Source organism: Mycobacterium heidelbergense, assembly GCF_050205645.1.
GTDB classification, from domain to species: Bacteria; Actinomycetota; Actinomycetes; order Mycobacteriales; family Mycobacteriaceae; genus Mycobacterium; species Mycobacterium heidelbergense_A.
Genome location: NZ_JBNMQT010000003.1, coordinates 282,789 through 365,077 on the forward strand (window position 1 = coordinate 282,789; position 82,289 = coordinate 365,077).

The window sequence follows — 82,289 nt, forward strand, 5'->3', positions numbered from 1 at the left end:
CCCCAGGCGGTCCGGCGTTGGTCGGGGATGCGGACTCTGGCGGTGGCCCCCACGTTTCCCGCGGACGCGCCCGGCCGCCAGCTCGACCACATCCTTACCGACGATGATCGCTTGCGCGCCGGTGCCGCGGAGGCGCAGCTAATGCCGATATCCGACCATCGCCCACTGGTGGCCGACGTGGTGGTCGACCTCAGATCGCGGTAAGTCCACGTTGGACGCGCTCGATGTCGTCGGGTAACGGCATCTCGTTGGTGACCCTGATGATCTCTACCCCGACATCGACCCGGGTATCGACCCCGTCTAAGGGCCGTCGTCCGGGCGCGAGTTTGCTTATGACCGACCGGATCTCGTCGTCGGATGCTCGCCGCGGCAGCAAGGCCAGCAGCGGCACGTAACCCAAGGCGGGCACCCCGCTCGGGTAGCCGGCTCGCAGAAAAGCGACGATGCTCGCCACCCGACGGCCCATGCTCATCTTGGGGGGATAACCCGGCAAAACCTTTTGAAACGCAGCCCTTTGAAACGCGGCTCTTTGAAACGCAGCCGTTCTGAAATGCAAGCCGATCCGGAAAACGAAGAGATCCGGTCCCCAACGGAACCGGACCGCCTCGCATCGATTTGAAACTATTGATTTTCCTTTTGCCGTTCTTCGGCGGCCTTTGCGCCGGAACGGGCGGATGCTGCTTCGGCTTCCTTCTTGCCCGCATCGCGCTGGGCGTCGGCTTTGTCTTGCTGGGCCTGACCCTCTTCGACGACGTCGTCGCGGCCGGCCAGGGTTCCGCCAACCTCTTTCGCCTTGCCCTTAACGCCCTCAACGGCGCCCTTGACGGCTTCCTGTGCTCCGCTCTTGTGATCGCCCATTGTTCGACCTCCCTTTCGGTGGTTGCTGAGCTTGCGCCCATCTGGATGCGGATCGGCCTGATCAGCTGGCACGCACCGCGGCCCTCTTTCGTTCCTCGGCGCGTTAGCTGCCGGGCTAATCAACGCGTCCGCGTATATCGGCTTCCCGCGCCGCGTCGCGCCAAACGCGCCCACCGCATCGCACGCGGGTTTCGGCTGGTCGGCCCACACGTGTCCTGAATCACGCGAGTGTCCCGTGTTTGAACGACGGAATCCGGGGTACAGCACCGGAGCCAACCGAGGGGGACGAAACGACCAACATCGCTGTCGTCGGGGCGACCGGCACGGCCGGATCCCGCGTCACCGCAAGGCTGAAAGGCCGCGGTGTCGCGGTGGTCGAGCTCGCGCGCGGCCACGGAGTTGATCTGATCTCCGGGTGCGGTCTGGCCGACGCGCTGGAAGGAGTGGACATCGTCATCGACGTATCCGACCCCGTGCCGGACGGCGATCACGGCGACATCATCGACACCCTGGCCACCGCCTCGCACAACCTCGTCGGTGCGTGCGCATCCCAAGGAGTCCAGCGGCTGGTGGCCTTGACAATTGCCAGCGTCGACGACCCCACGCTCGATGAGTCCCCCTACTATGTGGCCAAACGTGCGGCAAAGGAGATCGTGCTGGACGGTCCGGTGCCGGCGACGATCGTGAAGTCCACGCAGTACCACGAGTTCGCCACCCACCCGGCGGCCGTGAGCTGCGATGACGACGAGGTACTGGTCGAGGACTGGCTGATACAACCCATCGCCGCCGACACCGTCGCCGATGTGCTGGTCGAAGCGGCTCTGGGGCAGACTCGCACGCCGCGAACGATCACCGGCCCGGAAGACATCCGACTTCCCGAACTCACGTCGAAACTGCTCGTATCGCAGGGCGACGACCGCCGCGTCCGCACCGTGCAACCGGCCCTGACGGCGCTCGCCGGCGGGGCGCTGCTGGCACCAAACAACGCCATGGTCCTCGGCCCCGACATCGAAACGTGGCTGGACACTGTGGCAATGGATGGCGCGGCGAACGGTTCGGTCAACGCCTAGCGCAATGGGGTGTATCAGGAGTTTCAGGTCACGGCTTTATTACGATCGAGATCACGATCCGTTAAGAAGACCCCGGATTCTCTGAGAGTTTTGCTATTCGCTTAGCACATCAGCATCACCCTGTCCGTCTAATCCGTCTAATCACACGGGCCGACTACACGCAGTGATTCGCGCTCGTTTTACATCGACGCCACGCCTACTCGCTTCGGCTACTTTGGATTTCGGGCCTCGGGAGCCCGGGCGAAGCAACGAGAAATCAATGCGAGAATTCGAAGGACAATCACTGATCATGAAAATCAGCAGTAATGTCACGCGCCGGGCCACGCGCCGGGCCGCGCGCCGGAGAGTCGCGGGTATCAGCGCCGGCTGCCTACTCGGGGGTCTGGCCGTAGGTATGGCCGCAAGTATCGTCGCCGCGCCGTCGGCGGCCGCAGCACCCGACTGCAGCCCCGCCGGCGTCAACGCCACCGTCTCCTCGGTGACGGACTCGGCCCAGCAGTACCTGGCCGGGCATCCGGGTGCCAACCAGGTGGTGATGGCCGCTTACGGGCAGCCACGCGCGCAGGCCGCATCCAACCTGCGCAACTACTTCACCGCGCACCCGCAGGAGTACTACGACCTGCGTGGCATCCTGGCACCGATCGGCGACACCGAGCGTCAGTGCAGCGTGACGGCGCTGCCGCCGCATCTGGAGTCGGCCTACCAGGAGTTCATGGCCGGCTGACGCTCCCAGAAACGACCCGTCACTACCGCTGTGGCGGGTCGTTCTGCGTCACCGGTAAACCAACGCCGTGTGAACCGCTCGCCGGGTGGGTAATTGTCCAGCCAGACAACGGGACTGGAGGGCACGGGACTGGAGGCCACGATGCGGCTGCGTCGCAGCGAGCTCAGCAAGCCGGGGATCACGCGCAAGCGCCGCGGCAAGGGTTTCGCCTACTTCGGGTCGGATGGCGAGCCGCTGGACGACCAGCGCACCCTGCAGCGGATCAAGGATCTCGTGATCCCGCCGGCATGGAAGAAAGTGTGGATCTCTCCGCACCCCAACGGCCACATACAGGCCGTGGGCACCGACGCCGCCGGCCGCCGCCAGTATCTCTATCACGCCGCCTGGCAGCAGGAACGTGCCGAGGAGAAGTTCGACCGCGTCCTGGAACTGTCCGCGCAGTTGCCGGCCTGGCGCGACCGCGTGGCCGCGGACCTCGCGGGTCGGGGGCTGACGCGTGAGCGGGTGCTGGCGCTCGCGCTGCGCCTGCTTGATCGTGGCTACTTCCGGGCCGGCGGTGAGCAGTACGCAGAGGAGCACGAGTCCTACGGGATCGCCACCCTGTTGTGCGAGCACGTGACGGTGCGTCGCGAGGCGGTCGAATTCGACTATCCCGCCAAAAGCGGGGTGCGGCGAACTCTGGAAATCGAGGACCCCGCGGTGGTCCGTGCGGTGCGGGCACTGACGCGCCGCACCGAGCGCACCGAGCGATTGCTGGTGTGCCGTAGCGCATCCGGATGGATAGACGTGCGCGCCGACGACCTCAATGCCCGGTTCAAGGAGCTCGTCGGCGACGAATACACCGTCAAGGATCTGCGGACCTGGCATGGGACGGTGTTGGCCGCCGCGGCATTCGCCGACGCTGATCCCGCCGTCTCGCAGCGGGTGGCCAAGCGCGTCGAGGCCGCGGTCATGCGGGAGGTCGCCGAGGAACTGGGCAATACGCCGGCGGTTGCCCGCGGCTCCTATGTCGATCCGCGCGTCGTCACGGGCTACCGCCAGGGGCAGACCATCGCCGCGGCGACCGGCCGCGCCGCTCGCGCCCGCCGACCAGAGGCAGTCCAGGAAATCCTGGAGAGGGCCACCCGCGCGCTGATTCGCCGAGTAGCCAAGGGCGACAGCGCATCTGGCTTGACCGCGCTGCCCAAGAGCGCGTGACCTGACCAGCCGCCACGTGATTCCACAATCGTTATCGTAAAAAATCGGATTGGCGACGCATAACGACGAAAAATCCGGGTATCAGGTGATGCGTGGGGAGTGTCAAAGCCGCACGCTCGAATCGGACCGGGAATCAGACCGTGAATCAGACGGTCGTGGTGACGGGTGCCAGCGGGGGGATCGGGCGCGCCACCGCCACGGCATTCGGAGCGCGGGGCGCGCACGTCGGCCTGGTGGCCCGCGGCGAGAAGGGACTGAGCGCCGCGGCCCGCGATGTCGAAGCCGCCGGCGGCAAAGCGTGCGTGATACCGACCGACGTCGCCGACCCGGAGCAGTGCGAGGCTGCCGCCGAGGAGGTCGAGCGGACCTTCGGGCCCATCGACGTCTGGGTGAACGTGGCATTCACTTCGGTGTTTGCCCCGTTCTGGGAAATCACGCCCGCGGAGTTCCGGCGCGTGACCGAAGTGACCTACCTGGGCTTCGTGTACTGCACCATGGCCGCATTGAAGCGGATGAGGTCCCGCGACGCCGGCACCATCGTGCAGGTCGGCTCCGCGCTTGCCTACCGGGGCATTCCACTGCAAAGCGCCTACTGCGGTGCCAAGCACGCGACCCAGGGCTTCAACGAGGCGCTGCGATGCGAGCTGTTGCATGAACACAGCAACGTCCGCGTCACCATGGTCCAGATGCCGGCGGTCAACACCCCGCAGTTCTCCTGGGTGCTGTCGCGCTTGCCCAATCAGGCCCAGCCGGTTCCGCCGATCTACCAGCCCGAGATCCCCGCGCAAGCCGTGCTCTACGCCGCGGACCATCCACAGCGACGCGAGTATTGGGTGGGCGGCAGCACCGTCGGAACCCTGGCCGCCAACGCGATAGCGCCGGGCCTGCTGGATCGCTACCTCGCCCGCACCGGCTTCGACTCGCAGCAGACCGAGGATCCCCGCCCGGCCGACCAGCCGGCCAACTTGTGGGAGCCCGCCGACGGCAGCGATGGCCGGGACTACGGCGCACACGGCATTTTCGACGACACATCCACCAACCACAGTTTCCAACTATGGGGTTCCCAACACCACGGCCTCCTCGGCGGTACCGCGACGGCGGCGTTTGCCGCCGCGGCCGGGGCGGCGGTGCACCGGTTACGACGATGGCGTCGGTAACCGGGCACACGCGGGTCCGATATCGGAACTCTGCTGTCTAGGAGGGCTAGGAGGGAAATTCATGTCCAAGCAAGAGGTCGGCGACTACCTGCTGGAGCGGTTGCGGGCGTGGGGTGTTGAGCACGTCTTCGCCTATCCCGGGGACGGAATCAACGGAATCCTCGCCGCGTGGGGCCGAGCCGACAACAAGCCGATGTTCATCCAATCGCGCCACGAGGAGATGAGCGCCTTCGAAGCGGTCGGGTATGCGAAGTTCACCGGCCGTGTCGGGGTGTGCATGGCCACGTCGGGGCCCGGCGCGATCCATCTGCTCAACGGCCTCTATGACGCCAAACTCGACCACGTTCCGGTGGTAGCCATCGTCGGGCAGACCAACCGCAGCGCGATGGGCGGGTCCTACCAACAGGAGGTCGACCTGCTCAGCCTGTACAAAGACGTCGCCAGCGACTACGTCCAAATGGTCACCGTGCCAGAACAATTGCCCAACGTCCTGGACCGCGCCATCCGGGTCGCGCTGACCGAGCGCACCACGACCGCGCTGATCATCCCGGCCGATGTGCAGGAACTGGAATATTCGCCACCCAGCCACGCCTTCAAGATGGTGCCCTCGAGTTTGGGCGTCGAATGGCCGGCCATCTCCGCTGACGACGAGGCCATCACACGCGCGGCCGAGGTTCTCAACGAGGGCACGAAGGTTGCCATGCTGGTGGGCCAGGGCGCGCGTGAGGCACGCGACGAGCTCGTGGAAGTAGCCGAGCTGCTCGGCGCCGGCGCGGCGAAGGCGCTACTGGGCAAGGATGTGCTCCCCGACGACTTACCTTGGGTCACAGGGGCTATCGGATTGCTCGGCACCCGCCCCAGCTACGAGCTCATGCGCGACTGCGACACCTTGCTGACCGTGGGATCCAGCTTCCCTTACACCCAATTCATGCCCCAGTTCGGGCAGTGCAAAGCGGTGCAGATCGACGTCGACGGCCGGATGATCGGGATGCGCTACCCGTATTCGATCAACATCGTCGCCGACGCAAAGTCCGCACTGCAGGCCCTGATTCCCAAGCTGCGCCGCAAGGAGGACCGGTCCTGGCGCGAGGGCATCGAGGCGAACGTGGCCCGCTGGTGGGAAACGATGGACATGGAGGCCAAGGTCGGTGCCCACCCGATCAACCCGCTGCGGCTTTTCTCGGAGCTCTCACCGCAGCTGCCCGACAACGCGATCGTCACAGCCGATTCCGGCTCCGCGGCCAACTGGTATGCGCGAAACCTGAGATTCCATGGGAACATGCGGGGTTCGCTCTCGGGCAACCTCGCCACGATGGGCCCCGGCGTCCCGTACGCCATCGGCGCGAAATTCGCTCACCCAGACCGGCCGGTCATCGCGTTCGCCGGGGACGGCGCCATGCAAATGAACGGCATGGCCGAACTGATCACCGCGAAACGGTACTGGCACGAGTGGGACGATCCACGCCTGATCGTCGCGGTCCTGCACAACAACGATCTCAACCAGGTCACTTGGGAAATGCGTGCCATGGCCGGCGCACCGAAATTCGTTGAGTCCCAAGCGCTTCCCGATGTCGATTTCGCGGCGTTTGCGGCCAGCCTCGGTCTCAACGCATTGTCCGTCAAGGACCCCGAGGAACTCGGTGACGCATGGAGAGAGGCGCTCTCGGCCGACCGTCCGACCGTGATGGACGTCTTCACCGACCCCGACATGCCGCCGATCCCGCCGCACGCCACCTGGGAACAGTTCAAGGCGGCAAGCGCCGCGGTGCTCGGTGGTGACGAAGACCGCAAGGGCTTCGTCAAGGTGGGTCTGAAAGCCAAGGCACAAGAGTTCCTGCCGCACAAGAAGAGTTAACCCATGAAGAGCCGCACGCCGACACTGTTCGAAGCGGTGGCCGCCGACCTCCGCGCCGAGGTTGACGGGGAAATCAGGTTCGATCCCGGCTCGCGTGCGACCTACTCCACCGATGCGTCCAACTACCGGCAGGTGCCGATCGGCGTGGTGGTGCCGCGCACCCTGGAGGCGGGAGCAAAGACCATCGACGTGTGCCGCCGCCACAACCTGCCCGTGTTGTCCCGTGGCGGCGGCACCAGCCTTGCCGGGCAATGCTGTAACGCCGCGGTGGTCATCGACTGGACCAAGTACTGCACCCGGATCGGCTCCGTGGACACCGAGGCGGGAATCGCGGTGGTGGAGCCGGGCATCAAGCTCGATGTGCTCAACGACGAGCTGGAGTCGTCGGGCTGGATGGTGGGCCCCAAACCGTCCACCCATGTCAGCTGCGCGATCGGCGGCATGATCGGCAACAACTCCTGCGGTTCCACCGCCCAGGAGTACGGCAAGATGGTCGATTCGGTGCGCCGCCTCGAGGTGGTGACTTACGACGGGCTCCGGATGTGGGTCGGTCAGACGGACGACGACGAGTACAACCGGATACTCGATGGGGGCGGCCGGCGCGCCGAGATCTATCGCGGACTCAAGGCGCTCGCCGAAAAATATGCCGACGACATCCGGTCACGCTATCCCCAAATCCCGAGGCGGGTTTCGGGGTACAACCTGGATTCGTTGTTGCCGGAGAACGGCTTTCACGTCGCCAAGGCACTCGTCGGCTCGGAGAGCACCCTGGTGACGGTGCTGCGGGCGGAGCTGCAGCTGGTTCGCATACCGCCAGCCGACGCGCTGGTGGTCATGGGCTTCGACGACGTCGCCTCGGCGGCCGATGCTGTGCCGGCCGTGCTCGAGCATGACCCGGCCGCCTTGGAGGGCCTGGATCATCGGCTGGTCGAACTCGAGCATTCACAGAACCTGGCCGAGCAGGCGCTGCGCCAGCTGCCCGACGGCAACGCCTGGCTGATGGTGCAGATCAACGGCGACAACCAGGACGACGCCGACCGCAAGGCCAAGTCGATGATCGACGCGTTGCATAAGGTGCCGCACAACGGCGTCACCGTCCTCGACGACGCGACCCGCAAGAAGGAAGTCTGGGCCGCCCGGGAGGCCGGGCTGGGTGCCACCGCGTATCCGCCCAACGAGCCCGAGACCCACGAGGGGTGGGAAGACGCGGCGGTGCCGCCGGACCGGCTGGGCGATTACCTGCGCGATTTCCGCGAGCTGCTCGAGCGTTACGACTATGGAACCGCGTCGCTGTACGGCCATTTCGGCCAGGGCTGCGTTCACACGCGTATCCCCTTCGTGTTGCGCACCGCCGCGGGCATAGCCAAATATCGCTCCTTCGTGGAAGATTCGGCGCGACTGGTGGTGAAATACGGCGGCTCGCTGTCGGGCGAACACGGCGACGGCCAGTCTCGCGGCGAGCTGTTACCGATGATGTTCGGCGAGCGCATGGTGACCGCGTTCGAGCAGACCAAGGCCCTGTTCGATCCGGACAACCGGATGAACCCCGGCAAGGTGGTGCACCCGTACAAACTCGACGAAAACCTGCGCTTCGGCGTCGATTACCGCCCCGCAGAGCCGGATGTCATGTTCGCCTATCCGGACGACGACCACCGCTTCTCACGCGCCGCCGCGCGCTGCGTGGGCGTCGGCAAGTGCCGCGGCCACGAATCGGGCGTGATGTGCCCCAGCTACCGCGCGACCCAGGAGGAGGAGCACTCCACCCGCGGCCGGGCCCGGCTGCTGTTCGAGATGGTGCAGGGCATGGACGGAGGGGGTACAGCGGGACGGGATGTCATCACCGACGGCTGGCGCTCCTCCGCGGTGCACGACGCGCTCGATCTCTGCCTGGCTTGCAAGGGTTGTCGCAGCGACTGCCCCGTCGACGTCGACATGGCCACCTACAAGGCGGAGTTCCTGTTCCATCACTACCGGCGTCGGCTGCGGCCGATGGCGCACTACTCGATGGGCTGGATCCCGCTGTGGGCCCGGCTGGCCGCGATCGCGCCGGGGCCGCTCAATGCCGTGACACACGCGCGCGGCCTGGCGACGCTGGTCAAGAAGGTCGGCGGAATCGACCCGCATCGCGAGCTGCCGCGCTTCGCCGACGAGAGGTTCACCAGCTGGTTCTCCCGCCGCCCACTGGACGCCGGTCAGCCGCCACGTGGACGAGTGGTGCTCTGGCCGGACAGCTTCGTCAACAACTTCGAACCCGAGGTGGGGCAGGCCGCCGTCGCGGTGCTGGAATCGGCGGGCTTCGCCGTCGATGTTCCGCAGCGAACCGTGTGCTGCGGGCTGACCTGGATCTCCACGGGCCAGCTGAAGATCGCCAAACGTATTCTGCGCCGGACTCTTACGGCACTACGTCCGGCGCTGCGGACGAGCACACCGGTGGTGGTGCTGGAACCCAGCTGCGCCGCGGTCTTTCGCTCCGACCTGCCCGAGCTCCTATTCGGCGACGAGGATGCGCACCGGCTGGCCAAGCAAACCTACACTCTCGGTGAGATTTTGGCGCGCAAGGCGCCGGACTGGGACCCACCCCAGATCGGCGCCCAGGCAGTGGTTCAGCAGCACTGCCATCAGCACGCGATACTCGGTTACAGCCACGACAAGCAGCTGCTAGTCGATGCCGGCGTGGACACCGACGTGCTCGACGCCGGATGTTGCGGCCTGGCAGGCAATTTCGGGTTCGAGAAGGGCCACTACGATGTGTCGGTAGCGTGCGCCGAAGACAAACTGATGCCCGCGCTGCGCGACGCCGATCCCGATGCGCTGGTCCTGGCCGACGGGTTCAGTTGCCGCACCCAGATTCGCGAACTTTCCCCTGACCATAAGCCGATGCACCTCGCGCAGGTCATCGCCGCGGCGCTAGCCGCTCACGAGAGCGGCCCGCGCGCTGCGCAAATCGTCAACGAATAGTTGATACGCCTCGTCGCGCCGCTCACTGCGATCACGCAGCACCGCCGACGGGTGCACGGTCGCGACCACGCTCGGCTCGGGGTCGAACTCCAGGTCATCCTCCGATGGGAGCGCCACCACGTGGCCGCGCTCGGTGGAGACCCGAAATGACGGTCCCATGAGCGCCTGCGCGGCGGTCGCGCCGAGACACAGGATTATCTGGGGGCCTACCGCCCCGATCTCCGCGATGAGCCACGGTCGGCACGCGACAACCTCGGTGCGACTGGGCTTCTGGTGGATTCGCCGCTTGCCACCCTTGCGGGTGAACTTGAAATGCTTCACCGCGTTGGTCTGGTAGGTCATCCCCGGATCGATGTCGGCGTCGTCGAGCGCCCGGGCGAGCAATCGCCCCGCCGGACCGACGAACGGCAGACCGGCGCGATCCTCCTGGTCGCCCGGTTGCTCGCCGACCAACATGATGGGCGCTCCGGGGGGCCCGTGACCGAAGACCGTTTGGGTCGCGTCCTGAAAAAGCGTGCAGCCCCGGCAATGTTCGGCCGCCGACTTCAACGAACTGAGGCGACGGTCCTCGGGCAGGTAGCGCGCCGCGCTCGTTGTCTTCGTGGTGCGCTTCGTCGTGCTCTTCGTGGTGGTCATGTTTCTCGTCAGCGGGATCTGGTCAACAGAAATAGCCCAGGGACGTCATGCCCGTGGGCATACCCCTGCGGCACCGCCCGAAAACAGCCACATTCACCAAACTTCTCCCAGGTCATGGCGTGTAGCGGCGCGGAGGCGGGGTATTTCATCGACATGGGCGATCGCACGTGCCTGCTCCGACGCTTAGCCGTGGTCGGCGCCGCGCTGATGGCCACCGGTTGTTTGACCCCGGGAACATCGCTGGAGAGCAGTCCGGCGGTCCTGCTGTGGTCGGTCGGCGCGATGTTGCACCAGCCGGTGTGGTCGTATCGGATGCACGCGATGGTCGCGCTCACCGACGACAACCGGATGGCCGAGGTCACGGCGGGTGCCCACGAAAACGAAGCCAAGACGCGGTTGTCCACGCCGATGACGGTGGGACGCAATCTCCAGATCAGCCAGAAAGACGACCGCATGGTATTCGTGCCTCAGCCGGAGCGCGGGCGGGTCGCCGAGGTCGATCTTGAAAGTCTGCGCCAGATCAAGGATTTCGACGCTGGCCCGGCCCCGGCCTACCTCGCCGAAGACGCGGGCATGCGGATCTTGCTTGCCCTGTCGGCAGATGGGAAGTCGGTGACGCCGGTGGACCAGTACGGCTTCCGCAAGCTACCGACCGCCGGCATCACCGGCGATCCGGCGGACACCGTCGACGGCGCCAACCGCGGGCGCGAGATCGACTACCACCTCTATGGCCCATCGGGAATCCGCTACTACGAGGGCCCCTCGTCACCCCCCGAGGAGCAGGGTTCGCTGCACATGGACGCCACGGTCTCGGCGGGCGACGGCGCCAACGCCGAGCGCACCTACGTCGCCGGTCGCAACGACAGCACGCTGTATGCGATCGACGCGCGCCACGGCGAGAACGGGTTGGATGTGCTCGCCAGTGCCAAGCTGCCGTCGACGATCCGCGAACTCGGCACCGACGACAGCCGGATCTATGCCGCCACCGACCACGAGGTGGTGGTGCTCGAGACCGCGAGCTTCACCGGCTTCCCGGACGGGAAGATTCACGTGATCCGCGTCATCGACTACCGGGCCCACCTCCCCGGTGGCGCGGTCCAGTCGGCGCGCCTCTCGGGCATGGCGATCGGGCCCCACCGCGTATACCTCACATTGGCCGATGCGCCGTATGTGGTCAGCGTCGCCAAACCGCATCTGTGAGGCATCTGTAACGGCAGGGAGATACCAATGAGCGCAACACAAAATCCCACTCGCACGGCGGTCGAGATCGACGATGACGTCGAATTGATCACCGGACAGATCAAGGCGCTCAAGGAACTCGGCAAAAAGGACGACGAAGAGGCGATAAGCGAAGGACAGCGCTACGACTTCAGCATCAGGTGGGGCACGGTGCTGGCGGGGCGGCTGCGTCGGCTGGTGCACTACAGCTCACTGGGCCGGCTCGACCACGCCGACGAGCGCAGATTCCAGGCCTTGTGCGATGAGCTGCGCGCGCTATCGCATCTGATCGATCGATTCCGCCTCGCTCAGCCGAATTTCACCGAGGCCGCGCCCGCAACGGCCAAGCGCTTCCGTCGTCGGTCTCGCTGAGAAAGTCCTTCTCGGGCAAGACAATTCCGGTCCGCGGTTTGGCGCAGTCGGGGTTCTGGCAGGTCAGCGCAACCATGTAGGCATCGGAATCTTCATCGAGGAATAGGAAGCCGAGATACAGGGCGTGACCGACGTCGAAGTTCTTCTCGCCGCACGATTCGCAGAAACCGCCCTTGGCCGCTACCTGTTCGAGCACCCGCTCGCGGGAAGCGGGATCCAGGGCGAACAGCTCGGGTCGCACGTCGGCGGCCGCATTTTCGGTAGGAGCGCTCATGTCAGATCTCCACGTCCTTGTCGTAATGGACGTTGTCTTCGCGCCAGCCGCCCAAACCGTAGCCGATGCCGCGATGGTCGTCGATGAACTCGATCTGGTAGATCCATTTCGCCATCTTGAAGCCCACCTGGGTCTCCACCCGTAACCGCAGGGGCGCACCGTGCTTGATGGGCAACGGCTTTCCGTTCATCTCATACGCCAGGATCGTTTGCGGCTTGTAGGCCAGCTCGAGGTCCATCACCTCGTAGAACTGCCCCTCTCCCTCCGCGCTTGGCTCGTCACGGCCGGTGTCCTGCATCGTCAGACAACACACGTAGCGCGCCTGCGGAAGCGGCCGCACCAGGTCGGCGACCGAGGCCAGCGAAATCCCCTTCCACTCACCGATACTCGACCAGCCCTGCACGCAGTTGTGCAGCACGCGTTGACCTTCCGGTTCGGCCAGCGCGCGCAGTGCGGCCAGGTCCAATGTCACCGGCCGTTCGACGAGCCCGCCGACCCGCAGCCGCCAGTCCACGAAGTTGTGCACCGCCATCACCTTGTAGGCGGGTGAACACGGCGGCTTGCCGTTGACTCGGTGCTCCTCCGACAGCATGCGTTCCGGGTAGTTCTGTCGCGAGTCCAGCGGGCGCAGCAGCATGAGCCGAGCACGGGTGACGACCGCACCGAGCACACAGCGGACCTGGACGGGGCGGCGCAGACTCCAGACCGTCGCCGCGACGTGGATGGCGACGATCGCGCCGATGATCACGAACGACAACACGACCGCCAATGTGAGATTGCGTACCGAACCGAAGATCATCGCGGCGTTGAGTTGACCCCAGCCCCAGAAAAAGATCATCGACAGGTGGATCGCGATGAAGATCAGGAACGCGACCAATCCGATGAAATGCAGACTGCGCGCCCATTGCCGTCCGCCGAGGAGCCGCACGAACCAGGGGAATCGAGCCTCGATGGCCGGGGATTGCGCAGCGCCGGTGAGGATCTGGAAAGGCGCCAGCAGGAAGATGACGCCGGCGTAGGTGAGTTTCTGGATGGCGTCCAGGGGTTCGCCGGGCAGCAGCGACGGCAGGTTGAACGTCATATAGGCGACGACGTCGTTCCACGCCTCCCCGAAGATCGACCACGAGTACGGCCAGTACCGGTGCCATTGGCCGGTGGCGAACAGCAGGACGTAGTAGGAAAGCCCCACCAAAATCCACCCGATCACCGAGACGAAGTGCCAATGGCGGCCCATGCCGAGCTTTTTGTGGCCGGGCAGGGCGATCAGCGGGCTGTAGTCCTCCTCCTCGTCGAGGGTGTCGTAGAGCTTGTCGGTCGGCATTTTCTTCGTGGTGAAGCGCGCCCATTCGGTGCCGGGCTTGCTGTCGTCGCGCCAGTACAGCTTGGGATGGGTGGACAGGATCTCGATGCCGCTGCGCAGCAATAACGTCAGAAACAGAACGTTGAGCCAATGATCGATGCGCAGCCACGCCGGGTAATCGAGCACTGTGTCGGTCATACGCCCGCTCAGTCCTCCCAGTGCTGCCGGCGCGGATAGGCGACGTTGATGCCCAGCAGCACCGAGCCGTGCAATGCGATGAAGGCGACCGCGAACGCGAGCGTAAAGGTCGCCGGCGCGAAGTCCCACCTTCCGGTCACGGCCACCAGGCCGGGCAGGCTGGCCATCCGGGTGCCGACGTCGACGGCGAGAACCGCGAACGCGAGCAGGCTACCGAAATACCAACATGCCTGTGCCACACGAGGATTCCGTGCGTACCCGAGACCGCCGGCAAACATCAGGCAAAGCGCGATCACCAAAGCGGCGTAAGCCTGAAAATAAGGTGGCAGCGCATCTTGGCTGGTCCACACGTAGACGTGCATCGCGGCGATGCCGACCAGCAACAAGGCGCCCAAGCCCGTTACGGCCCTGGGCAAATCAAAAGCGACGTATCCGCCCAGGCTGAGCACTCGAAACATCCGGCTTTGATGCCAACTTTCTGGCCATGTCTCGACAAGAAGGCCCACGATTCGCGCATACCCCGCCGCGTCCGGCTCAAACGGTGCAGCTGGCCGGCGAAACGTGCTGGGCTGCTTGGAAAGCGGCCCGATCGGGTTCCGTCGGCGTGGCTTCGCACTGAACGCGGAGAGCCGTTGCGACGGTGGATTTTTCACCGGTGAGGAGATGGGGAGGGCGGGCGGCGCGGGGAGCGCATTGGCGGGGTGACTTGGCCGGGTGACTTGGCCGGGTGACTTGGCCGGGTGACTTGGCCATATGCCGGTTTTGCCGCAACATTGCCGGACACGCCCCTACGGAACGGGGTTGACCTTAGGGTGTTTTGCATGCTGACGGTGGGATCCGTGGTCGGCGGTTACCGCGTTGAGCGTGTGCTGGGCACCGGCGGGATGGGTGCCGTCTATCTGGCCGCCGACCCCACCCTCCCGCGGCACATCGCACTCAAGGTGCTCTCGGGCCAGCTGTCTCGCGACCCCGACTTCCGGGCGCGGTTCATCCGGGAGGCCGACATGGCGGCGGCCCTCGATCACCCCCAGATCGTGTCGGTGTACAACCGCGGGCAGACCGAGGACGGCCAACTGTGGATCGCGATGCAGTTCGTCGACGGCACCGACGCCGATGCCGCGCTGCACGCGGGGACCATGAGCCCGCAACGCGTCGTGCACATCCTGGTCGAGGTGGCCAAGGCGCTGGACTTCGCGCATGCGCGCAACGTGGTGCACCGCGATGTCAAGCCCGCGAACTTTCTGCTTTCGGGCCCCGTCGGTCCCGGCGAACGGGTCCTGCTCGGGGATTTCGGCGTGGCGCGGGCCCTCGACGACGTCGGCCTGACCGCGACGAATTCGGTGATGGCCACGGTCGCCTACGCCGCCCCGGAAGTGCTGTCGAATTCGCCGATCGACGGCCGGATCGACATCTACTCCCTGGGCTGCACAATGTTTCGGCTGCTGACGGGCAAGACGCCGTTTCCGGATACCAACGGGGTGGCGGGGGTGATGGCGGCCCACCTGTTCGCCCCGCCGCCCCGGGTGACCGAGCCGGCCCCGTGGCTGCCGGTCGCGCTCGACCACGTCATTGCCACCGCGATGGCCAAGGACCCCGCGGCCCGGTTCCCCTCGGCCGGCGCGCTGGCCGACGCGGCGGCCGCGGCGTTGCACGACCGCCCGGTGAGCGCGCCGTTGCCGCCGGTGCCCAGCCGGGAAGTCCGCTCCTATCCGCGAACCGACTCTCCGGCTCCGCGGGGGTGGGAGCACAGCGGGCCGCGCACCATGGCCCCCTGGCCGGGTCCGCCGGCGGCGCACGCCCGGCGGCGCCGACGCGCCCTGATCGCCGGCGCGCTGTTTGCGGTGGTGCTGATCGTCGGCACGGTCACCATCCTGGCCTGGCCCAACGACGCGACCGACAACGCCGGCGGCGCCTCCCGGGCGGGATCCGGACCCCAGGCATTCGGGCCCGCTTTGGCGGCGGGGCCACCGGCCACCGACATCACCGCCGCGCAGCTACGACCGATCCTGCTCACCACCGCGGAGATCGCCGGAGTCGCACACGGCGATGCCGTCACCCTCGAGCGAGACGGCGCCGGCCTGCTCGACGACGGCGCGACGATCGACAACCAGCAGTGCCTGCCCGCCTGGGCCCCGGCGCAACAATCGGTCTATGCGAACAGTGCCTACACCGGCGTGGCCGCGCAGGAGTTGCGCGCCATGTACCAAAAGTCGTGGCAAGACAGCATCACCCAGGCCGTCATCGCCTTCCCGTCCCAGGACAAGGGCGGGATAACCTACATCTCCCAGCGCGAGCAGTGGGGGCTGTGCGGTGGCAAAGCCGTCACCATCACCGCACCCGGCGAGGGCCCCCAGGTGTGGGAGTTCGCCCAGCCGGTCACCACCTCCGGCGTCCTGACGATCTCGGCCGGCCTGCGCGGAGGCAACGCATCCTGCCAGCACGGAATGATGGAGCGCGGCAACGTGATCATCGACATCGTCCAGTGCCACGCGGGCGGCGGGACCGACGTCGCCGCCCTCGTCACCGCGACGGCCGCAAAAGTGCCGCGGCAGTGAGAGGGAGGTCGAATCCATGAATGCATCGAATGCATCCACGTCGATTCTCGCCAGCGTGGGGGCCGCGCTGGCGGTCGCCGCGATCACCGCCTCGTGTTCGAACCTCACCGCCGGCACCCCGGTGGCCCAGCACGCGAGCGCCCCGGCGCCGGCACCCGCTCCCGCCCCGACCACGTCGCTCGCCGCATCGCCCTCCGCGGAAGATCAGATCCGCCAGACGGTCATGGCGTTTCAAGACGCCTACAACACCCAGAACTGGGACGCCTACACCGAGCTGATGTGTTCGGCGATGCGGGCCCAATTCGTCGGGCCGGTAATGGGTTACGTGAAGAAGGGGCGCGCTGAAACGGGCCTTACCTCGGTCAAAAACATCTCGGTCGCCATCACAGGCGATACCGCCACGGCGACAATGGACGCCCAGAACGAGGCCTTGGGCAGCCGCACGGTCAGCCTGCCTTTGAAACTCGAAGACGGCTGGAAGATCTGCAAAACGTGATGAGTCCAATGCGGATGAGCCAACTGCGACATGGGAAACCGATGGCGGCGCTGCTCGCCGCCGTGCTGCTGGGCTGCAGCCACACGACCACGGCCGGCACCGCCCGCCCGGCGCCCCAATCACCTTCGGGCCCTTCGGCATCGGTGAACGTGTCCCTGCTCGACCCGGGCAATTACCCGATCGTCCCGCAGCCGCCGCCGGGCAACGCAGGTTCCGACCACGACGGCCGGCTCATCGAGGGCAGGCGCATGGCCGACTATGTGGTCGGACCGTGGCAGGCCGACGCCGCCATGAGCACCCGGGGATCCAGCAGCGCGGCCGTAGTGATCGAGGACTACCAGCAGCTCTCCCACGTCATGTGGACGCCGATTCTGGGCGGCGCCTATGGCCTGCCTTTCGTGGTCGGGTTCATGTCCGAGCGACAAGGCCAAGGCCCGGATTCACAGATGTTGCTGCGCAACGCGGTGCTGCGGTTTGCGGGCCCGGCCGCGGCATCGACTGCCGCCCAAGGGATGTACGGGAAGGCGATGGCGATGCCCCGCGTTCCCAGCGCCACGCCGATCGTGACCGAACCCGAGCGCGCGGTCCCCATCCCCGGCCATCCCGATGCGACCGCAGCGCTGCTGACCTTCCAGGAAGGCGCTCAGACCGTGCGCGAACTGAGCGTGTTCACCGCGCACGGCCCCTATGTTCTGGTCCAGGTCGCCCGGTGCGCCGCCGGAGCCGACTGCGAAGCGCCGCTGGCCGCACGCACGCTCGACCTTCAGATTCCACTGATCGACAAGTTTTCGCCGACTTCCGCCGACCAGTTCGCTGCTCTTCCAAGGGATCCCACCGGCCTGGTCGCCCGCACGCTGCCGCTGCCGCCCGATCAGGCCACCTCCACGACCGGGGCCGCCTACCAGGAAGCTGGCGCGTTGCATCTGGAAGACAACCCGGCGCGAATCGGTCCCGCCCTCACCACCGCGGGTGTCGATCTCGTGTCGACCAGCCTGACGACCGTGTATCAGGCCAAGGACGCCGCAAGCGCGCAGACCTTGTCGCAGGCCTACAGCGACACCGTGGCGGGAACAACGGCGGCGCAAGGCGCCGCACCGGTGCCGGGGCTCCCGCAGAGCCGCTGCACCAGGGTCGCCGGGGCCAGCGGGCTGGTGCCCCACTTCTGGTGCCTGGCGACCGCCGACCGCTACGCCATCAAAGCCGTTGCCCGCCAGCTCGATACCGCACACCAACAGATCGCGGCCCAATATCGCATGCTGACCGGATAGCCGGGCCGCGCTAAGGAGGCAGCTGAGGTGACCGACCCTCAGGATCCGTTCGGGGACAATCCTTTTACGTACGACCCGCTGGGTCGCGTCCCGTTCACGGGACCGCCGGCCCCACCGCCGGGGTTCACCCCGCCGACCTTCACGCCACCGCCCTACCCCCCTCGCACCAACACGTTGGCAACGCTGTCGCTGGTGTTCGCGTTCGTGTTCGCCCCCGCGGGCGCGATTCTGGGACACCTGGGAATGGCGCAAATCCGGCGCACCGGTGAGCTTGGCCGTGACCGCGCTCTCGTCGGCTTGGCGCTGTCGTACTCGTTCATCACGATGGCGATCCTCGCCCTCGTCGGATGGGCGACCCTGGCCGCGTTGCCGGCGCGCCAGAATGCGGCACCGGCGAGTTCCACAACCTCCACCACCAGCGAGGCGCCTCCGCGACCGACGGTAGCTCCGGACAACATCGTCGCGTTGCTGCCCGATCTCGCCGCCCTCAAGCAGATCACCGCCGACGAAAACCTGGAGGCCGGCCGAACCTGGGATCGTCCCGTCGGGGCCGGCACAGACGCGAGCATCGATCGCGCGGAGTGCTGGGAAAGCGTCACCCCCGGGGCCCCAGAGGCCTACCCCCTGGGCGCCATCCGCGGGTACCACGCGGCCGAATTCGACGACACCCGTAGCTTCCTCAAATCGATCCAAGTCATGCAAGCCGTCGCCGCGTTCGCCGATCCGAACGCGGCCCAAGCGCAACTGGCGAAATTGCTCGACGGTTGGCGGCAATGCGGAGGGACAACCGTGACGGTGACGGATCGCAGCGGCCCGTCGTATCCCCTTTCCTTGAGCCCCCCCGCCGACTCCGGCAACGGCATCACCACGATGGACCTGACGCCCAAGGGATTAAAGGTGCGCTTCGTCCGCGGGCTCGCGGCCAAGGCCAACGTGGTCGTCGACCTCGAGGTAACCAGCCTCGGCACCACCGACGCCGACACGGCTCGGCAGACGGTCGTGAGCATTGCCAACTACATCCTCACCAAGATCCCCGGCTAGGGGTTCGCCGTCTCCGCAAACGCCGGGGGGCTGGCGGGTGCGCCGCGTGCCACCACGACCGGCATCGACGTCGTCGCGTTGGTGCGCAGGATCGTGTGCACCACCTCGATGAGGTCCTCCACCGGCATCAGCTTGCCGGGCATGCAGCCGCGGGACGCCCACAGCGGGGCGGCCTTCATCGCGAGGTCCATGTCCCAGCCGGTGGTCATGCCCGTCGCCGCGTCACCCTCGCCGCCACCGCACTCCCCCACGATCAGGTTGGTGAACCCGACGTCGGGGTGTTCGGCCCGCCAGGCCTCCACCAGTCGTTCGAGGGCCGCCTTGCTGACGCCGTAGGCGCCGAGCCCCGGCCAGGGCGGTCCGAAGGTACCGGCGTCGGAAGCCAGGTAAACCACCTTGCCCGTCGACTCGGTCAGGTGCGGCATCGCCGCCGCCGTGACCAGCGCGGCACCGATCACGTTGGTGTCGAAGACGCGCCGCCACGTCTCGGCATCGGTATCGACCATGCGGACCAGCGGGCCGATGGCGGGTGTGTACACCAGGTTGTCGATGCCGCCGAACGCGTCCGCGACGCTGGCGATCGCCGACCGGCAGGAGGCCTCGTCGGTGACGTCGCATTCGACCGCGACCGCGGCCGGGCCCGCCTCCTTCGCCGCCGCCTCAATGCGCTCGCGACGCCGGGCCAGCAGTGCGACCTGATGGCCCCGCTGCGCGAGGCCGACGCCTATGCAGCGCCCGAGTCCGCTCGAGGCGCCGACCACGACTGTCCTTGACATATTCACCCATTTCTGTAACGCGGCGCGGTGCACGCACAGCGTATCAGCGTGCGTTCAACTCGCCGGGGCTTCCCGCTCCGCGTGCAGCACCACGGCCGTGTGGGCGTCCACGGTGAGCGTGCCTCCCCCGGGGACTTCCTCCGCGGGCGTCTCCTCCTCGGGTCCGGTATACACCACGAGGCGCCATGTGCAGCCGAATTCCTTTGGTGGAAGGGTGAATTCGATCGGTTCGAAGTGGGCGTTGAAACACAAGAAGAACGAGTCGTCCAGCACGCGCTGGCCACGGGTATCGCGGTCGGGAATCCCGTCGCCGTTGAGGAACACCGCGACGGACTTGGCAAAGCTCGCCTCCCAGTCCTCCTCGGTCATCTCGGCGCCGTCGGGGGTGAACCAGGCGATATCGGGCAGGCCGTCCTGGCCACGGCGGCCCACCGGCTTGCCGGAAAAGAACCGCCGCCTGCGGAAAACCGGGTGCTTCGCCCGCACGGCCGACACGGCACGGGTGAACTCCAGCAGGCCGGCGTCGGCATCGGCCCAATCGATCCAGGTCAGCTCGTTGTCTTGGCAGTAGCCGTTGTTGTTACCACGTTGCGTACGACCGAGCTCGTCGCCATGGCAGATCATCGGCACACCCTGGGACAGCAGCAGGGTGGTCAGGAAGTTGCGCTGCTGACGGGAACGCAGTTCGTTGATTTGCCCGTCGTCGGTGGGCCCCTCCGCACCGCAGTTCCACGACCGATTGTGGCTTTCGCCGTCGCGGTTGTCCTCGCCGTTGCCCTCGTTGTGCTTCTCGTTGTACGAGACCAGGTCGCGCAGCGTGAAGCCGTCATGCGCGGTGACGAAGTTGATCGACGCGACCGGCCTGCGCCCGGTGTGCTCGTAGAGGTCTGCCGACCCGGACAGGCGGTAGGCGAATTCGTCGAGCGTGGCGGGCTCGCCGCGCCAGAAGTCGCGGACGGTGTCGCGGTACTTGCCGTTCCACTCCGTCCACTGCGGCGGGAAGTTGCCCACCTGGTAGCCGCCCGGACCGACATCCCAAGGTTCGGCGATGAGCTTGACCTGGCTGACGGTCGGATCCTGTTGCACGAGTTCAAAAAACGCCGCCAGCCGGTCGACGTCATAGAACTCCCGGGCCAGCGTCGCGGCAAGGTCGAACCGGAAACCGTCGACATGCATCTCGGTCACCCAGTAGCGCAGGGAATCCATGATCAGCTGAAGCGAGTGCGGATGCCCGACGTTGAGGCTGTTGCCGGTGCCGGTGTAGTCCATGTAGTACCGCTTGTCGTCGTCGACCAGGCGGTAGTACGCGGGGTTGTCGACCCCGCGCATCGACAGGGTCGGGCCCAGGTGGTTGCCCTCCGCGGTGTGGTTGTAGACCACGTCGAGGATGACCTCGATTCCCGCCTCGTGCAGATCGCGGACCATCGCCTTGAATTCCTGCACCTGTCCGCCCGGCGAGGTGGCGCTGGAATACTTCGTGTCCGGCGCGAAGAAGCCGATCGTGTTGTAGCCCCAGTAATTGTTGAGGCCCTTCTCGATCAGGGTGGAGTCGTTGGCGAAGTGGTGCACCGGCATCAGCTCGATCGCGGTGACACCGATGCTCTTGAGGTGCTCGATGATCACGGGATATGCCACCGCTGCGTAGGTCCCGCGGATCTGTTCGGGGATGTCCGGATGCGTCTGGCTCAGACCCTTGACGTGTGCCTCGTAGATGACGGTGTCGGCGTACTCGTGATTCGGCGGGCGGTCATAGCCCCAGTCGAAGAAAGGGTTGATCACCACCGATTTGGGCATGCCGGAGGCGGAGTCGGCGTCGTTGCGGCTGTCGGGGTCACCGAAGTTGTAGCCGAACAGCGACTGGTTCCAGTCGAAGCTGCCGTCGATGGCCTTCGAATACGGGTCCAGCAGTAGCTTGTTCGCATTGCACCGCAGTCCCGCTTCCGGCTGGTACGGACCGTGCACGCGATAGCCGTAGCGCTGGCCGGGCTCCATGCCCGGCACGTAGCCATGCCAGACGAACGAGTCGACCTCGGGCAGCGTGATCCGTGTCTCGGCTCGCCCGTCGTCGAACAGACACAACTCGACCCGCTCGGCCACCTCGCTGAACACCGCGAAGTTGGCCCCGGCTCCGTCGTACGTGGCCCCCAGCGGATACGCCTTCCCCGGCCACAATTCACCGGTGGGCGTGGGAGCGGCGGGTGCGGCGGTCATGGCGCACGTGATACCCGAGCGGCGACGTGGTCAAACCACTCCACGAAACAGGTTGGCAGACAGCGATTTTGCGGAGTGCAGTGCAGTCAGTGATGGTGCCGCTTGATCGGATGTTCGTTCTCGATCAGTGCCCTGGCGACGTCGAACAGCTTCGTGTTGGATTGCTGCGAGAGCCGGGCCAGCAGATCGAAAGCTTCCACGGCATCCAGGTTGAAGCGTTCCATGATGACCCCCTTGGCTTGACCGATGATGTCGCGCGACGCCAGGGCGCTGCGGAACTGATCGTGGCGCCGCATCATCGACCACCCCAATGCAACGTGCGTGGCGAAAATGCTGCCGAGTTCGATCGATTCGTCGGTGAACGCGTGCGGATGGCGGGCAAAGAAATTCAGCGCCGCCGTGGTGTCGTGCGCATCGAACAGTTCGAACGACAGGATCGACCGGATCGGCGTGTTCGCGAGCGCATACTCCTGATAGCGCGGCCAACGCCGGTCGACGGCTAGATCTTCGACGTGCATGACGTGGTGCTGCCAAGCGGCCGCGACACATGGCCCTTCGCCGTACTGGTTCTGGATCTCGTCCAAGTCCACCGCGTAGCGATGGGTGGCGACCACGCTGCTGATCGCGTGGCCCCGCTCGGCCAGCGTGATCCCTGCGTATTCAGACCCCGGCACGTGCTCGGTGCCACTCTCGACGAGTTCGCGCAGGCCGGCCCTGGTCTCGGTCCCCTGGCGATCAAGACTGGCGACTAATTCCGCTAATTGAGCGACGACCGTGTTGTTGCTGTCGGGCATGTCGTCACCCCCTTGGGAGTGCCCTCGCGGCCTGCCTCACCAGGTCATAATGGCCTCAGGCCGGTGGGCCCGCTACGCACAAAACGAAGCTCACTATCCAAAAAACGAAATGCCCCAAGAGGGTCCTCGCCTTGCCGGGCGCGGCGCGGCGGCCGGGATACCGATAAACGACGTAACACGTTGGCGGCCAACGGATTTCGATCCAGCAACCGCGCCTTCCAGCGTCCCGCCCTACACTCGGGTTGATGACCTCAATCGTGATCGTCGGCAGCGGCTTCACCGGATTCACCTGCGCCCGTCGTCTCGCCCGGATCCTCCGAAGACGGCGCGAGCCCATCGACATCACCATCATTTCGCCCGTCGACTACATGCTCTACACGCCGCTGCTGCCCGATGTCGCCGGCGGGGTCGTCGACGCCCGCTTTGTCGCGGTGCCGCTGGCCAACACGCTCAAAGGCGTCCATGCGGTGCGCGGCCGGGTGGATGGCGTCGACTTCACGCAACGGACGCTGACCTATCGCGATCCCGAGGAACGCCCCCACCGCATGTCATGGGACCGCCTGGTGCTCACCCCCGGGTCGGTCACCCGTTTGTTCGATGTGCCGGGAATCGAGACACACGCGCTGGGATTGAAGTCCACGGTCGAGGCCCTGTATCTGCGGGACCACATCATCGAGCAGCTGGAGCTGGCCGGCCTCGAGGACGACCCGAAAGTGGCGGCGGCGCGGCGCACCGTCGTGGTGGTCGGCGCGTCGTATTCGGGCACCGAACTGGTCGCGCAGCTGCGGGCCCTGGCCGACGCGGCGGCCAAACAGATGGGCTTTGACGCCGCGGAGGTGAAGTTTCTGCTGCTCGATACGGCCGAGCAGGTGATGCCAGAGGTCGGCAAGAGGCTCGGCGACGCCGCCCTCAAGGTGCTGCGCAAACGCGGCATCGATGTCCGGCTGGGCATGACGCTCAAGGAAGCGCACGCGGACCACGTTGTCCTCAGCGATGATTCGCGCATCGACACGCGCACGATCGCGTGGGTGACCGGTGTGACCGGCGCGCCGCTGATCCAGGAGCTCGGATTGCCGACGGAGAAGGGCCGGGTCAAGGTTCAGGCGGACCTCCAGGTGCCCGATCACGAAGGCGTCTTCGCGGCCGGTGATGCCGCGGCGGTTCCCGACCTGACGCAATCCGGCAAGATCACGCCGCCCACCGCACAGCACGCGACCCGACAGGGCAAGGTGCTCGCCCGCAACGTGGCGGCCAGCCTCGGCTACGGCAAGAGCAAGCAATACAAGCACGGCAACCTGGGTCTGGTGGTCGACCTGGGGCCTCGGTATGCCGTGGCCAATCCGCTCAACGTGCAACTGTCGGGATTGCCCGCAAAAGCCGTAACGCGGGCATACCACCTGTATGCGATCCCACGGATGCTCAACCGGTGGGCGGTGTCGCTGGCGTACCTGACCGACACGATGTTCGACCGCTCGGTGGTGTCGTTCGGATTGCCTTCCCTGCAGGACGCGCAGTTCGCGGCCAGCGAAGGCATCCCGATGCCCAAGACGGGCTGACTCGCTTAACTCGGCCCGTTTAACTCGCGCGGCGCCGGGCAACCGGGAATCGTGGGAAACGACTTCGACGACGACATGCTGGAGCAGTCCGAGAGCCTCGACTCCGACGAGGTACGCAACGACGACGGTGACACGGTGGTTGATCCGCCCGACACGTGGGTCAAGGCGGACGACAACGAGTCCCTCGACGAGAAGCTCGCCGCAGAAACATCGGATGACGCGCGCGACGACCAGGACGGCGAATCGTTCTTCGACGTTCAGGAGTGACCGCTCAGGAGTGACTCCGCTCGGCACGCAGGTCGAAATGCCGGGATCGAAATGCGTTGTGCCGACTAGCCTTCCGCCGATTGTTGCGCCCGCGCGTAGGCAAGCTGCAGAAAGTCGGCTCCGGCCAGCGCGGAGAAGCTGCCGGCGATCAGGCGAGTGAACCTGGGCGCGAAGATCAATCCGATGGCAAACGCGGTGACGACCCACATGTCCAGGCAGAACGGGCAGGTCAACAGCTCTCCCAGGCTGTGCCGCAATTGGCTGTCCTTCCGGACTTCCTCTTTGACCTCCGCCGGGCCGGCGGTGCCGGTGTAGCGAGTAAACGGCGCCCGCAGCGGGCTCGTCACGGCGTCCTTGGACAAGGTCCGGGACAGCTTGTGGGTGCCCAGCGTCACCGTGACCAGGTCCTGCACGCGCCAGCGCGCCGGCAACGTGCGCCCGGTGAGTGCCGCGAGTACCGCCGCGACGGCGACCACCGCGCCGTAGATACCCAAAACGGCCAGGTACCCCGCCAGCGGACGCGGATTGTCGCCGCGGTAGGCGGCGGCTTCGCGCCGTGCGGCGTCGGCCACGTCCTCGGCCCCCGCCTGCGTGACTTCTCTCATTGCAACTCCTTTAGGGCCGCTCGGATCGGCTCCAGCACGCCGGATACCCGATGCTGGCTTCACGAACCGTCTTCGCCGAGCCCTCGACCCGCAAGGCGATGCGCGGTTTCGAACAGCAACGCATGGACGAAGGCCTGCGGTAGGTTTCCGCGCAGCTGACGCTGTTCGACGTCGAATTCCTCGGCGAACAACCCGGGCGGGCCGCAGGCCGTCCGGCTGCGTTCGAACCATCGAACCGCCCGCAGATCGTTGCCTTGCTGGTGATCTGCCAACGCCATCAGGAACCCGCACAGAAGGAAGGCACCTTCGTCGTCCCCCAGCGCCCCATCGTCCGGACGGAACCGGTACACGAAGCCCTGCTGGGCCAACTCGCAACGCACCGCTTCGAGGGTGGCGACGCTGCGCGGGTCATTCGCCGGTATCGCGCCCCGAATCGCGGGCAGCACCAGCGCCGCGTCGATCCGCGAATCCCCCGGTGCCCGTTGCCATCTCCCGGACGGATGCAGGCAATCCGAGTCGGCGTCGGCGATCAATTGATCGGCCAGGTGCTGCCATTCGGCACCCAGCCGCGCGGGCGCCACCGACCCGATGCTGCGCAGCGCCGCCGCGCACGTCAGGCGGGAATGGGCCCAGCGCCGGTCGTCCAATTCCCAGATCCCGGCGTCGGGTTCGCGCCAACGCTGTTCGATGGTGCGCACCACCGTGTGGACCGCCTCCCAGTGCAGGCTGTCGAGGCGGTCGAGCCGGGCCGCTGCGGCAAAGAGGAGCAGGGCCTCGCCGTGGGCATCGAGCTGGAATTGATCCGCGACCCGGTTGCCGGTCTTCACCACTGCGCCGGGATAGCCCGGCAGGTCGAGGTCGCGTTCGCGCGGCGGCGGACTGCCGTCGACCGCATAGGCCGGCCGCAGCCCTGGACCGTCCGCGAGGACGCGCTCGCTGACGAAGCGAACGGCGTCGTCGAGCAATGGGTAGCCCCCGGCGGCGGCCATTGCCTGCCCCGCGTAGCACTGGTCGCGGATCCAGCAGTACCGGTAGTCGTAGTTGCGCCCCTGTTCGGCGCGTTCCGGCAACGATGTGGTCGCCGCGGCGACCATCCCGCCGCCGCCGCTCGTCAAACCGCGCAGCACCGCGTACGCGACCTCGCTGTCGCGATCGGCCAGGGTGTCGGTGATCGCCGGAACCGCTTGCGCCCACGCGTGTTCGGTGGCTCGCCAGGCGTCCTGCGCCCGTGTCGGTTCCGCATCCAGTTCGTGGTCGGAAAGCTCGAGAACCAGGTCGTGGTCGCATCCCGCGGCGACGTCCAGCACCGCGTACAGCGAACCGTCCTCGGCGAGTTTGGCGTTTTCGCCTCCCGCCCAACGGAATCGGTGGGGTCCCGACCTCCCGGTCCACACGCGGCCCCCGTCGGTTTCATGGCAGGAGACGTCCGATATTGCCTGCGCGCCGAAGTCGGCACGGATGTCGAGCGCGATGCGCATTCGCGCAGGGCCGTCGATGACGTGGATGCGGCGCAGCAACACCGCGGTGTGCGCGTCGGTGGGTAGCGCCAGCGCCTCGCGGCACTCGACGATCCCGTCCGTGGTGACCCATCGTGAACGCCAGATCAACGACCGCGGTTCGTAATAGCCGCCCCAGACGAATCGCGACAGATCGGGAGCGACGGCATACACGCCGCCGCCGCCGAGCAACGAATTGAACACCGCACCGTCGTGCCAGCACGGCAAGCACATCCAGCAATAGTCACCGCGCGGCCCGACGACGACTCCGCGTTCGCCGTCCGCGAGCAACGCGTACTGCCGCAATACGTGCGGGGGAAAGTCGTCGGATAGCAGTTGCGCCTCCCCTTCCCGGTTAGTGAGCGCGAGCGCCGATTGGCGCCCTCACCCGCCGGGTACCCGATCCGCCATGGATCAGTCGCAAGCACCACTGTTGGACGCGCTGGCCGAGCACCATCGCAGCAACCGCTACGGCTTCACCCCGCCGGGTCATCGTCAAGGCGCCGGGGTCGATGAGCGCGTCCTAGCGGTCATGGGCAAGGACCCATTTCGCAACGACGTGCTCGCCACCAACGGCCTCGACGATCGGATGTCCCGCGGCAAATTTCTCGCCAGGGCGGAGGATTTGATGGCCGACGCCGTCGGTGCGGAGGCGGCTTTCTTCTCCACCTGCGGCAGCTCGATGTCGGTGCGGGCCGCGACGATGGCCGTGGCCGGCGGGGCGGATGGCGGGCTGCTCGTCACCCGCGACTGCCACAAGTCGATCGTGGGCGGCTTGATCTTCTCCGGCGTCCGGCCCAGGTGGATCACCCCGCAGTGGGACACCGAACGGCACTTTTCTCATCCGCCCTCGCCGGAGCAGGTGCGGGCCGCGTGGGACAAATATCCCGACGCGGCGGGAGCCCTCATTGTCAGTCCGAGCCCGTATGGCACGTGTGCCGACATTGGAGCCATCGCCGACATCTGCCACAAGCGCGGCAAGCCGCTGATAGTCGACGAGGCCTGGGGAGCGCACCTTCCGTTCCACGAGGACCTGCCGACGTGGGCGATGGATGCGGACGCCGACGTCTGCGTTGTCAGCGTCCACAAGATGGGCGCGGGGTTCGAGCAAGGATCCGTGTTCCATCTGCAGGGCAATCTGGTTGACCCGCAGCGTCTTTCGAAGTGTGCCGATCTGCTGATGACCACCAGCCCGAACGTGCTCATCTACACCGCGCTCGACGGTTGGCGACGGCAGATGGTCGAGCGTGGCCATGATCTGCTCGGTGCCGAACTCGATCTTGCCCGCTACCTGCGGGCACGCCTGGACGAGATTCCGGACGTCGTGGTCCTCGAGGATGAGCTGCTGGGCAAGGAGGCGTCGAGCGATCTGGACATCACCCAGGTTTTGATGGACCTCTCCGCGACCGGAACGTCGGGATATCAAGCGGCGGACTGGCTGCGCGAGCACTGCGATCTCGATCTCGGTCTCAGCGATCACCGTCGGCTTTTGGCGACGATGTCGTTCGCCGACGACAAGCAAACCGCGGACCGCCTGGTGGACGCAATGCACAAGTGGCGCAAGGCTGCCGAGGACTTCGACCGGCCGCCGTCAATCAAGCTGCCCGCGCCGAGGGAGCTGGAACTTCAGACCGTCCGCCTGCCTCGGGACGCGTTTTTCGGGGCGACCGAGATGGTGCCCGCCGCCAAGGCCGCCGGCCGCGTTGCGGCCGAGCTGATCACCCCGTATCCGCCCGGCATCCCTGCGGTGGTGCCCGGTGAACGTCTCAATGACGCCGTGATCGACTATCTGCGGTCGGGCGTCGAAGCGGGCATGACGCTGCCCGACCCCGTGGATGCGAAGGCAGAACAGTTCCGGGTGGTCGCGGCCTAGGTCGCGTTGTCTTTCGATCTCTTCGCCGCGCCGCGCAGGCTGCGATTGGTGGAACGCAGATCCGTGTTGGCCGCGGAGAGGGCGGCGTTGTCGTCTTCCAGGCTAAGGATGCGCGCGATGCCGGCCAGGTTGACTCCCGAGGCAACCAGCTCGCTGATGCGCTGTAGCCGCGCCAGGTCGTCGGCGCTGTAGCGCCTGGTGCCGCCGTTGCTTCGCGCCGGGCTCAGCAGGCCGTGACGCTCGTACAGGCGCAGCGACTGTACCGGGATGCCGGAAAGTTCGGCGGCCACGGAAATGCCGTACACGCCGTGATCGGATGCCGGCCCACCGGTGTCACCAGGCGTGTCGGCCATCGGTCAACTCCTTAACCATCTTGGATAGAAAACCTGTGTACCACACTTGCGGTGATGTGTCGATAGTGCTATACCAAATCTATGTCATTAGACATAGGTAATAGCCGCTTCACAACAGATTGGAGTGAGAGGTGACCGCCATGCTGATGCGTACCGACCCGTTCCGCGACCTGGACCGCTTCGCTCAGCAAGTACTAGGCACGGCAGCACGGCCTGCGGTGATGCCGATGGATGCCTGGCGTGAGGGCGAGGAATTCGTCGTCGAGTTCGACATGCCCGGCATCAACCCCGACTCGCTGGACATCGACATCGAGCGCAACGTGGTGACCGTGCGTGCCGAGCGGCCGGGCGTCGACCCCAACCGCGAAATGTTGGCCGCCGAGCGATCCCGCGGGGTGTTCAGCCGCCAGCTCGTCCTCGGGGAAAACCTCGACACCGACCGGATCGAGGCGTCCTACAGCGAAGGCGTCCTGAGCCTGCGCATCCCCGTCGCCGAAAAGGCCAAGCCGCGCAAGATTTCCGTCGCGCACGGCAACGGACACAAGGCGATCAATGAAAGCGGGGCAAAGCGGGAGGTGATTGACGCCTAATCATCGATGGGCGCGCGGCGGCCCGACCGGCACGCCCGACGAACCCCGTCGGCGGCCGCGGCCGCCGCCGCCAGCACACCACCGCTGATAGCGCGTTGGGCCAGCGGTAGTGTGGCAAGATAGCCAGCCTGTCCTCGGCGTTCAACAGCCAGCGCCGCTTCCACGACGCCACTGCGCGATGTCACGCACCTACCCCTTCGTGCGGGGTCGCTGATGCGCACATAGCGGCGGTCGGTTTTGCCAGAGCGAACTGCACCGAGGGGACGCATCCACGATGAATTGGAACCTGGACGGCGAATCGGCCGACGTCGAACAAGCCTTGGCCGGCGGCTCGCCGCAACGCGCGGGCTGGTTTCGGTTCTATTTCGCCGATCAACGGTGGGAATGGTCCGACCAGGTGCAGCGCATGCACGGCTACGAGCCTGGGACCGTCACCCCGACCACCGAGCTGGTGCTGTCCCACAAACACCCCGACGACCGGGGACAGGTGGCGGCCACCATCGACCAGATCCTCGACACGCACAAGGCATTCAGTACCCGTCATCGCATCATCGACACCAGCGGAAATGTGCGCTACGTGGTCGTGGTCGGCGACCAGCTCTACGACGACCAAGGCAACGTGATCGGGACCCACGGGTTCTACGTCGACGTCTCCCCGGTGTCCGACCGGGAGCGCGAGGAGATTGTCACGGCGAAGCTGGCCGCGATCACCGAGCACCGTGCCGGCATCGAGCAGGCCAAGGGCATGCTGATGCTGATCTATGGCATCGGCGACGACGCCGCGTTCGACCTGCTGAAGTGGCTGTCGCAGGAAACCAACATCAAGCTTCGCCTGCTGGCCGAACGGATTACCGAGGACTTCCGTGCCATCGGTCCCACCCTGACCTCTCAAACGGAGTTCGACCATTTGTTGATGACCGCGCAGTCGCGCGTGGACCCCGACGAACAGCCCGTCGAGTAGTCAGGGCGCCAGCGAGAATTTGCTGACGGGGTGCGCCAGACTCCTAACCCGGGGACCTGTCGCCAATTGTGGCCAAGGCCGTCATTTCTTGCTGGGAATGACGATGACGACGATTAACGTCAGGATCGAGAAGAACAGTCCGAGTATTCCCCAACCCAAAGGGTTGCGGCCCTTGGTTGCCGCGATGATCGCGCAGACGAAGGCCGCGATGATACTGCCGATGGCGACGAATATTCCCTTGATTCCCCGGAGAATCATCCCCGCGGCAACCGGGTCCGAACTCGCCGAGATCACCGAGTGCAACATGTTTGGCCCTTTCTGATGGGGAGTTTCAGGGTGATACCCGCCCCGTGGCGGATTAAACCGCGATTGGGGGTGCGCCCATGTTTGAAAGGTTTGAAAGCCGCACGGCATTTGCATTAACTCAGGGCGGCGATTTAGTCGCCTTTCGGCTTCATCGCCTGTTTGCTACGGGACCGACCGGTGTCCGGCCGCTCAGAGCTCGTCGGAGAAATCAGCGGTGAGCCAACGGTCGGGGCGGATGGTGAACAACACGCTGTCCTGAGCCTCCATGCTCCGGACGAACTGGCGCCCACCCTCCTCGCCGAGATAACGGATTGCGATGGCCTCCCGTGCCTCGAGCGGGGCCGGCGAGGTGTTGTCGACGACGGTGCCCTCGACGACCACGTATTGATATGGCGGCTCCTCGCGCTGGACGACCAACGTCACCGCACCGGCCCGCTCGATGAGCTTGGCCTTGCGGGTCCCCGGGCCGGTGTTGAACCGGATGTCTCCGCCAGGGGTGTAGTCGTACCAGATCGGGACGCTGGCGGGCGGCCGGCCGTCGGCGGCATCGACGGACAACACACCCACATGCTTCCCTGCGAGGAACTCCTGACGTTGGGCTTCGGTGAATGGATGCATGGCGGCCACAACGCGCCAGCGGCGCCGGGGTATTCCCGATTCCGCGGGTGTGGGTCGAAAACGGTTTGGCGACAACCGTGTTAGCGGTTCGGTTTTCCGCGCGCGAACCGGGGGTAGCTGAATACGCGAACACACTGTCTGGATGGAGACCCAATGACCACCGCTGAACAACCGCCGCCCGAAGGCGACAAACAACCCCCACAAGCCGCGGACGTCGATTCGCCCGCGGACGGCAACGACGGGACCGACGACGCCGATCCTGAGGACGAGTCTTCCTGACGACCGGCGACCTGGCGTTGCGGGCGGAATAGTCTGGTGAGGTCTTGCTTTGGGAGGAGAACGTTATGCCCGCACCGTCCGCCGAGGCCTTCGATCGCTTGCGTCAGCTGGCGGCGATCAAAGACATCACCGCACGCGAGACCAAAACCATCGAAGAGGTGTTCACCGGCAAACCGCTGACCACAATCCCGGTCGGCACGGCCGAAGACGTCGAAGCGGCATTCGCCGAAGCTCGCGCCGCGCAGGTCGACTGGGCGAAACGCCCCGTCACCGAGCGCGTTGAGGTAATCCGCCGCTATCGCGACCTGGTCATCGAGAACCGCGCGTTCTTGATGGACTTGCTGCAAGCCGAGGCGGGCAAGGCCCGATGGGCGGCGCAGGAGGAGATCGTCGACCTGATGGCGAACGCGAACTACTACGTCCGCGTCGCCGCGGACCTGCTCAAGCCGCGCAAGGTGCAGGCGCTGCTCCCGGGGATCGGTAAGACCACGGTCGGCTATCAGCCCAAGGGCGTCGTCGGCGTGATCTCGCCGTGGAACTACCCCATGACGCTCACGGCCTCGGACTCGGTTCCCGCGCTCATCGCCGGCAACGCGGTGGTTCTCAAGCCGGACAGCCAAACACCGTATTGCGCACTCGCGTGTGCCGAGCTGTTGTACAAGGCCGGCCTGCCGCGCGCCCTATACGCTGTCGTGCCTGGCCCCGGCTCGGTTGTCGGCACCGCAATCACCGACAACTGCGACTACCTGATGTTCACGGGCTCGTCGGCAACCGGCAGCCGGCTCGCCGAGCACGCGGGCCGTCGGCTCATCGGTTTCTCGGCCGAACTCGGGGGCAAGAACGCGATGATCGTCGCGCGGGGAGCCAACCTCGACAAGGCCGCCAAAGCCGCCACCCGCGCATGCTTTTCGAACGCGGGCCAGCTCTGCATCTCCATTGAGCGGATCTACGTCGAGAAGGACATCGCCGACGAGTTCATCGGCAAGTTCGGTGCCGCGGTGCGCAATATGAAGCTGGGCACCGCATACGACTTCTCGGTCGACATGGGCAGTTTGATCTCCGCGGGTCAGCTGGAAACGGTCACCGACCACGTCAACGACGCAACAGCCAAGGGCGCCAAGGTGATTGCGGGCGCCAAAGCCCGACCCGACGTCGGGCCGCTGTTCTACGAGCCCACGGTCCTGACCGACGTCACGCCCGAGATGGAGTGCGCGGCCAACGAGACGTTCGGGCCGGTTGTTTCCATCTACCCCGTCGCCGACGTGGACGAAGCGGTCGAGAAAGCCAACGACACCGAGTACGGACTCAACGCCAGCGTGTGGGCCGGCTCCCCCGCGGAGGGTCAGAAGATCGCGGCCCGGCTGCGGTCGGGCACGGTGAACGTCGACGAGGGCTACGCGTTCGCGTGGGGCAGCCTCAGCGCCCCGATGGGCGGCATGGGAATCTCCGGCGTTGGCCGCCGGCACGGGCCCGAAGGCCTGCTGAAGTACACCGAGTCGCAGACGATCGCGACCGCCCGCGTGTTCAATCTCGATCCGCCCCTTGGCATTCCGTCGACGCTGTGGCAGAAGTCGCTATTGCCGATCGTGCGGACGGTGATGAGACTTCCCGGCCGGAAGTGACGTAGACCGGCCTGCCGCACTCCATCGATCGATCACCTGGCCGGCGAAGTCAAGCATCTCGTCAAGGGTGGGGAACACTGCGAAGGCGTCCACGATCGCCTCATCAGCACCGGACCCCGCGAGGCGGTCCAGCCTGTCGGCAACCGAGTCAATGGACGTGCCCGGTTCGAGGTTGATCCGCATGGCCGTCTTCAGCGCGTCAGGATCGCGGCCGGCGTCCTGCGCCGCACGGCGCGCAATCGACCACAAGTGGTCGGTGACCTCGCCCTGCAGCCCTTCGACCCCGAGCCAGCCGGCGCCGCTGCGGCCGACCCGGCGCATTGCGGCCTCGCTGGCGCCGCCGATCCAGATGGGCGGGCCGCCGGCCTGGACCGGGCGCAGGTCGGCATGGACCGGCGGCAGCGAGAAGAACTCGCTCTCCCAGGACACCGGGGTGGTCGTCCACCACTCGTGCAGGAACGCCAGCAGGTCATCGAGCATCTTCCCGCGTCGGTGCCAGTCCGCGCCGCGGGCGATGTCGTGTTCGTCCTTCATCCATCCGATTCCCACGCCTACGTCAAGGCGTCCCTCGCTGAGCACGTCGAGCGTGGTGAGCAGCCGGGCCAGGTGCGGCGGCTCGTAGTAGAACGTGCTGAGCGTGCTGGCGTTCAGCCGCACCCGGCTGGTTGCCGTCGCGGCGACCGTCCACAGCAGCACGGGGTCGAGGTAACGGGTCATCTGCGGCGGGTACGGCTGCTCTTTGCCCGGATAGGTGCTATGCATCTCGACCGGCGTGACCAGGCGATCGCCGACCCACAGCGTGTCGTAGCCAAGGTCCTCGAGTCCGCGGCAGAACGCGCTCAGACCGGCGGCGCTGCTGATAGCGGGCCCGACGATGGGCAGTGCGAAGCCAAGCTTCATCGCAAATCCTTTCGGTGATCCATCAACCATTGTTTGGGCACAGGTCGCCCCTATTCGACGGCAGCGCCGGTCAGGCGGCTGGGCTCACGCCCAGGGCGAAGTCGAAGTTGCCCACCCCGTGCCGGGCGAGACCCATCACGACCAGGCCCGTTGCTTCCAGCCAGTGCGCCATGTTCAGGCCACCGACGTCCAGCGGACGCAGCTTGATGCTCGCGATGAACTCCGCCAGGCGCGCCTTGGCGCGCGCGTCGTCGCCAGCGATGAAGACGTCAAGCGGCCGGCCCTGAGCCAGGACAACACCGAAGATGGTGTTGAACGCCTTCACCACGCTGGCGCTGGCCGGGGCCACCTTGGCAACCTCCTGTGCGACCGAGGTCTCCTCGGGGATGGCCAGCCCGTCGGCCGCGGAATTGAAGGGATTGCTGATGTCGACGATGATCTTGCCCGCCAAGGCGTCTCCGTACTGAGCCACGACTGGAACGACGTTGGCGTACAACACGGAAACGATGACGATGTCACCGGCCGGTGCGGCGCCGAACTCTCCCGTCGTGGCGCCGCCGCCTAGATCCTTGGCCAGGCCAGCGGCCTTGGCCTGATCGCGGCCGATGACCTCGACGGTGTTGCCGCCGGCTACCGCCAGCGTGCCGATCGCGCGAGCCATGTTCCCGGTGCCGATGATGCTGATGTTACTCATGAGGTATCCCGTCTTCGGATTAACGCTCGAAAAGGTTGACTCGTCCACCTTACGGGGATTTTGATGACGCGTCAACCAAACGGCGGTAGTATCAACTGCGATGGAACCGAACTGGCTGAACCCTGCTGAAGACCGCGCCTGGCGGGCCTTCCAGCACGCGAATCATCAACTCAGCGTGCACCTGAACCGCGGCCTGCAGGAATCGGGCCTGTCCGGCGCCGACTACCAGATCCTGGCGGTGCTCTCCGAACACGACGGGGACCGCCTACCCGCTCACGAGCTGTGCAACGCGCTGGGCTGGGAGAAGAGCCGTGTCTCCCACCAGGTGCGACGCATGCAGCAGGACGGGCTGATCAGCCGCGAGCCCAACCCCGACGACGCTCGCAGCACCATGGTCTGCCTGCTACCGGCGGGCCGCGCGGCGATCGAGAAAGCGGCGCCCAAGCACGTCGCGGACGTCCGCCGGAACTTCGTCGACCTGCTCACCCCGGCCGAGCTCGACATGCTCGCCGCCCTCAACGAACGAGTCCTTCGCCACCTGGCCAAAGACGACGACTCCCCTGCGGAAGACGAGCCCTCATAGCTCTCGTCAGGCCGTGAGGTCTTGATGGCGGTAACGAAAGTCCTGACCATGAAAACGGCCCCCGGAGGAGAGTCCGGGGGCCATTTCGTTAGTAGCGGGGACAGGATTCGAACCTGCGACCTCTGGGTTATGAGCCCAGCGAGCTACCGAGCTGCTCCACCCCGCGTCGGTAAATGCCAGGTTACCGAACGCCCGGCGAGGCCTCCAAATCGCGGGTCAGTGCGACGGCGGGTTGAGCCCGTAGCGGCGGGCGATGTCGTCCATCCATTCCGGGTCGCCGTAGGTCAGCCCGTACTTCTCAGCCAGTTCCGCGAACTCAGGCAGCTCGTGAAGCGACGTGCCGCCCGAGCCGTTCGCGTGGTCGACAAGCAACTCACCGAGCTCGCGAAAGTAGTTCTCGAATCCGCCGGGCGTGATGATCTCGACGATGCGCCCCGGCTCGCTGCCCGCGTTCCACATGGCATGCATCTGCCCCCGCGGCTTGGTGATGTAGCCACCCGGGCCCAGGACCACTTCGCTGTCGTCCGAACGGAAGCCGATCTCGCCCGCCAGCACGATCGAATGCTCATCCTCGCGTGTGTGGCGATGGGCCGCGGTGAGCAAGCCGACCTCGAACGGATGCTCGACGATGGACACCTCGCCCCCATTGGTCTTGCCCGACAACTTGAACACCGCGCCGAACCCCGGAAGGGTGACGTGCTCGCCCTCCCCCGGCCGCACCACGGTGACCCCGATTTCGTTCGGCTCGCTCATCTGATCCACCCTCCTCCGAATACCGTTGCGCCGCAAGGCTTAGGCCGCTATTCGGCCCGCGTACTCATCTCGCTTCGAGGCGGCCACAGAGGCTGCGGCACTTCGATACCGAACGGCTTGCCCCAGCTGTTTCGGGATGAAACCTCGTGCACGGGACGCCGATTGGCCGCCACACCCCATTTGCCCCGCGGGTAGCCGAGTGTCAGCATGGCCGACATCTTCCAGCCTTCCTCGACGGGCACGCCCAGCAACTCATTCACCCGGTCCTCGAAATTGTGGAGCACCATCGTCATGACGCCGCCGACGCCCTCGGCACGGGCGGCAAGCAAGATGCTCCAGATCGCCGGGTAGATGTTGGCGCCGCCGAGGTCGTCGATCGCGAAGACGAAGAGCAGCAAGGGAACTTCTTCGAAATGGTCGGCCAGGTAATCGCCCGAGCCTTTGATGCGGCGCATTGTCTCGGCGTGAGCGTCCGGGTCGGCGCCGGGCCCCGGCGCCACCATCGGTCCCGTTCCCGTCACGAACTTCTCGTACTCGAGTTCGCGAGCCTCGCGGAACAGCTGGGCGAACTCGCGCTTGAGTTCCGGATCGTCGACAGCCAGGAAGTGCCAGCGCTGGGTGTTGCCCCCGTTGGGGGCGCGCACGGCCGCATCGAGGATGCGGGCCTGCACGTCCAGCGGTATCGGGTCCGGCCGCAACCGCCGCATCATCCGGGTGGTGTACAGCGCTTCATGAATATCCATTTGTCCGCTCCCTTCCGCTATTCGGGCCAGCTGTTGTTGAGGATGTTGTCGACGAAGTCGACGCGCCTGAAGGCGGGATCGAAGTGCGCCAGCACGTCGTCGTTCATCGTTCCGAAGGTGCTTTCCGGTCGATGCTTCATGCCGTCGTTGAACGCCGCCAGGATGCGCTGTTTGAACCGTGGGCGCGGGTGAGCGGCCGTCACCGCGGCCAGCGCGTCGGGCGACAACTGCTCGCGCCCGACGCCGACCACGTCGACTTCCACGCCGGCCTGCAGCAGGGCGACTTCGGGAGCCAGAAACTCGGGCACGCCGGGCGTGGTGTGCAGGGCGATGCCGAGCCACACCTTGCCGATGTCGGCTTTGTCGACGCCATGGGCAACCAGGAAGTCCCGCGCAGCGTTGGCGCCGTCGACCTCGAAGCGAACGGTGGAGCTGCGGTAGCGCTCGGTGAGGCCGAGGTCGTGAAACATCGCTGCGACGTAGAGCAGCTCCAGGTCCGGTTGCAGTCCGCGGCGCAGGCCCTGCAGTGCGCCGAAGAGGAATACCCGCCGCGAATGGTTGAACAGCAGGTCATCCTCAGCGTGGCGAATGAAGTCGGTGGCCTCGCGCACCAGCGGCGAATCCGGGATTTGGATGCCGGCAATGCTGTCGATCAACCTGGTCATGATCTCCTCTCCTTCGGGTGCGCGTGATAGTTAGTCTGCGGCGGCACGGTCTTCCCGACCGTGGGCGTTTGGGCCGTCCTCTCCACAGAAAGCGACACAATGGCTTGCGTGACTGCAGCGGGTTCGCGGGTGGTGGTGATCGTCGTCTTCGACGACGTGACGATGTTGGACGTCGCCGGCGCGGGTGAGGTCTTCGCCGAGGCCAACCGGTTCGGCGCCGACTATCGGCTCAAGATCGCGTCGGTGGATGGGCGCGACGTCACGACCTCGATAGGCACGCGGTTGGGCGTCACGGACGCCCTTTCGTCGATCGAGTCGGCCGACACCGTCCTGGTCGCCGGCAGCGACAACCTGCCCCGGCGGGCGATCGACCCCGAGCTCATCGAGGCGATCAGATCTTTATCGGCCCGGACCCGGCGGATGGCGTCCATTTGCACGGGGTCGTTCATCCTCGCGCAGGCGGGCCTGCTCAACGGGCGTCGCGCCACCACGCACTGGCACGATGCCCGGTTGTTGGCCCGGGCCTTTCGGGACGTCACCGTCGAGCCGGACGCGATCTTCGTGCGCGACGGCGATGTGTTCACCTCGGCCGGGATTTCGTCGGGCATCGATCTGGCGCTGGCGTTGGTCGAAATGGATCACGGGACCGAGCTGGTCCGCGACGTGGCCCGGTGGCTGGTCGTCTACCTCAAACGCGCCGGTGGCCAATCACAATTCTCGGTGCTGGTGGAGGCCGATCCGCCGCCGCAGTCGCCGCTGCGCGCGGTGATCGATGCCGTCGCGGCCGATCCGGCCGCGAACCACAGCGTGAAATCCCTTGCCGCCCTTGCATCCCTGAGCACCCGCCAGCTGACCCGCCTGTTTCAATCCGAGCTCGGGATGAGTCCGGCACGCTACGTCGAATTGGTTCGAATCGACTTCGCCCGCAACGCACTAGAATCCGGCCGGTCCGTCACCGAGACCGCGGGCATGGCGGGCTTCGGCAGCATCGAAACGCTGCGACGGGTCTTCGTGAGCCACCTGGGCATCAGCCCGAAAGCCTATCGGGACAGGTTCCGGACGGCCTACGCCTGAACGCTACTTGGTGGCGTTGTACTTGTTGATGGCGTCGTCGAGCCGCTGCAGCGCTGCGCCGTAGGCGGCGAAATCGCCCTTCTTTTGCGCGTCGCGCGCGGCGCCGATCGCCGCCTGGATGTCCTGTAGCGCGGCGGCCTTGGCCGGCGACAACGTCACCGACCCGTCGGGAGAGGGCGGCACCACTGCCGCCGCCGGCGGCGGCGCCGGTGTCGTCGGAGCGCCGGCCGGCGGCGGCGGGCTCGCGGGCGGGGCCTGGGGCACACCGCCCTCGGTGGGTTGGATCCCCGTCGCCGCCGCACCCGCACCGGGCCCGAACAGGCCGGTGAGCGCGTCGCCCACCGTCGGGCCGTAGCCGATCTTGTCGTTGTACATCATCGCCACCCGGATCAGGCGCGGGTACGACGACGCGGCGTCACTGGCACCCGGGGAGGCATACACGGGTTCGACGTAGAGCAGCCCGCCCTGCCCGACCGGAAGGGTGAGCAGATTGCCCCAGCGGATCCGGTTTTGGTTGTCGCGCCCGATCACGCCCAGGTCCTGGGACACCGCGGGGTCGGTGGTGATCGCGTTGTTGGCCAGCTTGGGACCGTTGACCTGCCCCGGGATGGTCAGCACGGTGATCTTGCCGTACGTCGCGGGATCGGAGCTGGCACTGATGTAGGCCGCCAGGTAGTCGCGCTTGAACCGGTTCATCGCGCTGATCAACTGATACGAGGACGAATTGTCGTTCTTGCCAATGTTTTTCGCGACGATGTAATACGGCGGCTGATAGCTGCTGGCGGTCGGGTTGGGGTCCAGCGGCACGTCCCAGAAGTCCGACGTGGAGAAAAACGTCACCGGGTCGTTCACGTGATATTTGGCCAGCAGCATCCGCTGCACCTTGAACAGGTCTTCGGGATAGCGCAGGTGCTCGGCGAGCTCGGGCGTGATGTCGCTCTTGGGTTTGACCGTGCCCGGGAACACCCGCATCCAGGCCTTGAGCACCGGGTCCTGCTCGTCTTGCTGATACAGCGTCACGGTGCCGTCGTAGGCGTCGACCGTGGCCTTCACCGAATTTCGGATGTAGGAGACCTGCTTGTCGGGCGCCAGCCGGTTGAACGCCACCTCGGTGGAGTCGGCCGTCGCCGACGACAGCGAGGTGAGTTCGGAGTACGGGTAGTTGTCCAATGTGGTGTAGCCGTCGATGATCCACACCAGTCGCTTGTTGACGATCGCGGGGTAAACGGAGCTGTCGGTCGTCAGCCACGGCGCCACCGCCTCGACGCGCTGCGCCGGGTCGCGGTTGAACAGGATCTTGCTGTTGGAGCCAATCACGTTGGAGAACAAGAAGTTTCGCTCGGCGAACTTGGCGGCGAACACGCTGCGGGAGATCCAGCTGCCGATGGGAACTCCGCCCAGGCCGGTGTAGGTGTAGTTCTTGGTCTCGGTGCTGGTCTCGTAGTCGTATTCGCGGTCGTTGCCGTTGCGCCCGACGATCGCGTAGTCGGCGGACGTGTTGGAGATGACGGGACCGTAGTAGATGCGGGGCTGGTCCAGGGGCGCCGGACCGTCGGAGACGATGCTGCCGTTGGCGCCGACGACGTTGACCAGAAATTCCGGATAGCCACCATTTTGGTTGGGGTCGTTGGCGATCCCGCGCACGGTATTGGCCGGCGACGCGATGAATCCGTTGCCGTGCGTGTAGACGGTGTGGCGGTTGATCCAGTCCCGTTGGTTGTCGATCAGCCGGTCCGGGTTGAGTTCCCGGGCCGCGACGACAAAGTCGCGCAGGGCGCCGTTGCGGTCGAGGTAGCGGTCGATGGACAGCTGGTCCGGGAAGTGGAAGAAGTTCTTACCCTGCTGGAACTGGGTGAATGCCGGGCTGACGATGGTGGGGTCGAGGAGCCGGATGTTCGAGGTGGTCGCGCGGTCGGATGCGACCTGCTGGGCGGTGGCCTGGGCGTCACCGGTGTAGTTGCGGTAACTCACCACGTCGGACGTCAGCCCGTAGGCTTGCCGCGTCGCGGCGATGCTCCGGCTGATGTATTCGCTTTCCTTTTGCGCGGCATTGGGTCGCACGCTTATCTGCTCGACGATCAACGGCCAGCCCGCGCCCACGATCAACGACGACAGCAGCAGCAACACCAGCCCGATCGCCGGAATCCGCAAGTCCCGCAAGGTAATCGCCGAGAACACCGCGGCGGCGCAAATGAGCGCGATCGCCAGCAGGATCAGTTTGGCCGGCAGTACAGCATTGATATCGGTGTACCCGGCCCCGGTGAACGGCTTGCCGCCACGCGTGTGCGACAGCAGCTCGTAGCGATCCAGCCAGTAGGCGACGGCTTTGAGCAGCACCAGCATCCCAACCAGGCTGACCAGCTGGATGCGCGCCGAGCGGCTCAGGGCGCCGGTACGACCTGACAGTCGGATGCCGCCGAAGATGTAGTGCGCCAACAGGTTCGCTACAAACGCCAGGAACACGGCCACGAACATGTAGCTGAGCAGGAGCCGGTAGAACGGCAGGTCGAACGCATAGAAGCCGAGGTCCTTGCCGAACTGCGGATCCCTGACGCCGAAGTTGCCGCCGTGCAGGAAAAGCTGGATTCGCACCCAGTAGCTCTGCGCGATGATGCCGGCCAACAGGCCGATCGCGGCCGGAATTCCGATGCCCACCAGCCGCAGGCGCGACATGACGACCGTGCGGTACCGCGCCACCGGATCGTTGTCGTTGCTCGGGACGAATACCGGGCGGGTCCGGTAGGCGATCGCCAGCCCGGCGAACACGATGCCGCCGACCAGCAGACCGGCGACCAGGAACACCACGATGCGGGTCACCAGCACGGTGGTGAAGACCGAGCGGTAGCCCAGCTCGCCGAACCACAGCCAGTCGACGTAGGCGTCGATCATTCGGGGACCCGCGAGCAGCAAAACGATCACACCCAGTGCGATCAAGATCAGAATCCGGCTACGCCGAGTCAGCTTCGGCATTCTCGCGGTGGGCCGCATCCCCACTGGCTACGCTCCCTGATCGATGTGGCGACTCGATGTGGCGACAACAACTCTACGCATTTGCGCGACGTGCGATCCCGGGCTCGCCTAGCAGGTCGGCGGCTGACCCCCGGTCTGGATCGCGTGCAACGCGTCCACCGCTTGGTTGAGGGTCTCGACCTTGATCAGGCGCAGGCCGGACGGATTGTCCGAGTTCGCCTCGTAGCAGTTCTTCGCGGGCACCAGGAAGACCGTGGCGCCGGCCGCGTGGGCGGCAACCATCTTGTGGGTGATGCCACCGATCTGGCCGACCTTGCCGTCGGCGGAGATGGTGCCGGTGCCGGCGACGAACGTCGACCCGGCCAAGTCACCGGTGGTGAGCTTGTCGACGACAGCCAGGCTGAACATCAGTCCCGCGGAGGGCCCGCCCACATTGGCGAGGTTGAAATCCACCACAAACGGCGCCCACGGCGCGTCGAGCACCGCGACACCCAGGAAGCCGTAGTCACGATCTTTGTTTGTGCCCAGCGTGATCTGAGCTACGCCGGCGGGCTCGTTCTTGCGGCGGAAGTCGATCGTCACCGTCTGGCCGGGCTTGGTGTTCTTCATCAATCCCGTGAATTGCTCGACGTTGGCGACTGGGGTGTTGTTGACCGCGTCGATGGCGTCACCGGCCTTCAGCTTGCCCGCCGACGGACCGGGATCGTTGACCGTCGCGACGGTCACCGCGGGCGCGTACTTGAGGTATCCCAGGGCGGCGTAGGCGGCGCTGTCCTCGGACTGTTTGAAGTCGGCGTTGTTGGCCTTGTCCACGTCTTCCCGGGACTTTCCAGGCGGATAGATGAGATCGCGCGGGATCAGTTGTTCCTGACCCGACAGCCACAGGGTCAGCGCTTCACCCAGGGTCAGGTCGTCACGCTGGGACACCGTCGTCATGTTGAGATGACCGGTCGTCGGGTGCGTTTGCGTGCCCTCGATCGCGACCACCTGCTTGCCGTCGACCTCACCAAGCGTGTCGAAGGTGGGGCCGGGACCCAGCGACACGAACGGCACCGTCACCACCGCGAGCAACACACCGAAGACCACGATCGGCACCAGCGCGACCATCAAGGTCAGAATCCGCCTGTTCACGCCGCTACACTATCGGGGCCCTGCCGCGGCGGGTTCAGCTGTAAGCATGACCGCAGACCGCGCTTTCCCTACGACCGGTGAGTACCGTTGAGGTTATGGCTGACCTGCCTTTCGGCTTCTCCTCTGGAGATGACCCAGACCCCGAGAAGCGCGGGAAGAACGATCCCGAGCCCGGTGCGTCCAATCCGCTGGGTGCCTTCGGCATGAGCGGCGATTTCAACGTGGGTGACCTGGGTCAGATCTTCACGCAGCTGGGTCAGATGTTCTCCAGCGCCGGCACCATGACGCAGGGCGGCGAAGCGGCGGGTCCGGTCAACTACGAGCTGGCCCGGCGCGTGGCGACAAGCTCGATCGGGTTTGTCGCGCCCATCCCGGCGACGACGAGCTCGGCGATCGCCGACGCGGTGCACCTCGCCGACACCTGGTTGGACGGGGTCACCGCGCTGCCCGCGGGCACCACCAAGGCGGTGGGCTGGACGCCCAGCGACTGGGTGGACAACACGCTCGACATCTGGAAACAGCTATGCGATCCGATGGCTCAGCAGATCTCGACGGTGTGGGCGTCCGCGCTGCCCGAGGAGGCCAAGAGCATGGCCGGCCCACTGCTGGCGATGATGTCGCAGATGGGCGGCATGGCGTTCGGTTCGCAGCTGGGGCAGGCGTTGGGCCGATTGTCCCGCGAGGTGCTGACGTCGACCGATATCGGTCTGCCGCTGGGACCCAAGGGGGTCGCCGCGATCCTGCCCGATGCCGTCGAATCGTTCGCCGCGGGGCTGGAGCAACCGCGCAGCGAGATTCTGACCTACCTGGCCGCACGGGAGGCCGCACACCATCGGCTGTTCAGCCACGTGCCGTGGCTGTCCAGCCAGTTGCTGGGCGCCGTGGAGGCCTATGCCATGGGCATGAAGATCGACATGACCGGGATCGAGGAGCTGGCGCGCGATTTCAATCCGGCGACGTTGTCCGACCCGGCGGCCATCGAAAACCTGCTCGGCCAAGGCGTATTCGAGCCCAAGGCGACGCCGGCGCAGACCCAGGCGTTGGAACGGCTCGAGACGCTGCTCGCACTGATCGAGGGCTGGGTGCACGTCGTGGTGACCGCCGCGCTGGGCGACCGGATTCCGGGCGCGGCCGCACTGGCCGAGACGCTGCGCCGGCGCCGGGCCAGCGGCGGGCCGGCCGAGCAGACGTTCGCGACGCTGGTGGGCCTCGAGTTGCGGCCCCGCAAGCTGCGCGAAGCCGCCGCGCTGTGGGAGCGGCTGACGCAGGCGGCCGGCGTGGACGGCCGCGACGCCGTCTGGCAGCACCCGGACCTGCTGCCCAGTGGCGAGGATCTCGACGAGCCGGCCGGCTTCATCGACCGCGTCATCGGCGGGGACACGAGTGGCATCGACGAGGCGATCGCCAAGCTCGAGGACCCCGACGCTGACGACCCGCGCGGCGGTTCTGGCCGCTAGGGTCAGGAACCGGCCTCTCCGAGCAGGCGTAGTCGGGCCGCCGCTATTACGGCCTCAGCTTCAACAATGACTGCTTCTGCGACTGCATCGGCCGCCGATGCCTCGGCTTCGGCTGCCTGAGCTTCTGCTGTCTCGGCTTCTGATACCTCGGCACGGTGCGCGGCGTCTCCGCGTGCCACCGCCAGCACGTAAACCAACACGGCGGTGCACACCACGACGGACACCACTGGCCCCGCTGCGGCGGTCATGATGAACGCAAAGGAGAAGCCCGTAACAAGGAGCCAAATAAGCCTTCTCAGCATCATGGACGTTAAGTCGGCTGGTACCGCATTGGCGTTACCTAGGACGTCCCTGCCGACGTCCCTGCCGACATGTGAAGTGCTACCGCCGGGCGCACGGACCGACGCGCGAGCGGGGCGGGACCATGCTCTCCCTGGGACACGGAATGTGGTGCTGGACGAGCGCCGCCAGCTAGTGGGAAGCTCTGAAGGTGGTCAAGCACGCGGACCCATACGCTGCCATCGAGCCGGGCGACGCTGTGCCAGTACCTCCGCGAAGGAGAGGGATCACGCGGTCTCCGAGCGCGGTGATTAGATGGCTGGACCGCGATCCGTGGGTCGCCGTGGCGCTCGTGGTGCCGATGGCGATTTTCCTCGTAGGCGCATTGATCGGGCATCCATTTCTGTTCGTGTTCGTGCTGCCACTGGCGCTGACCGTGCTGGCCGGCATGGCTTTCGTCGTGATGGATTTGTACAAAGGGGCCCAGCGAAAGCTGGCGCGAGCGGAGTTGGAAGCCGAGGCGCGGACGCAGGCCCAAGCCGCCGAAGCCAAAACTCTGGCCAAGGAAGCCAAAACTCTGGCCGCCGAAGCACGGGCACGAGCCCAAGCCGCCGAAGCCAAAGCTGTCACCGCCGGAGCCAAAGCCGTGTCCGCCGAAGCCGAAGCTATAGCCGCCGAAGCCAAGGCTGTGACCGCCGAAGCCGAAGCTCTGACCGCCGAAGCTCTGACCGCCGAAGCGCGGGCACGAGCAGAAGCCGCCGAAGCCGAGGCCCTGAACGCTGAGGCTCTGAAGGCCGAAGCGCGGGCACGAGCAGAAGCCGCCGAAGCCGAAGCCCTGACGGCTGAAACGCGGGCGCGAGCACTAGCCGCCGAGGCCGAAGCCCTGACCGCCGAAGCGCGAGCGCGGGCGCGGGGGCGAGCAGAGGCCGCCGAAGCCGCCGCTGTGGCCGCCGAAGCCCGGGCCCGAGCGGAAGCCGCCGAAGCCGCCGCCCTGGCCGCCGAAGCCCGGGCCCGAGCAGAAGCCGCCGAAGCCGAAGCTCTGGCCGCCGAAGCCCGCGCCCGAGCGCAAGCCGCCGAAGCCGCCGCGCTGAACGCGGAAGCCCGGGCCCGAGCGCAAGCCGCCGAAGCCGCGGCTCTGACCGCCGAAGCGCGGACGCGGGCGCGGGCGCGAGCAGAAGCCGCCGAAGCCGCCGCCGTGGCCGCCGAAGCGCGGGCGCGAGCAGAAGCCGCCGAAGCCGCCGCGCTGAACGCCGAGGCGCGGGCGCGAGCAGAAGCCGCCGAAGCCGCCGCCGTGGCCGTCGAAGCGCGGACGCGAGCGATCCGGCTGCGAGCTGCTTGAGGCGGAAGCCAGGGCCCGGCGGTTCTGTGGATAACTGAGCGGGGCGTTCGCCCCCGGCGTGGCACAGTCTGAACTCATGCCGCGGGCCGCGCCTCCCCTGTACGCGTTGGACCCGGCGATGCCGGTGCTGCTGCGACCCGATGGGTCAGTTCAGGTCGGCTGGGACCCGCGCCGGGCCGTACTGGTCCGTCCGCCGAGCGGCCTGGCCGCGGCGGAATTGGCCGCCCTCCTGCGGTCCATGCGATCGCCGATACCGATCACCGAGCTGCAGCGTCAGGCCGCCGGCCGCGGGCTCAAGGACGCCGATGGGTTGACCAACCTCGTCGCGCAGTTGGTCGGGGCTGGGGTCGCGACCCGCGGCCGCCGGCAGTCCGGCGGCCGTGCCGCGTCGATCCGGGTGCACGGTCGCGGCCCGCTGTCGGACCTGCTCGTGGAGGCGCTGCGTTGCTCGGGCGCCCGCATTGCGCACAGCAGCCAGCCGCACGCGACCGTGTCGCCCGACGCCGTCGACCTGGTGGTGTTGTCCGACTACCTGGTCGCCGATCCACGGATGCTGCGCGACCTGCACTTCCAGGGCGTGCCGCACCTCGCGGTTCGGGTGCGCGACGGCACCGGCCTGGTCGGGCCACTGGTCATCCCCGGCGTGACCAGCTGCCTCGGCTGCGCCGATCTGCATCGCAGCGACCGCGACGCCGCATGGCCGGTGATCGCGGCTCAGCTACGGGAGACCGTTGGCGTGGCGGACCGGGCCACGCTGCTGGCGACCGCGGCACTGGCGCTGAGCCAGGTGAACCGGGTGATCGCGGCCGTGCGCGGGCAGGCGGCGCTGGACCTTGAGCCGCCCCAGGCGCTCAACGCCACGCTCGAGTTCGATATGCATGCCGGCGCGATCGTCGCGCGCCAGTGGACCCGGCATCCGTTGTGCTCGTGCTGACCGCTCCCCGAACCGCTGCGCCGGTGTTACCCAGATCAACACCGCGGGGCCCGAATCGTCATGGATGATGGGTGTGTGTCAGACATCAAACGCGGCCGCGCTGCGCGCAACGCAAAGCTGGCCACCATCCCGGTCGGCTTCGCCGGCCGGGCGGCGCTCGGGTTCGGTAAACGCCTGACCGGCAAGTCGAAGGACGAGGTCCAGGCCGAGCTGCTGGAGAAGGCCGCCCACCAATTGTTCACCGTCCTCGGCGAGCTCAAGGGCGGGGCGATGAAGGTGGGCCAGGCGCTCTCGGTGCTGGAAGCTGCGATTCCGGAGGAGTACGGCGAGCCGTACCGAGAGGCCTTGACGAAGCTGCAGAAGGACGCCCCGCCGCTGCCCGCCGCCAAGGTGCACCGGGTGCTCGACGCGCAGCTCGGCACCAAGTGGCGCGACCGGTTCAGTTCGTTCGACGACACGCCGGTGGCCTCGGCCAGCATTGGCCAGGTGCACAAGGCGGTGTGGTCCGACGGCCGCGACGTGGCCGTCAAGATCCAGTACCCGGGCGCCGACGAGGCGCTGCGCGCCGACCTCAAGACGATGCAGCGGATGGTCGGGGTGGTCAAGCAGCTCGCGCCGGGAGCCGACGTTCAGGGCGTGGTCGACGAGCTGATCGAGCGCACCGAGATGGAACTCGACTATCGGCTGGAAGCCGACAACCAACGCGCGTTCGCCAAGGCCTACGAGAACCACCCGCACTTCGCGATCCCCCATGTCGTGGCCAGCGCCCCCAAGGTGGTGGTCCAGGAGTGGATGCAGGGCGTGCCGATGGCCGAGATCATCCGCCACGGCACCCCCGAGCAGCGCGACCTGATCGGCACCCGGCTGCTCGAGCTCACCTTCGACGCCCCGCGCCGGCTGCAGATGCTGCACGGCGACGCGCACCCCGGCAACTTCATGCTGTTGCCCGACGATCGGATGGGCGTGATCGACTTCGGCGCCGTCGCGCCGCTGCCGGGCGGGTTGCCGATCGAGCTTGGGATGTCCATCCGGTTGGCCCGTGACAAGAACTACGACTTGCTGTTGCCGACGATGGAGAAGGCCGGGTTCATCCAGAAGGGCCAGCAGGTGTCGGTTCGCGACATCGACGAGATGCTGCGGCAATACGTCGAGCCCATCGAGGTCGAGGTGTTCCACTACACCCGAAAGTGGTTGCAGCGCATGACCGCCATCGAGATGGACAAGTCGGTGTCGCAGATCAGGACGGCCCGGCAGATGGACCTACCGCCCAAGCTCGTGATTCCGATGCGGGTGATCATGTCGGTGGCCGCGATCCTCTGCCAACTGGATGCACATGTGCCGATCAAGGCGCTCTCGGAGGAACTGGTCCCGGGTTTCGCCGAGCCCGACGCGGCCGTCGTCTAACTCCCATTAAGCGGCAACTTAAGCGGCAACGTCTTTGCGTGGACGTCCGCGCGGGCGTTTGTAGCTCACGATCGAGCCCCGCTCGAAGATCTCCCCGCCCCAGACGCCCCAGGGTTCGGCCCGTTCCAGCGCCGCGGTCAAGCACTGGCGCCGGATCGGGCAGCTCGCGCACAGGATCTTGGCGCGCTCGAGGTCGGCCGGGGTCTCGGCGAACCATAGGTCGGGATCTCCGGCGTGACACGGCAGCGCCGGCCGGGGCTGTCTGGGGACTGTCAGTGCCGACATGTCCTTCTCACCTGCTTCCTGGTCTGGTGGATGTCTGGGATTGATCCGGACCAGGTAGGGAGGCTGTCGACCCTACAAGTGTGGCCACGGATCCTTGTGACTTCGGGTCCGTGGCCATTCGGCGAAAATCGGGTCGGTTACGTTGCGCTTACGTATGACCCCGATCCACGGACACGTCAGTCGCGGCGGCGGCGGCGGCGCGATGCTTTACCGCGGCCGCCGGGGTAGCGGTGTGAGCGGCATGGGAGGTCCCCGCGGTCAGCGCCGCGCCGGCCACGCCTACACCGAACGTGTTGCGGATCATCGTGGCCACCTCCTCCCGCCTGGACGCCTGCCAGCCTTCAGCCAGCAGCAGAATGCGTGTTTCGAGGGTAAATGCTAGCCGACGGCGATGACAACAGATTTTCTGACCTGCGCGTTTTAGCCGCGGGCGCGCACCAACTCCAGCACGTCCGGCCCGTACTGCTCGAGCTTGCGTGCGCCGATGCCCGGGATCGCGACCAAGGCCGCCTCATCGGCGGGCAGCGCCTCGGCGATCGCGATCAGTGTGTTGTCGCTGAAGACGATGTACGGGGGCACCTTCTGTTCCCGCGCGAGGTCCAGCCGCCAGGCCTTGAGTTGCAGCAGCAGTTCCTCGTCGATGTCGGCCGCACACGTCTCGCAGCGGCGCAGCATGACGGCCGCCGGGGTGGTGAGGTCGTTGTTGCAGATCCGGCAGCGGGTGGCGACGCCCTTGTTGCGCCGGGATCTGCTCGGCGCGGGATCGGGCCGCGCCTGCGGTGCGATCCCGTTGAGGAACCGCGACGGCTTGCGGCTCTGGCGTCCGCCCGGGTTCCGCGCTAGCGCCCAGCTGAGCGCCAAATGCATTCGGGCCCTGGTGATTCCGACGTAGAGCAGGCGACGCTCCTCCTCCACGGGTTCACTCTCGGCGCCGTGCGCCAGCGCGTGCGAGATGGGCAGCGTGCCGTCGGCAAGCCCGACGAGGAAGACCGCATCCCATTCGAGTCCCTTGGCGGCGTGCAGTGAGGCCAGCGTGACGCCCTGCACCACCGGTGGGTGCCGGGCGTCGGCCCGCATCCGCAGCTCGGCCAGCAGAGCGGGAAATTCCAGCTGCGGATTGTGCGCCACTTCGTCGTCCACCAGCGCGGCCAGCGCGGTCAGGGCCTCCCAGCGGTCCCTGGCGCGCGTTCCCACCGGGGCCTGCGCCGTCAGGCCCAGCGGCTCCAGGATGGCGCGCACCACGTCGGGCAGCGGTCCGTCTTCGCTATGTTCAGAGCCGCGGTCGACCGCGCGCTGCAGGGCCAGCAGCGCCTGCTTGATCTCCTGGCGGTTGAAAAATCCCTCGCCGCCGCGAACCTGATACGCGATGCCGGCTTCGGTCAACGCCTCCTCGTACACCTCCGACTGCGCGTTGACCCGGTAGAGCACCGCGATTTCGGCTGGTGCGGTGCCGGATTCGATCAGCCTGGTGATCGATGCCGCCACCGCGGTGGCCTCGGCCGTTTCGTCGGGATGTTCGTGAAACGACGGCGCCGGGCCCGGGGCCCGCTGGCCGGACAACTGCAGCTTGCTGCCGGCGACCCGGCCGCGGGCCGCGGCGATCACCTGGTTGGCCAGCGACACCACCTGCGGGGTGGACCGGTAGTCGCGCTCGAGCCGCACGACCGTCGCGTCGGGAAACCGTCGCGAGAAGTCGAGCAGGAAGCGCGGCGAGGCCCCGGTGAACGAGTAGATGGTCTGGTTGGCGTCGCCGACCACGGTCAGGTCGTCGCGGTCGCCCAGCCACGCCGAAAGCACCCGCTGCTGCAACGGCGTGACGTCCTGGTATTCGTCGACCACGAAGCAGCGGTAGCGATCCCGGAACTCGTCGGCCACCGCGGCGTCGTTTTCGATCGCGGCCGCGGTGTGCAGCAGCAGGTCGTCGAAGTCGAGCAGGGTCACCGCTTCGTCGCGGGTCTTGAGCGCCTCGTATGCGGAGTAGACGGCCGCGACCTGCGCGGCATCCAGCGGGATGTCGCGGCCCGCGGCGGCCACCGCGGCGGCGTACTCCTCGGGGCCGATCAGTGACGCCTTGGCCCACTCGATCTCACCGGCCAGGTCGCGCACGTCGTCGGTGCTGACGTTGAGCCTGCAGCGACTGGCCGCCCGGGCCACGACGGCGAACTTGCTGTCCAGCAGCTGCCAGCCAGTGCCGCCGACCACGCGGGGCCAGAAATACCGCAGCTGGCGATGCGCGGCGGCGTGAAAGGTCAGGGCCCGCACGGCTGCAACACCGCAGCCGCTCTGCGTGGCGGCGTCGAGCGTGCGCAACCGCGACCGCATCTCCCCCGCCGCCCGCTGGGTGAAGGTGACCGCCAGCACCTGCCCGGCGGCGACATGGCCACTCGCGACGAGCTGGGCGATGCGGTGCGTGATGGTGCGGGTCTTGCCTGTTCCGGCCCCCGCGAGCACACAGACCGGTCCGCGCGGGGCCAGCACGGCTTCGCGCTGCTCGTCGTCGAGTCCGGCGGTCAACGGATCGGTCATGGTCGGCAGTGGGACCATTGGCATGGCCACCATACTGGCAGCGATGGCCGACAAATCGGGTGCAGCGCCACGCGTGAATTGGGCCGCCGTGCGGAATGCATCACCGGCTCGCTACGTTAACGGGCTATGACCAATGCGGCGATTACCGTCTACACCACGTCATGGTGCGGCTTCTGTCACCGGCTCATGACGGTGCTCAAGTCCGACGGGATCCCCTACGACGCGATCGATATCGAAGAGAATCCGGCGGCCGCGGAATTCGTCAGCTCGGTCAACGGCGGTAACCGCACGGTGCCGACGGTGAAGTTCGCCGACGGGTCGACGCTGACGAACCCGAGCGCCGCCGAGGTGAAAGCGAAGTTGGCCGAAGTAGGCTAACGCTCAACCCGCCTAGTCAGCGGCTTCCGCCCAGGATTCGATGATCACGCGGGCGATCGAAATCGACCCGGGCAGAAGCAGTTTCGATTCCCCAGCATCTGAAGGGGCGCTACTCCAGTCGCCGGCCGCGAGCGCGGCGCGCACTTCGTCGCGGGTGAACCATGCCGCCTCGGCGATCTCGCCGTCGTTGAACGAGAAGTCCTGGCCAGGATCGGCCACGGCATGGAATCCGACCATGAGCGAACGGGGAAACGGCCACGGCTGGCTGCCCAGGTAACGCACATCGCGCACGTGCAGGCCGATTTCCTCGCGGATCTCCCGGGCGACGCAGGTCTCGAAAGACTCACCCGCCTCGACGAATCCGGCCAGCAGCGAGAACATCCGCTCGGGCCACACCGCCTGGCGGGCGAGCACCGCGCGGTCACCGCCGTCGTGGACCAGACAGATCACCGCCGGATCGATGCGCGGGAACTCCTCGTGACCGGTGACCGGGTTGACGCGTGACCAGCCCCCTCGTGACGACTTGGTGGGCGAGCCGTCCACCGCGCTAAACCGGGCGCTGTCATGCCAATTCAGCAGCGCGATGGCCGACGACACCAGTTGGCTGCTGGTGTCGTCGAAGATGGGGCCGAGACTGCGCAGGTTCACCACCTCGGCTTGCACGCCGGGATCGTCCGGCGCTTGCAGAGCACCCCGGATCGCCCAGACGTGCCGGCCGCCCTCGATGCGGCCCAGAAACACCGCGTCAACCGGGGGCTTGTCGCCGAGCTCCGCCGCGGCGCCCAGCACCACCCGGCCGTTGGCGACAAGCACCTGGTTGCGCGAATCCACCCGCAGCAGCGCCGCGTCTGCCCACCCCGCGGTGGCCGCATCGACATCGGTGCGCAACTGGTCGGCGCGGTCCGCGCCGACGCGCGAGAGCACCGGAACGTCCCGCAGCTGGAACTCCACTTAGTCTCCTGCCGAGCCTGATGGCGGCGAGCCGCCGCTAACGTCCCACGTCGCGGATGTAGAGCAACCGGTCGGTGGCCTCGATGGCGTCCGCCTCAGGGGCGCCGACCCGCAACAGGTGGCCGTCGCGCACCACGCCGAGCACGATGTCGCGCAGATGCCGTGGCGATCCGCCGACTTCGGTCTGCTCCACCTCGCGTTCGGCGATGACCATCCCGGCGTCCGGGGTCAGCAGATCCTCGATCATCTCCACGACGCTCGGTGTGGTGGTGGCGATCCCGAGCAGCCGGCCGGCGGTCTCCGAGGAGACCACCACCGAGTCCGCGCCCGATTGCCGCAGTAGGTGTGAATTCTCGGCCTCCCGAATGGAAGCCACGATCTTGGCCTTGGGCGCGATCTCCCGCGCCGTCAAGGTCACCAGCACGGCAGTATCGTCGCGGCCGGTGGCAACGATGATCGACGACGCGTGTTGGGCCCCGGCTAGCCGCAGCACATCGGATTTGGTCGCGTCACCGTGCACGGTGACCAGCCCGGCGGTCGCGGCGTGCTCGAGGGCGCTGCGATCGGGATCGACGACGACGACCTCACCCTGGGCCTCCTCGTCGCTAATCATCGCGGCGACAGCGGTTTTCCCCTTCGTGCCATAGCCGATCACGATGGTGTGGTTGCGCACTTTGTTCCTCCAACGCTGAATCTTCCACGCCTGCCGGGACCGCTCGGAGAGCACCTCGAGCGTCGTGCCGACCAGCACGGCCAAAAACGCGATCCGCAGCGGCGTGAAGATCACGGTGTGAACCAGACGCGCGGCCTCGGTGTAGGGAGTGATGTCGCCGTACCCGGTCGTCGACAGCGACACTGCCGCGAAGTAGACGCAGTCGGCGAATGTCGGCGGCTCGCCGCGCACGTCGCGGTAGCCGGTGCGATCCAGGTAGACAATGACGGCCGCGCCGAACAACACCACCAGCGCGATGCCCACCCGTCGCGCGATGACTCGCACGGGACTGCCGTGCTCTTCGGGGATGCGCAACACGCCGACCAGCAGATGACCGGGCTGGGCGGTCAGCGTCTCGTCGAGCCCCCTCAGTTGCTGCGACCTACCCTTTTGCACGGCGGTCCGTCAATCGGATTAACCCCACCCTCAACCCCACCCGCAGGCCTGATACACGCCTCAAATGTAACCACGTCAGCCGGTCAGTAGCAGCCCGGCCAGCTCGGCGGGCTCGGGCAGTTCATCGGGAACGACGGTGACGCCCGTGCGCACGTAGTAGAAGGCGGTGCGCACCGACGATTCCGGGCATCCCGACAACGCGGCCCAGGCCAGACGGTAGACGGCGAGCTGGACGGCGGCCTGCCGTAGGGCTTCCGGCCCGCGCGGCGGCTGCCCGGTCTTCCAGTCCACCACCGTGACTCCGCCGTCGGGGTCGGCGAACACGGCGTCGATGCGGCCGCGCACCACGGTCTCGCCGATCGGCATCTCGAACGGCACCTCGACGGCAACCGGTGTGCGGGCGGCCCACCGCGAGCTGGTGAACGCCGCCTGCAACGCCGCCAGCTCCTGGGTGTCCCCGACGTCCGAGTCGGCCGCGCCGGGCAGGTCGGCGAGGTCGAACAGCCGCTCGGCGCCATAGAACTGCTGCACCCAGGCATGAAAGGCATTGCCCAGCAAGGCATGTGGGTCGGGCCGCACGGGCAGCCGATGCACCAGCCGCTGCGCCGCGCCCTGCGGGTCGCGCGCCAGGTCCACCAAACCGCTGACCGACAGCTGACTGGGCAGGGTGCGGGCGAGCGGGCGCGCCGAGCGGGCGCGCTCGGCCAGCAACGCGTCGACGTCGGCGGCCCAGCCGTCGACGTCGGCATCGGCCGCGAGCGCACCGGCCGACATGGCCTCGGCCACCCGCGCGACGCCGCGTTCGACGTCACCGCGCCGCGAGGCCAGCGGATCCGCGGGCCAGATCGCTTCGACGACGTTGTCGCGCAGCGGGTTTCGCTCACCCTCGGGCGGCGCCGGCGCCCAGTGTTCCACCACCCCGCACGGCTCGCCGGCCGCGGTGGAACGATCGATGATGTCCTTGATTTCGCACAGGAAATCCGACGGGCCCCGGGGTTTCATCCCGGTGGGACCCCAGTGGTGGCCGGACACCAACAGGGTGTCCGCGGCCCGGGTGATGCCCACGTACAGCAATCGGCGTTCCTCGTCGACGCGCCTCTGCTCGAGTTGGCGGCGATGCTGGGAGATCTTGTCCGACAGCTGCTTTCGGTTGGTGACGTCCGAGGTGTCGAGCACCGGGATGCCCAGTGCGCCCGCTGCTGCGCGATCGCCGCGCAGCAGCGGCGGCAGCTCCGCGGCGTCGGTGAGCCAGCTGCTGCGCGACGCGGTCGACGGAAACGTTCCGCCCGACAGGTGCGCGACCGCCACCAGTTGCCACTCCAAACCCTTCGCGGAATGCACCGTGAGCACCTGGACGCGGTCCCGGGCGGCCGTCAATGCCGCGGGGGCCAGGCCGTTTTCGACCACCTCGGCCGCGTCCAGGTAGGCCAGCAGGCCGGCGACCGACGCCGCCGCCGTCGCGTCGGCCGCCGCGGCGGTGCGGGTTCGTTCGGCATAGCCGGCGACCACGTCGGCGAAGGCGTCGAGCTGTTCGGCGCCGGCCCAGCCGGCGCCGACCCCTGCGGCGGCCCGGGCTTCGCAGTCGACGCCGAGCACCCGCCGGACCTCGGCGACCAGGTCGGGCAGCGAATGGCCGAGGTGGGCGCGCAGGGCGCTCAGCTCGGCGGCCAGCGCGGTGATCCGTTGATATCCCGCAACCGAATACGACCCGGCCGGCCCGGGATCGCCGATCGCGTCGGCCAGACACGCGGTGTCGGCGTCCGGACCCGCCGCCCTCGCGATCGACTCTGCCGAGGGCGCGTCGTCGGGGCGCGGTCCCGCCGCGAGGGCCAGCGCGCGCCGCCACAGGGCGGCAACGTCCCGCCCACCGAGGCGCCATCGCGGGCCGGTCAGTACGCGCATCGCCGCCGCCCCCGCGGTCGGGTCGGCAACCAGCCGCAGCATCGCGACGACGTCGGCGACCTCGGGCACCGACAGCAGGCCGGCGAGCCCGACGACCTCGACGGGGATGCCGCGGGCGCGCAGGGCGTCGGCAACGGGTGCGGCATCGGCGTTGCGGCGCACCAGCACCGCGGCGGTCGGGGGGCTGACGCCCTCGGCGTGGGCCCGCTGGTAATGCCGGTGCACGTGGTCGGCGATCCACTCGCGCTCGGCCCGCGCGTCGGGAAGCAGCGCGCACGCGACCGTGCCGGGCAATGCTTCAGGGCGTGGGCGCAGCGCGTGCACGGCGACCGACCGCCGCCGCGCCTCCGCCGAGATGGCGTTGGCGAGCTGCAGGGCGCGCGGCGGGTTGCGCCAGCTGGTACGCAGCTCCAGGACTGGAGCGGGGGTGCCGTCGGCGTGGGGGAAGTCGGTGGTGAACCGCGGCAGGTTGGTTGCCGACGCGCCGCGCCACCCGTAGATCGACTGGATCGGATCGCCGACGGCCGTCAGCGCCAACCCGTCGTCACGGCCTCCGCCGAATAACGCGGACAGCGCTACCCGCTGGGCGTGGCCGGTGTCCTGGTACTCGTCGAGCAGGACGACCCGGTAACGGTTCCTCAGGTCTCGGCCGACCTGGGGGAAGTTCGCCGCAAGCCGCGCCGCCGAGGCCATCTGCATGCCGAAGTCCATGACCTTCCCGCCGCGCATGCGCTCGGCCAGCGCGTCGAGCAATGGCACCAGTTCGGCGCGCTCGGTCTGGGTGGCCAGCAGCCGCAGCAGCCATTGGCTGGGACCGGACTCGCGCTGGTAGGGGCCCGCCGGCAGGGTGTGGACCAGGCGCTCCAGCTCCACGTGGGTGTCGCGCAGCTGGTCGGTGTGCACCAGGTGTTCGGTCAGCTGACCCCACAGCCGCAGCACCATCGCCGTGACCGCGGCCGGGGTCTTGTCGGTGTGCAACTCGCCCCGATAGCGGTTGACCACGTCGAAGGCCAGCTGCCAGAGCTCGGTTTCGCTGAGCAACCGCGTGTCGGGCTCGATGGGTAACAGCAGGCCGTACTCGCGCAGCATGGAGCCGGCGAAAGCGTGGTAGGTGCCGACGATCGGGCTGCCCGCCGGTTCGACGGCCGCCGGGTTGGTGGGGCCGGTCGGGCCCAGGCCGATGCCGGCCAACCGGGCCAGCCGGGAGCGGACTCGTCGCAGCAGCTGGCCGGCCGCCTTGCGGGTGAAGGTCAGCCCCAGCACCTGGCCGGGTTCGGCGTAACCGTTGGCGACCAGCCATACCACGCGCGCGGCCATCGTCTCGGTCTTCCCGGCGCCCGCTCCGGCGATGACGACCAACGGGCCCGGCGGGGCGGCGATCACCGCGGCCTGCTCGGCGGTCGGCGGGAAAAGCCCTAGCGCACAGGCCAATTCGTCCGGGCTATACCGCGCGTTCACAACGTCGACCCGTCGGCGTGGGCCGGGCAGCACGGCCGTATCGGGCAGTGCGTGCACCCGTTGTTGCGCCGGGCGATGAATTGCGGCCCGGCGGTCGCGTCGGCCGCCGTGCGGACGAGGTCGCGCCATTCGTCGCGGGCGGCCGGGGTCAGCGGATCCTGCTCGCGTTCGACGGCACCGCCCGCCCCGGTCTTGCCGATGTAAACCAGCCGCGCACCACCGGGTTCGCTGCCGGCGGCGCCGATCATGCCCTCGGCCACCGCCAGCTGGTACATGGCCAGCTGGGCGTGTTGCTGCGCGTCGTCCTTGCTGACCGGGGTTTTACCGGTCTTGACGTCGACGATCACCAGCCGGCCGGCGCCGTCGCGCTCCAGCCTGTCGACCCGGCCGCGCAGCCGGACTTCGCCGCCGCCGTCGCGCGCCGGAAGGGCTCCGTCGACATCGACCTCCACGCCGACCTCGCTCAGTTCGGCTCGGGTCTGCGACCGCCACTCGACGAACGCCCGGATCATGCCGCGGTACCGGGCCAGCTCGTTGGCCGAATGCCAGGGGGCGTCGAAGGGCAGCTGCTCCCACGCCCGGTCCAGCTCGGCCAGTAGTCGCGCTTCGCTTTTGCCTGGCTCGGCGATCAGCGCGTGCAGCACCGACCCGATGGTGGACCGCAGGTCGCGGGGGTTGGTGCCGCCGTGGCGTTCGGCGAGCCAGCGCAGCGGGCAGTCGGTGAGGGTCTGCAGCGTCGAGGGCGTCAACGTGACGGGCTCGTCAGGCCCGCGAAGGGGGTCGGCGGTGCTGACCGCGGTCAGGCCCTGCCAGTGCGCCGGGTCGGCGCCCGGCACACCGGCCTTGGCGAGCCGGGCCAATTGCGTTGCCGCACAATCGCGAGCCTCCTCGTCCACGGCGCCGTCGGGTGCACACACGACGCCGCGCAATCGGCCCACCAGCGCGGCCGCCGACAACACCCGCGGCGATGAAATCGGCTGCGCCGCAACGGGATCATCGGTGGCCCACTGTGCGATCTCGAAGAAGAACGCCGAAGGTAGCGCCGCGTCGTCTGCCCCGCCGGCGTCGCCGTCCACGGCGGTCACCAACAGCGCCCGCCGAGCCCGGCCCATCGCGGCGAGCAGCAGCCGGCGTTCCTCGGCCAGCAGTGGCGCGGTGACCGAGGCGTCCTCGGTGATGCCGTCCAGCGCGTCGAGCAGCCGTTGGGTGCCCAGCACCCCGCCGCGCGGAATCGTGTTGGGCCACAACCCATCCTGCAGGCCGGCGATGACGACCTGATCCCACTCATGGCCGAGCGCGGCGTGTGCGCTGAGCACCCTGACCTGTTCCGCAGTCGACGACGGCTCGGGGTTGGCGCCCGGCAGCTGTAGCGCCGCGACATGCTCGAGCAGTCCGCGCAACGACGCGCCGGACGTGCGGGACACGTATTGATCGGTGACGTCGAACAACGCCGTGACCGCCTCCAGGTCGCTGGTGGCCTGGGCCCCGGCGGGACCGCCGCGCTCGCTGGCCGCGAGCCAGCGGCGTTGCAGACCGGACCGGTGCCACGCCGCCCACAGGGTGAAGCGCGGATCTTGACCGTCGCGGTGGCAGCGGGCGGCCGCGTCCAGCACGGCGCGCACCCGTCGCAGCGGGCGGGCGTGCACCCCCGAAGGCTGCGCATCGCCGCGCAGCGCGTCCGCCACCAGGTCGCCGCAATTCCTTGCAGCGCAGTCGGATTGGCGCTGCAGCGCTCGGCGCAGCTGCCGCAGCGAGACCGGGTCGACGCGGCCGATGGGCCCGGTCAGCAACGCCAGCGCCCGGTCGCCGTCGAGCCCGTCGACGGTCGCGGCCAACACCGTCAACAGCGCCCGGGCCGCCGGCTCCTCGGACAACGGCCCGCCGACCGCCGGCACCGCCACGGGGACCCCGGCGGCGGCCAGGGAACGCTGCAACCGCGCACCGACCCGGGGCACAGACCGGACGATGACCGCCATCTGCGACCACGGCACGCCGTCGACGAGGTGCGCGCGCCGGAGCGCGTCGGCGATCATCGCGGCCTCCGCATGCGCCGACGCCGCCAGGCGCACCGCGACCGTGCCGTCGTCGGGCCCCGTGCCGTCGATCTGCCTGCCGCCGGTGCTGCCCGGCAGCCGGCGCGCGATGCCGCTGACGGCGCGCGCCACCGCGGGAGCGCACCGATGCGATGCGGTCAGCGTCACCGACGGCGTGTCGCCGTCGAGGAGCCCCGCCGGTTCACCGCCGCGGAAGCCGAACACCGCCTGGTTGGGATCGCCCGCGACCAGCGTCAGCTCGGTTCCCGCCGCCAGCACCCGAACCAGCCGGGCCGCCTGCGGGTCGAGCTGCTGGGCGTCGTCGACCAACAGCACCCGCAGCCGGGCCCGCTCGGCGGCCAGCAGCTCGGGATCGACCGCGAACGCCTCCAGCGCCGCACCCACGAGTTCGGCCGCGCCCAGCGCCGGCGTCGTCGCCTGCGGCGCCGCCGTCCCGACCGCCGCCCGCAGCAACATCACCTGCTCGTATTGCTGCGCGAACTGGCCGGCGGCGATCCACTCCGGACGCCGGCACCGACGGCCCAGCCGCTGCAGCTCCTGTGCGTCCACACCGCGTTCGGCGCAGCGCGCCAACAGGTTTCGCAATTCGGCGGCAAAGCCGGCGGTGCGCAGCGCCGGCCGCAGGTGCGCCGGCCAGGCGACCGCGGCGGCAGGGCCGTCGTCGAGGTCGCCGGCGAGCAGTTCGCGAATGATGGCATCCTGTTCGGCGCTGGTGACCAGGCGGGGCGGCGCGTCGCCGGCGCGATCGGCGGCCCGGCGCAGCACCGCGTAGGCGTAGCTGTGCACGGTGCGGACCATGGGCTCGCGAACCGCCGCGCGACGCGCGCTGGCGGTGTGCGACCGCAGCAGCGCCCTCGTCAAGGTGCTGCGCTCCCGCATTCCCAGCCGGCCGGAACCGGTAAGCAGCAGAACCGATTCCGGATCGGCACCGGCGCCGATCCGAGCGGCCGCCGCATCGACGAGCAGGCTGCTCTTGCCGGTGCCGGGCCCGCCCAGGACGCGGATCACGCCGCGGACGCCCGGCGCCAGCACGGCACCCGCGTCGGCGTCCCAGGCGAATGACCCCGACGTGAACGACATAGCGGCATGAGACCACGAGGGTCTGACAAGTCGGCCGGCCCGCGGACGGCGACGGTCCGGCCTGGCATCATCGACGCGTGACCGATCGACGCGTGACCGATCGACGCGTGACCGATCGACGCGTGACCGATCGACGCGTGACCGGCGACCTGCACGTGCACCGCTATGGCCCCGCCGGCCCGGTGCGGATGCTCGCCCTGCATGGGCTGACCGGCCACGGGCAGCGCTGGCAGAAACTGGCCGACGCGCTGCCCGAAATCGCCGTCGCGGCACCTGATCTGCTCGGGCACGGCAGATCGTCGTGGGCGGCGCCGTGGAACATCGAGGCCAACGTCTCGGCGTTCGCCGCGCTGCTCGACGCCGAGGCCTCCAAAGGAGGGGCGCCGGTGCTGGTGGTCGGGCACTCGTTCGGCGGCGCGCTGGCCATGCATCTGGCCGCGGCCCGGCCCGACCAGGTGGCGGGCCTGCTGCTGCTCGATCCGGCGGTCGGCCTGGACGGAAGCTGGATGCGGGAGATCGCCGACGCCATGCTGTCCTCGCCCGACTATCCCGACGCCGCCGAAGCCCGCATGGAAAAGACGACGGGCTCGTGGTCGGATGTGGATGCCGCCCTGCTCGACGCCGAGCTCGACGAGCACCTGGTCGAGCTGCCGAGCGGACGGTACGGGTGGCGCGTCAGCTTGCCGGCGATGATGTCCTATTGGAGCGAGTTGGCCCGCGACATCGTGTTACCGCCGGCGGGAACGGCGACGACGCTGGTGCGGGCGATGTGGACCACACCGCCCTACGTCACCGACCGACTCATCGCGGGGCTTCGACGACGCTTGGGATCCGATTTTCGGTTGCTCGATTTCGAGTGCAACCACATGGTGCCCTACGCCAAGCACACGGAAGTGGCAGCGCTGGCACGCGCACAGCTGGAGGGCCGCTGATCGTGGCGCAGGTGACCGACGAGCAAGTCGAGCGGGTGCGCTCGCTGGTCGCGTCCATCCCGTCCGGCAGGGTGGCCACCTACGGCGACATCGCTGCGGTCGCAGGGCTTTCCAGTCCCCGCATCGTCGGATGGATCATGCGGGTCGACTCTTCCGACCTGCCCTGGCACCGCGTGATCACGGCATCGGGGCGCCCTGCGCGACATTTGACCACCCGGCAGCTGGAACTGCTGCGCGCCGAGGGGATTCTCGCCGTCGACGGCAAGATTCCATTGCAAGAGGTGCGCTACGAGTTCCCCTCCGGGACTTAGGGGTTCAGAGCACCAACCGGACCAGCGCCGCGGTGCGGGCCAGGCCCGGGAAGGCTTCCGCCGTCGACCGCGGATGCAATGCGTGGACCGCGAGACGAAACATCAACGCGCGCAACAACATCTGCGGCCACTCCGGTAGCGCGCTCCAGCGTTCGATGAGGCCGTCGTCGGCCTCGCCCCAGGACAACGCGTCGACGACGACCACGCCGGCCGCCCAGGACGCGGGCCGCCAGTACGGCGTGATGTCGGTGATCCCCGGTGCGGCCGTGCCGATGAAAAGCACTGTGCCGTAAAGGTCTCCGTGCACCAGCTGGTTGGGGCTCTTAGTTGGCCTGCGCAGGGTGGCGAGCTGGTGGATCAGCTCGACCGATCGCTGGGCGTCCGCGCTCGGCGGCGCGATGCGCGCTCCCGGCGGCACCGAGGCCAGCGGCCGCTCCTCCCACGCGGCGCGATCGGCGGCGATGAAGACGTCGACGTCTCCCCACGGCGCGGTGGGTCCCTGAGTCAGGAATCGAGGGCGCTCCAGTTTGCCGGTGGCCTCGTGCAGCCGCACCGCCGCCGAGACGACCTCATCGTGCCGGGCTTCCGGGGTGCCGGCGACGAACGTGTCGGCTCGCCACCCCGAGACGACGTAGCGACCGTCGGTCGAGCGGACCGGCCGGGCCAGGCGCACGCCGTCGACGAACAGCGTCTCGCGGACCCGCGCCGACCAGGCGGCGCGCGCGTGGTCGGCCACTATCGACAACACGACCTCGCCGCATCGCCAGCCGCCTTCCCAGCCTGCGCCGAGGGCCACGGGCTTGACACCGGTCAAACCGAACGCCGTCAGCACAAGTTCGGGCGGCGGCTCGAGGGTCACGCAAACCAGCCTAAACGAGCCCACCTGCGGAATTGCGTCAGTACATCACCATGTCGGGCTGCATTTGCTGGGCCCAGGCCACGATCCCGCCCTGCAGATGCACCGCGTCGGAGAATCCCGCCTTCTTCACCGCGGCCAGCGCCTCGGCCGAGCGCACCCCCGTTTTGCAATACAGCACCGGCATCCGGTCCTGCGGCAGCTTCGCCAGACCCTCCCCGGAGTTGATCAACGACTGCGGGATCAGCTGGGCGCCCTCGATGTGATTGATGTCCCACTCCACGGGCTCGCGAACGTCGATCAGGGCCAGCTTCCTGCCGGAGTCGAGGAGCTCGCGCAACTCCCGCGGGGTGATCGTGGAGCCGGCGGCGGCGGCAACGCCTTCCGAGGACACCACGCCACAGAAATCCTCGTAGTCGATCAGCTCGGTGATCTTCGGCGTCGACGGGTCCTTGCGGATGTTGATCGTGCGGTAACTCATCTCCAGCGCGTCGTAGATCATCAGGCGGCCCAGCAGCGGTTCGCCGATTCCGGTGATCAGCTTGATGGCCTCGGTGCCCATCACGGACGCGATGGAAGCGCAGATGATGCCCAGCACACCGCCTTCGGCGCAGGACGGCACCATGCCGGGCGGCGGGGGCTCCGGGTACAGGTCGCGGTAGTTGAGGCCGCGCCCGTCAGGGGCGTCCTCCCAGAACACCGACACCTGGCCCTCGAAGCGGAAGATCGAGCCCCACACGTACGGCTTCCCGGCCAGCACCGCGGCGTCGTTGACGAGATACCGGGTGGCGAAATTGTCGGTGCCGTCCAGGATCAGGTCGTACTCCGTGAACAGGTCGACGGCGTTGCCGGGCTCCAGCCTGAATTCATGCAACCGCACGTCGACCAGCGGGTTGATTGCGGCGATCGAGTCGCGCGCCGACTGGGCCTTGGACCGCCCGACGTCGGCCACGCCGTGAATGATCTGGCGCTGCAGGTTCGACTCGTCCACGACGTCGAAGTCGACGATGCCGATCGTGCCGACGCCGGCCGCCGCCAGATACAGCAACGCCGGTGCCCCGAGCCCGCCGGCGCCGATCACCAGCACCCGCGCGTTCTTGAGCCGCTTCTGCCCGTCGACACCCAGGTCGGGAATGATCAGATGACGGCTGTAGCGGGCCACCTCATCGCGACTCAGCTGGCGTGCGGGCTCGACCAGCGGCGGCAAGGATGTCTGGGTCGTCTGGGAAGTCTGGGACGCCTGGGACGTCGACACCGAACATCTCCTCGGTTGGCTTTCGTCAGCACTATCCATCACAGCAGTTGCCCGAAACAACGGCAAACACCGACGGTTGCTTCCCGGGGCGCGCGGGGGCCGCCCGCGGTTACGCGATCGGGTAGGGCCAGGGATTGAATCGGCAGGTCTTGCCGTCCGCCTTGACGTAGTCGGGGTCGAACTTGGCTGCGTCGTCGTTGGACGTGGAGAACGTCTGCTGCATCATCACCGGCGCCAGCCCACCCTGCTTGTCGCACGGCTCGTGACGCACGTAGCCGATGGCGTGGCCGACCTCGTGATTGATCACGTACTGCCGGTAGGAGCCGACGTCGCCTTCGAAAGGTACGGCTCCGCGCACCCAGCGCGCCTCGTTGATGAAGACCCGCGCCTGCCGCTCCGGCCCGTAAACCGGGTTGTAGCACGACGTCTCCAGCCGAAATTCGTAGCCGCATCCCTCGCGCACCGTCACCGGAGACACCAGCGAAATGCGGAAGTCGGGTTTGACCCCATTGCCGCCGTCGATCCGGACAAACGCGAACTGCGGGTTGTGCGTCCAGCCCTTGGGATTGGCCAGTGTCTGGTCGACCATTTGGGCGAATGCCATGTCGCCGCCGAACATCGAGGGGTCGATGCCGTTCTCGACCTCGACGGTGTACTTGAACACCTTCGCGGTGCCCTGGCCGAGCTGCGGCGTCGTGCCCGGCACGACATGCCAGGTCTTCTCGCCCGCCTCGGAGAAGGGCCCCCCGTCGGGCAGCGTCCCGGCCGGCAGGTCGGCGTCGAACGTGGCCAAGCCGCGCGGCGGGGCGTCGATGATCGTGGTGCCCACCGCGCCGATGTCCGGCGGTCCTTGGATCGGCTGGCTCGCCGTCGGCTTCGGCGCGCCCGTTCCGGTGACCGTCTGATAGATGACCACCGCGGTGAGCGCCACCAGGACGGGCAGCGCGTATGCCCGCCAGCCATACGTGGATACGAACCGTCCCAACCATGTTTGTTTGCGCCACTGGCGCGGCCGCCCACGATCGGCCCGAGCCCGTCCGGGTCCCCGCCCGATCGGATCGCGCCCAATGGGATCCCGCTGGGCCCGCAGTGGTTCTCGCCACTCGTCACGCAGCACGGGAACCTGGCCGGTGCCGCGCCCGGGCTGCTGGGACGTCATTGCCCAAGAATGGCACAGCCGGCACGGAGGTTGTCCCTGGCGCGCCCGAATGCGCCGCCGATGACGGCCGCAAGGACGCCACGGGTAGTAATGTCTGTGCGACGAGCCGCGCGCGGCTGACCCGGGGCATCCGAGGAGTCAGTTGCCACCCAATAGATTTGCCACGAAGCAGATGCCACAACTGGATGCCACTAACTAGATGCCACTAACTAGATGAGGACTCGATGAGCGAACTCGCCAAGGCGACGGCACGGCGCGCCGTCAAACCGGGCGCCCCTCGGCCGGGAGACGGCATGGCGACCCCGAACCGGCGCGGCAACAGGCTGCCCCGCGATGAGCGTCGCGGCCAATTGCTCGTCGTGGCCAGCGATGTCTTTGTCAACCGCGGCTACCACGCGGCCGGCATGGACGAGATCGCCGAACGGGCAGGTGTCAGCAAACCCGTTCTGTACCAACATTTTTCAAGCAAGCTGGAGCTGTACCTGGCGGTGCTTCACCGGCACGTCGACAACCTGGTGTCGGGGGTGCAGCAGGCACTGAGCACCACCACCGACAACCGGCGGCGGCTGCATTCGGCGGTGCAGGCGTTCTTCGACTTCATCGAGCACGACAGCCAGGGCTACCGACTGATCTTCGAGAACGACTACGTCACCGAACCCGAGGTCGCCGCGCAAGTACGCGTCGCCACCGAGTCGTGCATCGACGCGGTGTTCGCACTGATCAGCGAGGACTCGGGGCTCGATCCACACCGCGCCCGGATGATCGCGGTGGGACTGGTCGGAATCAGCGTCGACTGCGCCAGGTACTGGCTGGACTCGGACCGTCCGATCTCCAAATCGGACGCCGTCGAGGGCACCGTTCAGTTCGCGTGGGGCGGGCTGTCACACGTGCCGCTCACTCGCTCTTAGCGGCCTTCCCGCCGACCCTGGCGGCGGACTCCGCCCCGATTCCGAAGCCGACCCGGCGGGCATCGGCCGCGCCGATCTCGACATAGGCGATCTTGTCGGTCTGAACCAGGAAGCGACGGCCCTTGTCGTCGGTCAGGCTGACCAGGCCCGCACCCTCGCGCAGCGCGGTCGCGACGACATCTTCGACTTCACCGGGTGTCTGCGTGCTGGAGAAGACCAGCTCGCGCGGACTGTCCGAGATACCGATTTTGACCTCCACAGTGGCCCCTTCCATGAGCAGTTCCAGTAGCAGCTTGCGGTAGCGGTGAAGTCGCAGGCGTGTCAGCAGCAGGCTAGTGGATGCGCCGGCTGCTCGGTGCGCCCCGGGCCCGCGGCGGGCTACGCGGTGAGCGAAACGCCGGTCGCGAGGAGGTAACGATTGGCTACCAGCTGGGCTTACACCCGGGTTCCACGCCGGATCCGTGTTTTCACATGGCTAACTTCGGCACCATGGGTACCACACTGCCCCCCATCGACAGGGTCCGTGCCCGCCCGGGCCGCGGCGACTACGACCTTGACTACGACGGCTACGACCGCGACTACGACCGCGACTACGACCGCGACTACGACTTTGACCGTGACGCCGACGGCGACACTGAGGAGCTGTACCGGGCCGGGTCCGAGGGCGATTACAGCTGGACGGGTTGGCCGGCCGATTTCCGCGTGCGCCCGATCACGGCAATTCTCGCCGCCATAGTCGCCCTGGGGGCGATCGCGACCGCCGTCGTCCTCAACAGCGGCGACAGCGTCTCGACCAAGGCGACTGTGGGACCCGCTCCGCAGACGCTGACCTCCGCGCCGCGGACCACGAGCCCGCCCAGCGCGGCGCCGAGCCAATCGCCGCTCCCGCAGGAGACGGTCACCACCGTGACGACGCCCCGCGCCGCTCCGACGCAGCTGCCGACCAGCGCGCCCACGGCCGCGCCAACCCTGGCGCCCACCGCCGCACCACCGTCGGTCGCGTTGAACCCGCGCACCGTCCTCTACACCGTGACCGGGACGAAGCAGCTCCTGGACCTGGTGAACATCGTCTACACCGACGCCCAGGGCTACCCGCAGACCGAGTTCAACGTGTCGCTGCCCTGGTCCAAGGTCGTCGTGCTGAATCCGGGCGTGCAGACCGAGTCGGTCGTGGCGACCAGCATCTACGGTCGGCTGAATTGCTCGATCGTCAACGCCGAGGGCCAAGCGGTCGCGGTGTCGGCCAGCAACACAATCATGGCGACCTGCACCCGCTGACCGGCGGTCAGCTCAGCCCGAGCTCGTGCATCCGCCGGTCGTGGGTCTGCTGTAGCCGGTCGAAGAACGCCCCGAGCTGGCTCAGGCCGCCGGTACCGGAGACCACCAGGTCGACCAGCTCGTCGTGATCGGCCAGCAGGTATTGGGCCTGGGTGATGGCCTCGCCGAACAGGCGACGCGCCCACAGCGCAAGGCGGCTGCGCTGCTTGCTGCTGCCGGTCACGGCCGCGCGCACCTCGGCGACGACGAATTGGGAGTGCCCGGTCTCCGACAGGGCCTCCCGCACCACGTCGGCGACTTCGTTGGGCAGCACGTCGGCGATTTCCAGGTAGAGGTCGGCGGCCAAAGCGTCGCCGACGTACGTCTTCACCAGGGCTTCCAGCCAGGTACTCGGCGTGGTCAGCCGGTGGTAGTTCTCCAATGTCGACGCGTACCTCGACATCGACGACACCACGTCGACCCCCCGCTTTTCCAGGGCGTCTCGCAGCAGTTCGTAGTGCTGCATCTCGGCGGCGGCCATGCTCGCCATCGAGATGCGTCCCCGCAGGTCAGGGGCCATGCGAGCCTCGTCGGTCAGGCGGTAGAACGCGGCGATCTCGCCGTAGGCGAGCACCGCGAACAGTTCGTTGACGCCGGGGTGGTCCGCGGTGAGGCGTGGCGTAGGCGAATCGTCCACCTGGTCGGCGGAGGAGGGCCCGGGAAGGGGCGGGGACATGGGCAACACTCTAGTCGCCGGACCTGGCGGAAGATGGGTGCCGGCTGTTGACCAGCTATCATGCTTGGAGGTGGTGGCGGTATTTCTTCTGCCGTTGCCACCGGCGAAATGTGCGTGCACAGCTGGCCCGCCCAAAACGAATGCAGGGGCCCGCACTCGGCGACGTGGAGTCGGAATTCGTGCGCGCGTGACCGCGACAGAAAACCGACCAACCGAAGACGTCACCGAAAGGCACATCACCCGCGTATGACTGCACTCACAAGCGCAACTGAACTGACCCCCCTGAATACGTTTGCCAAGCTCGGCGTCCGCGACGAAGTCGTGCGGGCACTTGCCGAAGAAGGCATCGAAAGTCCTTTTGCCATCCAAGAATTGACCCTGCCGCTGGCGCTGGCCGGCGACGACGTAATCGGCCAGGCCCGCACGGGCATGGGGAAGACCTTCGCGTTCGGCGTGCCGCTGCTGCAGCGGATCACCGCCGGCGGCTCGAACACTCAAGCCCGGCCACTCAACGGCGCGCCTCGCGCGCTGGTCGTCGTGCCGACCCGCGAGCTCTGCCTACAGGTCACCGGGGACCTGGCCACCGCGGCCAAGTACCTGACCGCCGAGAACGGCCGCCCGCTCTCGGTGGTGTCGATCTACGGGGGCCGGGCCTACGAGCCGCAGATCGAGGCGCTGCGCACCGGCGCCGACGTCGTGGTGGGCACCCCGGGCCGACTGCTCGACCTGTGCCAGCAGGGTCACCTGCAGCTCGGCGGGCTGTCGGTGCTGGTGCTCGACGAGGCCGACGAGATGCTCGACCTGGGCTTCCTACCCGACATCGAGCGGATTCTGCGCCAGATTCCGGCCGACCGGCAATCGATGCTCTTCTCGGCGACCATGCCGGACCCGATCATCACGCTGGCCCGCACGTTCATGAACCAGCCCACCCACATCCGCGCCGAGGCGCCGCACTCGGCCGCCACCCACGACACCACCGAGCAGTTCGTCTACCGCGCCCACGCACTGGACAAGGTGGAGCTGGTCAGCCGGGTGCTGCAGGCGAATGACCGCGGCGCCACGATGATCTTCACCCGCACCAAGCGCACCGCGCAGAAGGTGGCCGACGAGCTGGCCGAACGGGGCTTCAAGGTCGGCGCCGTGCACGGCGACCTCGGGCAGATAGCGCGCGAGAAGGCGCTCAAGGCATTCCGCACCGGTGACATCGACGTGCTGGTCGCCACCGACGTAGCCGCCCGCGGCATCGACATCGACGACGTCACCCACGTCATCAACTACCAGATCCCCGAGGACGAACAGGCATACGTGCACCGGATCGGGCGCACCGGCCGCGCCGGCAAGGCCGGCGTCGCGGTCACCCTGGTGGACTGGGACGAGCTGCCCCGCTGGTCGATGATCAACAAGGCGCTGGGCCTGGAAACCCCCGACCCGGCCGAAACCTACTCCAACTCACCGCACCTGTACGCCGAACTGGGCATCCCGGCCGAGGCCGGCGGCAAGATCGGCGCGCCGCGTAAGTCGCCGGTCAAGCGCCGCGACACGAAGAACTCGGGTCAGAGTGCCGGCCAGGGCTCGGGCCAGAGTTCGGGCCAGAAGTCCAACCGCTCCGGCGCGAGGCGCCGTCGCACCCGCGGCGGCCAGCCCGTCTCCGGCCACCCCGCCGGGACCGGAGCCGCCAGCGATGGCGATGGCAGTGGCGACAACAGAGCCGCCGCAGAGAAACAGAGCTCCAACGGCAGCGGAACCAACCGGCGCCGCCGCCGTCGCCGCAAGCCCGCCGAAACCACCGCCGCCTCCTCGCACGCCCACTGAGCTCACGCCGCGGCATGGTCAGACCCGAACGCCGGACCAAGGGCGACGTCATGGCCGCCGCGGCGATCGCGGTCGTCGTCGCCGCCACCGCCGCGCTGATCTGGTGGACCAGCGACGCGCGGGCCGCCATCAGCCGGCCGGCCGCCGTCGGCGCGCCCAACCCGACCCCGGCCCGCGAAGTGCCGGCGCACCTGCATCAGCTGTGGACGGCGACGAGCGTCGCCACCACCGCGCCGATCGTGGTCGGCGGGACGGTCACCACCACCGACAAGCGTCGGCTCGACGGGCGCGACGCCGGCACCGGGCAGTCACGCTGGAGCTACGCGCGCGACACCGATCTGTGCGGGGTGACCTGGCTCTACCACTACGCCGTCGCTGTCTACAGGGACGACCGCGGTTGCGGTCAGGTCAGCACGCTGGACGGGTCGACGGGTCGCCGCGGGCCCGCCCGCAGCGGCAATGCCGATCCCCACGTCCGCCTCTCCTCCGACGGCATGACGGTGTTGTCGGTGGGCGATACCCGACTGGAACTCTGGCGCTCGGACATGGTCCGGATGCTGGCCTACGGCGAGACCGATGCCCGGGTGAAGCCGTCGGCGCGGGGCCTGCACTCCGGATGCAAGCTGGTCTCGGCGGCCGCCAGCTCGTCGGCGGTCTCGGTGTTCGAAAGCTGCGTGAATCAGGCGGATCTGCGGCTGGTCCTGCTGCGCCCGGCCAAGGAAGACGACGAACCCCAACAACACGTCGTGTCCGAGCCCGGGATCACGGCGGATTCGGGTGCCCGCGTGCTGGCCGTCCGGGAGAACAACACCGCGGTGTACCTGCCCGGCGGTTCCGGCTCGCAGCCCAGGGTCGACGTGATCGACGACACGGGCACCACCGTGTCGAGCACCCTGCTGCCCAAGCCGCCGGCGGGCTCTGCGTTGACGTCCCAGGCGGGGGTGTCCCAGGCGGGCAACCTGGTGACCTGGTGGACCGGAGATTCCGTCATGGTCTTCGACGCCAACAGTCTGACCCCGCGCTATACCATCGCCGCCGGCGAGACGACGGCGCCGCTGGGGCCCGGCGTGATGATGGCGGGCAAGCTGCTGGTGCCGGTCACCGGCGCGATCGGTGTGTACAACCCGGTCAACGGCTCGAGCGAGCGCTACATCCCCGTCGATCGGGCGGCCAGCCCGGCGCAGCCTGGAGCGCCCGTCGTCCCGGCCGTGTCCGGTTCCAGGGTGTTCGAGCAGCGCGGCGACACCGTGGTGGCGCTGGGCTGATCGCGCCGCCGCCGCTAAATCTCGGCGGCTAGATCTCGACGGCTAAATCTCTACTGCTAGATCTCTACTGCTAAATCTCTACTGCGAACGTCGCCAGCGGTTTTCCCGACTTCCAGTGCTTGATCAACGCCTTCGCCAGCTCCTTGTAGGCGGTCGCGCCCTTGTTCTTGCGCCCGGCGATCACCGACGAGCCGGACGCGCTGGCCTCGGCGAAGCGCACCGTGCGCGGGATCGGCGGGGCGAGCACCGGCAGGTCGTAGCGGTCGGCGACGTCGACCAGCACGTCGCGGGTGTGCGTGGTGCGGGAGTCGTACAGCGTCGGCAGCGCGCCCAGCATCCGCAGATTCGGGTTGGTGATCTGCTGGACGTCGGCGACGGTCCGCAGGAATTGCCCGACGCCGCGGTGGGCCAGCGTCTCGCACTGCAACGGCACGATGACCTCGTCCGCAGCCGTCAGCCCGTTGAGGGTGAGCACTCCCAGCGACGGCGGGCAGTCGACGATCACCACGTCGAAGTCGTCGGAAACCTTGGCCAGCGCACGTTTGAGCGCATACTCGCGGCCCGCCCGCATCAGCAGCATCGCCTCGGCACCGGCCAGGTCAATGTTGGCCGGTAGCAGCGTCATTCCCTCCATCGTCGTGACCAGCGCGGCGTTGGGCTCGACCTCACCGAGCAGCACCTCGTGCACCGACACCGGTAGCTTGTCGGGATCGTGGCCGAGCGAGAACGTCAAACAACCCTGCGGGTCCAGATCGACAAGCAGCACCCGCCGGCCGCTTTCCACCATCGCCGCACCCAGCGAGGCCACCGTCGTGGTCTTGGCCACCCCGCCCTTCTGGTTGGCCACCGCCAGTACCCGGGTCTTAGTCACGGTGCCCATCCTGGCACGTTCCGGGCCGCCTGCTAAGGGAGACGGGCCAACTGGTCTCCGGCAGAATCGGTCAGCATGGGCTTGCACAATCATCGTCTGGTGCTGCTGCGCCACGGCGAGACCGAATGGTCGAAATCGGGCCAGCACACCGGCCGCACCGAGGTCGAGCTGACCGATGCCGGCCGCACGCAGGCCAAGCTGGCCGGGCGGGCGCTGGGCGAACTGAAACTCGTTGACCCGCTGGTGATCAGCAGTCCGCGGCAACGCTCCCTGACGACCGCCGAGTTGGCCGGCCTTACCGTCGACGAGGCGTCACCACTGCTCGCCGAGTGGGACTACGGGTCGTATGAGGGCCTGACGACGTCGCAGATCCAGGAGTCGGTGCCCGACTGGCTGGTGTGGACGCACGGATGCCCCGACGGCGAGAGCGTCGCGCAGGTCAGCGAGCGCGCCGACCGGGCCGTCGCGATGGCGTTGGAGTACATGCCGTCGCGCGACGTGTTGTTCGTGAGCCATGGCCACTTCTCCCGCGCGGTCATCACGCGGTGGGTCGAGCTGCCGCTCGTCGAAGGCCGCCGCTTCGGAATGATCACCGCCTCCATCGCCGTCTGCGGCTTCGAGCACGGGGTGCGGCAACTCTGTGCGCTCGGGCTGACCGGTCAGTGACACCAATCGAACCGCCGTTCGCGCTGTGCGGACCGCGCGGGACCCTGGTCGCCGACGGGGTGCGGACGCGCTACCGCGACGTGCAGGCCGCGCAAGCGGCGCTGCGAACGGGGTCGGCCCCAATCGTGTTGGGCGCGTTGCCTTTCGACATCGGCGCACCCGCCGCGCTGCTGGTGCCGAACACCGTGCTGCGCACCGACGGGCCTCCCGACTGGCCGACGGGCCCGCTACCCGCGGTGCGGGTCGCCGCCGCCATCCCGCCGCCCGCGGACTACCGCGTCCGGATCGGCCGCGCCCGCGACCGGCTCACCGCCCCGGGCAGCCCGCTGCACAAGGTGGTGCTCGCGCGCGCCCTGCGGCTGGTCGCCGATGCCCCAGTGGATGCGCGCGTCGTGCTGAGCCGCCTCGTGGCCGCCGACCCGGCCGCCTACGGCTATCTCGTCGACCTGACCGCGGCGGGCGGCTCCGCCGGCAACGAATACGCGGGCGCGGCGCTGGTGGGCGCCAGCCCCGAACTTCTGGTCGCACGCTTCGGCGATCGCGTCGAGTGCAGGCCGTTCGCCGGCTCGGCGCCCCGCGCCCGCGACGCGGACCTCGACGCCGCCAACGGCGCCGCGCTGGCGGACTCGGCCAAGAACCGTCACGAGCACCAGCTGGTGATCGACACCATGCGGGCCGCCCTGGAGCCGCTGTGCGACGACCTGACGATCGCTTCCGAGCCGCAATTGAGCCGCACCGCCGCGGTCTGGCACCTGTGCACACCGATCAGCGGCCGTTTGCGCGACAAGTCAACTACCGCAATCGATCTGGCGTTGGCACTGCATCCCACCCCGGCGGTCGGCGGGGTGCCGACCAAGGCGGCCTCCGAGCTCATCGCCGAACTCGAAGGGGACCGTGGTTTCTACGCGGGAGCCGTGGGCTGGTGCGACGCCGGCGGCGACGGACGCTGGGTGGTGTCCCTTCGGTGCGCGCAGCTGTCGGCGGACCGCCGCACCGCCGCGGCGCACGCCGGCGGCGGCATCGTCGCCGAATCGGATCCCGATGACGAAGTCGACGAGACGACAACGAAATTCGCCACGATACTGCGCGCGCTGGGAGTCGACCAATGAGCGTAATTGTCCGCCGCGCCACACGACAAGACTGCGGTGATATTGCCGAAATGATCCACGGGCTGGCCGAATTCGAACGCGCCGCCGAGCAATGCACCGTGACCGAAACACACGTTTCCACAGCGCTTTTCGGTAATCCGCCGACGGTGCACGGTCACGTCGCCGAAGTCGACGGCGAGATCGCCGCGATGGCGCTGTGGTTTCTCAGCTTCTCCACGTGGGACGGCGTGGCGGGAATCTACCTCGAAGACCTGTTCGTCCGCGCGAGGTTTCGCCGCCGCGGCCTGGCCCGTGCGCTGTTGAGGACGCTGGCGGGCGAATGCGTCGACAACGGCTACACGCGGTTGTCGTGGGCGGTGCTGAACTGGAACGCCAATGCCATTGCGCTGTATGACGAAATCGGCGCGCAACCGCAGCGCGAGTGGACCACCTATCGGCTGTCGGGTCCGCCGTTGGCCGAGCTGGCCGGACCACGCTGATCACCGCCGGCGGCCCAGCGCACCGCCGCGGGAGTGAAGAGCAGGATCAGTGAGCTCAGCGCCAGCGCGCCGACCGGAATCCCGAACGCGGGCTGATGCGAGCCCACCGCGACATACCAGGAAATCGGCAGCAGGAGGAGCTGGGTGAACACCGCCGGCCCCCGGCCCCAACGCTTGCCGATCACCAGCGCCCGCCCCGCGGTGAGCACCACGGCACCCGCCAGGACGAACCAGACCGCGGTGCCCAATCCGTTGACCACGTGCTGGTCGGCTCCCGCGGCCCCGCGGACCACCAACACCGCGGCCACGGCAAGAGAGGCCACGCCCTGCACCGCGACGATCCATCCCGCGACACGCACCGTGGTCGGGGCGGCGGTTGGGGCCGGCGAATTCACAGCGTCAGCGTAGTCAGGCCGGCTCGGTCGGCCCCGCGAGCGGCAGGTTCCCCCACAGCGGGGTCTTAACCGCCCCGCATAAGCTCGTGCATCATGCGCGCCGTGCTGATCGTGAACCCCACAGCCACTTCCACCACCCCGGCCGCTCGCGATCTGCTGGCGCACGCACTGAAAAGCCGCCTTCAGCTCACCGTCGAGCACACCGGCCACCGCGGTCACGGCGGCGAAATCGCGCAGGCGGCCGCCGCGGACGGGGTTGACCTGGTCGTCGTGCACGGCGGCGACGGCACGGTGAGCGGGGTGGTCAACGGTCTGCTCGGTAGCCCCGGCTCGCCGCGGGCCGAGCACCTGCCCGCGCTCGCGGTGGTGCCCGGCGGCTCGGCGAACGTGCTGGCCCGGTCGCTGGGCATCGCCCAGGACCCGGTCGCCGCCACCAACCAGCTCATCCAGCTGCTCGATGACTACCGCCGCCACCAGACCTGGCGCCGCATCGGATTGATCGACTGCGGTGAGCGATGGGCGCTCGTCAACGCCGGGATGGGCGTCGACGCGGAGGTGGTGGCCGCGGTTGAGGCCCAACGCGACAAGGGCGTCAAGGTCAACGCGTTGCGCTATTGGCGGGTGGCGATTCCCGTCACGCTCGCGTTCAGGCGCCGCGACCCGGTGCTCACGCTGGAGCTACCCGACCGTGATCCCGTCCCGGGCGTGCACTTCGTGTGGGTGTCCAACACCAGTCCGTGGACCTACAGCAACAACCGGCCGCTGGTGACCAACCCCAGCTGCACCTTCGAGTCGGGCCTCGGCGTCTTCGCGCTCGACGGCATGAAGGTGCTGCCGACGCTGAACGTGCTGCGCCAGATTCTCTCGAAGGGCCCCAAACCGAATGTGAAACAAGTGGTGCGCGACGACGACGCGGCCTGGGTCCGAGTGACCTCGACCGCCGGGCCGATTCCCAGCCAGTTCGACGGCGATTATCTCGGCGTGCGCGAAACCATGACGTTCCGGTCGGTCCCCGACCTGCTCCCCGTCGCCGCGCCACCCGCCAAAAACATACCTGACCTGCGATAACTCGACATCGATCGGGCCCGCGGAAAATCGCTCCCGGACGCGGCGGCCGCTCAGTGTAGTACAACGGAGTGAGCCTATGGGTACGAGATCGCCAAAGTGAGATAGCCCACGAGCTAACGCACGCTATTGACATCTTCTGAGCCTGTGAAACGATCGAAAGGTTGCATGCAGAAAATTCGTAAGGTACGGAAACCTTTTCTTGTGCACGCTTAACAGCCGAAGAAAATGCCCGTGCGCCTTGCTGCGCACTCAGTGAGGAGTAACAACGTATGGATTGGCGCCACAAGGCGGTCTGTCGCGACGAGGACCCGGAGCTGTTCTTCCCGGTGGGGAACAGCGGTCCGGCGCTCGCGCAGATCGCTGACGCGAAACTGGTCTGCAATCGGTGCTCGGTGACCACAGAGTGTCTCGCCTGGGCTCTGAACACCGGCCAGGACTCGGGCGTCTGGGGCGGAATGAGCGAAGACGAGCGGCGCGCGCTGAAGCGCCGCAACGCCCGGACGAAGGCCCGTAGCGGAGTCTGACCCAGTTTCTCCACTTACAGTGCGGCCCTGACAATCGTCGGGGCCGCACTGTTGCGTGGGCACTAGAGCAGTAACCGGGTCCGGCGACCGATCGGCACCCGTAACACCACATCGGTGCCGCGCTCGGAGGCTTCGCTCATGCCCAGCGTGCCGTCCAGCTCCGCCGACACCAGGGTCCGCACGATCTGCAGGCCCAGGCTGTCTGACTTTTCCAGGTTGAACCCCTCGGGCAACCCACGCCCGTCGTCGTGCACCACGACGTCGAGCCAGCGCGCGGAACGCTCGGCGCGAATCGTCACGGACCCCTCCGCGGCAGCGGCGTCGAACGCGTGCTCTATCGCGTTCTGCACGAGCTCGGTAATCACCATGATCAGCGCCGTCGCCCGATCGGAGTCCAGCACGCCCAGGTCGCCGACCCGGTTGATCCGGATCGGCCGGTCCACGGACGCGACGTCGTTCATGATCGGCAGGATCCGGTCGATGACCTCGTCAAGGTTCACCTGTTCGTCCACCGACATCGACAATGCGTCGTGCACCAACGCGATCGACGACACCCGGCGCACCGACTCGATCAGGGCTTCCCGGCCCTCGGCGTTGACCGTGCGGCGGGCCTGCAAGCGCAGCAGCGCGGCCACGGTCTGCAGGTTGTTCTTCACGCGGTGGTGGATCTCGCGGATCGTCGCGTCCTTGGAAATCAGGGCCCGGTCGCGGCGCTTCACCTCGGTGACGTCGCGGATCAGCACCGCCGCACCGGCGCTCGACCCGTGCACCACCAGCGGCAGCGTGCGCAGCAGCACCGTCGCGCCGCCGGCATCGACCTCCATCCGCATGCTCTTCCCGCCGGCCAGCAGGTCCTGCACGTGCTCGGCCATCTCCTGCGCCTCGAACGAGTCGGAAATCAGCGGCCGCGTGATTTCGATGAGGTTGTGGCCCTCCAGCTCGGTCGTCAAGCCCATCCGGTGGTAGGCCGACAGCGCGTTCGGGCTGGCGTAGGCGACCACGCCGTTGACGTCGAGACGGATGAAGCCGTCGCCCGCCCTCGGGGTCGAGCGGGACATGGCCACGTCCCCCACGTCGGGAAAGGTGCCCTCGGCGAGCATGTGCACGAGGTCCTCGGCGCAGTCCCGGTAGGCCGTCTCCAACTGACCCGACGTGCGATCGGCGGCCACCGCGGTTTGATGCCGGGTCAGCACCGCAACCACCTGGTCGCCGTAACGCACCGGGGAGGCCGCAACGTGCGGGCCGGGCAGGTGCCACGAATGCTGTTGCCCCACAACACTTTCCCGTCCGATCGCGCCCGAACTGAAGGTTTCCGCGACGAGCGCCAGCCGGCCGGCGGCGACGACGCTTCCCACCGCGTCGGTCTGCAGAACCGTCGGCGCCGTGTTGGGCCGGCATTGCGCCACGCACACCAGCACGCTGTCGTCGCGGCGGACCCACATCAGGTAATCGGCGAACGACAGGTCCGCCAGCAGCTGCCACTCCCCGACCACCGCGTGCAGGTGATCCACCGCATTGCCGGGCAGCATCGTGTGCTCGGCAAGCAGATCACCGAGAGTGGACATCGATTACTCCCGAGTCGTTCCCCGGCGGTAGTGCCGGGTACGTGCGAAACGCCAAGCTTTTTCCGGGGCCTAGCTGATCACGGCGATGAGGTCGCCCGCCTGAATGACATCGCCGACCGAGACGCTCACCTTGCTCACCGTGCCGTCGACCTCGGCCAGGACCGGGATCTCCATCTTCATCGATTCCAGCAGCACCACCGTGTCGCCCTTGTCGATCTGGTCACCCTCTTTGACAACGACTTCGAGCACGCTGGCCACGATCTCGGCGCGAACATCCTCGGCCATCTTCACCCCACTCGTTTCGGCCACTTGTTTCGGCCATTTGTTTCGGCCACTCCGCATGCTGGCTGCTGGTCCATCAAGCTTCTACCAGGATCCTGTATATCGAACCACAAGAGCGGCCGAGACCGCGGCGCACGGGCCATCGACGCGGCGTGCCGCGTCCCGTGAGAGACTGGACCGCGACATGCGGGCGCGCGGCGCCCGGCAGCCTAAGACCTGGCGTCCCAGCAATCCCGGAGGTTCGAAACGATGGCCAAGCGTGGCCGCAAGAAGCGCGACCGTAAGTACAGCAAAGCCAACCACGGCAAACGGCCCAACTCGTAACCGCGGGCGCTAGTCGGAGCTCTACTCCAGGCCCCGGATGATCGTCGTCCGGCGGATCTCCAGCCGGAGGCGCTCCTTCAAAGCGTCGGGAGCCTTCTCACCCTTGCACTTGGTGGCGATCAACGCCTTGATCCGCTCCTCGAGGCCGTAATGCTTGAAGCACCCGGGGCAGGCCTCCAGATGCTGGCGCAGCCGCTCCTTGGCCTCGGGCGTGCATTCACCATCGAGCAGGGTCCATACCTCTGCGATGACTTCCGCACACCCGATGCTGCCGTGGGAATCGTCGTCGGGGCACGAGTCGATAGGGCCGGAAAACTCGCTCATGACGACACCTCCTCGTGCGCCTGTGGGCCGCGGTTGAACCCTCGCTCCTTGGCCACGTCGGCCAGCAATCCGCGCAGCTGACGTCTGCCGCGGTGCAGCCGAGACATTACCGTCCCAATCGGCGTGTCCATGATCTCGGCGATCTCTTTGTAGGGGAAGCCCTCGACGTCGGCGTAGTAAACGGCCATCCGGAACTCTTCCGGCAGCGCCTGCAGCGCCTCTTTGATCTCGGTGTCCGGAAGCGACTCCAGGGCTTCGACCTCGGCCGAGCGCAACCCCGTGGAGGAATGCTCGGCATTGGCCGCCAACTGCCAGTCGGTGATCGCCTCGGTCGGATACTCCGCGGGCTGGCGCTGCTTCTTGCGATAGCTGTTGATGTAGGTGTTGGTCAGGATCCGGTACAGCCACGCCTTGAGGTTGGTGCCGGCCCGGAAGGAACGAAATCCCGCGTAGGCCTTGACCATGGTCTCTTGCAGCAGGTCCTCGGCGTCGGCGGGGTTGCGAGTCATGCGCAGGGCGCCGCCGTAGAGCTGGTCGATCAGGGGAATCGCGTCGCGTTCGAAACGCGCCGTCAGTTCCTCGTCGGTCTCTTGCTGGGTTTCTTCCTGGGACGCCGGTTCGGGGTTCTCTGACCCCGCCACGCCGTCCGGACCATCGTCTCGGCCATCTTGGGAGTCGGCCATATCGGTCAACACGGTCCCTTCTGCTGCGGTGTCGCCGGGCAGCGTCGAAAGCTCCACCGGACTCGCAGGAACGCGAGTCAACAGGCTCGTCGCCGTTGACACCAGACTGCTCCTCCCAATCTAAAGGCTGCTTCCGACACCGTCTGCTCCGGTCCGTCCCAGCTGCATCAGTAACCGACTCGTCTAACACCGTTGGCCGGCGTGCTATTTCCTGGCCTTTCCGTCCCTGGTCCCCCACCCGGGCCGGTTGCGGCGGGACGTTAGTGTGACGCCATGTCCCACGCGAAGCCCCTCCAGGGCAAGACCATGTTCATCTCCGGCGCGAGTCGCGGTATCGGCCTGGCGATCGCCAAACGCGCCGCGCAAGACGGCGCGAACGTCGCCCTGATCGCCAAGACCGCAGACCCGCACCCGAAGCTGCCGGGCACGGTGTTCACCGCGGCCAAAGAGCTGGAGGAAGCGGGCGGACAGGCGCTGCCGATCGTCGGAGATGTCCGCGACCCCGAGTCGGTGGAGTCCGCGGTAGCCAAGACCGTCGAGCAATTCGGCGGCATCGACATCTGCGTGAACAACGCCTCGGCGATCAACCTCGGGTCCATCACCGAGGTGCCGATGAAGCGGTTCGACCTGATGAACGGGATCCAGGTGCGGGGCACGTACGCGGTGTCGCAGGCCTGCATTCCGCATTTGAAAGGCCGCGAAAACCCGCACATTCTGACGCTGTCGCCGCCGGTGCTGCTCGGCAAAGAGTGGCTGAAGCCGACGGCGTACATGATGGCCAAGTTCGGCATGACGCTGTGCGCGCTCGGGATGGCCGAGGAACTGCGCGACGACGGCATCGCGTCGAACACGTTGTGGCCGCGCACCTTGGTGGCCACCGCCGCGGTGCAGAACCTGCTCGGCGGTGAGGAGGCGATGGGCCGGGCCCGCAAGCCCGAGGTGTATTCCGACGCGGCCTACGTCATCCTCACCAAGCCGGCACGCGAATACACCGGTAACACGCTGCTGTGCGAGGACGTGCTGGTCGAGTCCGGCGTCACCGACTTGTCGGCGTACAACTGCGTGCCGGGCGCGCAACTCGGTGTCGACTTCTGGGTCGACGGCGTGAACCCGCCGGGATACACCGGCCCCTAGCGTGGCGGGCGCTGCGACGCCGGCGCTCGCGGAACTGGCCAAAGCCGGTGTGCCGCATGAGGTTTTGCGATTCGAGGCCGTCGGCGACCTGTCGGCGTCCGGTGACATCGCACCCGATCAGGTGTTCAAGACCCTGATCGTTGCCCTGCCCGGCGAATTGGCGGTCGCGATTGTTCCGGTGCCGTCGCGATTGTCTCTGAAGGCCGTCGCCGCGGCGTTGGGCGCGACGAAGGCGAGCATGGCCGAACCCGACGCCGCCGAGCGGGCCACCGGCTACGTGGTCGGCGGCATCTCCCCGTTTGGTCAGCGCCGGCGGCTGCGCACAGTGCTGGACAGCTCCGCGTTGAACTGGGACCGCGTACTGTGCAGCGCCGGCCGGCGCGGCTGGGATGTCGGGGTTTCACCGCACGATCTGATCCTGGTCACCGGTGCGATCACCGCGGACATCGCCCGCACTACACGTGCTTAATAATGACCCTTGCGTGGAGTGTAGTCAGTTGACTACACTCCACGTTAACGCTGGTCCATGGAACAACACAGGAGGACTCAATGGAACCGAAGCGATCGATGAAGAAGGCCCGCGGCGCGACGATTGCCGCCGCCGGTGCGCTGGCCGTTGCGGGGCTGTTGACCGCCGGGGTGGGCACCGCCAGCGCCGACACGATTCAGACCGAGGGCAACTATCCGACTCGGGAGGCGTGTCAGGACGCCGGCCCGGGCGTGAAGGCGACAACGCCCGGTGGCTGGAACAACTTCTGGTGCGTCCCGGATCGGGTGGCTCCCGGCAGCTGGCGCCTAGTGCTCAGCAACTGAACCGGCTCACGGCCCGGCTCAGGAAGTTCGATACGAGTAGAAGCCCTCGCCGGTCTTGATGCCGAGCTTGCCGGCATCGATGTAGGCCTGCAACAACTCCCGCACGTTCGTCGGTAGGTGCGGAAACTCTTGCGCGTAGTGGTTTTCGATATCGAGCACGACATCCAGGCCGACCAGATCCATCATCTGAAACGGCCCGGCCGGCACACCCCAGTTGACTCTGAACATGCCGTCGACGTCCTCGGGACGGGCCACGCCCTCGGCGACGACGGCCAGCGACTCCCGCTTGATGGCCGCCCAGATGCGATTGAATATGAACCCGGTGCACTCCTTGCGCGCCTCGAATGGGTGCACACCGAACTCGGGCAGGACGGTCAGCAAGGTGTCGAGCAGGCCGCGGTCGGTCTCGCCGTCGGACATCAGGTCGACCGCATTGACCTGAGGCGGCATATAGAAGTGCATGTTGCACAAACGTGTTTTGTCGCGCACGTTTTCGGCCATCAGCCGTGACGGGTAGGACGAGGAATTCGTCGCGAAGATCGTGTCCGCCGGTGCCGCCTGGTCGATCTGGCCCCACAGCGGAATCTTGACTTCGAGCTTCTCCGGGGCGGACTCCACGGCAAGCCACGCGTCGTCCAACGCCTCGTCGAGCGACGTCGCGGCGGTCGCGACGCCGACCTCGCCAAAACCTCGGTCGGACAGCAGCTGCGGTAGTGACTCGGCGACATACTGCGTCGCTTCGGCGAGTTGTTCGGCCCGCCGGGCATGGATTCGCACGGTTCCACCGCGGCTGGCGAACATCAGCGCGATGCGGCGGCCCAGCGTGCCCGCCCCGATCACAGCGACCGGGCGGTTCCGGATGTCGTCGAAAGTGTAGGTGTACGAGCCAGTCACACAGGCATGCTAAGTCCCGCGTGGGCGCCCAGCTGCGTCTGGTAGTCGCAACTCTGGTTAGTTGCCGCTGGCCACGTCAGCGCGGTCGGTGTCGAGAACCAACTCGACGCTGACGCTGTCGCCGTGGGTCTTGCCCAGCGACTTCTGGATTGCTTTGCGCACACCGAGCCGGTGCTGGCCCCCGTAAGGAGCCAACGAGCCCGTGTAGGCCACACGGTCGTCGAACCGCGCTTTGACCGGCACTCGCGCCCGCACACCGAAGACGGCAACCGTGTTGAAGGGGAACGTTACATAGGCTCCTGGGCCGTCGGGGCGTTCGATGACGGCATCGAAGACAATCGGCCCTGGATCGCGATACTGCACCATGGCTTCCAGGATGGCAGGCCAGCCAGTCGGATTCGAATTCACTTGCGCCACTTTAGTTTCAGGAGTTGCAACGCGGCGTTTTTTGTCGGTGGGCTTGGCTAGTTTCGCGGTATGAGTTCGGGCGGGGTTGTCGATCGTGACGCGATTAC

At 67.6% G+C, this 82,289-nt stretch carries 84 protein-coding genes, 1 tRNA gene and 1 pseudogene (1 of these 86 only partly in view); 42 read left to right on the forward strand and 44 right to left on the reverse strand.

Features of this window, described 5'->3' with window-relative positions; all coding sequences use genetic code 11:
* A protein-coding gene (locus ACQI5H_RS04750; RefSeq protein WP_427078236.1) for an endonuclease/exonuclease/phosphatase family protein crosses the window boundary here: on the forward strand, positions 1–204 show its end. Its footprint begins 573 nt before the window's first position; 204 of the gene's 777 nt are visible here — the last part of the coding sequence; its start codon lies off the left edge, out of view; its stop codon occupies positions 202–204.
* Here ACQI5H_RS04750 and ACQI5H_RS04755 read toward each other — a convergent pair.
* Both ACQI5H_RS04755 and ACQI5H_RS04760 read right to left on the reverse strand, forming a co-directional pair.
* Positions 191–472 (reverse strand): DUF3349 domain-containing protein, encoded by a 282-nt coding sequence (locus tag ACQI5H_RS04755; protein WP_427078237.1) that lies wholly within the window; start codon positions 470–472, stop codon positions 191–193. The genes ACQI5H_RS04750 and ACQI5H_RS04755 overlap by 14 nt on opposite strands.
* 149 nt (positions 473–621) lie before the next feature.
* Positions 622–858, reverse strand: coding sequence for a CsbD family protein (locus tag ACQI5H_RS04760; RefSeq protein ID WP_427078238.1), 237 nt, complete (start codon positions 856–858; stop codon positions 622–624).
* A gap of 239 nt (positions 859–1,097) precedes the next feature.
* On the opposite strand from ACQI5H_RS04760, the gene ACQI5H_RS04765 reads away from it, so the two are divergent.
* From ACQI5H_RS04765 to ACQI5H_RS04790, 6 genes are all read left to right on the forward strand, one after another.
* Entirely contained in the window at positions 1,098–1,928 is an 831-nt protein-coding gene (locus ACQI5H_RS04765) for an SDR family oxidoreductase (RefSeq protein ID WP_427078239.1), read from the forward strand.
* A 289-nt stretch (positions 1,929–2,217) separates the two neighbouring features.
* Positions 2,218–2,652 (forward strand): heme-binding protein, encoded by a 435-nt coding sequence (locus ACQI5H_RS04770; protein ID WP_427078240.1) that lies wholly within the window; start codon positions 2,218–2,220, stop codon positions 2,650–2,652.
* 141 nt (positions 2,653–2,793) lie between these two features.
* Positions 2,794–3,849 carry a DNA topoisomerase IB gene (locus ACQI5H_RS04775; RefSeq protein WP_427078331.1) on the forward strand — a complete coding sequence of 352 codons (1,056 nt, stop codon included), beginning with the start codon at positions 2,794–2,796 and terminating at the stop codon, positions 3,847–3,849.
* 140 nt (positions 3,850–3,989) lie between these two features.
* A complete protein-coding gene (locus ACQI5H_RS04780) occupies positions 3,990–5,006 on the forward strand; it encodes an SDR family oxidoreductase (RefSeq protein WP_427078241.1) in 1,017 nt (338 codons plus the stop codon).
* Positions 5,007–5,067: 61 nt separating this feature from the next.
* On the forward strand, positions 5,068–6,861 hold the full coding sequence (locus ACQI5H_RS04785) for a thiamine pyrophosphate-requiring protein (protein WP_427078242.1): 1,794 nt from the start codon (positions 5,068–5,070) through the stop codon (positions 6,859–6,861).
* Positions 6,862–6,864: 3 nt separating this feature from the next.
* Entirely contained in the window at positions 6,865–9,819 is a 2,955-nt protein-coding gene (locus ACQI5H_RS04790; RefSeq protein WP_427078243.1) for an FAD-binding and (Fe-S)-binding domain-containing protein, read from the forward strand.
* Here ACQI5H_RS04790 and ACQI5H_RS04795 read toward each other — a convergent pair.
* Positions 9,769–10,455, reverse strand: coding sequence for a UdgX family uracil-DNA binding protein (locus ACQI5H_RS04795; protein WP_427078244.1), 687 nt, complete (start codon positions 10,453–10,455; stop codon positions 9,769–9,771). The genes ACQI5H_RS04790 and ACQI5H_RS04795 overlap by 51 nt on opposite strands.
* A 153-nt stretch (positions 10,456–10,608) precedes the next feature.
* Here ACQI5H_RS04795 and ACQI5H_RS04800 point away from each other — a divergent pair, with 153 nt between their 5' ends.
* On the forward strand, positions 10,609–11,655 hold the full coding sequence (locus ACQI5H_RS04800; protein WP_427078332.1) for a hypothetical protein: 1,047 nt from the start codon (positions 10,609–10,611) through the stop codon (positions 11,653–11,655).
* A gap of 27 nt (positions 11,656–11,682) precedes the next feature.
* Positions 11,683–12,045, forward strand: coding sequence for a hypothetical protein (locus ACQI5H_RS04805; protein WP_427078245.1), 363 nt, complete (start codon positions 11,683–11,685; stop codon positions 12,043–12,045).
* On the opposite strand, the gene ACQI5H_RS04810 is transcribed toward ACQI5H_RS04805, so the two are convergent.
* From ACQI5H_RS04810 to ACQI5H_RS04820, 3 genes are read right to left on the reverse strand one after another with little or no spacing between them, the layout of a single operon-like run.
* Positions 11,993–12,319: a hypothetical protein gene (locus ACQI5H_RS04810; RefSeq protein WP_427078246.1), complete on the reverse strand. Its 327-nt coding sequence runs from the start codon at positions 12,317–12,319 to the stop codon at positions 11,993–11,995. The genes ACQI5H_RS04805 and ACQI5H_RS04810 overlap by 53 nt on opposite strands.
* A gap of 1 nt (position 12,320) precedes the next feature.
* A complete protein-coding gene (locus tag ACQI5H_RS04815) occupies positions 12,321–13,817 on the reverse strand; it encodes a molybdopterin-dependent oxidoreductase (protein WP_427078247.1) in 1,497 nt (498 codons plus the stop codon).
* A gap of 8 nt (positions 13,818–13,825) precedes the next feature.
* Positions 13,826–14,275 (reverse strand): oxidoreductase, encoded by a 450-nt coding sequence (locus ACQI5H_RS04820; RefSeq protein ID WP_427078248.1) that lies wholly within the window; start codon positions 14,273–14,275, stop codon positions 13,826–13,828.
* A 363-nt stretch (positions 14,276–14,638) separates the two neighbouring features.
* Between ACQI5H_RS04820 and ACQI5H_RS04825 the strand changes: the two genes are divergently transcribed.
* Genes ACQI5H_RS04825 through ACQI5H_RS04840 form a run of 4 tightly spaced genes read left to right on the forward strand, consistent with a single transcriptional unit; the run spans position 14,639 to position 19,177 of the window.
* Positions 14,639–16,372, forward strand: coding sequence for a serine/threonine-protein kinase PknH/PknJ (locus ACQI5H_RS04825; RefSeq protein ID WP_427078249.1), 1,734 nt, complete (start codon positions 14,639–14,641; stop codon positions 16,370–16,372).
* Between the two features lie 16 nt (positions 16,373–16,388).
* Positions 16,389–16,868 carry a nuclear transport factor 2 family protein gene (locus ACQI5H_RS04830; protein WP_427078250.1) on the forward strand — a complete coding sequence of 160 codons (480 nt, stop codon included), beginning with the start codon at positions 16,389–16,391 and terminating at the stop codon, positions 16,866–16,868.
* A gap of 14 nt (positions 16,869–16,882) precedes the next feature.
* Positions 16,883–18,136, forward strand: a complete 1,254-nt coding sequence (locus ACQI5H_RS04835; RefSeq protein ID WP_427078251.1) for a DUF7373 family lipoprotein — start codon at positions 16,883–16,885, stop codon at positions 18,134–18,136.
* A 27-nt stretch (positions 18,137–18,163) separates the two neighbouring features.
* Positions 18,164–19,177 (forward strand): sensor domain-containing protein, encoded by a 1,014-nt coding sequence (locus ACQI5H_RS04840; RefSeq protein WP_427078252.1) that lies wholly within the window; start codon positions 18,164–18,166, stop codon positions 19,175–19,177.
* Here the strand turns inward: ACQI5H_RS04840 and ACQI5H_RS04845 are convergent.
* The 3 genes from ACQI5H_RS04845 to ACQI5H_RS04855 form a co-directional block, all read right to left on the reverse strand.
* Positions 19,174–19,953 carry an SDR family oxidoreductase gene (locus ACQI5H_RS04845; protein WP_427078253.1) on the reverse strand — a complete coding sequence of 260 codons (780 nt, stop codon included), beginning with the start codon at positions 19,951–19,953 and terminating at the stop codon, positions 19,174–19,176. The two genes, ACQI5H_RS04840 and ACQI5H_RS04845, sit on opposite strands and share 4 nt — an antisense overlap.
* 54 nt (positions 19,954–20,007) lie before the next feature.
* Positions 20,008–22,164 carry a glycogen debranching protein GlgX gene (glgX, locus tag ACQI5H_RS04850; protein WP_427078254.1) on the reverse strand — a complete coding sequence of 719 codons (2,157 nt, stop codon included), beginning with the start codon at positions 22,162–22,164 and terminating at the stop codon, positions 20,008–20,010.
* Between the two features lie 86 nt (positions 22,165–22,250).
* Positions 22,251–22,958, reverse strand: a complete 708-nt coding sequence (locus ACQI5H_RS04855) for a GAF and ANTAR domain-containing protein (protein WP_427078255.1) — start codon at positions 22,956–22,958, stop codon at positions 22,251–22,253.
* A gap of 245 nt (positions 22,959–23,203) precedes the next feature.
* Here ACQI5H_RS04855 and ACQI5H_RS04860 point away from each other — a divergent pair, with 245 nt between their 5' ends.
* A complete protein-coding gene (locus tag ACQI5H_RS04860) occupies positions 23,204–24,514 on the forward strand; it encodes an NAD(P)/FAD-dependent oxidoreductase (RefSeq protein ID WP_427078256.1) in 1,311 nt (436 codons plus the stop codon).
* A 51-nt stretch (positions 24,515–24,565) separates the two neighbouring features.
* Positions 24,566–24,781, forward strand: coding sequence for a hypothetical protein (locus tag ACQI5H_RS04865; RefSeq protein ID WP_427078257.1), 216 nt, complete (start codon positions 24,566–24,568; stop codon positions 24,779–24,781).
* 65 nt (positions 24,782–24,846) lie between these two features.
* Here ACQI5H_RS04865 and ACQI5H_RS04870 read toward each other — a convergent pair whose 3' ends face one another.
* The gene (locus ACQI5H_RS04870; protein WP_427078258.1) at positions 24,847–25,386 is read right to left on the reverse strand and encodes a DUF1360 domain-containing protein; all 540 of its coding nucleotides are present in this window, start codon (positions 25,384–25,386) and stop codon (positions 24,847–24,849) included.
* 59 nt (positions 25,387–25,445) lie between these two features.
* A complete protein-coding gene (locus ACQI5H_RS04875) occupies positions 25,446–27,218 on the reverse strand; it encodes a glycoside hydrolase family 15 protein (RefSeq protein ID WP_427078333.1) in 1,773 nt (590 codons plus the stop codon).
* Positions 27,219–27,291: 73 nt separating this feature from the next.
* Between ACQI5H_RS04875 and ACQI5H_RS04880 the strand changes: the two genes are divergently transcribed.
* Positions 27,292–28,755 (forward strand): aminotransferase class I/II-fold pyridoxal phosphate-dependent enzyme, encoded by a 1,464-nt coding sequence (locus ACQI5H_RS04880; protein ID WP_427078259.1) that lies wholly within the window; start codon positions 27,292–27,294, stop codon positions 28,753–28,755.
* Here the strand turns inward: ACQI5H_RS04880 and ACQI5H_RS04885 are convergent.
* Complete coding sequence (locus ACQI5H_RS04885; protein ID WP_427078260.1) at positions 28,752–29,108, reverse strand: MerR family transcriptional regulator; 357 nt, start codon at positions 29,106–29,108, stop codon at positions 28,752–28,754. The genes ACQI5H_RS04880 and ACQI5H_RS04885 overlap by 4 nt on opposite strands.
* A 140-nt stretch (positions 29,109–29,248) precedes the next feature.
* Between ACQI5H_RS04885 and ACQI5H_RS04890 the strand changes: the two genes are divergently transcribed.
* Complete coding sequence (locus tag ACQI5H_RS04890; protein ID WP_427078261.1) at positions 29,249–29,698, forward strand: Hsp20/alpha crystallin family protein; 450 nt, start codon at positions 29,249–29,251, stop codon at positions 29,696–29,698.
* Here the strand turns inward: ACQI5H_RS04890 and ACQI5H_RS04895 are convergent.
* Positions 29,695–29,883 carry a hypothetical protein gene (locus ACQI5H_RS04895; RefSeq protein ID WP_427078262.1) on the reverse strand — a complete coding sequence of 63 codons (189 nt, stop codon included), beginning with the start codon at positions 29,881–29,883 and terminating at the stop codon, positions 29,695–29,697. The genes ACQI5H_RS04890 and ACQI5H_RS04895 overlap by 4 nt on opposite strands.
* Before the next feature lie 89 nt (positions 29,884–29,972).
* On the opposite strand from ACQI5H_RS04895, the gene ACQI5H_RS04900 reads away from it, so the two are divergent.
* A complete protein-coding gene (locus tag ACQI5H_RS04900) occupies positions 29,973–30,659 on the forward strand; it encodes a PAS and ANTAR domain-containing protein (RefSeq protein ID WP_427078263.1) in 687 nt (228 codons plus the stop codon).
* 81 nt (positions 30,660–30,740) lie between these two features.
* Here the strand turns inward: ACQI5H_RS04900 and ACQI5H_RS04905 are convergent, their stop codons facing one another.
* Together ACQI5H_RS04905 and ACQI5H_RS04910 are read right to left on the reverse strand one after the other, a co-directional pair.
* Complete coding sequence (locus tag ACQI5H_RS04905) at positions 30,741–30,965, reverse strand: deoxyribodipyrimidine photolyase (protein ID WP_427078264.1); 225 nt, start codon at positions 30,963–30,965, stop codon at positions 30,741–30,743.
* A gap of 189 nt (positions 30,966–31,154) precedes the next feature.
* Positions 31,155–31,583, reverse strand: a complete 429-nt coding sequence (locus ACQI5H_RS04910; RefSeq protein ID WP_427078265.1) for a TIGR03618 family F420-dependent PPOX class oxidoreductase — start codon at positions 31,581–31,583, stop codon at positions 31,155–31,157.
* 153 nt (positions 31,584–31,736) lie between these two features.
* Here ACQI5H_RS04910 and ACQI5H_RS04915 point away from each other — a divergent pair, with 153 nt between their 5' ends.
* On the forward strand, positions 31,737–31,862 hold the full coding sequence (locus ACQI5H_RS04915; RefSeq protein ID WP_427078266.1) for a hypothetical protein: 126 nt from the start codon (positions 31,737–31,739) through the stop codon (positions 31,860–31,862).
* Positions 31,863–31,927: 65 nt separating this feature from the next.
* Complete coding sequence (locus ACQI5H_RS04920) at positions 31,928–33,484, forward strand: succinic semialdehyde dehydrogenase (protein WP_427078267.1); 1,557 nt, start codon at positions 31,928–31,930, stop codon at positions 33,482–33,484.
* Here ACQI5H_RS04920 and ACQI5H_RS04925 read toward each other — a convergent pair.
* On the reverse strand, positions 33,437–34,384 hold the full coding sequence (locus tag ACQI5H_RS04925) for a TIGR03619 family F420-dependent LLM class oxidoreductase (RefSeq protein ID WP_427078268.1): 948 nt from the start codon (positions 34,382–34,384) through the stop codon (positions 33,437–33,439). The genes ACQI5H_RS04920 and ACQI5H_RS04925 overlap by 48 nt on opposite strands.
* A 70-nt stretch (positions 34,385–34,454) precedes the next feature.
* Entirely contained in the window at positions 34,455–35,078 is a 624-nt protein-coding gene (locus ACQI5H_RS04930) for an NADPH-dependent F420 reductase (RefSeq protein WP_427078269.1), read from the reverse strand.
* Positions 35,079–35,178: 100 nt separating this feature from the next.
* Here ACQI5H_RS04930 and ACQI5H_RS04935 point away from each other — a divergent pair, with 100 nt between their 5' ends.
* Positions 35,179–35,661 carry a MarR family winged helix-turn-helix transcriptional regulator gene (locus ACQI5H_RS04935; protein ID WP_427078270.1) on the forward strand — a complete coding sequence of 161 codons (483 nt, stop codon included), beginning with the start codon at positions 35,179–35,181 and terminating at the stop codon, positions 35,659–35,661.
* Between the two features lie 92 nt (positions 35,662–35,753).
* Here the strand turns inward: ACQI5H_RS04935 and ACQI5H_RS04940 are convergent.
* The 4 genes from ACQI5H_RS04940 to ACQI5H_RS04955 form a co-directional block, all read right to left on the reverse strand.
* Positions 35,754–35,827, reverse strand: a tRNA-Met gene (locus ACQI5H_RS04940).
* A 50-nt stretch (positions 35,828–35,877) separates the two neighbouring features.
* On the reverse strand, positions 35,878–36,414 hold the full coding sequence (locus ACQI5H_RS04945) for a cupin domain-containing protein (protein ID WP_427078271.1): 537 nt from the start codon (positions 36,412–36,414) through the stop codon (positions 35,878–35,880).
* Between the two features lie 47 nt (positions 36,415–36,461).
* Positions 36,462–37,157 (reverse strand): nitroreductase family protein, encoded by a 696-nt coding sequence (locus tag ACQI5H_RS04950; protein WP_427078272.1) that lies wholly within the window; start codon positions 37,155–37,157, stop codon positions 36,462–36,464.
* A gap of 17 nt (positions 37,158–37,174) precedes the next feature.
* A complete protein-coding gene (locus tag ACQI5H_RS04955) occupies positions 37,175–37,822 on the reverse strand; it encodes an HD domain-containing protein (RefSeq protein ID WP_427078273.1) in 648 nt (215 codons plus the stop codon).
* Between the two features lie 129 nt (positions 37,823–37,951).
* Between ACQI5H_RS04955 and ACQI5H_RS04960 the strand changes: the two genes are divergently transcribed.
* A complete protein-coding gene (locus ACQI5H_RS04960; protein WP_427078334.1) occupies positions 37,952–38,896 on the forward strand; it encodes a GlxA family transcriptional regulator in 945 nt (314 codons plus the stop codon).
* A gap of 3 nt (positions 38,897–38,899) precedes the next feature.
* Here ACQI5H_RS04960 and ACQI5H_RS04965 read toward each other — a convergent pair whose 3' ends face one another.
* Together ACQI5H_RS04965 and ACQI5H_RS04970 are read right to left on the reverse strand one after the other, a co-directional pair.
* Positions 38,900–41,890 (reverse strand): UPF0182 family protein, encoded by a 2,991-nt coding sequence (locus ACQI5H_RS04965; protein WP_427078274.1) that lies wholly within the window; start codon positions 41,888–41,890, stop codon positions 38,900–38,902.
* Positions 41,891–41,974: 84 nt separating this feature from the next.
* Complete coding sequence (locus tag ACQI5H_RS04970; protein WP_427078275.1) at positions 41,975–42,997, reverse strand: YlbL family protein; 1,023 nt, start codon at positions 42,995–42,997, stop codon at positions 41,975–41,977.
* 77 nt (positions 42,998–43,074) lie between these two features.
* On the opposite strand from ACQI5H_RS04970, the gene ACQI5H_RS04975 reads away from it, so the two are divergent.
* Positions 43,075–44,454 (forward strand): zinc-dependent metalloprotease, encoded by a 1,380-nt coding sequence (locus tag ACQI5H_RS04975; RefSeq protein WP_427078276.1) that lies wholly within the window; start codon positions 43,075–43,077, stop codon positions 44,452–44,454.
* A gap of 2 nt (positions 44,455–44,456) precedes the next feature.
* Here the strand turns inward: ACQI5H_RS04975 and ACQI5H_RS04980 are convergent, their stop codons facing one another.
* Positions 44,457–44,759, reverse strand: coding sequence for a hypothetical protein (locus ACQI5H_RS04980; protein ID WP_427078277.1), 303 nt, complete (start codon positions 44,757–44,759; stop codon positions 44,457–44,459).
* 281 nt (positions 44,760–45,040) lie between these two features.
* On the opposite strand from ACQI5H_RS04980, the gene ACQI5H_RS04985 reads away from it, so the two are divergent.
* From ACQI5H_RS04985 to ACQI5H_RS04995, 3 genes are all read left to right on the forward strand, one after another.
* A complete protein-coding gene (locus ACQI5H_RS04985; protein ID WP_427078278.1) occupies positions 45,041–46,072 on the forward strand; it encodes a hypothetical protein in 1,032 nt (343 codons plus the stop codon).
* A gap of 76 nt (positions 46,073–46,148) precedes the next feature.
* Positions 46,149–47,006: a cyclodehydratase gene (locus tag ACQI5H_RS04990; protein WP_427078279.1), complete on the forward strand. Its 858-nt coding sequence runs from the start codon at positions 46,149–46,151 to the stop codon at positions 47,004–47,006.
* A gap of 60 nt (positions 47,007–47,066) precedes the next feature.
* The gene (locus ACQI5H_RS04995) at positions 47,067–48,410 is read left to right on the forward strand and encodes a macrolide-binding ATPase MABP-1 (RefSeq protein WP_427078280.1); all 1,344 of its coding nucleotides are present in this window, start codon (positions 47,067–47,069) and stop codon (positions 48,408–48,410) included.
* 18 nt (positions 48,411–48,428) lie between these two features.
* Here ACQI5H_RS04995 and ACQI5H_RS05000 read toward each other — a convergent pair whose 3' ends face one another.
* The 3 genes and pseudogenes from ACQI5H_RS05000 to ACQI5H_RS05010 form a co-directional block, all read right to left on the reverse strand.
* Positions 48,429–48,695 carry a WhiB family transcriptional regulator gene (locus tag ACQI5H_RS05000; RefSeq protein WP_427078281.1) on the reverse strand — a complete coding sequence of 89 codons (267 nt, stop codon included), beginning with the start codon at positions 48,693–48,695 and terminating at the stop codon, positions 48,429–48,431.
* A pseudogene (locus ACQI5H_RS05005) lies at positions 48,683–48,999 on the reverse strand (hypothetical protein). The gene ACQI5H_RS05000 and the pseudogene ACQI5H_RS05005 overlap by 13 nt, the downstream one beginning before the upstream one ends.
* A 116-nt stretch (positions 49,000–49,115) precedes the next feature.
* The gene (locus ACQI5H_RS05010) at positions 49,116–51,221 is read right to left on the reverse strand and encodes an ATP-dependent DNA helicase UvrD2 (RefSeq protein ID WP_427078335.1); all 2,106 of its coding nucleotides are present in this window, start codon (positions 51,219–51,221) and stop codon (positions 49,116–49,118) included.
* Between the two features lie 126 nt (positions 51,222–51,347).
* On the opposite strand from ACQI5H_RS05010, the gene mrx1 reads away from it, so the two are divergent.
* Positions 51,348–51,599, forward strand: a complete 252-nt coding sequence (mrx1, locus tag ACQI5H_RS05015; protein ID WP_427078282.1) for a mycoredoxin Mrx1 — start codon at positions 51,348–51,350, stop codon at positions 51,597–51,599.
* A gap of 12 nt (positions 51,600–51,611) precedes the next feature.
* Here the strand turns inward: mrx1 and nudC are convergent, their stop codons facing one another.
* The 4 genes from nudC to ACQI5H_RS05035 form a co-directional block, all read right to left on the reverse strand.
* Positions 51,612–52,550 (reverse strand): NAD(+) diphosphatase, encoded by a 939-nt coding sequence (gene nudC, locus ACQI5H_RS05020; protein WP_427078283.1) that lies wholly within the window; start codon positions 52,548–52,550, stop codon positions 51,612–51,614.
* 37 nt (positions 52,551–52,587) lie between these two features.
* A complete protein-coding gene (locus ACQI5H_RS05025; RefSeq protein WP_427078284.1) occupies positions 52,588–53,658 on the reverse strand; it encodes a potassium channel family protein in 1,071 nt (356 codons plus the stop codon).
* A gap of 75 nt (positions 53,659–53,733) precedes the next feature.
* Positions 53,734–57,018, reverse strand: a complete 3,285-nt coding sequence (locus ACQI5H_RS05030; RefSeq protein ID WP_427078285.1) for an ATP-dependent helicase — start codon at positions 57,016–57,018, stop codon at positions 53,734–53,736.
* A complete protein-coding gene (locus ACQI5H_RS05035; RefSeq protein ID WP_427078286.1) occupies positions 57,015–60,152 on the reverse strand; it encodes an ATP-dependent helicase in 3,138 nt (1,045 codons plus the stop codon). Before ACQI5H_RS05035 ends, ACQI5H_RS05030 begins: the two co-directional genes overlap by 4 nt.
* A gap of 137 nt (positions 60,153–60,289) precedes the next feature.
* Between ACQI5H_RS05035 and ACQI5H_RS05040 the strand changes: the two genes are divergently transcribed.
* Positions 60,290–61,084: an alpha/beta fold hydrolase gene (locus ACQI5H_RS05040; protein ID WP_427078336.1), complete on the forward strand. Its 795-nt coding sequence runs from the start codon at positions 60,290–60,292 to the stop codon at positions 61,082–61,084.
* A 2-nt stretch (positions 61,085–61,086) separates the two neighbouring features.
* Positions 61,087–61,395: an MGMT family protein gene (locus tag ACQI5H_RS05045; protein WP_427078287.1), complete on the forward strand. Its 309-nt coding sequence runs from the start codon at positions 61,087–61,089 to the stop codon at positions 61,393–61,395.
* 4 nt (positions 61,396–61,399) lie between these two features.
* On the opposite strand, the gene ACQI5H_RS05050 is transcribed toward ACQI5H_RS05045, so the two are convergent.
* The 3 genes from ACQI5H_RS05050 to ACQI5H_RS05060 form a co-directional block, all read right to left on the reverse strand.
* The gene (locus tag ACQI5H_RS05050; RefSeq protein WP_427078288.1) at positions 61,400–62,254 is read right to left on the reverse strand and encodes a TIGR02569 family protein; all 855 of its coding nucleotides are present in this window, start codon (positions 62,252–62,254) and stop codon (positions 61,400–61,402) included.
* A gap of 37 nt (positions 62,255–62,291) precedes the next feature.
* A complete protein-coding gene (moeZ, locus tag ACQI5H_RS05055) occupies positions 62,292–63,506 on the reverse strand; it encodes an adenylyltransferase/sulfurtransferase MoeZ (protein ID WP_427078289.1) in 1,215 nt (404 codons plus the stop codon).
* 109 nt (positions 63,507–63,615) lie between these two features.
* The gene (locus ACQI5H_RS05060; protein ID WP_427078290.1) at positions 63,616–64,665 is read right to left on the reverse strand and encodes a DUF3152 domain-containing protein; all 1,050 of its coding nucleotides are present in this window, start codon (positions 64,663–64,665) and stop codon (positions 63,616–63,618) included.
* Between the two features lie 224 nt (positions 64,666–64,889).
* On the opposite strand from ACQI5H_RS05060, the gene ACQI5H_RS05065 reads away from it, so the two are divergent.
* On the forward strand, positions 64,890–65,573 hold the full coding sequence (locus ACQI5H_RS05065; protein ID WP_427078291.1) for a TetR/AcrR family transcriptional regulator: 684 nt from the start codon (positions 64,890–64,892) through the stop codon (positions 65,571–65,573).
* Here the strand turns inward: ACQI5H_RS05065 and ACQI5H_RS05070 are convergent.
* A complete protein-coding gene (locus tag ACQI5H_RS05070; protein WP_427078292.1) occupies positions 65,560–65,847 on the reverse strand; it encodes a DUF3107 domain-containing protein in 288 nt (95 codons plus the stop codon). The genes ACQI5H_RS05065 and ACQI5H_RS05070 overlap by 14 nt on opposite strands.
* Before the next feature lie 215 nt (positions 65,848–66,062).
* Here ACQI5H_RS05070 and ACQI5H_RS05075 point away from each other — a divergent pair, with 215 nt between their 5' ends.
* Positions 66,063–66,851 carry an MmpS family transport accessory protein gene (locus tag ACQI5H_RS05075; RefSeq protein WP_427078293.1) on the forward strand — a complete coding sequence of 263 codons (789 nt, stop codon included), beginning with the start codon at positions 66,063–66,065 and terminating at the stop codon, positions 66,849–66,851.
* A 7-nt stretch (positions 66,852–66,858) separates the two neighbouring features.
* On the opposite strand, the gene ACQI5H_RS05080 is transcribed toward ACQI5H_RS05075, so the two are convergent.
* On the reverse strand, positions 66,859–67,566 hold the full coding sequence (locus ACQI5H_RS05080; RefSeq protein WP_427078294.1) for a ferritin-like fold-containing protein: 708 nt from the start codon (positions 67,564–67,566) through the stop codon (positions 66,859–66,861).
* Positions 67,567–67,812: 246 nt separating this feature from the next.
* Between ACQI5H_RS05080 and ACQI5H_RS05085 the strand changes: the two genes are divergently transcribed.
* Entirely contained in the window at positions 67,813–69,378 is a 1,566-nt protein-coding gene (locus ACQI5H_RS05085; RefSeq protein WP_427078295.1) for a DEAD/DEAH box helicase, read from the forward strand.
* A gap of 14 nt (positions 69,379–69,392) precedes the next feature.
* Entirely contained in the window at positions 69,393–70,643 is a 1,251-nt protein-coding gene (locus ACQI5H_RS05090) for a hypothetical protein (protein ID WP_427078296.1), read from the forward strand.
* A 70-nt stretch (positions 70,644–70,713) separates the two neighbouring features.
* Here the strand turns inward: ACQI5H_RS05090 and ACQI5H_RS05095 are convergent, their stop codons facing one another.
* A complete protein-coding gene (locus tag ACQI5H_RS05095) occupies positions 70,714–71,514 on the reverse strand; it encodes a ParA family protein (protein WP_427078337.1) in 801 nt (266 codons plus the stop codon).
* Between the two features lie 75 nt (positions 71,515–71,589).
* On the opposite strand from ACQI5H_RS05095, the gene ACQI5H_RS05100 reads away from it, so the two are divergent.
* Genes ACQI5H_RS05100 through ACQI5H_RS05110 form a run of 3 tightly spaced genes read left to right on the forward strand, consistent with a single transcriptional unit; the run spans position 71,590 to position 73,768 of the window.
* Positions 71,590–72,180, forward strand: coding sequence for an acid phosphatase (locus ACQI5H_RS05100; protein ID WP_427078297.1), 591 nt, complete (start codon positions 71,590–71,592; stop codon positions 72,178–72,180).
* A complete protein-coding gene (locus ACQI5H_RS05105) occupies positions 72,177–73,289 on the forward strand; it encodes an isochorismate synthase (RefSeq protein ID WP_427078298.1) in 1,113 nt (370 codons plus the stop codon). Before ACQI5H_RS05100 ends, ACQI5H_RS05105 begins: the two co-directional genes overlap by 4 nt.
* On the forward strand, positions 73,286–73,768 hold the full coding sequence (locus tag ACQI5H_RS05110) for an N-acetyltransferase family protein (RefSeq protein ID WP_427078299.1): 483 nt from the start codon (positions 73,286–73,288) through the stop codon (positions 73,766–73,768). The genes ACQI5H_RS05105 and ACQI5H_RS05110 overlap by 4 nt, the downstream gene beginning before the upstream one ends.
* On the opposite strand, the gene ACQI5H_RS05115 is transcribed toward ACQI5H_RS05110, so the two are convergent.
* Positions 73,720–74,163 (reverse strand): hypothetical protein, encoded by a 444-nt coding sequence (locus ACQI5H_RS05115; protein WP_427078300.1) that lies wholly within the window; start codon positions 74,161–74,163, stop codon positions 73,720–73,722. The genes ACQI5H_RS05110 and ACQI5H_RS05115 overlap by 49 nt on opposite strands.
* A gap of 93 nt (positions 74,164–74,256) precedes the next feature.
* Here ACQI5H_RS05115 and ACQI5H_RS05120 point away from each other — a divergent pair, with 93 nt between their 5' ends.
* The gene (locus ACQI5H_RS05120) at positions 74,257–75,231 is read left to right on the forward strand and encodes a diacylglycerol/lipid kinase family protein (protein WP_427078301.1); all 975 of its coding nucleotides are present in this window, start codon (positions 74,257–74,259) and stop codon (positions 75,229–75,231) included.
* Positions 75,232–75,500: 269 nt separating this feature from the next.
* Entirely contained in the window at positions 75,501–75,755 is a 255-nt protein-coding gene (gene whiB1 / locus ACQI5H_RS05125; RefSeq protein WP_068070345.1) for a transcriptional regulator WhiB1, read from the forward strand.
* A 62-nt stretch (positions 75,756–75,817) separates the two neighbouring features.
* On the opposite strand, the gene ACQI5H_RS05130 is transcribed toward whiB1, so the two are convergent.
* Together ACQI5H_RS05130 and ACQI5H_RS05135 are read right to left on the reverse strand one after the other, a co-directional pair.
* Entirely contained in the window at positions 75,818–77,320 is a 1,503-nt protein-coding gene (locus tag ACQI5H_RS05130) for a sensor histidine kinase (RefSeq protein ID WP_427078302.1), read from the reverse strand.
* 69 nt (positions 77,321–77,389) lie between these two features.
* Positions 77,390–77,605, reverse strand: coding sequence for a biotin/lipoyl-binding carrier protein (locus ACQI5H_RS05135; protein WP_427078338.1), 216 nt, complete (start codon positions 77,603–77,605; stop codon positions 77,390–77,392).
* 246 nt (positions 77,606–77,851) lie between these two features.
* On the opposite strand from ACQI5H_RS05135, the gene ACQI5H_RS05140 reads away from it, so the two are divergent.
* A complete protein-coding gene (locus ACQI5H_RS05140) occupies positions 77,852–77,926 on the forward strand; it encodes a 50S ribosomal protein bL37 (RefSeq protein WP_003416889.1) in 75 nt (24 codons plus the stop codon).
* A 21-nt stretch (positions 77,927–77,947) separates the two neighbouring features.
* Here the strand turns inward: ACQI5H_RS05140 and rsrA are convergent, their stop codons facing one another.
* Both rsrA and ACQI5H_RS05150 read right to left on the reverse strand, forming a co-directional pair.
* Positions 77,948–78,250: a mycothiol system anti-sigma-R factor gene (gene rsrA, locus ACQI5H_RS05145; protein ID WP_427078303.1), complete on the reverse strand. Its 303-nt coding sequence runs from the start codon at positions 78,248–78,250 to the stop codon at positions 77,948–77,950.
* Positions 78,247–79,038: a sigma-70 family RNA polymerase sigma factor gene (locus ACQI5H_RS05150; protein WP_427078339.1), complete on the reverse strand. Its 792-nt coding sequence runs from the start codon at positions 79,036–79,038 to the stop codon at positions 78,247–78,249. The genes rsrA and ACQI5H_RS05150 overlap by 4 nt, the downstream gene beginning before the upstream one ends.
* Before the next feature lie 168 nt (positions 79,039–79,206).
* Between ACQI5H_RS05150 and ACQI5H_RS05155 the strand changes: the two genes are divergently transcribed.
* From ACQI5H_RS05155 to ACQI5H_RS05165, 3 genes are all read left to right on the forward strand, one after another.
* The gene (locus tag ACQI5H_RS05155; RefSeq protein WP_427078304.1) at positions 79,207–80,067 is read left to right on the forward strand and encodes an SDR family oxidoreductase; all 861 of its coding nucleotides are present in this window, start codon (positions 79,207–79,209) and stop codon (positions 80,065–80,067) included.
* Between the two features lies 1 nt (position 80,068).
* Positions 80,069–80,536: an aminoacyl-tRNA deacylase gene (locus ACQI5H_RS05160; protein WP_427078305.1), complete on the forward strand. Its 468-nt coding sequence runs from the start codon at positions 80,069–80,071 to the stop codon at positions 80,534–80,536.
* Between the two features lie 80 nt (positions 80,537–80,616).
* Complete coding sequence (locus ACQI5H_RS05165; RefSeq protein ID WP_427078306.1) at positions 80,617–80,880, forward strand: hypothetical protein; 264 nt, start codon at positions 80,617–80,619, stop codon at positions 80,878–80,880.
* A gap of 18 nt (positions 80,881–80,898) precedes the next feature.
* On the opposite strand, the gene ACQI5H_RS05170 is transcribed toward ACQI5H_RS05165, so the two are convergent.
* Positions 80,899–81,774: a 3-hydroxyacyl-CoA dehydrogenase family protein gene (locus tag ACQI5H_RS05170; RefSeq protein WP_427078307.1), complete on the reverse strand. Its 876-nt coding sequence runs from the start codon at positions 81,772–81,774 to the stop codon at positions 80,899–80,901.
* A gap of 57 nt (positions 81,775–81,831) precedes the next feature.
* Entirely contained in the window at positions 81,832–82,140 is a 309-nt protein-coding gene (locus ACQI5H_RS05175) for a DUF1905 domain-containing protein (RefSeq protein ID WP_427078340.1), read from the reverse strand.
* Positions 82,141–82,289: the final 149 nt, after the last annotated feature.

What these genes read in the sequence shown, in the direction of transcription:
- ACQI5H_RS04755 (WP_427078237.1), bottom strand. Translation starts at nt 472, where the DNA reads ATGAGCATGGGCCGTCGGGTGGCGAGCATCGTCGCTTTTCTGCGAGCC.
- ACQI5H_RS04760 (WP_427078238.1), bottom strand. Translation starts at nt 858, where the DNA reads ATGGGCGATCACAAGAGCGGAGCACAGGAAGCCGTCAAGGGCGCCGTT.
- ACQI5H_RS04770 (WP_427078240.1), top strand. Translation starts at nt 2,218, where the DNA reads ATGAAAATCAGCAGTAATGTCACGCGCCGGGCCACGCGCCGGGCCGCG.
- ACQI5H_RS04775 (WP_427078331.1), top strand. Translation starts at nt 2,794, where the DNA reads ATGCGGCTGCGTCGCAGCGAGCTCAGCAAGCCGGGGATCACGCGCAAG.
- ACQI5H_RS04785 (WP_427078242.1), top strand. Translation starts at nt 5,068, where the DNA reads ATGTCCAAGCAAGAGGTCGGCGACTACCTGCTGGAGCGGTTGCGGGCG.
- ACQI5H_RS04790 (WP_427078243.1), top strand. Translation starts at nt 6,865, where the DNA reads ATGAAGAGCCGCACGCCGACACTGTTCGAAGCGGTGGCCGCCGACCTC.
- ACQI5H_RS04795 (WP_427078244.1), bottom strand. Translation starts at nt 10,455, where the DNA reads ATGACCACCACGAAGAGCACGACGAAGCGCACCACGAAGACAACGAGC.
- ACQI5H_RS04800 (WP_427078332.1), top strand. Translation starts at nt 10,609, where the DNA reads ATGGGCGATCGCACGTGCCTGCTCCGACGCTTAGCCGTGGTCGGCGCC.
- ACQI5H_RS04805 (WP_427078245.1), top strand. Translation starts at nt 11,683, where the DNA reads ATGAGCGCAACACAAAATCCCACTCGCACGGCGGTCGAGATCGACGAT.
- ACQI5H_RS04810 (WP_427078246.1), bottom strand. Translation starts at nt 12,319, where the DNA reads ATGAGCGCTCCTACCGAAAATGCGGCCGCCGACGTGCGACCCGAGCTG.
- ACQI5H_RS04815 (WP_427078247.1), bottom strand. Translation starts at nt 13,817, where the DNA reads ATGACCGACACAGTGCTCGATTACCCGGCGTGGCTGCGCATCGATCAT.
- ACQI5H_RS04820 (WP_427078248.1), bottom strand. Translation starts at nt 14,275, where the DNA reads ATGTTTCGAGTGCTCAGCCTGGGCGGATACGTCGCTTTTGATTTGCCC.
- ACQI5H_RS04825 (WP_427078249.1), top strand. Translation starts at nt 14,639, where the DNA reads ATGCTGACGGTGGGATCCGTGGTCGGCGGTTACCGCGTTGAGCGTGTG.
- ACQI5H_RS04830 (WP_427078250.1), top strand. Translation starts at nt 16,389, where the DNA reads ATGAATGCATCGAATGCATCCACGTCGATTCTCGCCAGCGTGGGGGCC.
- ACQI5H_RS04835 (WP_427078251.1), top strand. Translation starts at nt 16,883, where the DNA reads ATGAGCCAACTGCGACATGGGAAACCGATGGCGGCGCTGCTCGCCGCC.
- ACQI5H_RS04845 (WP_427078253.1), bottom strand. Translation starts at nt 19,953, where the DNA reads ATGTCAAGGACAGTCGTGGTCGGCGCCTCGAGCGGACTCGGGCGCTGC.
- glgX (WP_427078254.1), bottom strand. Translation starts at nt 22,164, where the DNA reads ATGACCGCCGCACCCGCCGCTCCCACGCCCACCGGTGAATTGTGGCCG.
- ACQI5H_RS04855 (WP_427078255.1), bottom strand. Translation starts at nt 22,958, where the DNA reads ATGCCCGACAGCAACAACACGGTCGTCGCTCAATTAGCGGAATTAGTC.
- ACQI5H_RS04860 (WP_427078256.1), top strand. Translation starts at nt 23,204, where the DNA reads ATGACCTCAATCGTGATCGTCGGCAGCGGCTTCACCGGATTCACCTGC.
- ACQI5H_RS04870 (WP_427078258.1), bottom strand. Translation starts at nt 25,386, where the DNA reads ATGAGAGAAGTCACGCAGGCGGGGGCCGAGGACGTGGCCGACGCCGCA.
- ACQI5H_RS04880 (WP_427078259.1), top strand. Translation starts at nt 27,292, where the DNA reads ATGGATCAGTCGCAAGCACCACTGTTGGACGCGCTGGCCGAGCACCAT.
- ACQI5H_RS04885 (WP_427078260.1), bottom strand. Translation starts at nt 29,108, where the DNA reads ATGGCCGACACGCCTGGTGACACCGGTGGGCCGGCATCCGATCACGGC.
- ACQI5H_RS04890 (WP_427078261.1), top strand. Translation starts at nt 29,249, where the DNA reads ATGCTGATGCGTACCGACCCGTTCCGCGACCTGGACCGCTTCGCTCAG.
- ACQI5H_RS04900 (WP_427078263.1), top strand. Translation starts at nt 29,973, where the DNA reads ATGAATTGGAACCTGGACGGCGAATCGGCCGACGTCGAACAAGCCTTG.
- ACQI5H_RS04905 (WP_427078264.1), bottom strand. Translation starts at nt 30,965, where the DNA reads ATGTTGCACTCGGTGATCTCGGCGAGTTCGGACCCGGTTGCCGCGGGG.
- ACQI5H_RS04910 (WP_427078265.1), bottom strand. Translation starts at nt 31,583, where the DNA reads ATGCATCCATTCACCGAAGCCCAACGTCAGGAGTTCCTCGCAGGGAAG.
- ACQI5H_RS04915 (WP_427078266.1), top strand. Translation starts at nt 31,737, where the DNA reads ATGACCACCGCTGAACAACCGCCGCCCGAAGGCGACAAACAACCCCCA.
- ACQI5H_RS04920 (WP_427078267.1), top strand. Translation starts at nt 31,928, where the DNA reads ATGCCCGCACCGTCCGCCGAGGCCTTCGATCGCTTGCGTCAGCTGGCG.
- ACQI5H_RS04925 (WP_427078268.1), bottom strand. Translation starts at nt 34,384, where the DNA reads ATGAAGCTTGGCTTCGCACTGCCCATCGTCGGGCCCGCTATCAGCAGC.
- ACQI5H_RS04930 (WP_427078269.1), bottom strand. Translation starts at nt 35,078, where the DNA reads ATGAGTAACATCAGCATCATCGGCACCGGGAACATGGCTCGCGCGATC.
- ACQI5H_RS04935 (WP_427078270.1), top strand. Translation starts at nt 35,179, where the DNA reads ATGGAACCGAACTGGCTGAACCCTGCTGAAGACCGCGCCTGGCGGGCC.
- ACQI5H_RS04945 (WP_427078271.1), bottom strand. Translation starts at nt 36,414, where the DNA reads ATGAGCGAGCCGAACGAAATCGGGGTCACCGTGGTGCGGCCGGGGGAG.
- ACQI5H_RS04950 (WP_427078272.1), bottom strand. Translation starts at nt 37,157, where the DNA reads ATGGATATTCATGAAGCGCTGTACACCACCCGGATGATGCGGCGGTTG.
- ACQI5H_RS04955 (WP_427078273.1), bottom strand. Translation starts at nt 37,822, where the DNA reads ATGACCAGGTTGATCGACAGCATTGCCGGCATCCAAATCCCGGATTCG.
- ACQI5H_RS04980 (WP_427078277.1), bottom strand. Translation starts at nt 44,759, where the DNA reads ATGATGCTGAGAAGGCTTATTTGGCTCCTTGTTACGGGCTTCTCCTTT.
- ACQI5H_RS04990 (WP_427078279.1), top strand. Translation starts at nt 46,149, where the DNA reads ATGCCGCGGGCCGCGCCTCCCCTGTACGCGTTGGACCCGGCGATGCCG.
- ACQI5H_RS04995 (WP_427078280.1), top strand. Translation starts at nt 47,067, where the DNA reads ATGGATGATGGGTGTGTGTCAGACATCAAACGCGGCCGCGCTGCGCGC.
- ACQI5H_RS05000 (WP_427078281.1), bottom strand. Translation starts at nt 48,695, where the DNA reads ATGTCGGCACTGACAGTCCCCAGACAGCCCCGGCCGGCGCTGCCGTGT.
- ACQI5H_RS05010 (WP_427078335.1), bottom strand. Translation starts at nt 51,221, where the DNA reads ATGACCGATCCGTTGACCGCCGGACTCGACGACGAGCAGCGCGAAGCC.
- mrx1 (WP_427078282.1), top strand. Translation starts at nt 51,348, where the DNA reads ATGACCAATGCGGCGATTACCGTCTACACCACGTCATGGTGCGGCTTC.
- ACQI5H_RS05035 (WP_427078286.1), bottom strand. Translation starts at nt 60,152, where the DNA reads ATGTCGTTCACGTCGGGGTCATTCGCCTGGGACGCCGACGCGGGTGCC.
- ACQI5H_RS05060 (WP_427078290.1), bottom strand. Translation starts at nt 64,665, where the DNA reads ATGACGTCCCAGCAGCCCGGGCGCGGCACCGGCCAGGTTCCCGTGCTG.
- ACQI5H_RS05065 (WP_427078291.1), top strand. Translation starts at nt 64,890, where the DNA reads ATGAGCGAACTCGCCAAGGCGACGGCACGGCGCGCCGTCAAACCGGGC.
- ACQI5H_RS05070 (WP_427078292.1), bottom strand. Translation starts at nt 65,847, where the DNA reads ATGGAAGGGGCCACTGTGGAGGTCAAAATCGGTATCTCGGACAGTCCG.
- ACQI5H_RS05075 (WP_427078293.1), top strand. Translation starts at nt 66,063, where the DNA reads ATGGGTACCACACTGCCCCCCATCGACAGGGTCCGTGCCCGCCCGGGC.
- ACQI5H_RS05080 (WP_427078294.1), bottom strand. Translation starts at nt 67,566, where the DNA reads ATGTCCCCGCCCCTTCCCGGGCCCTCCTCCGCCGACCAGGTGGACGAT.
- ACQI5H_RS05085 (WP_427078295.1), top strand. Translation starts at nt 67,813, where the DNA reads ATGACTGCACTCACAAGCGCAACTGAACTGACCCCCCTGAATACGTTT.
- ACQI5H_RS05090 (WP_427078296.1), top strand. Translation starts at nt 69,393, where the DNA reads ATGGTCAGACCCGAACGCCGGACCAAGGGCGACGTCATGGCCGCCGCG.
- ACQI5H_RS05100 (WP_427078297.1), top strand. Translation starts at nt 71,590, where the DNA reads ATGGGCTTGCACAATCATCGTCTGGTGCTGCTGCGCCACGGCGAGACC.
- ACQI5H_RS05110 (WP_427078299.1), top strand. Translation starts at nt 73,286, where the DNA reads ATGAGCGTAATTGTCCGCCGCGCCACACGACAAGACTGCGGTGATATT.
- ACQI5H_RS05120 (WP_427078301.1), top strand. Translation starts at nt 74,257, where the DNA reads ATGCGCGCCGTGCTGATCGTGAACCCCACAGCCACTTCCACCACCCCG.
- whiB1 (WP_068070345.1), top strand. Translation starts at nt 75,501, where the DNA reads ATGGATTGGCGCCACAAGGCGGTCTGTCGCGACGAGGACCCGGAGCTG.
- ACQI5H_RS05130 (WP_427078302.1), bottom strand. Translation starts at nt 77,320, where the DNA reads ATGTCCACTCTCGGTGATCTGCTTGCCGAGCACACGATGCTGCCCGGC.
- ACQI5H_RS05135 (WP_427078338.1), bottom strand. Translation starts at nt 77,605, where the DNA reads ATGGCCGAGGATGTTCGCGCCGAGATCGTGGCCAGCGTGCTCGAAGTC.
- rsrA (WP_427078303.1), bottom strand. Translation starts at nt 78,250, where the DNA reads ATGAGCGAGTTTTCCGGCCCTATCGACTCGTGCCCCGACGACGATTCC.
- ACQI5H_RS05155 (WP_427078304.1), top strand. Translation starts at nt 79,207, where the DNA reads ATGTCCCACGCGAAGCCCCTCCAGGGCAAGACCATGTTCATCTCCGGC.
- ACQI5H_RS05165 (WP_427078306.1), top strand. Translation starts at nt 80,617, where the DNA reads ATGGAACCGAAGCGATCGATGAAGAAGGCCCGCGGCGCGACGATTGCC.
- ACQI5H_RS05175 (WP_427078340.1), bottom strand. Translation starts at nt 82,140, where the DNA reads ATGGTGCAGTATCGCGATCCAGGGCCGATTGTCTTCGATGCCGTCATC.